The organism is Paenibacillus sp. J23TS9 (assembly GCF_018403225.1).
Lineage (GTDB): Bacteria > Bacillota > Bacilli > Paenibacillales > Paenibacillaceae > Paenibacillus_AQ.
The window spans coordinates 173,015-286,656 of record NZ_BOSG01000002.1 but is presented as its reverse complement, the minus strand read 5'-3'; the positions used below and the strand labels follow the sequence as shown (position 1 = coordinate 286,656).

Genomic DNA, 113,642 nt, shown 5'->3' with positions numbered 1-113,642 from the left:
GAGTATGGCGGATACGGCGATTATTTTATGCTCATCATTGAGCACGGACCGTGCAATATGGGCAATCGCGCTGCCGATTCCGAAATGGGTCGAGCCTTTGCGCGTGAAAATCTCCCAGCCCGCGTCTTTCGTTTTGCGAGCAATATCCTCTAAATCAAGATGCCTGAAACGCTCCTGATGCTGGGCCAAAATATCGAGTATCGGCTTGCCGCCGATGGTCACATGCGACCAAGCCACGAACTGCGACTCCCCATGCTCGCCAAGCGCATATCCGCTTACGCTGCGCGGATCGATGGAGAAAACGTCGGAGAGCAGCGTTTTGAGGCGGGAGGAATCGATAGAAGTGCCCGAACCGATCACGCGGTGACGCGGAAATCCGGTCAGCTTCCAGATCATGTAGGTGACGACATCGACCGGGTTCGCGGCAACGATGAATATGCCGTTAAATCCGCTCTCTACGATCGGAGTCACGATTTGGCGCGTAATTTCCGCGGCCTCTGCCAGCACATCCATCCGGTTCTGCCCCGGTTTTGGATTCGCGCCAGCCGTCAGAATGACAACATCCACATCGGAACAATCCGCATAGGTACCGGCATAAACGGTGGTGCGTGTATGTGTGAAATCAATGCAATGCGACAAATCGAGAGCCTGTGCGAGCGCCCGGTCATACGTACGGTCAATCATCATGATCTCGTCGCAGATGGACTGGTTAATCATGGAGTAAGCGCAGCTGGATCCGACCATGCCGGAGCCTACGATGGCGACTCTTCTTCTTTTACGGTTCATTGTTCATCCGCTCCTTCATTCATATTTTACATGAGGATTTTATAAAAATCCCATCACGAACGAAATCAGCTGAATACGGCTGAAAACCGCCTCATACGAATAAAACCAGCAGCAACAGCTTAACCGGTTTCTGAGCATTGTATCCCCGTTAAGCCGCCGGACTCCATGGCAGAGGCTGCGGCTGCTTTTTGCTGCGCCAAACAGGGAATCTCCCGCCTGGACCCACATATTTGAACAGGTGCGTACCGATCGAGCTTCCCAAAATCGCGATAGCCTCATGTCCGTTCACCCGTCTCAGTCCTGCATAAAGTGCGGAGCTGAAAAGAATTTCCACCATCACAAACTTGACCAGTTCAGTCCGGGTAAACACCCAGACCGTAAATTCCTTCGCTGCAAGCTTTCGCATCCGTTCCCCCTTGATTTCGTCATAAACTCCTTTTTTAGGATATAGGGGAGGGCAAATTTTAAGAACATGCGGACAGCCTCGAATTTTGTGTGGCGATCCCGACTGCTCAAGGAACCGACAAAAATGATGTGATGAAAATCACAAGGTTGGTTCGGAGGCGATGGTACGCTGAAATCATCAAAGGCAAGGCTGATAGTTCGCGGAATGATCCGCTGTCAGCCGGTCAGGAGGATGGGGAGGACATGAAGAAGGCCTATACTTTTGTGGACAAAAACACCTGCATTGCCTGCGGAGCTTGCGGCGTCATCGCTCCTGATATCTTTGATTACGATGATGAGGGGCTAGCAGAGAATATATTACCCGGAGACCGCAACCTCGGCATTACGGAAGTTCCGGAAGATCAATTGGACAGCTTGGACGAAGCGGAGCACGGCTGCCCTACTGCATCCATTCACGTGGCCACATGTCCGTTCCGCCAAAAGGGACAATGAAGAAACGGGAGGAGATCTACATGGCAAGCTTTACATTCGACGATTTAAAACATATCAAGAGAACGGAGCTCGGTAACCAGGTTCCGCTGGAGCTGTTCCGCGCGATCCGTCTGATCGGGATGCATGAAGGGCTGCCGATGGGAGGGAGAAATACGACAGCCACCATTGGGCGCAAAATTGGCGAAAGCCTGCCGGCCCAAACGGTAGAGGAGCTCTTTGGATTATTTGTTGAGCTGAAAATCGGGATTCCGGCCATCGTGCATCAAGATGAGCATACGATGCGGGTGGCGGTGGAGGATTGCTTTTGCGAGGGGCTGCCTGTTCAGGAGGGCAAGCTTGTATGCGATCTGGAAGGCGCGATCATGGAGGGGGCGTTAACGCGGATTTTGGGCCGCAAGGTATCGGTCAAGGAAGTGAAATGCAACGTAAACGGCGACGAACACTGCGAGTATGAGCTAAGATTTTATCAATGACTCCGAATTACATACATGGATGAAGATGAGAGATCATTAACGAGAGTTTCGTTCGCTTTGCGGGGTTATACTTGATTCGCTATATGGAGATACTGTTCATAGCAAGAGCCAGCCTAGGGCAGCTTTACACGGTGCGGGATGAATTCTGCCTCGGGTAAAGCTGCCCTTTTCAAAATGGCTTGAGGATTCAGAAAGGAAGAAGCTGCATGAACACGCGAAATCATCGGCGAGCCGCTATTCATCCCATGATCCGCCAGGCGTTTGAGATGAAGAGAATAGCCCTGCCATGGAACCGGGCGATCTGTGCGGGCCTATGTCTGGGCCTGCCCTCTTTGATCGGCCTTCTGCTGGGGCGCTTCGATTACGGTATGCTGGCGGGGACTGGGGGATTTACGTACTTATATACATTTCATGAGCCTTATGCCTTAAGAGCGAGGAAGCTTTTTTTTGTCATGCTAGGCATCGGCTTTTCTGTCTTTTGCGGCTCGCTGCTGGCTCCGTATCCGGTTCTGTCCGCGGTGGTGCTGGGATTGATCGGAGCGCTGGCGACCTTTATTTTTGGAGCGCTCAAGTTCAAAGGGCCTGCCGCTCTTTTCTTCGTTCTGAGCTTCGCGCTTGCTTCCGGTATGCCGCATGGTCCCTCCGAAGCCTTAACCCGAGGGACACTTGTTCTTTTGGGAGGAGCGCTGGCATGGCTGATCGCCATGGCGGGCTGGCTCACGAATCCGCATGGACCCGAAACCCAGGCGGTCCGCAGGCTGTATACCAATCTGGCGGGTTTGCTGGATGCAGCCGGAACGGGCAAGTATAAGAAGGCGAGACATGAGACTCTGATCTCCATGGTTGAGGCGGAGTCCATTTTGGCCGGGCAGGGGAGAGTATGGCGGGAACCCGCACGGGTCTACCGTCTATTCAGGCTGTTTCACCAGGCACATGTGATCTACCAGGAAACCGATACCTGGAACTTGAGGAAGGGAGAGCCGCTGCCGCCGGCGCTGGGGCAGGTAGTCCGCAGCGTCTCCGGAGTTCTGCGCTACCGTGAAATACTGATAACGGACAGCCTGAAGCGGCTGGAGGATTCGGATCTTGAAGGGCTTCTACGCGCGGTGCGGGAAATGGCAGCGATTTTGGAGGCGGACGCCGAAGACGGCTGGGAGGACAGAAGCATAGCCGGAACGCCGGTGAAGAGTATCGTTCTCAGCGCCTTCGACAAAAATTCGCTTGTGTTTCTGCTGTCCCTAAGATTCGGTATGATCTTAATGATCGCTGCATTGGCGGCGCATGCTTTTAATTTAAACCGCTCTTACTTGGTACCTCTTTCCTGTGCCTCGGTTATGCTGGGTGCAACAGTCATTGCAACATTTCACCGGGCAATCCAGCGCTCTTTGGGAACGATGATTGGAATTTTAATAGCGAGCGCTATTTTATGGGCGCAGCCGGAAGGCTTTATCATTTCCGTTGCCATTATGCTCTTTACGTTTTTCGCTGAGCTGTTGATCGTACGCAACTATGCGATCGCCATCCTCTTCGTGACACCGAATGCGATCCTTATGGCGGAGGCGAGCTCGCACATCCACGATGTAGGGTATTTCGCCGGGACGCGGATCGTCGATGTCATCACCGGCAGTATTATCGGCCTGATCGGTGTACTCATCCTCGGCAGGAGATCCGCCTCAAGCCGGATTCCGTATCTGATGGGCCGGACGATCCGGAGCCAGTCCCAGCTTGCTGCCATGCTGTTCACGGAACAGCCGGCAGCTTACGAGGCAGAGGACAGCCGGGAGCAGCGTTCCATGAAGACTCATCTGTCTAACCTGACTACGGTTTATGCAACGGCGCTTGGGGAAATCCCGAGAAGCGAGGAGGAGCTGCAGCGGCTGCTGCCCGTGGTGTGGGCACTCGATCAATTCGGTTACCTGCTGAATTCTTATGCCTGGACGGCGAATCGGCCCGAACTGCCTGATCCTGAGCTTGCCCGTCTGCTGCTTGTGTTCGAGAAAATGGCGCAGAGTGCCGAGCAGCAGCGCAGCATAACGCTTCCGGCTGTTCCCGAGCTTGCGCTGACACCGAAAATAAGGCAGGAGCTGCTTGCCATGCAAAGCACGCTGGAGAAGAGCCTGACGTAAGCAAGCTGCTGACCGGCTGAAATTAGTAAAAAGCCCCGCTCAAATGATGATTTGAGCGGGGCTTTTCTTGATTGCTTATATGATTAGTAAGCCAGTGTGAACAAAGCTTTGATGTGGGAGAGGTAACGGATGTTACTTGCCTCCTTCATCATGGTTGCTGGCAGTCCTTTAAGGGAGATGTTGTTTTCGCCAACCGTAGCTACAGCATCTTTGCGTCCAAGGCTGGCCAGTGTGCCGGAGTTCACCGGATCAAAGGTCTGGGATGCCTTGTCAGTCAGGTAAGCATACAGGTTGTAGCCGATCAGCTCGCCCATTTGCCAAGCGATTTGAGCTGTTGGAGGATAAGGACGGCCTGTTGCATCAAAGACAACAGCGCTGTCACCAGCTACAAATACATCTTTATGGGATGTGGATTGCATGAATTCATTCACCGTTGCACGTCCGCGGTTAACTTCGAGGCCGGATTCCCCAACGAGTGGGTTGCCTTGAACGCCGCCAGTCCATACGAAGGTGTTGGTAACGATTTTTTGACCGTCTTTCAGGTCAACGACGTTGCCTTCCACGTTCGTTACAGGAAGACCTGTCAGGAATGTTACGCCGCGGTTTTCAAGACTTGCTTTCGCGCGGTCGATAAGATGATCTGGAAGTACGGGCAGGATTTTAGGGCCAGCTTCAACCAGCAGCAGTTTAACTTCGCCTGGGTCTACGCCGTATTTACGAGCCAATTTTGGCATAATGTCGGCAATTTCACCAACAAGCTCAACGCCGGTTAAGCCGCCGCCGCCGATCAGGATGGTTGCATCAGCTGCATCTTTAGTTTGCGAATAAGCTTTAATGCGGTCTTCAATGTGCTGGTGGATGCGGTTTGCATCTTCAGCGGATTTCAGAACCATGCTGTACTTATCAAGTCCCGGAATACCAAAGTATGCAGTGATACTTCCGAGAGCGACAACGAGGGCATCATAAGAGAGCTTGGAGCCGTCGGACAGTTTTACTTCTTTGCTGTCTACAGAGAAAGAATCAACCTTTGCGATTTTCAGATCGATGTCTTTACCTTTGAACAGTTTGTCAAGAGGCATAGCGATCGCTTTTTCCTCGATGCTGCCTGCAGCCAGACGGTGAAGCTCGGTAATGATTTGGTGAGTCGGATATTGGTTCACCACGGTGACACGCGCTTGATCTTTGTTAAGATATTTGCGCAAGGTCATAGCAGAGAGAAGTCCGCCATATCCTGCACCCAAAATGACAATATGTTTTGACATAGTTTTTCCTCCGTCCTTACTGGTAAAATTAAGAGAATTATTGTTGTTCTTTAGCGCGTTCAGCAGAAACCTGGAGATATGCGTTCACAAAACGGAACATTTTTTGCGCTTGCGGGTCTTTCAGCAATTTGAGCATACCAAAAAGACCGATCACTTCATGACTCTCTTCAGCACGGTCTTTAGCCTCGATCACGTTCGCTGCGACATTCTTAGCGGATTTGATCACCGGGGAAGCCATTTCCTGAATCGCACCTACAGTGTCACTTTTCAGTGTTTTGTCCGTAGCTACGGATTGAGCGAAGTCATAAGACTTTGTCAATACATTCACAAGCTCAGTCAGCTTTGGAAGATGGTTGACCAGAGTAGTCAAAGATTCCTGAACCTCAGGCTTGAGCAGCTGGTCCAGCAAATCATTTTGATCTTGGCTGACAGGCGTGTTTGCTTGTTCTGTCGTTGCATCAGTAATTGTTTCTGACATGTCCATTTCTCCTTTGCGTAAGCAGCAATGCTTAGTTTTATTATAAAAAAGGGCTGATAGACCCTTTTTAGGCAGAGGGGTCTATAACCTGGGGACCTTCCTCGTAACGAAAAAGGCCGAAAATCTAAATTACCACTACATATGTTAACATAATGCTCTCTAAAAGGATAATGAAGCATTTAAGAGTGATAGATCAAATTGTGAAGTTTTACACATATATACGTCTTCTTGGTCCGATATTCTCTGTTTTGCTTTATTTTTACGCCAAAAACGTGATGAAAACCACTGTGAATAGGAAAATAACAGTAATTCATCCCTTTCCGCAGTTGTCCTTCCATAGGTTCTTCAATTCATCTTGGCAGTATGCACAATGTTTAATGAAAAGAGGCCACCAAGCAGAGCAGCTTGATGACCTGATTGGTTAATGATGTTTTGATCACATGAAATTGATCATTGAGACGCAAAAAACCGCCCTCCGGTGCAAATCCGTGCCGGGAGCGGTTTAATGAAGTTACTTTATTTTACGATTAGTGGGGCGTTTCCGGGCTGATCGGTTTGCCGTTCAGTTCGCCGGCTGCTTCGATGACTCGATACTGTTTCAGCATGAAAATTCTCCAGCGGACGATCATGCCGAATGCCAGCAGGAAGAAGAGCGCACCGGATTGCGGGATCGAGACATACTTGTCAATGACCTGATGAAGAACGGTACGGACAATGAGCAGAACGAATAGGATAACCACGAAGCTCTTGGAGCGTCTGGCAAAAACCTGTCCTTCGGAGACTTCGAATTTGGTACTGCGAATCAACGGATATGAGAATAAAAACCAGCCGACGAGAAAAGCAGCTACGGCCCATAGCCATGAAATCCGTGTTTGAGGCGCCACGAACATCAGGAAGCCTGTTGACATGCCAAGCGGCGGGATGAGTATTTTTTTGATGGTTACTGGTCTATCGCTGGCTTTCAAACGGACGAAAATGACCATAAGCGCCATAACCAGAGCCCCCACGGTAGATCCGATTTGAAGATATGAGGGACTAATATGAGCCAAGTTAAAGACTCCTCTCTGAAAATGATAAATAATCACGTATAACTATATTATATCACACTCATCAAGAAGTAAACTTGAACGTCCTATGACATCATTACCTCTATGGGAAACTTTATTCATCCCAATTCGCATCCTGCCTTTTGCTCGACAGGGATCAGCCTATGTAGCGGATTCTGCGTGCATGCCTTTTAGAAATGTCCTCAGCACATAATGGACGCTTTCGTCCAACTGAAGATCCATCTGAAAGCCCCCATGCTGCTCGAGCGTCGCGAATCCATGCAAAAGACTGCGCAGTCCGCGGATCGTATGCAGCGTTTTCTTTTCACCCAGCCCGTAAGGCTCCAGTATCCGCAAAAAAAGGTTCAGCAGCTCCGCTTTGACTGCCTCCAGATCCTCATGCTCCTGTGTATTTACCTTATAAAAGGCCTCATATAGGCCAGGGCGGGAACGTGCAAACTGGAGATAGGCATCGCATAAGCTGAGAATGGCATCATCGCCGGATTTGCCGATGACGGCATCACGCGTTTTCTCGACGAGAAGATGCAGGCAGTAGACAGTGAGTGCTGCCCGCAAATCCGGGAGTCCGTTCACATGATTATATAAGGAAGGGGAGCGCACATTGAGCTTCTGCGCCAGAGCAGCCAGGGTAAGCGAATCCAGTCCGGATGCGTCGGCCAGCTCGGCTGCGGCAACGAGAAGCGTATGGCGGTCGAGTCCCATTTTGGCCATTGTTATTTCACCTCCCGGAAAGCCTCTTCAGCACGCTGGATCGCCCGGCTGATCGCTGCTGCAGGCTGCTCCAGCATCCGTCCGTGTCCAACAGCAAGCCAGGACGGCTGGAGCCCGGCGAGGCGGCGTGCGCTTGTCAGTGCAGCGTCCTTATTCCAGGTGGCCATCGCCGGAAAAGGGAACAGCGGCTGCATATGGCCGGATACGGCCATCCCGCCCCGGATTTGAAAGGCATCCCCGGCAATCAACACCTGGCTGCGTGTATCCAAAAACGCCATATGGCCAGGAGTATGGCCAGGGGAGGCGACAGCCAGGAGCGAACCCACACGGTCGCCGTCCTCCAGGAGATGATCGGGCTTGGTGCGTATTTTCCGGGGTACATCACCTTTGACCGGGGTTTGGGGCTCTCCCTCTTCGAGGTCGCGGCTTCCTGCCAACAGCGCCTGATCCCGGCGCGATATATATACTTCGGCTGTTGGAATGGCGTCTTTTAACGCATCCAGGGCGCCGACATGATCACCATGTGCATGGGTAAGCAGGATGCGGGTTATGGGTTTGCCGAGGGAATCCGCAGCATTCTGTATACCCTTAAAACTGAACGGCATCCCTGCATCAATCAAGGTGAGACCCTGTTCTTCTTCAACAAGATACACGTTGACAGGAAACAGGCGGGGCATAAAGGCAAGCTGGGTAACCTGGTGAACGGTTGTTTTTTTCATTAAAATCATCCTCCCATAATCGCAAACTAATCTTATTAGTATTATAACTAATGATATTAGTTAAAGCAATCTTAATTTATTATGCGAAGGCTATTTGGGCATAAACTACGAGAAAAGCGTTTTCAAAATTACATTTACATACTATAATGGTTTTGTAAACCCTTTCATATGTCTAATCTGATTTTTGAGTCCTTCTTGCGAAGGGCTCCTTTTTTTTGTGCAAAAGTGAGAATAAAGTCGACCTGCATCCGTCTATAAGGTATAAAGATCAGATGAAGAGCAAGGAGGATCGTTATGATAGACCCATCACGGGACGTTGCGCTGGTTAGAGAGGTATTGGCCGGCGATAAGGAGAGCTTCGCGCAGCTGGTTGAAATACATAAAAATAAAATATACGGTCTGTTACGAGGAATGGGCGCGGGTCCGCAGGATGCCCAAGATTACACGCAGGAGGCTTTTCTGAAGGCCTACCGCAAGCTTGCGGGTTTTCGGGAAGAATCAAGCTTTGCTTCCTGGATGTACACCATCGCCGTGAATGTGATGAGGGATGCCGGAAGGAAAAAAAAAGCGGATCCGGCGGATGATGATGTTCTGGTCAAAGGACAGCATCACAGCGAAACGCCGGAAGCAGCTTATCTGCGAAAGGAAACGGGCCGGGAAATGCACAAGTTATTGGAGCAGCTCCCGGATAAATACCGCATCGTCATTTTGCTGAGATATACGAATGAACTAAGTTATGAAGAAATCGCTGGAATTGTCGGCGTTGATGTAGATAAAGTACGCAACCGGCTTCATCGGGCGAAAAAGTCTCTGCGTAAAAAGTTTAAGGATGAGGAGGGGATGAAACATGAGATGCTGGAAGCTTGCTCAGACAAAAGAGTACCTTCATTCTGGAAATAAACCGGATGAAGAGCTGGAATTCCATATCGAGATCTGCCCCGAGTGCCAGTCCTTGATGCACGCAGCCGCTGAGGAAGAGAAAATATGGACAGAGCTGCTGTTTCCCGAATCCCTTCCGAACGACTTTACTGAGCAGGTGATGGCTTCGCTGGAACAAGTGGATATCGAGCCCGCCAGGCCGCCGCAGCCGGTTTCCCCTAAGCGTCGCCGAAGCTCTAAGCCTTTCATGAAGAAGAGTGCACTCTGGATCGCTTCGCTTCTGATCGTGACAGCCGCCTTCACGTTGTATGCGCAGCCTTCTATCGCTGATTGGGTGAGATCTATTTTTACGAAAGAGACAACAGACAGCGGGATCATGGATGCACGTCAGCTCGGCATTCTCCAGAACCCGCATGTGAAAGTAAAGGATAAGGGTTATACCATTGAGATTAATGAGGTTGTTGCCGATACAACGAGACTTGTCATGGGCGTTAAAATCACCGATCCGCAGGGTGAACCCGTAGTTAATCAAGTGAGCTGGACAGACCTTCGTATACTGGATCTGGACGGCAACGAGGTAGCGCAACTCAGGGAAACGAGTGGCTCCAAAACGCTAGAGAAGTTGACGTTTGCTTTTACCCGGGAAATTCACACGGATGAGCTGAACGTGGTGGGCCATGTGGAGGAGATCGGAAACCAGTTCTCCAAGCAGATCGTGAAGGGCAAGTGGGATTTCAAGTTCAAGGTGGATATGAAAAAGGCGAATGCACTGAATATCATCACGCCGCTGAATGAAAAGTATATCACTCCTGACGGATTGCAAATTGAGATGGAAAAGCTGGTCCGCACGCCAAGCGGGGTACAGCTGCAATTGAGCACCTCCCTGAGCGGCGAAGCAGCGAAACGCTCTCCTGAAGACATGGAAAGCCAGCAGAAGCTGATGTTCCATTTTGAAAATGAACAGGGTGAAGATATATCGAGCGTAAACAATAGTCGGGGCGGGCATCCGGAAACCATCATTTCGCAGCAGAGTGAACTGCAATCCGGTAAACGGCATTGGACCTATACATTCAGATATCTTCCTTATGACCGGCAAAAGCTTCGATTTGTATTGGACGGATACTCTATTCCGGTGAAGAGCAACGGTTCGGTGGAGCTCGTTCCAAGCAAACTTAAAAGTCACCCGGTGATATTTAAGGATCAGGGGGATGAGATTACATTAAGCAGTTTCGTCATAGGTCAGGATCCAAATCTTCAGGAACAAAAAACAGCGGGATTAATTCAAATGAAAGGGACGTTTAAAAATGAATTTGATAAAGATGCATGGTTTGTGAGGGATCCGGATGGAAGAGAATACTTCACATCTTTCAGAGGCTCCATCAGCATGGGTGAAATGAAGGAGGCTTCCGGAGATCCGGGCTTCATTGTGTATGAAATGACCGAACTGCCAGAAAAAGTCACCCTCATACGCACAGTGACGGATAAATGGTACTCCAACGTTAACTGGTCTTTCGAGCTGCCCAAAGGAAAGCCGATTCCCGGACTCGAAAACGTGGATCCACAGAGCTACTTTGGCACAGAGGCTCCATAACTTCAGTATGTATATCAAAAAAATATAGGAAACAGTAAAAAGAGTATCTTCGATCCGGTTGCATGCCGGAAGGAGGTACTCTTTTTTCATGTGCTTATGATCTAATGATCTAAGAATTAAAATGATTTCTTGTTAAATCTGTTGTGCATGCTCTGTATAGTATATTTTCCGGTATACGGCCGGCGTCAAACTTTCGAATTTCTTGAAGGTTTTAATAAAATATCCGGGATCGGCAAAGCCCAGCTCGTCGCTGATCTGATTGACCGATAAATCCGTGGTCTCCAGCAGCTGCTTGGCCCATTCGATTTTCAGGCGCGGAACGAATACGGAGAAATTTTCGCCCGTCTCCCGGGTGAACACACGGCTGAAATAACTCGGACTGACATGACAAAGGCTGGCCATATCCTGTAAATGGACGTTCTCATGCTTATGGCGGTACAGATAATCGAAAGCGGGCTGCAGCAGCGGATTAACCGAACGGTACTCATTTGCCTTGCTTTTTTTGATTTTCGTTTCGATCAGCGTACTGGACAGCTCGTTTTGCATGGCTTGTATATGACCATACGTCGGAGCCGTGCCGCTCACGGAAGCTGCAGCGTCGTGTTCTAACGACAGGGTCTTTTTGTACATGTCGATCGTTGAATTTTTGCGAATGGCTTCCTCTACAATATAGTTGCATAGATGAAACAGCATTTCGGCGATGGTCGAGACTTCCTCATAGGACAATACAGGCAAAGAACGATATTCAGACTCCAAGGCCTTAAACTTCCGATCGGTTTCTGCATTCGGCGGGCGGGTTACAATTTGTTCAAGGGGCATATCCGTATCACGAAGCTTGATTTGTCCCGCCATGATGGCGCCGATGTATTGATTGTCGACAATGATCGGAATGGCAATATCGACAATGCCGAAATGGCATTGATAGACATAAGGTTTATTGGAACGGACGGCTTCAAGCCCTCCCCGTGCATCGCATTTTTGACAATAGGAGGACAGGGCGTCATCTTGTCTAACCGCCTGGCAAAAGGACTGGCAGTGACTGTGCTTGGTGACCGGAACACCCTTGTAATCTACCGTGATGATCGCCATCTTGGTGACCAGGGAGAGCGAGTCCTGCAGCATATGCCATTTATCGATGTCAATGATTCGATTCAAGTCAAACCGTGAGTTCATGCTCTTCGCTCCAGACGTATTGGCGTATTATACGCCGCTTTAATGAACTTACTTGCTGTTGTAATTATACTAAAATGCTCGCTGCCAGAACAAGATAGTACAATTTTACAAGAGTTAGAACAAAAAAATACTATGGGAAAGCGCTTTAAAAAGCACTTTGAATGCCATGAATTCATCGCCAGATCCCAAGTATAATGAACATTAGACGAAGTAGGAGGGAATTATGATGAGAAAAGCATTTATCAGTCCAAGCAAGTATGTTCAAGGAGAAAATGAATTATTGAATCTAGGATACTTTATTCAGACATACGGTGATTCCGCTCTTCTGATTGCCCATCCGGATGATGTGAAGCGGGTTCAGGATAAGCTGGATTTCACCATAAATAAATTTAATATCACGCTGGTTGAAAGCGGATTCCGCGGCGAGTGCTCCCGGCAAGAGGTACAGCGCCTGAAGGATCTGGCCCTTGAAAAGAATTGCTCCTGCACGATCGGACTCGGCGGAGGCAAAGCAATTGATACGGCCAAATGTGTTGCGGAGGGCGATGCACTGATCATTGTTCCGACGATAGCGGCGACAGATGCGCCAACCAGCCATTCGGCGGTCATTTATACAAGTGAAGGGGCTTTTGAGGACTATGCGTACTTCAAGCAAAGCCCAAGCGTGGTCATGATCGATACGACGGTCATTGCCAATGCTCCGACCCGTTTTCTCGTGTCCGGTATGGGGGACGCCTTGTCGACCTATTTTGAAGCGAGAGCCACTTCGAGATCCTTTACGAAGGTGAATGCAGGCTTGCCTTGCGGCGTTCATGCGGGAGCTGCTCCGGTAGCCCGGGGAACCAAAGCTGCGCTCGCGCTGGCCAAGCTGTGCTACGAAACGCTGCTGGAGGATGGGGTTAACGCCAAAATAGCCTGTGACAGCAATCAGGTTACACCGGCGCTTGAGAATATTATTGAAACGAACATTTTACTGTCCGGTCTCGGTTTTGAAAGCGGAGGTCTCGCGGCTGCGCATGCGATTCATAACGGTTTGACGGCTCTGGAGGGAACCCATCATTATTTCCATGGCGAAAAGGTAGCCTTCAGCACCATTGCCCAGCTGGTTCTCGAAAATGCACCAAAGGATGAACTGAACGAAGTGCTGGAATTCTGTGCAGCCGTAGGGTTGCCAGTATGTCTTGCAGACATCGGCGTGGACAGCATGACGCAGGAGGAGCTGCTCCAGGTCGCTCAGATGGCCTGCATTCCGGAGGAATCCATTCATGCCATGCCATTCCCTGTTACAGAGGAAGCCGTTGCGGCTGCCATTGTCGTTGCTGACCAAATCGGCCGTGAATTCAAACAAAGTAAGGATGCGAACTCATGAAAAAAATCATGAATCAACCGGAGACACTCGTCAGAGAGATGTGCAATGGCCTTGTCATGGCGCATCCGGGTCTTGAGTTTAACAGCAAGCATAAAATCATCAAGAAAAAGAATATCAACCCGCAAAAGGTCACGCTGATCAGCGGCGGGGGCAGCGGGCATGAACCGGCGCATGCGGGCTTTGTAGGCAAAGGAATGCTGGATGTGGCTGTTTGCGGAGACGTATTTGCTTCCCCATCCCAGATTCAGGTCTATCAAGCGATCCGGTCATCGGCAGGTGAAAAGGGAACCCTGTTAATTATCAAAAACTACAGCGGCGATATTATGAATTTTAAAAACGCAGCCCATCTTGCGGCCGAGGATGGCATTCAGATTGACTATGTGAAGGTTGATGACGACATCGCCGTGGAGGACAGCCTGTATACCGTCGGGAAAAGAGGCGTGGCCGGAACGGTCCTCGTTCATAAAATCGCAGGTGCGGCCGCGGAAGCGGGCATGTCTCTGGGTCAGGTCAAGGCAGCGGCTCAGAACGCCATCGACAACGTCAGAAGCATCGGGTTTGCGTTTACCTCCTGCACAGTACCTGCCAAGGGCACGCCGACCTTTGCCATTGGGGAACAGGAAATGGAGTATGGTGTCGGCATCCATGGCGAACCGGGAATCCGCCGCGAAAAGCGGATCTCTGCCGATGAGCTGGCGCGCAGAATGGTAGCGGAGCTGCTGGAAAGCTTACAGGTAAGCGGTGATACTTCGCAGGAGGTTGCCGTCTTGGTTAACGGCTTTGGGGGCACTCCCCTTCAGGAGCTGTACCTGCTGAGCAACTCTGTTATGCGGGAATTGAGCTCCCGGAACGTCACCGTCGTTAAAGTGTTCGTGGGTAATTACATGACGAGTATCGACATGGCGGGCGCATCGCTGTCCATCATGAAGCTGAATGACCAGCTGAAGCAGCTGCTGAGCGAAGAATGCGACACGCCTGCGCTTGTCGTCCGTGAGCCGTTTGAGCCTGTTCATTACACCGAAGTAGTTACCGGAGAAGAAGGCCGGAGTTCTGTATCCCACAGTGTGGTGACCCGTGAGGAAGATGCTGTACTTCAAGGCGATAAGCTGTCGCTGAACAACATGATCTATTTGATCGATACAATGAGCGAAATCATTATCGAGAATGAGATCCCGTTCTGTGAACTGGATGCCCATGCCGGTGACGGAGATTTTGGTATGAGTGTTGCCAAGGGCTTCAAGCAATTAAAAGCGGAATGGAACGATGTAACCGGTCACGCAGCAGATATGGGAGGATTCTTAGACGCCTGCTCGCTGATCATAATGGAGCATTGCGGTGGTGCTTCCGGTCCGATCTGGGGCTCGGCATTCCGTGCTGCCAGCAAATATGCAGCGGATAAAACGGAGTTGTCGGTAGCAGAAATTGCCGGGATGATGAGCGCGGTAGTCAAAGGAATTCAAGACACGGGGGAGAGATCCTTCGGAAGAGGGGCTGTTGTTGGCGACAAGACGCTGATCGACGCACTGGTTCCTTACGCAGAAGCATGGGAGGTCGGCGCCCGTGCCGGAGACGATCTGAAATCTGTGGGCATTCAAGCCGCAGATGCCGCTGTGGAAGGCGCCAAAAAGACGGAGGCGATCGTAGCCCGGATGGGAAGAGCGGGGACCGTTGGCGAGCGAAGCATCGGTTATCCGGACGCAGGAGCCTATGCGCTTGGCGTCATATTCACCGGACTCTCGAAGGCGCTCAAATAAGGATTAGGATAAAGAAGAGACCTCATGTTCACCTGGGTGAACCACGAGGTCTCTTTATTTTTGGACAGTATTGGTATTTATATCATTACATGTTTACCCCACAAAATATAGAAATCAAAGGTGAGCTTGAAGGCATGCTTGGTCAGCAGCAGCTGTCTTGTCTTTTCCTCCGGTGCATGCCAGGATAAGGGGGTCATTCTCAGCATCGCTGTCAGGTGCAGCGGATTCAACTCGAGTTCGTAGCGAACGCGCAGCTGCTTCATTTCCGGAAAGTGCTTGGCAAACAGGGTAGCCGTTTCTTCCGGAGCCTCCTGCGGCTCAGGGGCAGACGTTCCGTACAAGATCTGCCTGAATTCCTGCAAATATTCGGGCCCGGGGATGACCTTTACAAGCATTCCGTTTGCCGAAAGCAATCGCTGGAATTCTCCATAGTTGGATGGGGACAATATATTCACGATGATCTGAAAGGTCTGATCCTGAAACGGGCTATGAGCCAGATCCGTCACGCACCAGATGATCGGTGAGTTTCCCTTGGAAGCCGCTGCAATACCCGGTTTGGAGAGATCTGCACCCACAGCCAGAATATCCGGATGTAACAGAAAACTCAGCTTTCTCTGAAGGGATGCCAAATGCGATCCTTCTCCGCAGCCGGCATCGAATATGGATAGCGGCCGCATGGCAGCCGGCTGCGCAATGCTTCCGGAGATCATATCGGCAAGTCCATCTAGTAACGGATCAAAATAGCCGCTGGCATGTATAAGCTTACGTGCTTCGAACAGCTCTTTATCGTACTTTGTAGGTCTTGTCTTCAGCAGAAGGTGAATATAACCCTCCTTGGACAAGTCGAAGTTGTGATTAGCTGTGCATGTCAGGCTGTTTTCGCATTTCATTTTCATAGGGCGGGAACAGACAGGACAGCGGAAAATATGCTCATACTCAGCCATCAGTCGGGCGCGTACGAGTGCAATTTCTTTTTTGGACAATGTAAAACACCCCAATCATTCGTTTTGGCGAAATGAAAAAGGCGCAGACAAATAAACCCTGGGCTATGCTTTCAAAAAAATAACCGGGTTATTTCAACTGCACCTTCCATTAACGCAAACGAATGAATTGGATAATCATGAGATGCTTCAGCTCCTTGCCGAAAAAGGAATTGAGGAAATGATCTTCCATAGTTCTATTGTAACGCAAACCCCGTTCGGGATAAAATCACATGGGCGGAGGTTTATCTTTCCAAGGGGAAGTCACACTAGAATGAAGATGATTAAGCACTGGGATTAATATGTCTATGAAGAAAGTGAAAGTGGGCGTGTCAGGTTGACATTACCAACTGTTAACCATATAATTACAGTATAAGGAGGAGCTAAAATGAATAGTGAATTTAACATTGCCGTCCATTGTTTAACCCTTCTTAGCTTAAAAGAGGATCATATGGCTAATAGTGAAGAGATTGCGAGAAGCGTCTGCACGCATCCTGCCCGCATTCGCAAAGTGCTTGGCCTGCTGCGCAAGCATGGGTATGTGGCAACAAAAGAAGGGGTAGGCGGAGGATATCTGCTGAATCCCGGCACAGAGAATGCGACGCTTGGAGACTTGTATCGTTTGCTTGCCCAGGGTTCCCTGAAGCCAAGCTGGTGCTCCGGCGGTGATGAGCTGCCTTGCGAGGTTGCTGCTAATATCAAGGGGATTATGGATCAAATATACAGCGGCGGGGAATCGGCGCTCGAGCGTTATCTGGACGGAATTACAATGGCGGATGTCAAACGGCAGATCGAAGAGGCAGGAACGACGGACCTGGTTTAAATCGAATATGTACTTCATACAAAGCGGCGTCCTGATCATGGAGGCTGCTTTTTTCATATAAAAAAATAAAACCGTTTACAGAGCTGCGCTGTCTTATAGGTATCAAATTCATCAAAGACAGATAATGTATCCGAATTTGATTGGGTATGAAAGAAGTTCACCGGCCGGTGAAAACAGCAGGAGAGGGGCCAAGCCTATGAATGACCCGGAACTTTCCGCCGCTGCATGTCAAGGAGATGAAGAAGCGTTTTATACTCTGGTTTCCAAACTGAAGAGAAAGCTCTACGGCATTGCCTTCAGCTATTTGGGCAGCGAGGCTGACGCGCTGGAAGCCGTTCAGGAAACCGTGTGCAGAGCCTGGATAAAATGCGGTAAGCTGAAAGATCCTTCGGCTTTTAACAGCTGGATGATCCGCATTCTCATCCGCTGCTGCATCGATGAACAAAAAAGGAGGAAGCGCGTGCTGCCTCTGATCGGCGATAAAGATGACCGTATGGCGGAAATGATCAGCGACAGCAGGCTGGACCTGCATCAGGCCATGCTGAGGCTTAAGCCCAAATACAGGCATGTGCTGATGCTGAAATACTATCAGGATATGACGCTCACCGATATTGCCAAGGTTCTGGATAAACCGGAGGGTACGGTTAAAACGTGGCTTCACCAAGGCTTAAAGCAGCTGCGCGGCAAAATGGACGCAGGAGGCGAAGTATACCATGGTTGAAGATCAAGAAAAGCTGCTGGAACAATATTACGAGCCAGCGGCCATTGCGGCCCATCGGGTTGCTGAACAGCAGTTAGATGCGGCACTAAGGAACGGACTTATGCGCGGGAAAAAAACAAGGAGCCGGAAGCGAAAAAACAGAGTGGTGATGTCTTTCGCAGCAGCCCTATTGCTGCTCATCGGGGCTGCCATCTACGTGCCTGATTTGTATTCTGGAAGCCGTTTCGGAGTGGAGTCCGCAAGCACGTCATCTAACATTCAGGTTCCTACATACGTTGAGAAATTTGCAGGCGACAAAGGAATGCTGCGTGAAGCTCTGGATCAGGGGAAATACCAGGCCATTGGTATGACAGCTGCGTATGAGGGCTATCAGGTTACGGTGGATGGAATTATTACCGATCGACGTCATCTGGTATTATTCTTTACTTCGCACAGTGACACTGGGGAAACCATCGTACCCTATAATCCGGGTATTTATACGCTCGGGTACGACAAGCTGGAATTCAAGCAATTCTCCCATGGCCCTAAACCGATCTCCGACCATGACATGCTTGTTTTTGATCTGACCGGAAGCGAGAAGCTGCCTGAGGAGTTTTATTTTTCGAGTAAATGGGATAATGGGAAGCCAGCGGCTAAGCAAAAATTCCTTGAAGTGAAGATTCCGGTTGACTCACGTAAACTGGCCGTGCTGGAGCGCACGATAAAGGTAAATAAGACTCTTGATTTTGAAGGACAAAAGATGAATTTTACCGAGGTTGTGCAAATTCCTCTGCGTTTGAATGTACATTTGGTGCCGGATTCGGCAAACACGAAGGAGTTTGAATTTGCTCCTAACTATCACCTGTACACAAAGAACCAATCCGGCGAGGCTGAATTAAAAGTTGAAGAAGCGGATGATAATCCTGCGGAATGGATTTATGGTTATTATAGTCCAGAGTATGTTCAAGGGGATTCTCTTATATTGCAGGGGGATGGAATTCAGACCATAGCCAAAAAAGATATGAAACTGGTAATAGATACGAATCAGCGAAAAGTGATGGACGGATCGGACAGCAGGTTTATACTGCAGGGGGTAGAACAGGAAGACTTTTCAATGCTTCTAAAATTAGCGGTTAAGTCAGACCTCAAATCTGATGAGGCGGATACGGTTCAACATGTGGGAGTAGCAGCCATTTTTACGGATGGAAAAGGGGACAAACATACATTACCGTATCAAGATAAGTGGATCAACGAAATTGGAAGTGATCATTCCGTGACAGGAATAGATGAATATGTGTTTGGAATTGAAAATATCTCCTACCCGCAGCCACTGAAGTTTGATGTCACCCAGTATCTGATGCATTATATCAAAAAGCCATTCACTGTCACCATCCAATAATAAACGGCAATAGCAAAACAGACCGGGAGCAGAGTGCGCTTCCCGGTCTGTTTTTCGTTTTCGTTCTCTTTTAAGTCTGGCCGGGTCTGAGAAAGGTTTTAACGGCTGGTGGCTCATATGTATTGAATTGATCCAGCAGGCGGCCTGCATCCGTATCTACAAGGGCCATCGAGAGATATTTTTCATGCAAAAATTGCTCCTGTGCCATATGCTGAAAGAATTCCAGCAGAGGATCATAATAACCATTGATATTAAGAAATCCAAGCGGCTTGCGGTGAAGTCCAAGCTGGGCCCAGGTGAATACCTCGAAGAATTCCTCCATGGTGCCCGGTCCTCCGGGAAGGGTCATGAAGCCTTCGGCCAGCTCAGCCATTTTGGCCTTCCGCTCATGCATGGAGTCCACGATGATCAGTTCTGTTAAGTGCTTGTGGGATATTTCCCTTTTGTCCAGAAAACCGGGCATAACCCCGACGACTTGTCCGCCCCCAGCCAAGACGGCATCCGCGACAGTTCCCATCACACCTACGCTTGATCCTCCGTATACCAATGTAATCCCGCGCTGTGCCAGTTCATTGCCTAATTTCTTCGCACCTTCCGCATAAACATCGGATGCTCCAATACTGGAGCCGCAAAATACAGCTACCGATTTCACTCCGTATCTCCTCCTCGCAAGTTGTATCTCTAATTGATCAATGCCATTATATTATATCCTAGACCGGATTAAGGATGGTTAACCGAAACACATCATTTTTTCTTTTAAGGCTTGTGTGAGTCATAATTCTGTATTTAATTCATATTGATCTTATAGGAATAATATAATATAGTTGAATTCAAGAAAGGGGTGTTTCAGGTGAAAGAAATTCCCGAGCCCTATGTGAAAGCGAATCAGATCGGAATCGTTCTGTTTGTCATATTAACCGCGGTGTTTGATCAGCCTTATCTTTTGCTGGCACTGTTGGTGATACAGGTAGTTGGCCTTCTAACGGGCAAAAACCTGTTTGTGCTGCTGGCAAAGCCTTTTTTAAAAGTGGAGGGGGCGCCGACCCAGGCCCAGGAGCTTCAGCGCTTCAATAACACGCTGGCAGTGATTTTCCTGACGTTGTCCCTGCTGTCCTTTCTGATCCAGCTGCCTTTTCTGGGCTATATATTTGCCGCGATGCTGTTTCTTGCTGCTTTTGCTGCCATTTGCGGATACTGCATCGGCTGCACGGTTTATTTTCAATACAAGCAGTTCAAAGCCAGAAGAAAGCTGCGCATGTAATCCAAGCTTAAACACATTATCGGCACTGCCTTTCGCCCCGTCCGGCGCTTGGAGTGCCTTTTTGCTGTATAAGGGCAATCATCGTATTCTGAGGAAGTAATAGCAGCAGCGGGTAATGGTTTAGAGAGAAGCAATGATCTAGAGACAAGTTAACATTGCCGGGAGACATGTAAACCTTTATTGTAGGAATAACGGAAAGATCTTGATTTATGACATGAAAAAAAGATGACGAAGGAGCGGATTGGACATGAGTGATAACACAAGCTTGTTTTACACCGGTACGTATACCGGAGCGGATGAACAGGGGATCTTCCTATGTTCCTTGGACTTACATAGCGGGCGTATGGAGATCGTTAATAGCACGGACGGCATCGCCAATTCATCTTTTCTGGCCATGAATGCGGACAAAGACCGGCTGTATGCGGTTAGTGAGACAGATGCAGGAGAAGTGTATGCGTATTCGGTTGATTCGGAAACAGGCGAACTGCATCTGCTGGACCGCAAGCCGACGCAAGGATCGGCTCCGTGCTACATTTCGTTAACCCGGGATGGAAGCCATGTGCTGGTTGCCAATTACACAAGCGGGCATGTGAATGCCTACCGAATCGGGGACAACGGCGAGCTTACGCCGAGCAGTTTGATTCAGCATAGCGGCAGCAGCATCAATCAAGACCGTCAGGAAAGCCCTCATCCGCATTCTGTATTCCAGGATCCCGAGGGTAAATACGTGCTTGTATGCGATTTGGGCTTGGATGAAGTAATCTTTTACCGCCTGGAGGAAGGCAAGCTGGTGTCGCATCATGCCGTAAAAACAGCTCCCGGAGCGGGACCGCGTCATTTCGATTTCCATCCGTCAGGCCAGTGGGCTTACGGAATTAACGAGCTGGATGATACGGTGACCGTTTATGCGCTGAATACGCAGGCAGGCGATTTGAAGCTCCTGCAGACCATTTCGGCCCTTCCGGAAGGTGCTGTTCAGGGAAGCGCAAGCGCCGACATTCATGTAACGCCTTGCGGGCGTTTTCTATATGCTTCGAATCGCAGTGAAGACAGTATTGGACTATATCATATCAATCCATCCACGGGCATGCTGACGGCAGTAGAGTGGGTGTCCACAAACGGCAAGACACCACGCAACTTCGCCATTTTTAAAGGCGGCTATTTGCTGGCTGCGAACCAGAACAGCAGTAATATCGTATCTTTTAAAATTGATAAGGAAAACGGACGGCTGACACCAACCGGTTTCGTGCTGGAGGTACCTAAGCCGGTATGTATTTTGCCAGTCGCCAAATGTAAACATTAAATCTGTAAACCGGATTCAACATAAAAAAGCAGCCTCTGCATCATGCAGAGGCTGCTTTTTTGCATGGGAATCTTAGCAGCCGCAATAAGAAGATTACAGCAGTTGCCTCTTGATTCAGGCAGGCTCGGTTCGATAACAAGATGCTGAAGGCTAGGCTTCCTGCTCGTTGTAATACAGATTAAACAGAAGGTCCTGCTGGTGATTACCAAAACCTCTCCCGAACAAGGTGATGCCGGGGGAGCTGCCGTTCTGCTCAGGTACGGCAATCCGGAAGGTCCACTGCTTGTCCCGGATGGGAAGAGTGTCGAGCGTAACGTCAGAAATCCTTTTTCCATCCATGTAGGTGCCGTTTCGGTTCATCCGCAGCGTTTTCAGCAGGCCGCTTTGGCTGACCGGATCGGACCACCAAGCCGGGGTATGGATGCCGCGGCTTGTACCCTGATATGTTTGACCGGACCATTTCCCGAGCTCGATGCTATTGAAAGAAAAGACGACGCCGGCCGGCTCATTGCCAGGATGGAAAGGAAGCATGGTAGACAGCTCGAAAGTGATTTCCAGCTCCTCAGGATTCTGGCTGCCGAGCAGAAAGTTGGGAACCTTGTACTCGATATACCCGCGGCTGAACCAAAGCATCTTGGCTTGAACGCGCTCGGGATACCAGAAGTATCTGGGTTCGTTATATTCCCCGATCGTATGCTCCACAGTCGCAATTCCGCAGGAGGGCAGCAGGTCAAAATCCGTATAATGACCGACAGATACCTCGGTTTGATGGGATTTGCGGTGAAGCCCAGGGGACGTAGGTAGGGTAATCTCGATTTTTTTGGCGGAAAGGGTGCAAATTTTTTGCACGCCGCCTTTGCCGGGAGCCATTTTGGTTGTAATCAACCGGGCTTTCTCCAGCTTTTTGACATGCATGGTCATGATGGCGCTGCTTAAGCTGAGGGCTTCCGCCAACTCGCGCACATTCATCTGCCGCGTGGAAAGAAGCTGAAGGATACTCAGCCTTACGCTGCTTGCCAGAGCTTCATAGACGGGAAGGGAATGGGTTGACGTATCCAGTTCCATGACAAGCCTCCATTCAGGTTTTAAAATGAAACCTACATTCACAATTATATAATGATTTTCCAATATGAACCATGTATTGATCATGCAATCCAATAATTTCCTTAAAAAAGGATTGACGAAGGGGTAGGCAGTGATTACAATACGATTATAACATACTAAACAGGTAGGAATAATTGTAATAAAATTGCATTCACATCGTTCTCGCCGTACAAACGGAGGAACCTCTGAAACGAATTATGGGCTGCTGCATTCAATGGGATGCGCGCCATGATTTGGACAGGGTTTCTCCGTTTTTTTATGGGCTAGCAGACGGCCGGGCGGGTCAAAACCAATTTTTAGAATATGGGAGTGGGGACAATGAGGAAAACAGGGAATATGGGGATCAGGACGGCAAAAAGGGGAGCGGTGATCGGGCTGGTGCTGCTAATGACAGCGGCGCTGGCGGCATGCGGTTCCAAGGACGGAGCCGGAGCCCCGGCGGAAAGCAAGAGTCAAAGCACCGAAGCCAAGACCAGCGCCAAAGAAATTAACCTGCTGAATGTGTCTTATGATCCAACCCGGGAGCTGTATGAGAATTACAACAAAGCCTTTGCAGCCTATTGGGAAAAAGAAAAGGGACAAAAGATAACCATTAAGCAGTCGCATGGCGGCTCCGGTGCGCAAAGCCGTTCCGTCATTGACGGATTAGAGGCGGACGTGGTAACACTTGCTCTGGGCTATGACATTGATGCCATTCAGAAAAAAGGACTGATCAATGAGGGCTGGCAAAATAAATTCGATCTGAACAGCACGCCGTACAACTCCACGATCGTGTTTCTGGTGCGCAAAGGCAATCCCAAGCAAATCAAGGACTGGAATGATCTGATCAAGGGCGATGTACAGGTAATTACGCCTAATCCGAAGACTTCTGGTGGAGCACGCTGGAACTACTTGGCCGCTTGGGGATATGCATTGAAACAAAATAACAATGATGAGGAAAAAGCGAAGGAATTCGTCCGCGACCTCTTCAAGCATGTGCCGGTGCTGGATACCGGGGCCCGCGGAGCAACGACAACATTCGTTGAACGGGGGATCGGCGATGTCCTGCTGGCTTGGGAGAATGAAGCGCTGCTATCCGTGAAGGAGCTCGGGCCTGAAAAATTCGATATCATCTATCCTTCGATCAGTATCCTGGCAGAGCCTCCGGTTGCTGTCGTGGATAAAGTCGTCGACAAGAAGGGCACACGTGAGGTTGCAGAAGCTTACCTGAAGTACCTGTATTCGGAAGAGGGACAAAAAATAGCCGCTGAAAACTTCTACCGGCCGACGCTTGCCAGCGTACTTGATCAGTACAAGGATACGTTTAAATCTATTAATCTGTTTACGCTGAAGGATGTTTTTGGAACATGGGAAGAAACGCAAACCAAGCATTTCAAAGACGGCGGCGTGTTCGACCAAATCTATACGCCGGGCAAGTAAAGCGGGTAGGCCAGGAGAGGATGATAAGTCATGACCCAAGTGAGGACAGGGCGGAGCCGGGTACTTCCCGGCTTTGGCCTTACGATGGGGTACAGTGTTGCATATTTAAGTTTGGTCGTTCTGCTGCCGCTGTCCGCGCTGCTGATCAATTCGACCGGACTGAACTGGGCAAAGTTCTGGCAGGTGGCGACAGATCCGCGCGTCCTCGCCTCTTACCGTATCAGCTTTACCACATCCGCCGCCGCTGCATTAATTGATGCGGTGCTTGGTCTTTTACTGGCCTGGGTTCTGGTTCGTTATGAATTTCCGGGAAGAAGGCTGTGTGATGCGCTGATCGATCTGCCGTTTGCGCTGCCTACAGCGGTGGCAGGGGTATCGCTGACTGCCTTGTATGCTCCGAACGGCTGGATCGGCTCCCTGCTTGAGCCGCTGGGGATCAAGGCAGCCTTTTCGCAGCTAGGGATTACGCTGGCGCTGATGTTTATCGGCCTGCCTTTCGTCGTCCGGACGCTGCAGCCGGTTCTTCAGGATGCTGAACGCGACGCAGAAGAGGCATCGGCAACACTGGGAGCGGGAAGATTCCGGACGTTCCGGATGGTCATCCTTCCAGGACTTGTACCTCCGCTGCTTACGGGCTTTGCGCTTGCCTTCGCCCGGGGCATCGGGGAGTACGGCTCCGTTGTATTTATATCAGGCAATATGCCGATGAAAACGGAGATCGCACCGCTTCTCATCATGTCCAAGCTGGAGCAATATGATTATGCGGGAGCCGCAGCGGTAGCTGTTCTGCTGCTGTTGATCTCCTTCCTAATGCTGCTTGTGATCAATTCGCTGCAGCGATGGTCCAGCCGGAAAAAGGAGGCGGTATAAAATGGCCGGAACATTACCCGGAGCCGCGGCGGTACGCCCGGTGCAAACTTCCCGGGCGGCAACAGAGGCACGGTGGGTGAAGTGGCTGCTGATTGGGGCAGCCGGCTTGGTGCTTTTATGGTTGATTGTCTTACCGCTCGCCGTGGTTCTGACACAGGCGCTGAAGAAGGGATGGGATGTCTATATCAGTGCTTTATCGGATCCGGATGCATTGTCGGCACTGAAGCTAACACTGCTGGTGGCACTGATTACGGTTCCGCTGAACACCATCTTCGGGGTCGCCGCCGCCTGGGCGATAACGAAATTCAAGTTTAAGGGCAAGGGCGTCCTGATTACATTGATTGATCTGCCTTTTGCAGTCTCGCCGGTCATTGGCGGGTTGATCTTCGTGCTGGTGTTTGGAGCGAACGGCTGGTTTGGTCCCTGGCTCGCGGATCATGATATCAAAATCATCTATGCTGTGCCGGGGATCGTGCTGGCAACGCTGTTTGTGACGTTCCCCTTCGTGGCAAGAGAGCTGATCCCGCTGATGGAGGATCAAGGGCAGCAGGAAGAGGAAGCAGCCATCACACTGGGAGCTAAGGGCTGGGTTGTTTTCACGAGGGTGACGCTGCCGAATATCCGCTGGGGGCTCATTTACGGTATTATTCTTTGCAACGCCAGAGCGATGGGCGAATTCGGAGCGGTATCCGTTGTATCCGGCCATATCCGGGGAGAAACGAACACGCTGCCGCTGCATGTGGAAATCCTGTACAACGAATATCAGTTTTCCGCGTCCTTTGCGGTTGCTTCCTTGCTTTTGCTGCTGGCGTTGGCAACACTTTTCATCAAAAGTTTTTACGGCCGGAAAAATGCGCATTGACAGCCTTTTTGGCGGCGTGATAATGTAACTGTAAACATTAAACATAGTAAATAGGTTGGAAAAGAATGAATAGTGCGCGTATGATCATGATCGAATGAGAATAAAGCAGGAAACGCTAAAAAACGTTCGGAGGGCAAAAGGAGGATGCGTCATGGCAAAAGGGCTTCAGGTGGATCAGTTATGGCTTGAGCGGATCGCGGGCCAGTTAAATGACATGGAATTCGGCTCTCTACATATCGTCGTGCATGAAGGCCAGATTGTGCAGATGGAACGGACGGAGCGGAAGCGTTTCGAGAATACGGCTGTCAAAGCAGCCAAGACGGGGATTAAGGCAAGGACCAGGCAGGACCTGAAAAAGACGGCTCCGGACCATCGGCAGGCTTGATTAAGCTGCAAGGGAATATGAACAGGCAGGAACCTGAAATAAGATTCATTACAAGCAAAACCCGCTGATGGTATGCAGCCCTATAGAGGGCTGTCCGTCAACGGGTTATTTTTCTGGCTTTATGCGTTCTGTTTCTGTGGAAGCTTCGAGTAATTCCGTAGAGCCTGCATAGGGCCGGTCGCGTCTTGAACGCTTCGGATGGATTCCGAATCCGACCAGGAAAAGAATGAATTGGACTGCTAATATGTACGGTGCGGCAGTTAAGCCGGCGAAATGGGCCAGCGCAGCAGCGCTAATGAATAAAGCCAGAATACGATAGGATGCCTTGGTTGAATCCTTTCTGGGGGTCATGACGGCGAGGTAGAAGGAAATCACAGCTGCAAGACAAGATACAAACCGCATCCACAGCTCAGCGCTTGCCCATGATAATGCCGGGATATCCGGTCCATGAAAATCCTGATACAGCTGCAGGCACCAGTATAGAATCAGCACCAGGGCTGCGAAAGGAATGACAGGACGGATCAGCTTCCAAAAGCCGATGCCCCAGCCTGGATTATCCAACGAACGGATAATAGATGCCTGTTCGCGAATTCGCCGGCGGATCTCTCTCTCCAGCATCTTTTGCAGCTGTGTATGACGCGAGCTGTCCCGTTCTTTTAAATAGGCGTCGATGGCTTCCAGCAGCTCCGTTGTGATCAGGGGAGCCGCCTTGCACTGCTTCAGCAGCAGGATCAGGGATTCCGTTTCTTGCTCATGCTCAGCCGGGGAATCCACGGCTCCATCACCGTCCAGCATACCTGCTGCCCGGGAGTAAAGCCCGAGTGTTTGCTGCAGCCAATCCAGCCGAGACGTTGCCGCGCTTTTGAAGGAACGGGCGGTACGAATGTACAGCCATAGAAAAAGAATGACCGCAAGTCCTGTGACGATGATTCTGGACTGCGTATCGGTGATATCATTTGCATCAATCCAAGCCGCAAGGTACAACGCCGAATTCCTCCTTCATCGCTTTTGTCTTCACTATTGCATAACAGGCTCCGGATTACAAGATTTCATATACATAAAATGAACTAAAGAAAGGTGAAACTTTAGTTCATTTTATATGCCTGATTTATTCCAGCTTCGCGGATAAAATATGCGGCAAATTGTCGAGATCCTTCAGCAGCTCCTGCAGCGTGCCGTTATGTCTGGCTTTGCCTTCAATGTTGAGATGATACATGCCAAGACGTTCCGGATCCTGATCCATCTCATAGGAGGAGATGGAGATTTTTCTCGCGGTAAGCGAATTCAGAATCGGCTGCACGGATTCTTTGGATTCCAGCTCGAAGGAGATATTCAGCGATCTGCCGGTTTTAAAGATCATGCTGAGCAGCTCAAGTCCGATCATGACAAGGATGGTTGCGCTGATCCCGGCAGCATACATGCCAGAGCCGATGGTCAGACCGATGCCGGAGGTAGCCCATACTCCTGCGGCTGTCGTGAGACCGCGTACCATTTTACGTTCAATAATAATCATGCCTGCTCCGAGAAAACCGATGCCGCTGACCGCCTGGGCAGCTACGCGGCTGGGATCAAGCGCAATATGATCATGGTCTAATACTTGGGAAAATCCGTATTGCGATACCAGCATGATTAACGCACTGCCGACGGCCACGAGAAAGTGGGTCCTCAGCCCGGCTTCCTTGGCCCTCAGCTCACGCTCCAGACCTATAACGGCCCCGAGCAGCCCGGCTACCGCCAAACGGATAATGTATTCTGTAATCATGCATTCATCAGCTCCTTTAAGAAAACGATACGAAAGAGTTCCTGAACTATTACCCATATTCCTCTAAAACTTCCTTTAAAACTTCAAACAAGGTATTTTTCAATCTGTATCTCTGGTGGGTAAATAGATACCAAAAGGACTTTACAGGGAGGTTTTGCTATGGACATGGGAATGATTTCCGTTAAATTGATTATCGGTTTTCTCGGCCTTTGGGTGATGACGCGTGTTCTGGGCAAGAAGGAAATTTCCCAGCTTACTCCCTTTGATTTTATTTCTTCACTCATGCTGAGTGAATTGGTGGGGAATACCGTATATCAGGAAGACGTTCATATAGGTCAGCTTTTATTTTCGCTTGCCATATGGTTTATTTTATCTTATGTATTTGAAAAAGTAACCCAATATGCCAGGAAAACCCGTGGGCCGCTGGAAGGCTCGCCCTCCATCCTGATCCGCAACGGCGAGGTGGACATCCGGGAAATGAAGCGGAACCGCCTGGATTTTGAGCAGCTGCTGATGATGCTTCGTCAAAAGGATATCTTTTCCGTGCGGGAGGTATCCTATGCCATCTTTGAAACGAACGGATCGCTAAGCGTCATGAAAAATACAGCGTATGAAACGGTGCAAAAATCCGATCTGAAGCTTTCAGATGATGAGCCCGGACTCACTTATAATCTGCTCGAGGAAGGGCGGATCAATGAGGAGTCTCTGAAGTCCTTGGGTAAAAATAAGATCTGGCTGATGGAACAGCTGAGGCAAAAAGGATATTCCGAGCCTGAAAACATTGCGTATGCGGAATGGCAGGAAGGGCGGGGGCTATTCGTTCTTGAGCATAAGCATGAAAGACATGGTTAATGGATAAAACATGAAGATTTTCGGGCATGAAACGGAATTTGAGGGTAAAATAGGAGTACATGCGTAAGCGATTATAGCAAAATGATATAGAGGAGATTATTTCATGACAGAAACCATTCACCCGATGAATATAACGATATTTGGCGCAACCGGCACGGTTGGACAGGCTTTGTTGAAAGAGGCGCTGAGCCGTGAGCATGAAGTGACGGCTGTAGTGCGTGATGTATCCCGGTTAACCGAAAAGCATGAACGTCTGCATGTGGTGCAGGGGGATATTCTTGACCCGGCATCCGTAGCAGAGCATACGAAAGGACGTGAAGCCGTTATCAGCGCTTACGGTCCCAAGTTCGGCTCAGAAGAAGAGCTGGTGGAGGCGGCACGCTCTCTGGTCGAAGGCGTGCGCCGCTCCGGTGTGAAGCGTCTGCTGGTTGTAGGCGGCGCAGGCAGCCTGATGACGGATGAAGGAGTCCGGCTCATGGATACGCTATCCTTCCCGGCGGAGGTCTTTCCGCTGGCCAAAGCGCATGCCGATGCTTATGAAATCTACAGCCAGTCAGATTTGGAGTGGACTTATCTCAGCCCGGCAGCTGTGCTGGAAGAAGGGCGCCGTATCGGAAACTTCAGGGTTGGCATCGACCGCTTGATTACAGATGAGCTTGGCGACAGCCGGATTTCAACCGGCGATTTGGCCGCAGCATTGATGGATGAGATGGAGGATCCGTACTTTGTGGCCTCCCGTTTTACGGCAGCGTATTAAGAATCTATTTCCTGAACATTAGTATCGTACAGGGTTATGGATGAATGAAACGAACATGAAGACAAGGCAGCGGACGCTAAAGATATAATAAGCGATGCTGCCTTTTTTCGTAGGAATATCATATAGAATATCGGATACCCAAATTCGAGGATTTTTTTAAATAGATCATGGAGGCGAAGGTCTATGTATATTGTGAACTCGGCACAGATGCGGGAGCTGGATCGCCGCACCATTGAGGATATCGGGATACCCTCAGCGGCATTGATGGAGAATGCAGGCAGAGCGATTGCTGAGGAAATCATCTCGCTGTGTCGTAAGCGGAGAGGATTCCGCGAAGATGGGCATGAAGTGGGAGGCGGCGGACGGGGAGAGGGATATTCCGGCCTGATCAGAGGAGATGCCGCTTTGGAGCTCGACAATCCTGAGCATGAGCATTGGCTGATCCTTGCCGGCAAAGGGAATAACGGCGGCGACGGATTGGTTGCCGCCCGTTACCTCCGCGAGGCAGGCATTGGCGTCACCGTGGTGTATGCCCTGCCGCCGGAGCAGCTGCAAGGGGATGCCCTGCTTCAGCGGGAAGCTGCCTTGGCTCTTGGCATCCCTATGCTAGTCCACGGGCGCGATGCCGTGGACTATGGGGCTTGCACGGGCATTGTTGATGCCCTGCTGGGGACGGGCGCGCACGGCGAGCCGCGGGGCGCGTATGCAGACATGATTGCCGCAGCGAATGCCAGCGGCAAAACAATTGTGTCGGCGGACATCCCGAGCGGAGTGAACGCCGACACCGGGGAAGTCAGCCAGCTGTGCATAGCGGCGCGGCTGACGGTATGCCTCGCTTTCCTGAAGCGAGGCTTGACGCAGTACCCCGGCGCGGAAGCCGCCGGGGAAGTGGTGGTGCGCTCCATCGGCATACCCTCGGAGCTATGCAGTCAGCAGGAGGGCCTGGCATTCCTGCTGACCGAAGGCACGCTGCGCGGCCGCCTGCGCGTGGACACCGCGCGCCGCCGCTCGCCGGACGGCCACAAAGGCACGTATGGCCACGTGCTTGTGGCGGCCGGAAGCCCGCGCATGAGCGGCGCGGGCCTGCTCTGCAGCCGCGCGGCTCTGCGTGCGGGCAGCGGCCTCGTAACCTGGGCGCTGCCCGCACCGCTGCTGCCGCATATGGCCGGCGCAGCGCCGGAAATCATGCTTGCCCCCGCTGCGGACGGGGACTGGGATGAAGCTTCAGCCGAGTCGGTGCTTGGGCTTGCCGAGAGCCGGGATGTGCTGGCTATTGGCCCTGGTCTGGGGCGTTTTGACGGTGACGGACGTTGGTTGCGGAGCCTATGGGAAGGAGCGGAGTGTCCACTTGTAGTGGACGCCGATGCCCTCAATATGTTGGCGGATTGCGAAGATATGGCCTCATGGACAGGCAGAAAAGCGGATACAGTACTGACACCGCATCCGGGTGAAATGGCCCGGCTCGCCGGCTTGTCCACCAAGGAAATACAGCGTGATCGGATGGCGGCTGCGGTTCATTATGCAGCGGCGCATCAGGTGACGCTGGTGCTCAAAGGAGCGCGGACCATCATCGCAGCCCCCAATGGAACCGCTTATGTGAATATGACTGGCAATGCCGGCATGGCGACAGGCGGCTCTGGTGATGTATTGACAGGCATCATTGGCGCCCTGCTTGCCCAAGGATTAACGGGCCCGCAGGCAGCCGCTTATGGAGTCTATCTGCACGGATTGGCAGGGGAAACAGCGGCTGAGCGGCGCGGGCATATGTCATCCCTGATCGCAGGCGATCTGATCGAGGCACTTTAAACTTCAAATGTTGAGCGCATAGTCTATAAGTGACTACAAAAAAAACAGGCAAATCAGCGGAACGACAAGCGCAAACAAAGGCGTGAACAAGGAATGGTCGGAGAAGATGCGTTTGCCTGTGAAGAAGATCAGTATGGTGCATACGCCCGCTGCTGCTGCCAGCTCCGGGTATCCGTCAAACTCCGGCGTTCTGATAAACAGGCAGTAAAAGGCAGTGTAGGCAGCCGCCGCATACAAGGAAGCCTGCTTCAGACGGTTTAGCGGGGGCAGCACGGCCAGTATCGCGTCCGATGCAATGGAAATCAGCATGGCATAGCTGTAGACCCATACTTCCGGCGAAATGAGAAGATCGTCGCTCTGCGCGCCCCAAGGGGTCTCCTGCATTGGCAGCACACGTGACAGCAGCATAAGCATCATCAGTGTCAGGCCTGCGGATGCCAGCTTGTTCATCGTATATCTTCCCGACTTCAGCCGGGCATGGATAAAGGAATATTCCGGTTTCATCATTTGGTTCTCTCCTTGCCCATTATAATCCTTGCTACAGCATAGTCGTCAGCCACTAAAAAGGTTACAGGGAGATGCCGTGCTCACTTATTGGTAAAGGTATGTTGATGATGGTTTTTATATTATTCTAAATGGTCTTTTAAAAAGGGGGAGGGAAACAGGTGGGAAAATTCATGGCCGGGTTCGGTATATTTTGCGGTGCGGCACTTGTTCTTTTTATAGTGATTTTATTTTCTGGTGGAGATCCGTTCTTGGTGCCCATTGTCGGATTTAGTATTGTAATCGCTATGCTGGGTGTGGTGCTGATCAATCAGCAGAAGGAGCTTGAGGCCCGGAAGAGGGCGGAGAAAAGACATCGGCTTAACAACGGGATTAAAAGTGAAATGTGATGATAAACGAAGGCAGCCTCCCCGCCGCAAACTCGGACAGGGAGGCTTTTTTTGGTTTTTATAAAATAAAATTCCTGATATTTATAGACTGGGAAAATCCAGATCAATGCCTCTGATTCTAAGGACAGTCCGGTGGCAAAAAAGCTATTATGCTTTCTTTCTCCGCGGAATGGTGAGCGTCTGCCAGTCATCGCCCTGGATCATTTTGGCGGCATAGATGATTTGGCCAACATGGCTTGAGTAATGCGACATTTGGCGCTCGATGGCTTCCAGTACCGAGTGAGGCTGCTGCCGGATATAAACGGTTCCGAGCAGGTCCTCGCTCTTCAGCTCCGAGAGAGTCTGCAGAAAGACATCCCAGCCGCGATTCCATACCGATAGGAGTTCTTCCTTGGACTCGATCATGCCTTCAAACTCCTCATCCCGGTCCCGGCCGGGTTTTTCGCCGTCTGATGTGAGAAAATCCGTCCAGCGAGAAATCATATTGCCGCTGATATGCTTGACGATAACCGCGATGCTGTTGGATTCTTCATTCGGGGCCCAGTTCAATTTGAAATCATCGGAAACCTGGGCGATCGCCTTCTCTGCCGACTTTTTAAGCTCAGCGAACTTTACGTTCACAATCCGCAAATATTCTGCTCCGATCTGACTCTCGTTGATTACATCACTCATCCCATTCCACCTCCGTAATAATTGCATTCATGTACAGTATAAAACCGATGTCCGCGCCTATGCAAACAACGGGCAAGCGAGACTTGCACGGCAAGAGGCGAAAATGGATTTTGATATGAAAGGATTATTCTTGTCGAAAAGAGGTAAAAATACTAAAAAAAGGGCATGATGATGAAAGTGATTACCAATATGGGAGGTTGTTTGTGTTGTTTGAAAACTTTGATGTTATCAAGCCTTTATTCGAAGATCAAGTTCACGAAAGGCATCAGTTTTCTTTGAATTATCAAGGAAATGAATATAAAGGGCTATATCATAATGGAGAAATTTCCTGGTTTAATCCGCATCCTCAAAATGACCTTGCGGAAGAGCATTTGGATGATGTGGAATCTGAAGTCCATGAGAGAATGCAGGATCACTTGTCATAAATAGAATGAAAAAAGGGACGGTGAGGTCCCTTTTTTCGGTTATTTTATAGTTTCGGAATGACTTTCCTTGCGGCCAGCAGAAGCCATGTGACTAGAACAAATGGCATCGTGAGCGTAGGGAGCCCATAAGGCAACAGCCATGTGTCTATGCTGGCCGTAACAGGTACCGTTATAGCGGCGGCAATGAGTCCTGTCAGCGGCGCTATGCGGCTCTTCGCATCAAACACGGCAGCGACGGCCAGAATGGTCAAAACGGCATTGAATCCATAAAGCCCTAAATTCATCAATGTAATTTCTGCGCCTAATCCATAGGCGGCTAACCATGCAATAACGGATCCTAAGACGGCATATAAACCCAGCCTCCAACTGGCCCAAAACACGCCGAGTAAAATCAAAATCCCAGACCATAAACTGTCCTGGAAGTATACTTGTCCAATCCCATTCACCAAGCCATGAATCCAATCGATGGTACCTCCGGGTTGAAGCTTCCAATGTGAAAGATCCTGCGGAACGAGATTCGAACTTAATTGGAACGTGCTAAGCCGGTAAGAGGCAAGCAGCAGAAACCAAGTCATTATTATGTAGGGAAATGTAAGAACCGGCATTTGCGAGTTTCGTATCCAATGCATCATAGCGGCGGTAAAAAGGGCTGCCACTGCAGCGCCAGCTAAAGCGATGGCCCAGCGCCATCCCCCCTCCAGATTTAAGGCTAAGGCGATTCCGGCTAGTACTGAGTTATACCCAAGCAGTCCTTGATTGACAATGGTTTTATCCGTTCCTCCGAATCGGCCGATGAAAGTGGCTATACATGCAGAAAGCAATGCAATCATACCGATCGAAACAGAGGAAACCATTATGGCTACAAGGATAATAAGTCCTGTCACAGCATTTTCAATCAAGATGACTTGGGAGATGCCTTTAAAGGCTGTGGAAATGAAAGAAAAAAACGCTCCCTCACGTAATGAAATTCGATTGTCTTTTTGCATTATTATCTCCTTAGTTAGAGTATTGGGCGATTTCTGCCAATCAACCTCCTTCAGCATTTCGGGGGATTTGAAGGAAAAATACAGGATATTATTATATATAACAAATTTAATATGTATTTTGTTATATATATAAAATATGATATAATAACGCTGCGATCTAATCAAATCAATAATTATCGCTGCGATGTTGTATTTTGCAAAATTATGGTGTGCCCAAGTTGAAATTTCAGTGATTTAAAAGTGTTCATAAATAAAAATAAGGAGGCTAAAAATCATGCAATTGTTACCGCGTGAGATTGACAAGCTTTTGATTGTGGTTGCTGCTGACCTTGCGAGACGAAGAAAGGAAAGAGGGCTTAAACTAAACCATCCTGAAGCCATTGCCTTTATAACCTATGAAGTATTGGAAGGCGCACGGGATGGACGAACCGTTGCTGAATTGATGGAATTCGGTGCAACCATTTTGTCTCGTGAAGATGTGATGGAAGGTATTCCCGAAATGATTCACGATATCCAAGTCGAAGCCACTTTTCCCGACGGGACCAAATTGGTGACCGTACATAATCCGATTAGATAAAGCGATAGGAGGAATATTCAAATGGAACCTGGACAAATTTTTTTACAAGATGAAGATATTATCTGCAATGTTGGAAGACTCGCCTCGAGAATTACTGTAAAAAATACCGGGGATCGTCCAGTGCAAGTAGGATCTCACTTTCACTTTTATGAAGTCAACGAGGCTCTTCAGTTCCAACGGGATGAAGGCTTCGGGAAGCATTTGAACATTCCGGCGGGTGCGGCGGTCCGATTTGAACCTGGTGATGAAAAAGAAGTAGAACTGGTTTGTTTTGCCGGAGAGCGCCGTGTCTATGGTTTTAACAATAAAACGGATGGATCCGTGGAAAGCGGGTGTCAACAATGACCTTCAGAATGCCAAGAAAACAATATTCTCAAATGTATGGTCCAACAACAGGCGATTCGATCCGCCTGGCAGATACAGATATCATTATCCGAATCGAAAAGGACTATACCACATATGGTGATGAGGTCGTTTTTGGCGGCGGGAAAGTGATCCGGGATGGAATGGGTCAGCATCCGCTTGTGACCCGTGGGGACGGAGTTCCGGATGTGGTGATAACGAACGCGATTATTTTGGATTATACCGGGATTTACAAAGCTGATATTGGGATTCGCGACGGGAAAATTGCGGGAATCGGGAAAGCCGGTAATCCACTGGTGATGGATAATGTGGATATCATTATCGGGGCTTCTACGGAAATCATTGCAGGCGAAGGAATGATCGTGACTGCTGGCGGCATTGATTCGCATGTTCACTTTATTAACCCTGCTCAAATTGAAACAGCATTGTCCTCCGGGCTTACGACGCTGATCGGAGGCGGAACGGGTCCGGCTGCGGGATCAAAGGCCACCACGGTGACTCCAGGAGAATGGAATATCCATCGCATGCTGGAGGCAGCGGAAGGAATGCCTATTAACGTAGGTTTCACCGGAAAAGGACAAGCTGCATCCAAAGAGCCGCTTGCCGAGCAAGTTCGGGCCGGGGCGATTGGACTGAAGGTTCATGAGGACTGGGGAGCAACAGCATCAGCACTTGACCATGCACTCAGCGTTGCTGATGAGTATGATGTGCAGGTAGCGGTTCATGCGGACACCTTGAATGAAGGCGGATTTATGGAGAACACCATGGCCGCGATCAAAGACCGGGTGATCCATATGTATCATACGGAAGGAGCGGGCGGGGGACATGCTCCGGATTTGATCAAATCCGCGAGCTATATGAATGTTCTTCCTTCATCTACAAATCCGACGCTGCCTTATACGGTGAATACGATAGATGAGCATTTAGATATGCTGATGGTGTGTCACCATTTGAATCCATCCATTCCCGAGGATCTTGCTTTTGCAGACTCACGTATTCGGCGCGAAACCATTGCTGCAGAAGATATCCTTCAAGATATGGGCGTATTTAGTATGGTCAGCTCGGATGCTCAGGCTATGGGACGAATTGGCGAAGTCATTTTACGGACATGGCAAACCGCTGACAAAATGAAAAAACAACGGGGAACGATGCAAGGTGACAGTGAGCTTTCGGATAATAACCGTGCCAAACGTTATGTTGCCAAATATACGATTAACCCGGCGATTACCCATGGAATTTCTGAGCATGTGGGTTCGATTGAAATCGGAAAAATGGCTGACCTTGTCATTTGGTCACCTGCATTTTTCGGAGTGAAGCCCGAAATGATTATTAAAAATGGCATGGTTGTTCAAAGCTTGATGGGGGATGCCAATGCATCGATCCCAACACCACAACCTGTCATCTATCGTCCGATGTATGCTCAATATGGAAAGGCTCTTTCCAGAAGCTCTATCACCTTTATTTCGCAGTCCGCCTTTGATCTTAAAGTCCACGAGCGGCTTGGCTTGGAGAAAATCATTCTCCCGGTTCATGGTATAAGAACATTAACGAAAAAAGATATGAAGCTGAATTTCGAAACACCTGAGATTACGGTTGACCCGCAAACCTATGAAGTGAGAGTGAACGGGGAGTTAATTACATGTGATCCTGTAGATAAAGTACCAATGGGGCAACGCTATTTCTTATTTTGAGGTGAAGACATTGATTATTGAAAACATCGTAACGAATATTGAAAGCCTGGACAAAGAGGAAGTCGGAAAGCGCCACATTGAAAAGGTTTACCTGGAAAGCGCTGATTTAGTAAAACGAATCCAACGGGTTAAATCAGATCATGGTAAAGAAATAGGTATCCGCTTGAAAGATCAGCGCGATCTTGTGGCCGGAGACATTTTGTTCATGGATGAGAAAAATATCATTATGATTGATGTCCTCTCCGATGACTTAATCGCAATAAGTCCACGCAGCTTGAAGGAAATGGGCACGATCGCCCATCAATTAGGAAATCGCCATCTCCCGGCCCAATTTGAAGATGACCAAATGCTGGTTCAGTACGATTATCTCGTTGAAGAATTACTGAAGCAGCTGGAAATCCCCTTTAAACGGGAAGAGAGGAAAGTAAAACAGGCATTCCGTCATATCGGCCACAGCCATGGATAAGAACGCTCTCTCATTATTTCAGCTGTGTGATTCGAACTTTCCGACAGGCGCCTTTAGTCATTCCTATGGTCTTGAGAGTTATATTCAAGAAGATCAAGTACATGATCAAACGACATTGTCCGAGTGGCTGCATGTATATGTAAACGAGCAGCTTGTCCATTCCGATGGGCTTGCTTCTCGCCTTGTATTTGATGCGCTGCAGGATGGAAACCTTGAAACCGTGTGGAAGCTGGACCGCATGCTGACCGTACAAAACCTGCCTCGTGAAACGAGGGAAGGTACACAAAAAATGGGCGATCGGATGTTAAATCTCGTAGGATCGTTGTATGAAGTGCCTGTCCTTTCTTTGTATCGGGAACGGATCAATAAGAAGCAATGCTTCGGTCATCCGGCGATCGTATTTACGATGATTGGGCATCATCTCGGAGTTTCACGATCAACCACCATTTTATATTATTTGTATTCCGTTATTTCCAGTCTTGTGCAAAATGCAGTACGGGCTATCCCTCTGGGCCAGACGGCTGGTCAGAAAACGATCCAGCAATTTCAGGATGTATTAACGGAGGCCACAGAAAAAATCGAGAGTCTGGATGAAGAGGATTTTGGAATCATTTCACCCGGTCTGGAATTATCACAAATGAAACATGAACGTGTAAATATTCGAATCTTCATGTCTTAAATATAACTATAGAAAGAAGTGTTTATAATGGAACCGATTAAAATTGGGGTTGGAGGACCGGTTGGAGCCGGAAAAACCATGCTCGTTGAAAAATTGACCCGGCATCTTGAGAATGAAATCAGCATGGCAGTGGTGACAAATGATATCTATACCAAAGAGGATGCCAAATTTTTGATGGCCAATGGGGTTTTGCCTGCTGATCGCATTATTGGTGTCGAAACAGGTGGATGTCCTCATACAGCCATCCGCGAAGATGCTTCAATGAATTTTGCTGCTATCGATGAACTGAAAGAAAAACACCCGGATGTCGAGCTCATTTTTGTGGAGAGCGGCGGCGATAATCTTGCGGCGACCTTCAGCCCTGAGCTGGTTGATTTCTCGATTTACATTATCGATGTGGCACAAGGGGAAAAGATTCCGCGTAAAGGGGGACAAGGGATGATTAAATCTGATTTATTTATTATTAACAAAACAGATTTAGCACCTTATGTTGGGGCTAGCCTTGAAGTCATGGAGTCGGACACGAAAGTTTTCCGCGGCAATAAACCCTTTGTATTTACGAACCTGAAAGATAACTCCGGTTTGGATCAAGTGATTAACTGGATTAAAGAGAACGCATTTTTAAAGGGATTGGATTAAAATGAAGGATTGGACAGGGATTCTGCGATTAGAGGCTGAAGTAAGAAACGGAAAAACTGTCGCCAAAAATGTGTATTTCCAAGGGGCGTTTAAAGTCATGCGTCCTGTGTATCACGATGATACCGGACAAGCTTGTTATTATATTCTGAATCCGGGCGGAGGTTACTTGGACGGGGATCGTTATCAAATGAAAATCTCATTGAAGGAACAAGCCCGGCTAACATTAACGACACAATCGGCAACGAAAATATACAAGACACCGAATCAATATGCCTATCAAGAAACAGAAATCAGCCTTAAGAAGGGCAGCTATCTGGAGTATATTACGGATCCGCTTATCGGTTATCAGGATGCAAGCTATAAACAAAAAACCGTCATTAGAATGGAGAAAGGCGCTACGCTTCTCTATTCAGATATTATTACCTCGGGATGGTCTCCGGATGGGGCTCAATTCAGTTATGATATGCTCCAATTAATCAATGAAATCTATGTGGATGATGAATTGATGGTATTCGATCATATTAGATTGAATCCTGGTGCTCAAGACATGACTTCTCTTGGTTTTATGGAAGGATTTTCGCATTTAGGCTCCATGATTGTGGTTGGAGAACAAGCGAATAATGATCTGCTTGACCGGCTATATCACGCGATTCATGAAGATACCAAGGAATATAAGATTGGATTATCATTACTGCCGGTATCCGGGATGATCATTCGGATCTTAGCTAATTCTACGCAAACCATAGAAAAAATTCATACCACATGTCACCATATCATCAATCGAGAGTTTTTTAACACAACCCCATCTTTTCTAAGAAAATACTAATTTCCAGAACCCAGCAATCAAATTGGTTGCCGGGTTTTTACGAAAATGTATTGCTCATGAAGCAGGAAGAGGTTACATTTAGAACGATTGCAGATACAATTAGGTCTAATGGATCAGGTTGGTTAAATGAGCTACTCAAATGAAGATAGGGAATGAAGATCGTATGAATACTCTTGGATATGCCATTCTTAGCGTACTAGGTAGGAAGCCATGCTCCGGGTATCAATTAGCATCCTATTTGGAGTTATTATGGCCTGCAAAGCATAGTCAAATTTATCCTCTTCTAGGCAAAATGGAGCAAAATGGGCTTTTGGTGTTTGAACATGTGGAACAAACAGGAAAACCCGATAAAAAAATCTATTCGATTACGGAAAAGGGAAGAGAAGCTTTGGGGGCATGGGTTACTACCGGAAAACCTAGTGATCCTATCATTCGTGACGAATTTCTGATTAAGATGTATTCGATGTGGACGACAGATGAGGAGAACGCGAAAAAATTAATCCAAGATCGAATTTCTAAATTGAAGCTTAAGGTCACTTTACGTGAGAAAAAAATAGCCAAAGCAGAAGATGAACAAGTAGAAACGGTGCCTGAACATTTTGGGCGTTATGTGCTTCTGTATAGAAATAATCTTTTAGACAAAGAAGAAATATCTTGGTGTCACTGGGTTTTGAAATTAATTGAAAATTCTAATGCCATCAAACTATTATTAGGAATCATAAGTGCGGGAGCTTTCAATAAAATAATTCAAGGCGTTACTTTTCTTAGTGAACTCTGAAACAGTCCTTAAAAATAAAATGGTTACAGACGGGGGGATGCAAACGAGAACTGCTTGGAATGCGGGGCGATACATGGGCTTTTGCGAAAAGCAGCTTAAATGCTGAAAATAAGGAAGACGAAAGGTAGAAGGAATGAAATTTATTTGGAATCGTTATATGTTTGGTGTTCTTGTTATTCATGTCATCGGATTCATAGCATTATTCAGCGTTGTACCCGATCATCCAGCCTTTATTGGTATGGGGATCGCAGCTTATGTTTTTGGTGTTCGCCATGCATTTGATATTGATCATATTGCCGCGGTAGATAATACCATCCGTAAATTAGTTGCACAAAAGAAAGACCCGCGCGGAGTGGGATTCTACTTCTCATTGGGGCATTCCACAGTTGTCTTTTTATTAGCGGTACTAACCGCGGTATCCGTTAAATTTGTCGCCAAATACATGTCCAGCATGCAAGATATAGGCGGCATTATCGGTGTTACGGTATCGGGTGTGTTTCTCGTATTTTTATCGATTCTAAATCTAATGTTATTCGTTCAGCTTTGGAAAATGTTCCGTAAGATGAAGGAAGAAAAGATTAATGAATCGGATTTAGAGAAAATGTTTGAAGCGAAGGGTTTTTTCACGCGTTATTTGGGATCATTGTTTAATGTAGTCACGAAAAGCTGGCATATTTATCCGATTGGCTTTTTATTCGGTCTAGGATTTGATACGGCAACCGAAATTTCACTGCTAACCATGTCAGCAGGGGCAGCGAACAATAATTTCCCAGTCCTTGGCATCATTGCACTTCCCTTACTATTTGCGGCGGGAATGAGTTTGTTTGATACGCTTGATGGTTTAATGATGACCAAAAGTTATGCCTGGGCCAATGATAGACCGGTGCGGAAGGTATACTATAATTTAATTGTTACAGCGATTTCCGTTGTTGCGGCTCTAGCGGTTGGGATTGTTGAATTGGCCCAAATCACAACGGAAAAGCTCCATTTATCAGGTGGTTTATGGGATATTATTTCCTCCATTGATTTTGGGAATTTAGGTTATTTCTTAGTCGGGGCTTTTTTGGTGATCTGGGGTTTAGCCGTTTTTATATGGAAGTTTTACAAGATTGAAGAGCGTTATACCGTAAAATAACTTCTTCTATCATTAAAAACATAGCTGCAAGCTTGCAAGCTATTTGCTGAAATATATGGGACGAAGCAAGGTATTCCTACCTGCTTCGTCCCATTTTGTTGTAATCATAATTGAAGAGGCGAATTTGAATTCAGGGTCTCTCCTGGAATTCCGCAGCCGGTGGAACAAGCCGCTCTGCACCACCCATATAAGGCCGCAGGGCTTCTGGGATATAAATGCTGCCGTCCGCCTGCTGATGATTCTCCAGCAGTGGAATAAGGATACGGGGCGATGCTACAGCGGTATTATTCAGCGTATGACAATACTGCAGATTTCCTTCCTCGTCACGGTATCGGATATTCGAACGGCGCGCCTGGAAATCCAGCAGGTTCGACGACGAATGGGTCTCACCGTACGCCGCCCGGCTGGGCATCCAGGTTTCGATATCATACTGCTTATGAGTCTTCTGCGACATATCGCCAGTGCAGACAGCCATCACCCGGTATGGAAGCTCGAGCAGCTTCAGAATGCCCTCTGCATGGCCGGTGATTTCCTGCAGTACAGCCTCCGACACGGCTGGATCATTCTTACAGAGGACGACCTGCTCCACCTTAGCGAACTGGTGGACACGGTACAGGCCGCGCACATCCCGGCCTGCCGAGCCGATTTCACGCCGGTAGCAGGCCGACATTCCGGCCAGACGGATGGGATCGGTCACATCGACGATTTCATCGCTGTAATACGAAACGAGCGATACCTCCGAGGTGCCGACCAGCCATTTGTCCTCTCCAGTCAGCTCGAAGGTTTGGTCCTGGCCGGTCGGGAAGAAGCCCGTCCGGTTTAACGCTTCCGGACGTACCATGACGGGAACGTCCATGGGGGTGAATCCGCGTGCGGCCAGGTAATCCAGCGCAAGCCGCTGTACCGCCAGGTGAAGATAGAGTCCTGCACCTTTCAGGTAATAGTTGCGTGTGCCGGCGGTCTTTACGCCACGCGGAATGTCGATCATGTCATGCATTTCGCCAAGAGTAACATGATCCCGAAGCTCGAAATCAAACACCGGAGCTTCTCCAACCTGGCGGACCTCGACGTTATCGCTGTCATCCTTACCGATGGGCGTATCTGCCGAAACAATATTGGGAGCAAGCAGGAGCAGCTCCGACACATGACGGTCGGCTTCCTGCAGCTCGGCCTCCAGGGTCCCCAGCTTCTCGTTCAGCTGTTTGACCTGAGCCATAAGCGGCTCCGCTGCTTCTTTGCTGCCTTGCTTCATGAGCGGAGCTACGTCCTTACTCAGCTTATTGCGCTGTGCCCTCATCGCTTCCGCCTGCAGCAGCAGATGCCTCCGCTTTACGTCCCAGGTGAGCAGCTCATCCACCTGGAAAGGAATGTGTTTGTTTATAGCTGCTTGCTGTACCTGCTCCGCGTTGTCGCGGATAAATTGAATGGTTAACATGATGGATCCAATCTCCTTTGTCCGTAAAAATACAAAAAGCGCCCTCATCCTTTGGGACGAGGAGCGCTTGCTCGCGGTGCCACCCAACTTGACCGGACTGCCTTACAGGCAGGAGCCGATCCTCTTGGTTCCGCGGTAACGGACGGAAAGCCGGTCAACTTAGAGAGAAAGGAGAAGCCTTGCTCTGGTCGAAAACGCCTCACAGTTGGATGCTGATCATAGGCATAGTGGTTGTTCTTCAATTCTTTTGGCTAAGTATAGCGTAAACCGGTTCGCCGCGCAATATTCATTTTTCCTGAAGAAACCTGTCATAGCTGGAGGAACCCATCCGATTCCGGTTGCTTATAGTATGGGGAGTAGGCCACAGCTGAGGACCATACGGCCGCGTGATGGCCGGGAAAAGGCAAAAGGGGTGAATAGGTATTGTTGAGCAGTATCGTTATTCTGAACGGCAGTCCCTCGCTGACATCAAGGCTGATGGGGGTTATTCAGCATGCGGAAGCTTATTTGTCTGCAAAGGGATACCCGGTTCAGCGGATCGATGTGGTCAAGCTGCCTGCTGAGGACCTGATCCACACCAAGATTAACGGCAGCAAGATTGTGGAAGCCAACCGTATCCTCGCGGATGCCGGAGTGGCAATCATCGCTACTCCGGTCTATCAGGCCTCCTATACGGGCCTGCTTAAGACTTTTCTGGATACAATGCCTCAGAAAGGATTGGCCGGAAAAATCATATTGCCGCTCCATATCGGAGGCAGTCTGGCACATCTGCTCGCCATGGACTATGCGTTGAAGCCGGTTTTATCCGCGCTGGGAGCAAGACATATACTAGGCGGGGTTTTCAGCGTGGATACGCAGATTACACGTCTTGATTCCGGAGGGATGCTGCTTGCACCTGAGCTTGTGGAGAGGCTGGATATCGCGCTGGATGAACTCGCGAGGGAGCTGGATCGGCGTAGCAGTATGCGGTCGGGAGCAGCGACTGGTATTGATAGTCCTGAAGTGTGCTCAGCCCTGATTGGCAGCCTGGGAGTCCAGGTCCAATAAACCGCGCAGTAGTTTACGGGCCAACATCCGAGTCAATTCACTGGGCCGACCATAAAAAAAGAGCCTGCGATCATGAAGATCAACAGGCTCTATTTAAATCCTATTACTTATTACTTAAAGATCGTCAAATCCGTTGTCGTCGCCGACTTTGCCGTAGTTGCGGGATTTAGCTTCGAAGAAATCGGTCTTGGTTGCGTTCAGTGCATCATCGGAGAACGGACGAATCCAAGGCATACAGTTGGAGTCAACGCCTTCGTAAGCTTTTTCCATACCCATCAATTTCAGGCGCTTGTTGGCGATGTATTTGATGTAGTCGGACAACTCGTTCAGGTCGATGCCGCGGTTGTTGCTCAGCGTGTAATGCGCCCAGTTGGTTTCAAGCTCAACCGCGCGGTCGATGGTGCGGTAGACATAGTCCATATTTTCCGGAGTATTCAGCTCAGGGAAGTCCTTCAGCAGCTGCTTGAACACTTCGGCGAAGAAGTAGCAGTGCTGGTTCTCATCGCGCTGGATATACGAAATCATTTGGCTGGTTGCCATCATCTTCTGGTCACGGGCCAGGTTGTAGAAGAAGGCAAAGGTACTGTAAAAGAAAATACCTTCCAGAATCAAGTCCGCCACGAGCGCGCGGAAGAAGGTTTGCGGAGACTGTTCATCACGGAACTCCTGATAAATTTCGGAGATGAAGCGATTGCGGTCAAGAAGGACCGGATCATGCTTCCAGTATTCAAAAATTTCTTTTTGCTCCTGCTCCGACACGATGGAAGATAGCACGTACGAATACGATTGGTTATGGACAACTTCTTGTTGTCCAATAATGGCCGAGATGGCTTCCAGCGAGGAGTCCGTAAAATATCTCTTTACATCTCCGACAAACATCGTTTGCATGGAATCCAGAACCGCGAGCAGAGAGATGTTAATCTTGAAAGTGCGCTGCTCTTCAGCGTCGAGATGAGGAAACTGCTGCGCATCTTTGGACATCGGAATTTCATCCGCGATCCAGTGGTTGAGCAAAAGGACTTTATATAATTTATACATATGAGGCATGCGGATATCGTTCCAGTTCAGGATACCTGAGCATTCCCCTTCAATAATGCGTGTGGATTGGTTTGGCGCTTCGGTATTGAAAATTTTCTGCAATTGCACCGTCCGTTCACTCCTTAAGGTTTAGTTGTAAAAACAAAAAAAGCATCTATATCAACATCGGCAAGATGTTGTGATCGTATGAGGGTGAAAATTCGTTGGTGTAGTTGTTGCATTCAAACGCTTTATGGCATTAATGTTTTGTTTTTAAAAAAACAAGCCGAGGGCGACCGCATTTTGCGAAGCAAAACAGGGAAGCCCTGGCGTAGTTAAAAGGTTTTGAAACGTAAAATTACAGCGTGTCCCAAGCAATGTTGCAAAGCAACGAGCAGGGACGAAAGCGCTCCTAGCACACTTTATATCTCAGGCGCCCCAGATTCAAATATCCGCCAAAATTCCGGGTGTCCAGAGGGCGGAGTCCTCGGGGCCCTCCTAAAAGCTTCCCAAAGGGAAGCTACTTCGGAAGCATAAGCTTAAGAAGGGAGGGTTTGGGAGGGTTGGGAAAAAGGTTTTTTCATAAACTTTACGAAGCACACGACTCGCACTCTTCAATCGTCAGCGCGCGGCTGCGTACATAATACGTCGATTTGATGCCGGCTTTCCAGGCATGAATATGCAGCTCAAGGAAGTCGGTCGCTCGGATATCCGGACGGACGTACAGGTTGAAGCTTTGGCCTTGGTCAACGTGACGCTGGCGGGCCGCGGCCATTTTAATGGACCAGTTCTGGTCGATTGTGAAGGCCGTTTTATAATACCAGATCGTTTTCTCGGACAGATCCGGAGCCGGATTGGCAATTTTGTATGTTGTTTTCTCTTCGTACGAAAGCAGGTCATACAATGGATCGATACTTGCGGTAGAGCCGGCAATGATGGAGGTTGAGCCGTTTGGCGCGATGGCGAACAGCCATGCATTACGGACTCCATTTTCTTGAACTTCCGATTGAAGCTCTTTCCACTGTTCGGTAGTGATGAATTTGCCCACATGCTCGCCGTCAACATAACCGCGGCTTGTGAAGTAAGCGCCACTTTCCCAATCAGAGCCTGCGAACTTCGCATAGCGGCCTTTTTCTTTAGCCAGCTCCATACTGGAACGGATGAGCAGGTAGTTGATTTTCTCGTACAAATTATCGTTATATTCAACGGCTGCATCGGATTCCCAACGGATGCCTTCAAGTGCCAGCAGATGATGCAGGCCGAACGTGCCCAGACCTACAGCGCGGTATTGGCTGTTGGTGTACTGTGCTTGCAGCACTTCAATGTTGTTAATATCGATGACATTGTCCAGCATGCGCACTTGGATCGGAATGAGACGCTCAAGAACGTCTGCCGGAACAGCGCGGGCCAGATGGATGGAGTTCAGGTTGCACACCACGAAATCGCCAGGGATTTTGGAGATGACGATGCGGGTCTGTCCGTCCTTCGTCACGAGCTCTTCCTTTTCCACCACGGTTGCCGATTGGTTCTGCATGATTTCCGTACACAGGTTGGAGGAATACACCATACCATGTGCTCTGTTCGGGTTGGAGCGGTTAACCGTGTCACGGTAGAACATGTACGGCGTACCGGTTTCGAGCTGAGACTTCATGACGCGTTTCATGATGTCGATCGCAGGCACTGTGATACGGGAGAGAAGCGGATGGTCAACGGCCTCAGCATATTTTTCGCGGAATGCGCCTTGTCCGACCGTCTCATCGTAGAAATCCTCCAGGCCAAGCGGATTACCTTTCTCATCTTTCCAGCCCATCACTTTCTTAACTTCATGCGGGCAGAACAGATTCCACTCGGTGCGTTCCTCAACAGCTTGCATGAACAAGTCAGGAATACAGATGCCGTGGAATACGTCATGTGCTCTCATGCGCTCGTCACCGTTGTTGAGCTTAAGATCCAGGAAGGCCAGGATATCTTTATGGAAAACATCCAGATAAACGGCAACCGCACCTTTACGCGTGCCGAGCTGGTCAACGCTGACTGCTGTATTATTCAGCTGGCGGATCCAAGGAATAACGCCGGAGCTGGTATTTTTATGGCCACGGATGTCTGATCCGCGTGCACGAACTTTACCAAGGTACACGCCGATGCCGCCGCCCATTTTGCTAAGACGCGCCACGTCTGTGTTGGAATCGAAAATACCTTCAAGCGAGTCGTCCACCGTATCGATAAAGCAGCTGGAAAGCTGTCCAGCGACCTTTTTGCCGGCATTGGACATGGTTGGTGTTGCTGCAGTCATATAAATATTGCTCATAGCCCAGTAGGCTTCTTTTACAAGCTCCATACGTTTCTCGGCTGGCTCGGTGTGCATCAGGTACATGGCGATAACCATATAACGCTCCTGCGGCAGCTCCATGACACGGCCTTCAAAATCACGGGCGAGATAGCGGTCGGACAGGGTGAGAAGACCTATGTAGTCAAACAGCAAATCACGGCTATGATCGATGCTTTTTCCAAGCTCTTCAATCTGTTCTTTGGTGTAGCATTCCAGAAGCTCTTCACGATAGATGCCTTTGTGCACAAGATCGGTAATGAGAGGATACAGGGCACCGTAAGGCTCTGTTGGATAGGCTTTATAGCGGCGGTTGTACGCTGCTTTTTTATATAAAGAAGTCAAAAGGGAGCGGGCTGCGGCGAACTTCCAGTTCGGCTCCTCTTTCGTTACAAGCTCAAGCGCCGACATTGTAAACGCATTGCTGATTTCATCACCGGTAACTTCCTCCCGGCGCAGTTTGCTGGTTACACCGCGAATCAGGCGCTCCTTATCCAGCATCTCCAATCCTTCCAGAACGCGGTCCGCGTAAACGGAAAGGCGGATTTCATCGAAAGCCAGCTGACGATTGTTCGGTTTGGTCACGAGCTGAGGCATGTACAGTTCCCCTTTCAAAATAGATAATATTGGTATAATAAGAAAAATAATACATCGAAGAGCAAAAGTCTTACTTTGAGGAAGGAAGCTGGGCCATACAAAAAGCATTCCCGGCGACCTGATCCTTGCGAGGCCGAAAATGCTGCATGTTATTCTTATAGGCACCAAAAATGGGCGCAGAAGAATATATCTACACACCATATGTAGATATTTTCATGGCAACACGTTTCCTATTCCTCGTAGGTGTTTGTGCGAACGAAACAGGCAGGTCTCCTGACTCCCGGAACTTCCGTCGGCACCTTCCCGTAAGCATCCTGGCTCATAGTGGCATCTGCCGATTTTTGCCGAAGAACAAACCGTTTCGGCTATCCGGTTACAGTGGCGGGACCGTGACGGAATTACACCGTGCTTCCCTATTAGGAATCGTGGGCTTGGTAGAGCGCGATTCACCTGTTTTCACTATATTTGGTTATTGTTATACTAATTTAACCCAATATGTTGTGTTTGTAAACACAAAAATCAAAAAGACAAGCAAGATGAATTATAGCAGAGAAGTGGTCAATTTGCTACTAAGAGGATGAAAGGTTGTGCTCGAAAAATGTCCGAAAATGACCACTTTGGGGCAAAAAAGCAGATGTGGCGCGATTAAAAAAAAATTTTGGGGAATCTGGGTTCTTTGCTATCTTTTCCGGAGTTGGATACAATAAGGAAAGAATCAATGGACAGCATTCGGACCATCTAAATATGGGGATAGGGAGGCAAAAAACATGGCGATTGCAGAGGTAACGGTCATTCCAATCGGAACAGCAACCACCAGCTTGAGCGCATATGTGGCTGATATGCAGAAGGTACTGGCAAACCAGCCGGGAATCAGCTATGAGCTGACTTCCATGAGCACGATCATTGAGGGACAGCTGGAAGATGTCTGGAAGGCGATTGCGGCACTGCATGAAGCACCCTTCCTGTCAGGAGCACAGCGGGTGTCCACTTCTGTGAAAATGGACGACAGACGCGACAAAGCTTCATCCAGTTCGCAAAAGCTGCAGTCCGTGCGAGCGAAGCTGCAATAAACTGTAATAAGTTCCATTTATCCTAGTTGTATTGCGTTTTGAAGTGAAAGTTGTATAATAGTTTTTGTTTCGTTTGATCCATTTAGATGAGACGGTTTGCATAAGCTGGTGTAGCTCAGGGGTAGAGCAACGCACTCGTAATGCGTAGGCCGGGGGTTCAATTCCCTTCACCAGCATCCAAACAAAAAGCGCGGTTTTCCGAGTAAATCGGAGGCCGCGCTTTTTTTTTATATTTGCATTCTCACCTGCATATATTCGAAGAGGGTGTTTTTGATTTTATTCAATCTACCATTTAAATGGTCCACACAACAAAGAAAGGGAGCTCATATGGTAATAAAAATGAATGGAGAGGTCGTGATTTCATGGCATTAACAACTGGCATCATTACGAATACAGGAACCAGCCCTGCAACGAACCTTGTTATTAACATTAGCAATGATAACTTAAGTTTTTCATCCAACGTCGTTTATCACATCTATGTATGGAACAGCTTGGTGAGTAAGTCACTGGTCTATTCCAATTCTCTGACGATTAATGCGAACACGGCTCAAATTCTTGGTTTCAACATTGCAGGCAATACTTCTTACGAAGTTCAATTCCTTGTAACCGGCACGGTTCCAACAGATACAGTCATCAATGTATTCGGAACGGATTCATCCGGAAACGTCATTCATCATCAAAAAGTGCTGCAGCAAGAACTCACTCAAATCGCCCAGCTCAACCCATAAGTTAAGGAAACCGCGGTTTCCTTAATAATAAGAAGGGAGTAATCATGGTAAACATACAAATCTCGCCAAGCACGAGTTCACAGTTTGAGCCAACCATCGCGGTAAATTGGCTGAACCCCTCGGTCATGGTGGCGGTAGCTGTAGATCTCAGTGCAGGACCGCCGAATATTGGCTTATACAAGTCGATCGATGCAGGGGCAACATGGAGCACAACGTTACTACCGTTACCTGCCGGTTTTGCTGGCATAGAGGCGCCTCATATTGATTATTTTTTTCCAAATTCGTTTGTAGTGGCAGCGCACGCTTTTGATTCGGATGGTCTCAGCGGTTCGATTGTCTCCTATGTCTCTAACGACAACGCCTCTTCATTCGGACCCCCAGTTATTGTAAACCAAGGATTCGGACAATTTGTCAATGACGATCAGGTGGTTGTTATCGCTGACAAGGCCGGATCCAGCCCTTTTTTTGGAAACATCTACACGGGTTATACCCATGATTACAATACGCAATTTATACCGGGTAATACGATATTCTTTAATCGCTCCATAGACGGTGGCAGCTCTTATATGAGCCCCAGTCTGCTGTCTTCAATTACTGAATTTGAAGAATTTCCTGGAATTGCAATCACATTAAATGGAATACTTATCGTGGGTTGGATAACCCAACCTCCCGGCGGAACCGAATTTAATACTCGTACATCCCATGACGGTGGAGCAACATTCGCCACTGAAATCATGATCGCCCCGGTCGTTGTTCCACCTTCGCCACTACCTGGGTACCAATTCAGGTGCCTGACGTATCCCTCCATGTCAGCGGACATCTCAAACGCACCAACGTCGCGAGGAAACGTTTATGCCGTGTGGCAGGATTTTCGGCAAGGTTATTCCGATATTTACATCGCAATTTCCAAAAACTTTGGCGTAGATTGGGGTGCACCGATGCCCATTACCGGCAGTCCGGTGGGATCTCAGAGCTTTTTCCCGGCCATCACCGTTTCCCCGACGGATGGTGCGGTGTTTGTATCCTATTACACTAATCGACTAAATCCGCCCGATATCGATGTCTACCTAGCCACATCCAGGGATGGAGGCATGACGTTTACAAACACCCGCATTACGACCACTTCGTTTAGCGTTACGGGCCTTCCTCTCATTGGCGACTATATTGGAAATGCGATTGTCCCTCAAACAGGCCGTCTTGTAACCGTTTGGGCAGACACACGGACAGGAATTTTAAATATCTGGTTTGGCGATAATCAATAAGCTTCTTCAAGATCAATGATGAAAATTGTGGGGATGGGGCCACCTTTGATGCAATAAAGGCTTACTAAGTTCCCGAGAGGCGGCAGATTAATCTTTATTAAGCCGTCAAAAAAAAATCCCCACTCAAAAGTGGGAATTCTACTTGGAGCTTGGCTATTTTTCTTCAGGTCTTTTTACTTGGAGGGGTGGCGGGATGAGCCAGCCTTTTTCTTTGTTCATGTGTAGGATGCGGAGACCTAATGCTGTTTTCGTAACATGATATTTAGCAAATAGAGCACCGATGTCTTCCCTGATCGATTGCCCCATAACCTGGCTGCATGCGACAAGACCAAGCGAAGTGTCAGCTGCGATTTTTGCGGCGATTTCCGGATCCGTGAACCTTGCACCGGCTGGAATATCCTCTAGCTTGACGGGAGGTCTTTCCGGCAGAGCAGGAGCGGGTGTAATACCGTTATCCATAAGCAAAGTATCGCATTCTTTCATTTCAAGCTTCGCTTGATCTAACAAATCATCAATAATCTTCTTTAAATCTTTGTCGCCGGCATGGTTTAAGTAAGCTTGATAACAGGAGATCATCCCTTTTGCTGCCAATGATGCCACCCATACGCTGTAAATTTCTCCGTAATGCATTGGCTCGTCTTTCGGATTGCCGCTTAGAATACCCATTTATTGTGTTCGCTCCTTTTGAATTATTAATACAGGAATCATTATGTACAGGAAACAGCCTTTTCATGTAATCGTCCAAGGGAAAAAGGATACATGAAACCGGATAAAGATGAAGGAAAACATTGTATGTATCCTTTGCAGAATGAATTCATGAAAACCGAACACAAACAGGACAGGTGATTATATTCGGCAAACACCTGATCCATGGACTCTATGACTTGAATTCGTAATGGAAAGGAAACGGGGTCGCCTTGTTGAAGCGGCTTTTTTTACTTGGGCATAAAAGGCGTGTAGCAAGAGAAGAGTCAAATCAATACATGGCTGAGGCATTGGCTGAACTCAAGGCAGAGAAGCAAAGAGCTATTGAAGCCATTCAAGATGAAACGCAGGAAATTTCCAATGAGATTGTGAAAAAGCTTATTCCGAACCGGGTACATTAAAGAAATTACATAGCGATATGTATAACAGAAAATAGCTAAAAACCTACAAGGGGTATTTCCCTCATGGATTTTTAGCTATTTATTCTTATATAACCCACTTGAACCTAGTTATTGGGTTTTCTGAACTGTAGATACGCTCATAAGAACGGCATTGGTTGTTCCGCCGCTGACATTGTCAAACGAAAACAGGGAGGTTGGAAGTCCGCGCATGGTAACCTCATCGCCGTCCAGTATGTCGCCAGTCGAGTTCATATACAAGCCAACGATGGAGTTATCATTCTCATCAGCCACGTGAATGACGGCGATCGTTCCGATCTCAGTCTCTTCTTCTTGAACTTCCACGACAGTCCCGCTTACTTGCACCATTTTATCCAGATAAGGAATAACGTTTTTGAACAGATGGCGAGAAGTGATGCTTGCATCAACCAGCGATTTAGCTTTTTTCTTACTTTCTGCTGTCAGAGCAGGGAAAAGATCACTGTGGCCAATGATGTAGTTATATGTCTTTTCCGTCATTTCTCCACCATTATCGGTGACCGTTGGAATGAGTTGTACCATTATATCTGCTATATTCGCCTGTTCTGAACCCGCTGCTGCAGTGGATACGTCAGTAGAGGCAGGCGCGGATTGTATGCCGGAAGTAGCCGTGCTGCTTAACTTAAAAGAATCGATCATCTGTTGAACCCTATTCTTACCGCCGTTATCATAAGATTCTTTGGCATAGGAAATGGAAAAAGTATAAGTTCCGTTGCCCGCAGGCACAATATATTGGGTCAAAATGACTTGAAGCTCGGCTTGTCCTTGAGCGTGGGTGTACTCGCCTACCAAAACTCCGCTGTTATTGGCAGTATCAGTGTAGCTTATTTTTTTGTAATTCTTGATGGCTTCTCCTGCAGCCCCGCTTTGATATTGAGCAATAGCCTGATCAGCAGTTTCTTTTGCAGTAATGGTTGAACCATCCGCGGCTAAGTTGACATTGTCCGCAAAGGCCACCTTCGGGGCAGGGTCGACGTATGCTGCTTTGATCGCTGTCTGGTTAAGCTGATTCAAATCGAAAGCATTCCATGAGGCCGGGTATGAGAAGGAAAAATCAGGGGTCTCTGCTGTTTTCATTTTATCTGCATCCGATGTTTTGGAGTTTTCCTTCGTTGCCTCCTGGGTTGCAGCCGTACTTGTTGCTTCGGTTGCTTTTTCTTCTTTTTCCTTGGAACCACATGCGGTTAATACTAAGAATAGGGATAACATCAATACAATAGACTTTTTCAAAATCATTCAATCCTTTACCGGGTACCCATCGGCTGGGGAATTTGCTCCGTTCATCTGGTCTGAAGAAAGGCTGGATTTCTGGGGTAATAATAGAGAAAACACTGTTTTTTGATGAAGTTTGAAGGTAACTAGTTCTTTAGTTATGGTCGTTTTATCCCGAAACTATCATCATGCATATTTTAATTACGCAATTTAATACATATGGTTCCAAATGAAATATATTATTTCCTTAATTAATTATAATTGGAAGAATGGGCTTGCCGCTTCTCGGGATAGATTGTCTTCCTCCCAATCCGTGTAAATAAGGAAGAGAGGAATGGGGAATACTTCCTTGATGTAAATCAATACAAGCCCAATTTATGGAGGTGGAAGCGATGAGTGATAGCAGCATTACGATTCATTTTATCGGCGGGGCGTCATTGAACATTATTTCGGACGACATAGCAGGGGTTATCGTGAGGTTGAAAAGTGAGGAATGGGTCGATCTCAGTGAGCATCATGTGAAAACATCAAGCATCTCCTATATCAGTGCATACGAGTCTGGCTTTGACAAGAACAGTGAAAAAACAATTCCGGAGCGAAGCTGAGGGCCGGGACAAGAGAAGTTTGGGAACAGAGGAAGCAGAACTCTCATAAAGGCACGGTTCACGATACAAGTGGACTGTGCTTTTTCATCGGGGACGAGAGGACTCTCCTTCTTGTATAATGGCCTTATGAGGTGATGAATATGATCGTTGTTAGTTCCTGCCTTGCGGGAATGAAAGTCAGATATAACGGGACGCATTGCATGCAGGATGTGATCCAGCGCTTGGTGGAGGAGAAGAAGGCAGTCACAGTCTGTCCCGAGCTGATGGGCGGATTCACGACTCCCAGAGAGCCGGCTGAAATTCAGGGCGGAACCGGCGCTGATGTGCTTGACGGACGAGCCCGGGTGATTGAGAAGTCCGGCAGGGATGTTAGTGATATGTATATCGGGGGAGCACATGCGGCGCTGAAGAAGATTCGCGAGCTTGGCGCAACGATGGTCGTGTTGAAGGAATACAGCCCTTCCTGCGGCAGCGCAATGATTTATGACGGCCGGTTCGAGAACCGGAGAATACCTGGAAACGGAGTCACCACGGCTTTACTGGAGCGGGAGGGCATCGAGGTCGTTTCGGAACAAATATTTTTGGGAAGGTTGCAGCAATCGGGCGAGAAATAATGCTCTGAATGAGTCGATATTATCTGTTTAGCTCGGATTTTAACTCGATCAGGAAGCTCTGAAAGGAAATGCGCATTTCTTTTACAGGGCTTTTTTCACATTGCAAAAAGGGTGGGATCCGCAGTATAATAAGAACACTTGTTCTAAACATATAAGTGGAGATGATCATTATGAACAGACAGCATCTATCCCCTAAGACGGCTCCAGATCTAACAGGGAATGAATCGGGAACGGCCGCTGCCATACAGGAGAAAGAGGATTGGTCGTATGTGGAGCGAGAGCTTTCCCGGTCGCTTGAGAAGCATGTGAAAATAAGTTTAACGGTAGATACGGCGCATGGAACCAGCCAGCTAAGAGGGTTCGTGACGGTGATTAATACATATTTGAAGGAAATTAAACTGCGTGAAGAGGATGACTGGCAGTGGATCAGGTTCGATGACATCCGTTCTGTGCAGCCATCAGCCTAGTATAGATATGTTGACATATACCGTTGTCATCCGCATTCATTACCCAGACCAAGGTCTAGTAGGTACACTGGTCTCCGGCTAGATGCACTCCTGGTTTTAATCGGTATAATGAATACCATACATAACCAGTGATTGATGGAGGGTAAACAAAAATGCGTATTTCGTATAAGGGGATTGGAGCCGCGGCCATCCTTTCAGCGGTGCTTCTTGCAGGCTGTGACGAGGTCGATGACGCCGTGCAAAAGGTCAGGCAGGACGCGCACGAGGTTGCGACTGCTGCGGGAAGCTCGGTTGTAGGAACGGTGAATGGCATCGGTGACCGGATGAAGAGTAACGGTGAGCATATCGAGTTGACCGCTGAACGGGAGATGGGATCCGAAACGGTGCTGCAAGTAGACCATAAGGTAGGCAACATCACGGTTGTGCCGGGGACAGGAAATAAGGCATCCGTGAAGACAACGATCTGGTTCTTGAATGAAAAATCGTACCAGAACATCGTAGATGAGGCTGAAACCAACTTGATAGCAAAAAACGGAAAACTGGAAATCGTGACGAATCCGAAGGGGAATCCAAACGATAATCTTTGGGACTGGGCGCAGTCAAAGTACGGTTACTCTGAATTGATGATTGATTATGAGGTGCAGGTACCCGCGTCGATTACGGATTTTGAGATTGAGAATGACGTAGGCCAAATTACGATGAACAATGTGAGCGGCAAGTATCAGGTGGATAATAGTGTGGGTGCCATCGTGGTCAATGGCGCTCAAATCAAAGGCAAGTCCAGTATCAAATCGGAAGCTGGCAGTGTTCAGCTCGGTATCAGCGGAATAGAGAAGGACAGCAGCCTCAAAGTAAAAACCGATGTGGGCAGCATCCATGCGACTCTTGCGGATAGCCTTGCGTATACGCTGAAATTGGACAGTGAACTCGGCATCATATCCGGGGCATCCAAGGGCAGCAGCGATATCCATGGAGGGGGTCCGCAGATCACGCTGTCCTCTTCGATCGGGGCAATCTCCGTAGAATAATGCTGCAGTATCCCTTTTTTCACGGACATGATCCTACAGGCCTTCGCATTGGAGCGGTATTTGTCCAAACTAAAGTTTCTCCTCTTGCATACGATTAGAGTATGAGTTTGAGAGGAGGGGAAATGATGAGCGAATTTGCTGGTAGGAACAATCTTTTTACTTCCACAGGAGCGATCCTGGTCCTGTTCATTCTGTTGGTTATAATCACTAAAACTTTTCTCTACTAATTCGTAAGCGTGACAATCCTATGAGCTGTCGATCGCTAAGCTTAAAAAGTAAACTGAAAAGAAGCATGTAACCATAATAAACTGCCCCGGTATCTCTGCCGGGGCAGTTTATTCGTTATGAACGATATTCGTTTGCATTGTCGTCAGGAGGTTTTTGCTCCTTACCCTTATGAGCTGAAAAGGTAGAAGGAACCGCATCAAGCCGGTACAGCATGGCGATGAAATGTTCTGCATACAAATCCGCGGAGAAATGCTTGTGGATATGCGTTTCTGCGCTTTGGACCAGCCGGTTTCGCAAAGGGATATTGATCATCAGCGAGATAGCCTCCTTCACGGCTTCATCCAGGTTGCCGCGCGTATAGAATTTTCCGGTCTTATTATGAAAAATAAATCTTCTTACACCACCGGAGTCCGTAGAAAGAACCGGGCAGCGGCATAACATGGCTTCGGCCACTGCATATCCGAAACCCTCGCGGATGGAGGTGGATACGAGAAGGCCTCCTGAATCCCCGATAATGCTGAGGTAATCAGCCATCAGCTCATGCGGAATATTGGAATAACGGAAGAGCCGGGAGGATAGCAGCGGATCCGCTTCAAGGATTTGATGGTAACCGGCTAATTCGGCGCTGTCAGACAAGGTGTCGTCATCAAAAAGCCACAGGGACAGACCGGGATGAAGCCTGATCAGCCGCTGACCCATCTGAAGAAATTCCCGCCAATTTTTGTTGGCCTGTATGCGCCCGATCCAGCCAACGATGGGATAGGACTTTTGAGGGTAGGCAGTATATCCGAAATTTTTGCAGTCAAGCGGGTCATCAAAGCAATACTGCTGAATATCCGGAAAAAAGGAACGCATGAGGCGGCGCAGATGTGCGGTCCGGGGGTAAAGCAGCGCATCGGCATGCCGGTTAATCCCGTCTTTGAAATTCTGCAAAATTTGCGTAGCTTCCTCGGGTGTTCCAAGCCCCTGAAATTCAAAAATAAGACGTCCGCCGTAACCAAAGCTGCTGATCTGTACAAGCATGTGAATATCCGAGCATACGATAACGGCATCATATTGTTCCAGCTCAATGAGATTTCGGATGGTATCGGAGTCGCTGGTAACGATTGTTCGGATATCTTTAATGTTCTGGCGCCCTTCTCCATCAATATTGTACAGCAGATGGGATTCGATTCCATGCTCCTTTAAGGCGTTACTGCGAATTCGGTTCAAGGTCTCCATACCGCCGCTGGGATTGAAAAAGGTAAACAGTATTTTCATGGAAGCTCACCGAAAGGTGCGGCATGCTGGTGAAGCAATTCAGACAGAGCCTGCGTGTAAAATAGTTCATTGCTGCGGGCAGGAGCGGCTAAAAGTCCGGTCCGGTATCCGACCTCAGTATAATCGGGATTATAGCAGCTGGAAAGTGCGTAGGGTGGTGACTTTTTCAACTGCTGGTGAAGAATCTCCAGATCGGTCACATAACCAAATTTTTTCAAATCAAGCAGCATAGCATAGGGGGTACGCCTTTGAAGAATGCTGGTTCTGGCAGCGGAAGCTGCAGATTGATAGGGATGCCATTCAAAGATGGTCGTCGGATGGTCAATTTGGCAAAGCATGTTGTTGACCTGCTGGTCCGGGGATAGATCAAGGATACAACAAACATAATTGCTGAAGGTTTGCTCGTAGAGATCTTCGATTCGCTCAACGGCTGCAGGAGAAGCCTCCCGCAGCGGGAGTAGAAGAGCTATCTCCGGCGGAATGCCTCTGCGGCATCTCGCTAGATGTCTGGACAGGTGGAAGGCATATCGCCACCTCCTATGAGCCTCGGTTGATTTCAATTGCGCCGAGACGCTGAAGGTCGAATTAACCCGGTAATCCATGAGTTCGACTGGAATATAACGAATATCGCAGTGGTCGGTTAGCTTCAGAAAGTAATCATAATCCTCCACGGGTGCTAGGCTGTAGCCGCCCTGCACCATTTTGGCGTATACCGTTTTATACATAAAAGAGACGCCCACGATGGAGGAATCGAGCAGCTTCTCTTTGGAACGTCCCTGATATTGGCGAAGCGCGGCTAGAGCTGCCTCATCATACAGAGGCGTATTGTGATTATCTATGTTCTGAAATGAACTATAAGCAAGACCCAAGGTCTCGGGTCCTTTGGCAAGCGAGTTGCGTAGCACTGCCAGAAACTCCGGCCTGTAAATATTATCACTGGATACCCAGGTTAAATAGAGGAGGGCGGGATCCTGGAACAGCACATCAAACCCGGTATTGAGCGCGTGGGGAACTCCCTGATTGATGAGATAGGAGACGATTTCTACGCGAGGATCATCGTTTACGAACATCCGGATGAGGGGCTCCATTTCAGGAGCGCCGTCAATAACGATGATAAGCCGGAATTGACGCAGTGTCTGGTTTAATATGGACTCAAGCGCTGCTTTCAGAAACTCGGGCCTCTGTTTGTATACAGGCATGACAACTCCCACATCCGTCAAGGCGTTCACCACTTCCGTCGAGATATATTACCATTGTATCGCCGGAGTTAGGCTTTGCTTGTGCGGTTAACCATGCGATCAGACAAAAATAACAGAAAAGGCCTGCGGATGAGCGGCCGCAGACCTTCTATTTAAGAAAAGGGAATTAACGAGCGAAGCTTCACTAGGCGGATAAGTGATGCTTGAGAAGAGCGTGAGGATGTTAAGAAACAGGTGAAAGAGCTGCAATAGACGTTAACTCTGATTGAAGTACACGCTGCTCCATTACAATATTGCCAAATTCGTCAATTCCATATGTGGAGAAGACAACTTCAGCCGCAGGACTGAGGTTATTTATTTGTACTTCATAGGCGACATTGCCCGCAATATAGAATTCACGGATATCGGAAGAATTGGCGGGCACAACATATGAGGTGACATAGTGCGGGGTCAGGGTCAGCGTAGAATAGGGAACGCCGAACACTTGCACTAGAATGGTAGCATCGATGGCATCCACATTGCGGACGCTGACTACAATATTGGTCGCAGCGGTACCCGTTGCTCTTGTGCTGGTAATCATTCCGGTGGTAAATGGCATAATCTATCACTCCTTTCTTGTCTTTCTAGGAATAATATATTCAAGGAAAGCATGAAGTTTCGAGACAGAAACAGCGGGGCATATGCGCATTTATGAATGCAGGTTGACGGATCAACAGATCAAAGGGGAAATGAATTCTGCCAACCGGATACATGCGGGCGCTCGACGGACACAAGTCGCAAAAAGCCTGCGGATGAGCGGGCCGCAGACTTTTTGCCGTGCAAGGAGAAGCTGAGTGAAGCCTGGAGATGGCGGATAAACGAAAATGTGATATCATCTTCGTTTCTATTAATATATTCAGATGGTAAAGGATGTTTCGTGATAGAAACAGCGGGGGATATGCTCATTTCTGGTCATGTACGGGTTTGGTCATGCCTGTTCCTCACATAACGGCTAATGCATGTTGCTGCTTTCATGTTCAAAACGATGATAAAGAAAGAGAATATAAAAGAATAGTGAAGATTATTCTATGTTTAATCGCTTACATGCCGTTTTGGAATTAACTCTTTTCATGCTTATAATATAAAAAGTGAAAAATCGGACCCGGCAAACCTGAGAGTGGGGAGCCATAAGCAGCAACTCGTTAGAGGAAGACGAACGGACGCTTTAAGTCAAACATCATAGGAGGGTTATTTCTTTGTTTTTAAACTGGATCAAACAAGGCTTCTTTAGCAATGTCAGAAGAGATCTATTATCGGGATTGACCGTTGCCTTCGCGCTTATTCCCGAGGCCATCGCATTTTCTCTTATGGCCGGGGTGGACCCGATGGTCGGATTATACGCATCATTTTTAATTGCTGTTTCTATTTCATTCTTTGGCGGGCGTCCAGGCATGATCTCTGCGGCGACCGGTGCAATGGCTTCCCTGATGGGGCCTATTGTGGCGAAGTATGGAATCGAGTATTTATTTGCAACTACCGTATTGACGGGCATTTTACAGTGGGTGATGGGAGCGCTGAAGTTCGGACGGTTTATAAGCTTTGTGCCCCAGCCCGTGATCGTTGGATTCGTGAATGCGCTGGCGGTTGTTATCTTCATGGCACAGCTGCCGAACTTTATAGGTGCCACCTGGGTGATGTATCTGATGGTTGCCGGAACGCTGCTTATTATCTATCTGTTTCCTCTGTTGACGAAGGCTGTGCCTTCAGCGCTGGTGGCTATCATTGTCATGACCATCGTATCCGTCTTAACGCATGCGGATGTCAGAACGGTAGGGAATATGGGAAACATTACTCAGACTTTGCCCTCGTTTCATATTCCTTCGGTGTCTTTGTCCTTTCATATGATCCTGACCGTGCTGCCATATGCTCTGGCTTTGGCGGTGGTTGGAATGACGGAATCGCTGCTGACGGCAAATCTGGTGGATGAGTTGACCGATACGGGTAGCGATAAGAACCGCGAGATTAAAGGCCAGGGCATGGCCAATATCATTACCGGTTTTTTTGGCGGGATGGCTGGATGTGCAATGATTGGCCAGACGGTGATCAATGTGAAATCCGGAGGGCGTTCGCGGCTCTCGACATTTGTGGCAGGCGTGTTCCTGCTGTTCTTGATTATCGTCCTGGGCAGCGTAGTGAAAGTTATTCCAATGGCTGCACTTGTGGGTGTTATGGTGATGGTATCTGTCGGAACATTCGATTGGAATTCACTGCGGACACTGAAAAAGGTACCGCTTGGAGATACCGTAGTCATGATCGTGACCGTAGCGATTGTGGTTGCCACTTCGAATCTGGCTCTGGGTGTCGTGTCGGGCATCATCCTGAGCGCGCTGCGGTTTGGCTGGAAAATGGCCCGGATTCAAGCCTTTACGGAAATAAACGAGGCAGGAATCAAAATATATCGTATTGAAGGACAGCTCTTCTTCGGCACGATGTCGCATTTTATCCAGCTGTTTGATTACCAGGATGACCCGGAACAGATATTGATTGATTTTAGCCACTCCCATCTGTGGGACCAATCAGCAACCAATGCCCTTTCCAAAGTGGTTGATAAATACGAGTCTCTGGGAAAACGGGTCGCTGTAAAAGGAATCAACCAAGAAAGCCAACGTATCATGGATAAAATCGGCCTATCACCGGATTCACCCCATTAATATTTCACATTATAAATCGGCTTTTGTAATTCTGAAGCTTCAGACTAAACAAGCTTATAGATGACTTCTGAAATGATCAGGAGTCATCTTTTTTTTGCCCGCCACGTGGGCGATTTCTGATCGGATTTCCTCTAGCAAAAATCGCATGTTTCATGAACATGAGGACACACTAAGGATAATTAATCCTTATGAGGTGGAAAGAATGTCACCGTCTTATATTTTACTAGTGGAAGATGAACATAACGTTTCGCAGTTCATTCAACTGGAGCTTCAACATGAAGGATATGAGGTGACCGTTGCTGTAAACGGAGAGCAGGCACTGGAATATTTTCAAGAGAAAGATTGGAACCTGATCCTATTAGATTGGATGCTTCCGAAGCTGGACGGTTTAGAGGTATGCAGGAGGATACGCAGAACGAGCGATGTTCCGATCATATTATTAACAGCACGCGACTACTTGGGAGATAAAATTGCCGGTTTAGATACCGGGGCTGACGATTATATTACCAAGCCATTTGAGATTGAAGAGTTATTAGCCAGAGTTCGAACCAATTTACGACGCAATACTCATGAGAGGAATCATTCGGAATCAGATGTTCTCCAAATGGAGGATTTAATCTTGGATGTCAAAAAGCGAATTGTAACAAGGGCGGAAGTGCGAATCGATCTAACGCAGCGCGAATTTGATTTGCTGTATTTTTTGATGCAGCATCAAGGGGAGGTTATCAGCCGAGACAGGCTATTATCTGCTGTATGGGGTTATGACTTTGCAGGGGAAACGAATATTGTAGACGTGTATATTCGTTATCTGCGGAATAAAGTCGATCGGAATTATCATCCTAAATTAATTCATACCGTCCGAGGTGTTGGATATGTTCTTAGATCGGGTTAAAGGACAAACGAATGATTAAACGCATGAAGAAAGTAACTCATTCATTGATGTTTCGCTTTACCTCTTGGTATGTGCTGAGTCTAATGGCAATCATCCTGTTCATCGGAACATGCATCATGGGTGCTGTGAGTTACTTTCTCATTCAAGATACCAAGCAGGAGCTGCATGCCGTAGAACAAAAGATCATCGATTCTTTGGGAGTTACGGAAACGGATTGGCAGGATATGCTGGATGAAATACTATATCCGGATCATGCAAATTATGAAGTGGCATTGGCAGATGCTGACGGCGGAGTCTTAGCCCATTCCCGTGGCGGGGCGAATAACCTGCAAGAGGATCAAGAGCAGGCAGACTTCAATTGGGTAAAGCTCTTCCTATGGGATCAGACCCAGGGGCTGTCGATCCAAGAGGTGGCTTTAGGGAATGCAATGAACGGACAAAAGGTCACCATCCATATTCTTGTACAGCTAAACAATATCGTGTACTTATTATGGCTGATTGTAAAAGTCATTAGTATTACAGGTATTGTCAGTCTGTTTGCCGGTTCCTACCTGATCTATCGTCTGACCAAAAGAAATCTGCGGCCTTTATTTGCTATCATGGATGCTTTGAGACGAATGGGTCAAATCACGGATGTGAAGAAGCGTATTCCCGTTCCGGCGATCCCTAAGGAATTAAAGGATTTAGCGCAGACCATCAATGACCTATTGGATCAGCTGCAAGCACAGTTTGAACGTGAGAAGAGCTTTGTGTCGAACGCGTCCCATGAATTACGCACACCCTTGACGGCTTTCCGGGGTCATGTGCAGATGATGAAACGTTGGGGCAAACAGAATCCCGAAGTTTTGGAACAATCGATTGAAGCGCTAGATCAGGAAAGCCGGCGTATGCAGCGGCTGATAACGCAATTACTGACATTAGCGCGAACCGGAAATATTCAAATGAAAAAGGATAAAGTGAATGTGAGCCATACGGTACAAGATGCCATTCGGCAACTGTGGCGGAGAGATCTGAAAATATCACTAAAGGAAATATTAAACCCTCATATGTATGTTCTGGGTGATGAAGAGCAGCTCAGGCAGGTGGCTGTGATTCTTTTTGAAAATGCCATACGCTACACGAATGCCGGGGGGGCGATAGAAGTCCGGGTCTTTAAGGCAAATAATGAAATCTGTATCACTGTAGCGGATTCGGGAATAGGTATCCCCTTTGAGGATCAAGGCAAGATCTTTGATCGATTTTATCGCGTGGATAAGGCCCGTTCCCGGGAAACAGGGGGAACAGGCCTTGGTTTATCCATAGCTAAAGAATTGGTGAAGAACCTTCATGGCAGGATATCTGTAACCAGTAAACCGGGGGAGGGAAGCATATTTTCGGTGTACCTCCCGGTTTATAGTAAACATTGAACATTAATCTTGATGTTCGTATTTATGCTGGTGAGAGTGGCGGGACGAGTCTGCGTATTTATGCTTAGTGTTATCTGATGATGCTTGCTGGTCGTTTTTTGAGTTTGTCGCAGGTTGAGTGGTTTTATCGGTCTGTGCATCTGCCGAAGGTTGGACGCTTGTACCGGTTGATGAATTTGCACGGGTATCGGCGGCTTGTCCATCGTCTGGCAATACACGGCGAATCGTATTAATCCGGGACTCCCATGAGCTAAGATCGGAAATGGTTACTCCGGGTTTGCCATAGGTGTGCAAAATTTGTCCATTCCCGATATAAATCGCCACATGGTGTATAGGCGAGTAGAAAAAGATAAGGTCGCCGGGTTTGAGTTGATTTCTTGGCACATAGGTTCCTACAGTGGATTGCTGTCTTGAATCCCGTGGAAGCGAGATGCCATTTTGTTTGTATACATATTGCGTGAACGAAGAACAATCAAATGTGCTCGTTACACCTGAATTTGAACCGAATTTATAGGGAACTCCCAGAAATTGTTTACCTGTAGCAGAGATTTGATCCGCAAGGGATGTAGAGGTTTCAGCTGCGGCTGCATGGGCAGCTTGAGGCATTAGCAGCATCGTACCTCCTGAAAATAATATGGAAAGGCTAAGACCTGTGCCTAGGAGCAGTTTACCCAATTTTGGTGGTTTCATCATTGTAACTTCCTCCTTCGAAAATATGTGTTTTGGTATCGATCACCTGGTTCCAAAATAACATATAAAAAAATCCCATTATTTACTGCATTCTTCATGGGATCAGAGCTCGCTTGAGTTTGCCGGATATAATGAGAATTGCATGAGAGTTTTCTCATGATACCTTCATTGACACCCCATAACGGCTTAGCTTTGCATTTAATGAGGCTGTTTGCGAATTCAACTCCATATTGAACATGAAAAAGGCGGACTCCGTGTTAACGGAGTCCGCCTTTCGTATATCGACTTCTTTGTATTTAACGATGCGTCATCGTGCGCATGGCTGCATTTTCTCGTACAGATTAAAGCCGCTTGGCGTTTGACCCTTATAAGTAAATCCGGCGCCACTGTACAGCTGGTTCAGCGCAGGTACAGATGCGATACAGTCGAGTCTGACTCTGTCCTTGTCCGGGAAGCGGACTCCGTGTTCTGCCCACTGCAGTATGGCACTTCCGAGCTGCTCACCGCCGAATTCACGGTTAATGGCCAGCCTGTGCAGATAGACCGCAGGCTCATGACCTTCTTCACCCCAGAGCGAGCGATCCCAGCTGCTCGCATGCTGCTGGAGAATGACCATGCCGGCCATGGTATCATCCTGCTTGAAAATAAACACATCGCCGCGGTCAATCGCATCGGTTACCCCGTGTCTGTCTTCACCAGCTAGAAGCTCATGCCACTGCTTGGATCCTTTGCTTTGCAGCCAAGCCGCTGCCTGAACCATCAGATCGTTTACGGCCTCTTTATCCTCCGGTCCAGCCTGAATGGCGCGAATCCCCGGCTTGATTTCCTGCTCTATAATAATGCATTTCGTGGTATTCATATTCAAGTATGTACCCGCCTTCCGTAACCATATGCTTCTATTGTAAGAAGTCGCAGGGCAATACGCAACTACAGGATGCTGCCATAGAAATCAGGCTCGTTCACTTCTGCTGCAGGGTGTGCCCGTACAGGCCGCCCCTAGCAGGCTCGCATTGAATAGAAGTAGACGGGGAAGGGGGTGGAAGGGGATGAAGAAGGCTGACTTCATAGCGAAAATAGCACCGCTTGCATCCGCAGACCAGCTTAAGACGGGTGTTCCGGCCTCACTCACGATCGCACAGGCTGCACTCGAGTCTTCATGGGGAGAAAGCGCCCTTACAACCAAGGCGGGCAATTTATTTGGCATCAAAGGCGAGGGACCGGCCGGTAGTGTCCGGATGCTGACCTCGGAGTATGTTAAAGGGGCTTTAGTCAAAATTTATGCCTATTTTCGCGCATACCACAGCTGGGAAGAATCCATTCAGGATCACTCGCGGCTCATCGTAAGTGGAGTGGCAGGGGATCGGCGTTACGCCGGGGCTTTAAATACGGACGGCAGAACGGCGGCGAAAATGGTTGCGAAAGCCGGCTATGCGACGGACCCGCTGTATGCGGATAAGCTGATTCAAATTATGGATCAGTACAACTTGTATCCATATGATGCCCAAGTAGAGGGGGAGCAGCCCATGACGAAGGAAGAAAAAGCGGCATTCGATGCACTGCAAGCTACGGTCACGAAACAGGCTGAATGGATGAAGCAGCAGGATGCCTTGCTGAATATGCCCTGTCCGGCTTGGGCGAAGGATGCTTATGAATTTTATAAACCATTTATTTCTGATGATAAGGGAAGCTATGACTATTGGCGGCAGCTTGTAATTCAGTACCGGCATGAGAACGGCATCCGGGTGAACAATCCCGGGAGCTCCAAGTGAGCAGCTGCAGAACATTGCCAGATTTCTGATCAAAAGTACGAAATCCCTGCGGGAAGCCAGCCCTCAGGGATTTTTGCGGTGGTTACGGCCGGATTGTGACACGCGTTCCGACCGGTACATAAGACGAAAGATCCAATACATCCTGATTTTGCATTCGGATACACCCATGAGAGACCTCATGTCCAATGGAGGCAGGATCGTTGGTTCCATGTATGCCGTAATGCGGCTTGGAAAGGCCCATCCAGAGAACGCCAAACGGCCCGCCGGGATTCTCCTGCTTATTGATGATTCTGTATTCGCCTGTCGGTGTACTGGTCAGCATTTTACCGATACCAACAGGATAGGATTTGGTGACCTGATCGCCGTCCAGCAGGTAAAGCATGCGGTCAGAAAGATCGACAATGATCCGGTAATTCGGCATTTGCATCACTCCTTAATTTCAGAGTATGTTAGTAGTATGGGGAACGTAATCTCTGACAAGCGTGGAATATTTTTCGGATAAAGGAGTTATGAATGTCATGCGCCGTAAAAAGGCACTGCAGTATAGTAGTTTTGGTGTTTTATTGCTGATCGCCGCCTTGTTTATTTGGAGAGAAGGTCCCTATGTTTATCATCCGGTCCGTTCGAGCAATGCGGTTCACAATAAGGAAGGATCAAGTGCCGTCCGGGTTCATGGTTTTATTTCTACCAGACCGACACCCGATGCCATTTATTATAAAAATAAAGTCATTGTACTGATGTATCATGATGTGCGGCCGCATCCCACCAACATCAAAAGTCTGGATACGGTTGTTTTCAAGCAGCAGCTGGATGCCATGAAGGCGAACGGATTTCACTGGATTACGATGGATCAGTATGCCGATTTTATTACGAAGCGCCGGCCGGTGCCGGATAATGCGGTGCTGATGACGTTTGACGATGGCTATGAGACGTTCTACCAGCATGTATATCCGATATTGGAGCAGTATCATGTGCCCGCTACCAACTTCCTGATTGTTGCAACGGTAGGCAGCAAGAAGCTTCCGGGCATTCCCAAGCTTGACTGGCAGCAGGTACAGGCGATGCATCGGATGGGAATTGACTTCTACAGCCACACCTACGACTCTCATGCATACGGCTATATCCGGATTGCAGGCAAAAAGAAGGATCGCGCCGAGCCAATGCTGATGGGACCGGAGGATAACAAAACGCTGCATCGTGTGGAAAGCAATGAGGAATATGACCGGCGCGTGACCGGTGATCTGGGGCTGTCCGATCAGATTCTGCGGGAAAGGATCGGTAATACACGTAATATTCTGGCTTTTCCTTACGGTGGATACTCCAAGTCTGTAATCGATATCTGTCAAAAGCTTGGCATTCAGGTCACCTTTTCCGTTAAGCAGGGAATCAACAGTCCGGGACAATATATCGGCTATCGCGTCAACGCCGGGGGAATGGATAACAATCCGGTAGCGCTCCTTGAATATATGAAGAGAGGCGCACCGATCAAATCGCCGATCAAAGGTTACAAGGTATAGAATTGGAAAACCCCCGGGAAGCTGCCGCAGCAGCTCACCCGGGGGTTTATGATTTGGTCTGGCGCAGCACGACGCCAACTATCTAACCCCTGACAGTCTCACAACAGACTGCAGCCGGTTCCTGGTTTTCTTGTTGTGTAACAGAATAATGACATTTCTAAAACAACAAAAGCCCTACCTCTCTTTTGTCCTTGCGGCTCCGATGACCGCGCCAGTGTGAATCAGAATTTCGTCTTTACATAAACTCATACTTCGTTTGGGTTATTCAAAATAGGAATTTAAAACTTCGTGGTCACGAAGAGTTATTCTTCTTGCGAGGAACGAATATGGGGTTAAATGAAACTTACAATATTAAATAATATCATAGATGTAATGAAATGGCAAGAGCACGAGGGAATTTCTTACCCTTGAAGCTCACCCTTCGCTTTGATTTCAGGAGATTTCCGCGGAAGTCCTCCCGTTAAAAATACGCCGCATAAGATCAAAGCCAGACCAGCAAGGAGGCTGAAATGCACCGGCTCATCCAGCAGTAGTAAGCCCCATATAATAGCCGTGACGGGAATCAGATAAGTAGACATGGTTGAAAATTCAGCGCTGCCTTTCTGGACGAGATGATAGAAAAGAAAATAAGCCACCGCCGAGCCAAAACACCCAAGGCCAATAAATGCAAGAATGACAGTCCCATTCTGAAACAGCGGGCTGAGGGAGAAGGGTTCAAATCCGAACGCCATGACTCCGCTTCCGAAGCATCCGACAGCAAGCGTACAAAGGACGGTTTCAACGAGCGTTACCTTTTGCAGGTATTTCTTTGATAATTGGGATGACAGCCCGTAAAAGAAGGTTGCGATCAGCATAGCTGCAAAACCGGTCAGGTCGTCGCTGAAAATCTTCGACGGGTCGATATCTAAGACCACGAGCAGTCCCAAGAAACCGAGCCCAAGCCCCATCCATTGAAACCGGTTTGATTTGCGTCCAAAAAAGAGCACTCCCAGGATCAGCGTCCAAAGAGGAGTGGTCGCATTTAACACCGATGCTGTGCCGCTGGTCAACCGGGTTTCGCTGAATCCGATCAGGCACCAAGGGACTGCGGTTTGGAGCAGTCCCACAATCACGATGGGTACCCACGGGATTTGTCTGAAGCGGATGGATTGACGCCGAATCAACATATACAGCAGAATGGCCAGGATTCCGAAGGAGGAGCGTAAAAAGGCGATGGATCCGGGTCTGTAGTAGGGAAGCAGTATTTTAATGAAGAAAAAGGATCCTCCCCAAATGAGACTGAGGAGAATCAGATATCCGTAAAGGGATCGTTTCATCCAAAAAACCACCTCTCTTTTTATATTCCGATATCATTGTAAACCATAGACACTTCCATTATCATCGAAGTATGGAATACGAAAATAGGAGTGAAGACAATGGGTGCAAATCCGAAGATGGCAGAGCTTGTTTCTCTTCTCGGAGAGACGTCACGGGCAGCGATTTTAACGAGTCTTATGGATGGACGTTTTCATACCGCCAGTGAATTGGCTTTAGAGGCAGGCATCACGCCTCAGACCGCAAGCTTTCATTTGGCGAAAATGACCGCTGGCATGCTGGTCACGGCCGAGAAGCATGGACGCTATCGTTATTATAAATTGGCGGGACAAGAAATTGCTCAAATTCTGGAAACGCTCCTTACGATTTCAAAACCAGCTGAAATTAGGTCACTAAGGCAATCTATCCAGATGAGAGCTTTATGCGAAGCCCGGACCTGTTATGATCATTTGGCAGGGAAGCTGGGCGTCCGCTTGACCCAGTCCTTGATGGATAACAAGTATATTGAAAAGGGGCAGGAGGAGTTTACCGTGACTCCGGTTGGGGAGCGGTTTTTCACAGAGTTTGGTCTGGATCTGCCTGCTTTGCGTAAACAGCGCCGATCATTCAGCCGGATTTGCCTGGACTGGAGTGAGCGGCAGCATCATCTTGCAGGGACGCTCGGGCATGCCATTGTATCCCGCCTTTTTGAAATGAAATGGATTGAAAGGGCTGCTTCCGGACGGGCGGTTATCGTTACAGAGCAAGGAAGAGCCGGACTGGAGAGAGATTTTGGTATCAGTGACATATGAATATTGGTGAAAATAGGAGAAGACGCAATGAGCAATCGCTGCTGTCTTCTTTTTTTGTAAGCCGGAGGGCAAAAATATGTATTTTACAACAAAATAGAGGGCCAAGACTTAAAAAAAGAGTGAAAAATTGAGAAAAACGAAACGTTTCACAAGATTTTTGTCACAATTTTCCGCCTTTCGACCGATATTTATAGTAGTAATGAACCATATCGTTCATTTTATATAGCTATCTTATTTAAAGGAAGGCTCTATTGTATGAATACCGAATCCGCCTGTCCGGGGGCAATAAAGCTTTACCGGTCGTTTCTGAACAAGTTGTTACGCAATTATCTGATTGGTTCGCTGCTGGCCGTTCTGGTTGTAGGCAGCGCAATCGTTTTGACGACACTTGACGTACCTCCGGATGAATATAAACGTCTCGTATTCATTCTACTAATTTCACTCGTCTTTATGGCTGCAGCAGAGTTAACTGTCTTTTACCGTCATCTGGCCCCCATAAGGAGAGGACTTTTGTCGCCGGATGCTGATTTGGATGAGCTGAAAAAAGCCTACATGCAGACGCACCGGCTGCCGCTGTTATCCGTTTACCGGATTCTTGTTCCGCATCTGCTGGGCCTGTCCATTCCGGCGGTACTCCTTACTGCTTGGATGTTGTCCAAAGGGCTTTTGGACTTTCCGGCATTTTATCTGGCCGTCGCGGCCTTGGGGGCAGCCCTGGTAGCCAGTATGCATGCCATGTTTGATTTTTTTCTGTCTACGGCTGCGATTCGCCCGCTGTTGATTGAATTGAAAATGCAGGCAAAGAAGAGGTTCCAGGTCGAACTGGATCCGGAAGGCCATGTGTTTTTGTCCATCCGTCCCAAGTTTCTTGTCAGCGGCATGCTGATCGGCATGTCACCGCTGCTGCTGTTCAGCCTGGCCGCGCAAATCCGTCTGAAAAGTCTGGACAGCGCCATGTTTCAGAATTATTGGGGCTGGGCAGGTCTCATTCTGATCATCGACATTGCCTTCGCGTATACGGGGGCGCGGTTAATTACGCAGGATATTGAGCGCCCTATCTCCAAGCTGTACGACGCAATAAATGATATCAAGGAAGGGCGAATGACGAAGGTCCAGAATATTTACTCGGATGAATTCTCCAAGCTCGTTGCCGGCTTCAACATGATGGTGGGCGCACTGCAGACAAGAGAAGAGCAGAGTCAGGCTATGCTGGACAGCTATTTTGTTACGCTTGCCGTGGCTTTGGATGCTCGCGATCCTTACACCGCAGGTCATTCGCTCCGTGTGGCTGAATATTCAGAGCTGATTGGCAGGCTTTGCGGTTTGTCCCCTGAGGACCTTATGGTGATCCGTAAGTCCGCACTGCTGCATGATATCGGGAAAATAGGCGTGCGTGATACCGTCTTGCTGAAAGAGGGACGGCTGACGGATGAGGAGTTTGATCAGATTAAGCTTCATCCGGGCCTCGGGGAAAATATTTTGCTTCAGATCGAACCGAAGGATGCCATGGCCGTTTTGCTGCCCGGTGTTCGCTCCCATCATGAGCGTTACGACGGCAAGGGATACCCGGACGGTCTAGCGGGTGAAGAAATACCGCTGCTTGGACGGATTATTGCTGTGGCAGATGCCTATGATGCGATGACATCCGACCGTCCTTACCGCAAGGGCATGGCATCATCTGTTGCGCTGTTAATTCTGGATGAAGGCAGGGGCACCCAGTGGGACCCGGTGTTTGCGAAGGTTTTTGTGGATCATATGAGAAAGCAGCTGCCCTCCATACCCAAGCATGGGGCATAGCAAAAGGAAAGCGTCCCCGGATACGGCGGACGCTTTTTCGGGTTTATCGACCCGGAACAGAAAACGGGGAATTAATGCGTATGAGCGTCGGATATGCCGGCCATGGCATCTGAGGAGGCGTTTTATTTTGCAGAAAATGCAGGGTAGTGATCATTTTGTGAAATTCATAACAAATAATAATTTGCATCGACTTCGCTCATTGAAGCTTTGACAGAACACAGCTATAATGGGGGCATCTAAGATTTGAAACTTTAAAAAATAAGGGAGTTTCGCGCTATGAAACGTGGAGACCTGCTGCTTATTTCCGTGATTTTGGCGGCCGCCCTGCTGTTGATGGTTCCAAGATGGGTTCAAGGCGGACAGATAAGTGAAAAAAATCACAATAATCCGCTGACAGCCGTGATTAAAGTAGAGGGGAAGGTATATCAGACCGTCACGCTCACGAAAGAAGAACAGACGGTTGAGATCCGGACCAAGCGCGGCTACAACCTGGTTAAAGTGCATGACTACGGGATTGAGATGGTGGACGCCGACTGTCCGGATGAGGTATGCCTGACATTCGGCTTCAAAACCAAGAAGGGGGACACCATTGTCTGCTTGCCGCACCGGGTCATCGTCGAAGTAGAAGGCGCGGGCGGAGAAGGGGAGGGTACGGATGCCACTATCTGATGAAGAAACCTCGCTTGTCTTGAAAAGGACCGTCATGATTGCCATTTTTGCCGCGGTGGCGGTTGTGCTCAGCATTGCTGAATCCATGATCCCGGTGAACATCCAGATTCCGGGTGCCAAGCTGGGTCTCGCGAATATTATGATTTTGACTTGTCTGTATTTTTTAAGGGCAAGGGATGCGCTGATGCTGGTGGTGCTGAAGACAATTTTAACTGCTTTTATCTTCGGAACCTTCTCGAGCCTGTTGTTCAGCCTGTTCGGCTCATTGTTCAGCTTTGCGGTTATGGCATTTCTAATGAAGCTTGGCCGGCGCAGGTTGAGCCTAGTCGGTATCAGTATCGCAGGCGGGATCGCCCACAATATCGGGCAGCTGGCAGCAGCCTCCATCGTCTTTTCCACCTTGAATATTTTCTACTATCTGCCGGCGCTGCTGATCAGCGGTATTGCCACAGGCATCCTGGTGGGGATCGCTGTTCGATATCTGGTAACTTCCTTATCGAGGCTATCCTTGTTTGATCCGTTCCGGAAGGCTTAAGTGATCTGCACGCAAGGGGGGAAGTTCATATGAATGCAATGGAGAAGATACAGCATAAGAGCCCTATTTTACCGGAGTACCAGGAAAATCTAGCGGATGACGTAGAGGGAATATCTACAGCAGGAAGCTCGAAAGTCATGACAGATATGGTGGTGCTGGAGGAGTTGTCCTTTGCCTACGATGGGCAGCATGCAGATATTCATGATATATCCCTCGCCATCGGCAAGGGGGAATGGGTCACGCTGGTGGGGGCGAACGGCTGTGGGAAATCTACGCTGACCCGTCTGATGAACGGATTGCTTCGCACCAGCTATGGACGCATTTATATCGGTGGAATACGCCTTGAGCCGGGCACGCTTGGGGAAATCCGACAGAAGGTCGGGATGGTATTCCAAAATCCTGATAATCAGTTCATCGGTGCGACGGTGGAGGAGGACATGGCATTCGGCATGGAAGGACAATGTCTCGATGCCCGGGAAATGCGAAGCAGAATCAGGAGGTACGCCTCACGCCTCGGCATTAGCGATCTCCTTCACCGCCATCCGCAAGAGCTCTCAGGAGGACAAAAGCAGCGTGCGGCTGTAGCAGCCATTCTGGCGATGGAACCTGAGCTGATCATCCTTGATGAGGCTTCCTCTATGCTGGACGGGAAGGCACGCGGGGATTGGCTGGGTCTGCTGCAGGAAATGCACAATGAGCACCGCTACACGCTGCTGTCTATTACGCATGATGCGGAGGAGATTGCTGCTTCGCAGCGCGTATTGGTGATGCATCAGGGAGGTCTGGCAGCCGACCTTGCTCCGCAGGAACTGTTCCGGAATGAGGGCCTGCTGCGGCTGTGCCGGATGGAGCCGCCTTTTGGAATCCGGCTCGCCCTGGAGCTGGAGAAGCGGGGCATGATGCCCGCACAGCAGGGCATGGCAGATGGCGCTGCTAATCCGGGCTTGGAGGTGAATAGGATATGGCCATTCAGCTGGAGCAAGTGAGCTATACGTATGATGCGCGCAGCCTGCTCCGGCAGACTGCGCTGCAGGATGTGAATCTTGAGCTTGCGGAGGGACTTCTGACTGGTATCGCCGGTGCATCGGGCTCGGGGAAATCGACACTGCTTCAGCTGCTAAACGGCATCCTGCTCCCAACGGCAGGGACCGTGAGAGTACTGGATGTAACGCTGATTGCCGGGAGAAAGCCGCCGAAGCTGGCATCGCTGCGCAGGAGGGTCGGACTTGTTTTTCAGTTTCCTGAGCAGCAGCTCTTTGCCGCGACGCTTGAGGAGGACCTAATCTTCGGTCCTCTGAATTTTGGAGCATCGCCTGAAGATGCTGCAAGACGGGCCCGGAAGGCACTGGGGCAGATGGGCCTGGAAGAGGCGCTGCTGAGCCGCCATCCGCTGCAGCTAAGCGGGGGCCAGCGGCGCAAGGCGGCAATAGCCTCCGTGCTTGCGATGGATCCGGATATCCTGGTATTGGATGAGCCGGGAGCAACCCTCGATCAGGTCAGCCGGATGGAGCTCACACAGCTGCTTCACAGACTCTGCCGCGAAGAAGGCAAAACGGTCATCATCGTCACGCACCGGCTTGATGAGCTGCTGCCCTATGCGGACCGCTGGATGATAATGCATGAAGGCAGGGGGGGCTTCCAGGGGACAACACGCGGGCTTGTTGATGAAGCACGGCAGCTTCCGGGCTACGGCTTGTCTGTTCCCCAGCCCATCCAATACTGGCTGGAGCTTGAGAAAGCCTATGGATTGCAGAGTGAAGAGCCTTGTCTCAGTCCTTCCGCTCTGGCTGAGCGATTAACCCAGCTTGCTACTACGGAAGCGAAGAAGGCGCGAGCCTATGCGTGAAAAACTGCTGATTGGCAGGCTCATCGATATAGACTCGCCTGTGCACCGCCTGGATCCGCGGGCCAAAATGACCGCCATGCTTCTCTATGCGGTGATGGTGATGGCTGCAAGGTCATGGCCTGCGCTGCTATGCCTGACCGCTTTCTCGGTGCTGATCATGCTCCTGACCCGGATACCGATACGCATGTATCTCAAGGCGGCCAAACCGCTGCGCGTGCTGATGCTGTTCATATTGATCGTGCAATGTCTTGCCGTCAAAGGCGGAAGCGTGCTTATCTCCGCCGGCTCCTGGCATCTGGATTCGGCAGGTCTTGCTGCTGGCGTGTATGCGGTCATGCGTATGGGACTGCTTGTGTCTTTTACGGCTATGCTGACCTTTACGACATCACCTGGACAGCTGAATCAGGCACTTGAAGGAATGCTGAGACCGTTTGAACATGCAGGCATTCCTGCGGAGCGGTTGTCGCTCATGACGGGAATTGCTCTGCGATTCATCCCGGCAATTCTGGATGAGGCTCAGACGATAATGAAGGCGCAGGCTTCGCGCGGCGCGGATTTAAGAGAGCTGCCCTGGAAGGGCAAAGTGCGGATGCTGACGGCGCTGCTGGTTCCAGTGACCGTGGGCGCATTCCGGCGGGCAGAGGATTTGACCGCTTCGATGGAATCGCGGGGCTACCGGATCGGGGCGCCGCGCACAAGGTACCGTCCTTTGGTCTGGGGCCAAGGGGAAACATGGTTTGTGGCTGCATTTGTTCTGATGTGTCTCGTCGTAATATGGATAGGGTTTAACTAAAAAAGAGATGGTGGAGGGGATCGCTGTGTCACGCTGGTTTGGAAAAAAAGAGATTGAGCTGCTGGCGCCCGTTGGTACGTTTGAGATTTTTAAGGAAGTGATTGAGGCGCCCTGCGATGCTGTTTATCTGGGAGGACCCGCCTTCAATATGCGTCTGATGCGCAAAGGCTATAATTTTACACTGGAAGAGATTACAGAGGCGGTACAGATCGCCCATTCGCTTGGCAAAAAGATATATGTGACAGTCAATAATCTGCTGAGCGGGGCGGAGGCTCAGGAAGTGAGAGAGTATCTGGTTTTTCTCGAGCAGGCCGGTGTGGATGCCTTGATTATACAAGATTTTGCAGTGCTGTCGCTGGTGCGCGGCATGGGGCTTGCCCTTCCGCTGCATGCCTCGGTCATGATGAACGTGCATAACCTGGAGATGGTTAAGGCGCTGCAGGAGCTTGGCGTTACGCGCGTCGTTACCTCCAGGGAAATGGATCTACAAACCGCGCGTTATATTCAAAGGTCAAGCGGAATGGAGCTGGAATACTTCATGCATGGCGATATGTGCGTGGCTCATGGTGCGAACTGTCATTACAGCTCCTATGTGTTCGGAATGAGCAGCAGCCGGGGCAAGTGCATGAAGCCCTGCCGGTGGGATTACCGTATCAAGAAAGACGGCAGCATCTATCCTGCCGAGTATCCGCTGGCAGTCAAGGACATGTACATGTATGAGCATATTCCAGAGCTGATTGAGGCGGGAATATGTTCCTTCAAAATTGAAGGGCGGATGCGGGACGCTTCCTTCGTTCTGATGCTCGTGAACACCTACGCCGATGCCATTGACCGTTATATAGCGGATCCTGTTGGGTTCAACCGAACGCAGGATGCACAGTATTTATATGAAAACCGCAAAAGGGATTTTTCAACCGCCTATGCATTCGGCAAACCGGGGCTTGCCAATATAAACCGGCGTTATGAAGGGACGGGCAAGTTCTACAGCACAGGGCGGGTGTTCAGTACCCCAACCCCAGAACGCGAGGTGTCCGATCAGAGAATATCGGAGATACGGACCTGTCTGTCCAGCGTGAAGGACGCGGCGGACAGAACCCGGCAGGAAAAGGCAGCGGCCAGACTGGCGGTAAGAGTCAACAATATGATGCAAGCCCGGATGGCGCTTGAAGAGGAAGTGGATGATCTGTATCTCTCCGGAGATGTCTTCTTTCCGGACCTGCCGTTTACCCAAAAGGATATCGCATCGCTCTGCGCGTCAAAAGGCCGTTCGCGCATTTATCTGGGGCTGCCGCGGATGATGACGGAGCTCCACTTTGAACAATATATGCAGCTGCTCAGCCGTGAACGGCTGCCGCTTGACGGGTTGCTGGTTACCAATCTGGGAGCGGTACATGCATTCAAGGGTTTGGGCTATCCGCTGATCGGAGATACGAGCCTGAATATTTACAACCAGCTCGCGGCTGACTTTTATGGGGAACAGGGCTTGGAGAGGGTGACCGTATCAGCGGAAATGACGGCCGGACATCTTGCCGATCTGCTCACGCATTCCCGCGTGCCGCTGGAAATGATCGTTCACGGTTCTCCTACGGTGATGTATATGGAGCATGATCTGTACGAAAATACGGAGCTGCTGGAGCCGGTCGGTGAAGAGGATAACCGTTATGTCGATAATGATATCCTGGTGCTGATGACGGATAAGGGCGAGAATCCGGTTTACAGGGACCAGCATGGGCGCAATCATTTGCTGCTGGGCAAAGAGCTCTGCTTTCTCTCCATTTTACCGGAGCTCAGGGAAGCGGGTGTGTCCTGTTTCCGGATTGAGGGAGCACCTTATAAGGTGCATGATCTGCAGGCTGTGATTCGGGCGTATCGGCAAGCGCTGGAGCTGACAACGCGAGCGGAGGCTGCGGAATCCAATGTTCTACGGCCTGTATTTGCCGGTTATACACTCGGATCGCTGCAGTTCAACTAAACTATCCTAAGGCGAACCGGAGGGGAATGGGCCATGTCTGAAATCTTGAAACCAATGGATACGAAAAGGATTCTGGAACTGCGCGGGGATTACTTTTATCCGTGCACGCAGCATTTTTACCGGCAGCCGCCACTCATCGTGCGCGGCGTGATGCAGTACCTGTTCGATGCCTGCGGCAAACGGTACACCGACTTTTTTGCCGGTGTCTCCGTTGTGGCCTGCGGACACTGCAATCCCGTGATCGCCGAGGCAACGGCTGCGCAGCTCAAGCGATTGCAGCATACATCAACGATCTATCTGACGGAGCCGAATGCAATGCTTGCACAGCGTTTGACAGAAGTACTGCCAGAGGGCTTGAAAAGGACGTTTTTTGTAAACAGCGGTACGGAAGCGAATGAAGGGGCGCTGCTGCTGGCACGGAGATATACCGGTCGCAGAGATTTTATTGCACTGGAGCACAGCCTTCACGGACGCAGCCATCTGACGATGGAGGTGACGGGGCTTGCGATGTGGCGTTCAGATCCGTTTCTGGAAGGAAGCACTGCCTTCATCCCGCGTCCTTTTCAGCCGGGGCTTACGGAGGGAGAAGCAGCGATGCGGTCTCTGGAAGCACTGGATCAGGTGCTGGAGCAGCGCGGGGGCAACATTGCGGCCATGATCGTGGAGCCTATCCAGGGAAACGGGGGCATCATCATCCCGCCTGCAGAGTATTTCCACGAGGTCAAGAAACGGTTGGACCGCTTCGGCATTCTGCTTATCGCCGATGAGATCCAGACCGGCTTCGGCCGGACCGGGCAAATGTTCGCCATGGAGCATTTTGGCGTAGCTCCGGACATCATGACGATGGCCAAAGCGCTGGGTAACGGCGTTCCGGTTGCGGCATTTTCCACAACCGATGCAATCGCAGCTTCAATGAACCAGCCGTCGGCCTCCACCTTCGGAGGCAATCCGGTGGCGGCTGTTACCGCTCTTGCCGTCCTTGATTATATCCGGGATGCCGGACTGGTCAGCCGCTCGAAGCTGCTGGGCGAGACGCTCCATGCCGGCTTGAAGCAGATGCAGGAGCGCTATGATACGCTGGTTGCCGATGTCCGGGGCAGTGGGCTTATGATTGGGGCCGAGCTGTCCGGCGGTTCGCCGGAAGAGAGCGCGCGGCTGGTTGACCGGGTGCTCGAGGACATGAAGGAGCGCGGCTTCATCATCGGAAAAAATGGCATTCACCGCAATGTGCTGGCATTCCAGCCGCCTTTGGTCATTACAGGCGAGGACATCCGCCTCATGCTGGATGCACTGGATCAGGTTCTGACGACGATCCGTCAAGAGGCGGATCATTCGGAGCCACACTTGGTATATGGGAAAAGGGAGTGAGAAGATATGCAGGCTGCAGGTGTTCATAAGATGCTGCATAAGACTAGGCAGTTCAGCGAGCTGGTTATGTTCTCGCATACATTATTCTCACTGCCTTTCGCCATGATATCCATGATATGGGCTGCCGGAGGCTGGCCGTCCGCGCATGTCATGCTGTGGGGACTGATCGCCCTGATCGGTGCGCGCAACGGGGCGAATGCCTTTAATCGACTTGCCGACCGGCGTTTTGATGCCGCCAATCCCCGGACGGCACATCGCCATTTGCCCCGGCACCTGCTAGGAACCCGGGAGGTGGCCGTATTTGTAGCGGTCAATTACCTGATTTTTATTATTGCGGCTTCGATGCTCAACCCGCTTTGTATGGCGCTCTCACCGGTGGCAATTGTATTGATTACAACCTATTCCTATACAAAGCGTTTTACATGGCTGAGTCATCTCTATCTTGGCTTTGTCATTGCATCTGCGCCCATCGGTGCCTGGTTTGCCGTAACCGGCTCTTTTGCCTTCACGCCTTTCGTATTGGGGACGGTCGTTATGCTGTGGATTGCCGGCTTCGATGTCATTTATGGTACCCAGGATATTGAGTTCGACCGTTCCAACGGCCTCTGGTCCATGCCCAGCTTCTTTGGTCTGAAAAATGCACTCCTGATGTCCAAAGGAATGCATCTGCTGATGATGCTGCTGCTCATTCTGCTGTACTTTACGCAGCAGCTCGGCTGGCTTTATTTGATCGGACTCTTCATTGCCATCGTGCTGCTAATGACGGAGCATGGGATCATTCGTCCGGGCAATACACGCATGATGAAAATAGCTTCCTACCATTTGAATCAGATCATCAGCATGGTGATCCTGTTCTTCACGCTCATGGACTTCTTCTTCATCAAGTAATTTCACAATTGCCATAATAATCATAGCCGTCGCGTAAAACGCGACATATCAAAAAGGGCCGTCCCCAAAAGCATCTGCTTGGGAACCGCCCTTTTTTCATATCTGAACACTATGCTGTTTTCCCTCCGAAATAGCGCTGCAGCACTTCAAGCTGTTCATAAGCCGGATGACCTCGAAGCGGCTCTGCGGCTTCCTTTGCTTCTTGAAGGTAGTGTCTGCGCATCTGCTCGGACTGTGCGAGCGCGTCTCCGGAACGGATACCCTGCAGAACATACTCAATTTGTTCTTCTGAGGAATCGGCTTGAATGGCACGGATATGAGGAGCCAGGACCGGGTCAGTCAGCGCATACAAGACAGGGAGTGTCACCTGACCCCGTCTAAGATCACTGCCTGCCGGCTTGCCGAGAGACTCTGCAGTTGCCGTAAAATCCAGAATGTCATCCTCAATCTGAAAAGCCATGCCCAAGGATTCGCCGAAGCGGTAGAGTCTGCCTGCCGTTTCAGGCTGCACGTCTGCGGACAACGCACCTACACGTAGACATGTCGCCATGAGCTGGGCTGTTTTGCACCGTGTTTTTTCAAGATACTGTGCAAGGCTCAGGTCATAGTCATAGGCATGCTCAAGCTGAGCATATTCTCCGATGCAAAGCTGGGCCGTTGCCAGGGAGGAAAGGTCATGGACAAAGCGGTCATGATCCGAGGTGAAGACAGCAAGCAGCTCGACGACCCTTGCTGACATATAATTTCCGATATGAACAGCTTCCGCCACGCCGGTCTGCGTATGCAGGGAGGGGGCGCCGCGCCGCAGGTCTGAACGGTCGATAATATCATCATGAATCAGTGAGGCGGCATGAATGAACTCCGCAGCAGCGGCAAGCTGGAGCTGGCGGCGTCCGGGCACTGCGCTGCCGAAACGACTGCCGGCAATGACGAGCATAGGGCGAAGTCTTTTGCCGCCGGAGCGGATCAGCTGCAGCACGCTGCGGGCAAGCACGGAGGTGCGGGGAACATCCTTATCGTATTGGATGATATTCTCAATTTCACGATTAATCCGCTTAATATCGATCTGAAGGGCTTCATGCAGGGACGGCTTCATCTCTCATTCCTCCAAGTTTGGATATCACTGTCTTTTCTTCGGTTTCCGGGCTTTTGATGAGGTACTAGATGGCCCGGTTTTTACGCGCCGCAGCCTGTTCAGCCTGCAAATAAGCCTGCAGCGTGAATGTCAGCGGCTCAGATTCGTCCTTACCCAGCGCCTGACGGATGTAATATTTTTTAAGCTGCGGAGCGAGGTAACGCACCAGCTCCATCTCTTCAAATTGCATGGCAAGCTGAATATACAGGCTCTGAAAATAATCGCCGTCCAGTATTTTCCGTGTGAGGCAGGTACTCGTGAAGCATACGTTGGCATGCCGCTTTCGGGCCAGCTTCAGCAGGACAAACAAGGCTAGAAGCTTGACGCTGCGGGAATCAGGTATTCTGTAATGCTCAAGTATGGAAGCGGCCTCCATCAGTTCTGACGGGTTCGGATCCAGTACGGCCATAACTTCCGGAGCACACGAGGAGTTTAACAGCTGCAGGGTATTTTCTATAAGTTCAGTCATCTATAAAGCACCCCCTAGTCCAATCATTCTGAAAGAGATACTTAAATGAAGATGGAGCAACGTGCGCACTCTGCACATTACTCCATCCCTGGCGATTTCGTTTTTCGTTAATCCGTGTACAGATACCATCTCCGCACGATCGGAATTCGTTTCCAATGTTTTTTCAGCCAAGGTAGAACGTAGTAGTCCAGTCCGAATACGCTGCCAGACCCGCCAATTAATGCGACTCCCGCTGCGAGGTACCAGAGCATTTCATAAGGAGCCATGCCCGAACTCCAGATCATGATGCCCATGGCGATCGTAGCGGCCGAAGAGAGGGCAGTGAACAATCCGACGATGAGCAGAATGCCGAATGTGATCTCTGCAAGCACCATACCCGTTTGGAACACCTTGGCGAGCACCGTATAATCACCGTTCGATTGATAGAAGAAGAGATCCATAAATCCGTTCATGATGCTAGTAATGAAATGCGGCACAGGCAGTGCCTCTACAGCATCTTTAGCATTGGTGACGGCCGATGCTGCCGATTGGGCATCCACGGTTTTGGCTACCGCATCCACGGCTTGGCTGGCTGCTGAAGTTGCATCCGCAGCATGCGGAGACGGAGGGATCAGGAAGATACGCGATGGATTATCAATGATCTTCCACAGCTTCTCCAGGCCTTCCGAAAGCCACATGTATCCAACGTAAATCCGCAGGGGCAGCAGCCAGAAGTTCGGCGAGCGTTTGGAAAAATGTCCGCCTACGAAGCTGCGCCGGTTGTGCACATGGAAAAATTCATGCATCATATAAGACCATACTTTATTGAAGCCTGCTACCGTGAACAGATAGAACATATTGATAAAATGCTTGGCGAAAAGCGCCATGAAGCCGCTCATCATGAACATGCGGTTTGGCAGACCGACGTTGGCCACGCCGTAATGGCTGCCGATGCAGACCATCGTACCGTGGAAGCCTGGCTTGTAAGATTTTTTCGGCTGGTTGGTTACATCGGCATGGATGTTATGGGCAATGACCGGAGCAGCTTGCTCGGCATTTTCAACCATCTGTGGAACGGGCCGCTCCTCACCCTCTGGAATATAGAAAATATTATCGCCAACCACATACACGTTTTCATGATCCACGCTCTGCAGCTTGTCATTCGTCACAATCCGTTTGCGGCCCTGCTGCTGCACATCGAGCGTGCCCACCAGATCCGAACCTTCGACCCCAGCCGTCCAAACAATGGTTTGAGCCGGGAGGCGTTCATCGCCCATAATGACGGCCTGAGAATCCACGCGGGTGATTTTGGCGCTCGTAATGACCTCAACACCCATTCGAGCGAGACGTTTCTCCGATTTGGCAATCAGCTTGCCGGGGAGAATCGGCAGAATTTTCGGGGCCATATCCGCGACGACAAGGCGGACCTCTTGGGGATCGATAAAGAACTCCTTGCACAGCTCATCACGGAATTCGGCCATCTCGCCAACCAGCTCCACGCCGGTAAAGCCTGCACCCACTACAACAAAGGACAGCTTGCTCTTCCGGATCGCTGGATCGATTTCTTTGGCAGCCTCACCGAACATCTCCCTGATCTGCTCTTTAAGCCGTATCGCATCCTCATAGGACCAGAGGGTAAAGCTGTTTTCCTCGGCACCGGGAATACCGAAAAAGGTAGGTTTGCAGCCGGTGCCGATGACCAGATAATCGTATTTATACTTGGTTTTACGGGATTCAAGCGTTTTGGATGTGAAATCAATATGGCGGACCTCATCCAGCACAACCTGCACCTTTTGACCTTCGAATATCTTTTTTAATTCAATCTTGACCGCATCCTCAGGTGTACGGTTGGCCGCTACCTCGTGAAGCTCAGTCAGCAGGGTATGGTAGGGATTACGGTCAATCAGTGTAATCTCCACGTCGCTGTTTTTCTTGAACTTTTTCGCCAGTTTCTTGGCTGTAAGGACACCGCCGTAACCGCCGCCTAGCAAAACGATTCTTTTCATAGAATGCTCACCTCGTTTGACTCAATTCGTGACTTGATCTTGCTTTGCTTTTCCGGTGGTCTGCTTGATGATTATTTTGCTTCTTCAAGCGCTTTTTGGGACAGGGTCACATAGTCCTTGATGTGAATGCTGACGCCGGAAATGGCATCGGTGGTTCCGTCATCCTTGAGCGTAATGGCAGCCGGATCCTGCTTTTCGATCAGATATTCCTGTGCCTTGATTGCTTCTTCATGCCATTCAGCCTGTGCTCCACCGGCTTTCATGCCGTATTTCCCTTCCTTGGATACCGTCTGCTTATCTTCACCCTTGGCATTCACGCCGCTGAAGTAGGCATAGATGACTTTGCCATTGGCCACTGTGATATCAACGGTTGGCTTCCAGCCGCTCTCCTTGTCGAAAGCATCTCCATCGGCATGATATGAGCCGTCTTTGTAAGTACCTGAGGCTGCAGGTCCATTCGAAATCGCTTGTTCAGCTAGTGTGGTGAAATCTTTCACATGTATAGACACGCCTGAAATCGCATCTGTTTTTCCGTCATCCTTAACCGCAATGGCAGCCGGATCCTGCTTCTCAATCAGAAATTTCTCCGCTTTCTCGGCCTGTTCATACCACTCTGAGGACCCGCCGCCAGCTTTCATGCCGTACTTGCCTGCTTTATCCAGCGTCTTTTTGTCGGGCCCGCCTTTGGCGCTCACGTAGTTCCAATCTGCCTGTGCGATTTTGCCGCCTTCGACAGAGAGGACGACATAAGGCTGCCAGCCGCTTTTTTCGTCCATGCTGCCTTCGGCAAAGTACGTGCCGTCCTTGTAGCTTCCGCTGTCAGATTGAGTTCCTGTTGTCTCTTTCGTGTCTGTGGCCGCAGGGGCTGGATCGGCAGCCGGTTTAGTATCCTTGTCACTGCCGCAGCCCGCGAGGAGACCCGCCATCAGGGCGCCTGATAATAAAATGGACCATTTCTTGTTCATGTCTATTGACCTCCAATATTCGATTGATGATATCTATAATAAAATATTAAAACCGTGATCAAGACGCCCTTATACGCAGAATAACGATGGGCTAAAATCGTGGTAATTAAGCATGTTGATATTCCAAATTCTCTTGTCGATCGCATTGTAGCATAGGAACTCAAACCAATTATGTGAAAATAATCACGAATATATAAAGTATTATTCTTTCTTGGGAATGCTCCTAATATATGCAGTTAACAGCGGGGGTGTGAACAGAAAAATAACCTGAAGCGGATCACACTCTCGTGTCCGTTTCAGGTTATTGATGTCCATTATTATGAGCTTATCTAGTTGGCTGCCGAGCGTAAAAATCCAGGGAGTCTGATCAGGGCAATGGTAAGTCCGGCGAGACCGAAAGTCAGAAGAATCAGCGCCGAGCCCCAGATGTCACTCAGATGCGCACCATGCGCGATGATATCCTGCAAGGAATGCTGTGCCCAGAACTGCGGCAGGAAATGTCCGACCGTCTGTACCGCCTGCGGCAGGAGATAGGAAGGAACCCATAAGCCACCAAGCATAGCACCCCCCATGGAGATAATCTGTGTGATGACCATCGCTGCCCCTTCGCCAGGAACAAGAAAGGAGAGACCGAGGCCGATTCCGGTACCGGCAATGCTGAGGCAGAGCACGACCGCCGACAATGCGGCGATATCACCAAGCCTCAATCCATAGACCAAATGTCCGAAGGCAAACAGGATCATACACTGGGCAATGACGGTCAGCACGAAAGGAAACCACATGCCGATCAGATATTGAAGCGGCTTGATACGGGTGGTGCGGATACGTGACAGCAGTCCGGTTTTCTTTTCCTCGAAAAAGCGGCGGGCCATCGTTATCATAATGAAGAATACGAACATGACGGTCATTCCCGGGACGACCTGGTCGATCATATTAAAGTGGTCTGCGGACGCAGATACATTTTCGATATGAATCGGTGACGCGAGGGCGGCTTCCGCCTGGGACTTGGACTCGCCATTGGCCATCAGCATGGTCGTCAGCTTCTGCTCGCGGTATTGGGAGGAGATGCTGCCAAGTATCGCCTGAATGGGGGCTGTCTCTGTTTGGGAGGCGGGATCCTGGTAAAGCTTGATATTCGCGGCTTGGCCTTCCTTCATGGACTTTTCAAAGCCGCTTGGGATCACCAGCATTGAGGAGAACTGTCCCTGTTTGATTTTATCGAGCTGTTCATTCAGGTTATCTACAGGGAGCTGCTTCACATCCATAATATTTTGCATTTGTCCGATCAATGCCTTGGATGCAGCGGATTGATCCTGATCAATCGTACGCAGCGTGATGGCGCTGCCGTCTGTCTGATTGAATACGGACCCAAACATCACGATGAAAATAATAGGCATTAAGAGGAGGAAAATGAAGCTGCGACGGTCTTTGCCGATGAGCCGCAGCTCCTTGATAATCATAGCCTTCATGTTCCGAATCTCCTTTATCGATCATTATATTGGGTTTATTTAATCGCGTAGTGCCGTTCCAGTCACCTTCAAAAACACGCTTTCGAGTGATGGACGGACGACTTCGAGCTGCTTCACGTCCCACGCATGCTGTGAAGCCTGGTGCAGAAGACGCTGCATGACAGCTGCAGATCTTTCCGTTTCCAGCAGCCAACCGGAGCCTTCCTTACGGAAGGAGGTTACATCGGGATCTTGCGGAAGCTCGGTTAATCCAGGTACCTCCAGGTAAATGGAATTCTGGCCGTACTGCTCGAGCAGATCCCCCAGCGGTCCCATGGCCTTAATCGATCCCTGATCCATAATGGCGACTTCATCGCAAAGAGCTTCGACTTCCTCCATATAGTGTGTGGAGTAAATGATGGTTACCCCTTCGCGGTTCAGTTCCCTGATCAACTCGAAAATATGATTGCGGGATTGGGGATCAATTCCCACCGTGGGTTCATCCAAAATGAGCAGCTTAGGCCGATGGAGCAGGGCGGCTGCGATGTTGATTCTTCTTTTCATGCCGCCGGAAAAGGTGCCGACAATATCCTTGGAACGCTCCAGAAGTCCTGTTCTTGTCAGCACGTCATGAATCCGCTGCTTGAGCTCTTTGCCGCTGACGCCATATGCTTCTCCAAAAAATTCAAGGTTATCATAGGCACTGAGCTTCTCATACAGCGTAATATCCTGCGGGACATAACCGATAAATTTGGACACAGCATCAGGTTCACGGGTTACGTCTTTTCCGAAAAGTTTGGCCGAGCCGCTGTCGGCCTTCACGATACCGGTCAGTATTTTCATGGTCGTCGATTTCCCTGCGCCATTCGGTCCAAGAAACCCAAACGAGGTTCCCGGCTTAAGAGAGAAGGTGACGTTCTCAAGTGCCTGTTTTTTGGCGTAGGTTTTCTTAAGCTCATTCACTTCGAGCATATAAGCGTTGTTAGGCGCAGCATGTGTATAGGTATCCTGTGGGTTGATCATTACTTGAGCCATCATTTTGCCCTCCTATAAATCCAATTTCTTTTCTAGCAGGTATGCCGTAAAACGAAGTGCGACATAGGTGAGGATCCAGCTCGCTCCCATGATGAGAGGCATCTCCCATGAGTAAGGGAACCATTCGGCTTTAAAATGAATTGTTTCCTGCTGAATCATATTTTCTGGAATAACCACGTCTGGCAGCTGGAAAATCAGGCTTAAACCCGACATAAACACGATCCACACCACCGGAGAAATAGGGCGAAGTGTGCTGTATTGGATGATGGACGTCAGGATACCAAGCGAGATAATGAGCGGGCTGAAGCCTGCGACAAGCGTGAGCCAATCGATCCCGGTGATCATAAAGGAGCCAACGGTTGCAAGCGAGTAATGGGGAAGCACCAGCGAAAGAATCAGGACGTAGGCCGACAAGACGACAAATACGATCACAATTCCTGCTAAGAGCTTCAGCCAGATGCCCAGCCATTTGGCCATGACCAGCTTGGTCCGCGGATATGGCAGGGTCAGCCACCAGCCGTAAGTGTCATTTTCCCATTCGCGTTTGACGCATCCGTAACCCCAGAAGAAGACCATATAAGGGAAGCCCATGGTAACATACCAGATTGAGTTCACCTGCAGCGTGTTATTCACGGCAAAATAAGTCGCTGTAACGATGAGCGCGATGAAAATAATCATACAATAGGCAAGCCACCAGCTTTTGGAGACGCGTGAGCGGTTTTGCTTTTTCCAGCTTCCCTTGCCTTTTAATTCATGCCGGACCAAATTCCGGAAAACAGCCGAATCCATCACCTGTTCCACTCCTTCATGTACATTTTGCGGAAAACATCCCGCAGAGAGCCGTATTCTGCTCTTAAATCCTCCGTATTGCCGGACCAGATCGCGCGTCCGTCCTTCATCATCACCGTATAGTCGAACAGGCCTTCAACCTCCTGAATATCATGGGTGCTGATCAAGACGGATTGCTGACTATCTTCCAGATAATCAATGAGACTGGCTACGATAGCTTCTCTGGAGATGACATCGATGCCGGTAAAGGGCTCATCAAGCACAATCACCTGTACATCGCGGGCGAGACAAAGGATGAGCATGATCCGGGCTTCCTGTCCGCGGCTCATGCCGCCAATCTTCATGTCCAGGTCGATATCCATGTAATTCATAAGCTGAATGGCTCTTTCCATGGAAAAGCCGGGAAGGAAGGAGTTTCCCCATTCGAGCGCCTGCCTGGCGTTATGATTCGGATACCAGCGTGCGCGGTCGGGAAGATAGGCAATGTTCTGGTTGGTTTGCCAGCCAGGAGTTTTGCCCAGCACTTCGATCCGGCCGGCATCCGGTCTGACCATCCCAGTCAGCGTACGGAATAATGTTGACTTGCCGCAGCCGTTCGGGCCAAGAATTCCCGTAATCCGCCCTGAGGGAATGGCAATTTCCAACTGGTCCAGTGCTTTTTTCTTGCCATAGCTTTTGGTTACCTGATGGCATTCAACAATGTTTGGTGTCATAAACCGTTTCCCCCCAGCGACGTATCCTTTTTCTGATGAATGTATTTCTCAATGTCTTCCCATGCAAATCCGAGACTTTCCATCTGTTCCATGAAGCTGTCAATGTACCGGGCAGCAAGAGCCGTCCGAAAGGAGGCCACATGCTCCGGGGATGAGGTTACGTAGGTTCCCTGTCCGCGGCGTTTTTCCGTCAAGCCGTCCCGTTCCAGCTCCTGATAGGCGCGCATGACGGTGTTCGGATTCATCCGCAGCTCCTGCGCCAATTCTCTTACCGATGGCATCTTATCTCCCAAGGCGATCTCTCCTTTTGCAATTGCGCTTCTGGCCTGATCCAGTATTTGCTCATATAAAGGTTGACTGAAGTCTATTTGAAAATGTAGAGAGCCAACCTGTTGTTCTTCCATAAACGCTCCTCCTATCGTACAAAGGTACGACCAGTGATCTAAGTGTATTATATCACTTAATACACCTAATACAATAGGCAAATGGAAAGAACACCGAAAATTTATAAAAAAGAGCCCGCTGCCTTCTCCCAGAAGGGGAAAAGGTCAGCGGGCTTAATGAATATGGAATAAGTGCTTGTGTTAAAACGAGATGACTTTGAACGCAGTTACGAGAGCCTTGGCAATTACTGGAGCGCAGGCAGGGAATGACTTTTTCTTTTGACATAAATAAAGATACAAGCCGCAACGACGCATTCGGATAGCGGGATGGACAGCCAAATCCCGTTGGTCCCGAAGATATGGGGCAGGATCAGCAGGGAAATTACCATCAAAATAATTTCCCTCGACAGGGTAATCCAGACGGCGACCTTCACTTGCTCCGAGGCCTGGAAGTAAGTCATCATTACGAAATTGATACCCATGAACATATAGGCCATGAAGAACAACCGGATGCCATTGACGGCAAGAGATCGGACTTCTTCCGAAAAATCGCCGAACAGCGACACAATTCCGTTGGCTGCAGCCAGGCCGAAGAGAAAGACAATAATTCCTGAGATAAAGGCTGTTGCTACGGCAATCCGGATCGTCTTCACTTCGCGAATACGGAGTTTGGCACCGCGGTAATAACTGATGAGCGGCTGTATAGCCGAGCCCATCCCCAGAAACAGCATAAGCATGACGTTGTGAGCGTAGTTCAGTACTGAAAACGCGGCAACACCTGCGGTTCCGGCCCAGCGGACCATAGCGACATTATAGCCGATGGTGAATACCGATAAGCCGACCTCGGAGATGAAGCTTGGAAAGCCGATCGTCAGTGTGCGGACAGCCAGCTTCCAAGAGAAGTAAGGCTTCACGAATGCAAGGGAGCGGTCCTTGCGCAGGAAATGGCCGAACAGTACAATCGTACCGACGAGCGTTGCAGCAACGGTGGCCAGGGCAGATCCCTTCACACTCATATCAAGCACATACAAGAAGAAATAGTTCAGAATGATATTCAGCACGGCCGATACGACCATGGAAATCATGGACAGGTTCGGATTGCCGTCATTGCGGACAAACAGGCTGAACGCATTTTGAATGGTGATGATAAATCCATAAGTCAGCAGTACGGTCATGTACTCCATGGCAAAGGGCAGCGTATCCTGGTTCGCCCCGAGCGCATAGGCCAGGGGAACGCGAAAAAGGTAGGCGATCACGGCGACAAGGATAGTCAGGATGAAGATCAGGATCAGCGAATGGGTGAAAATTTGCTGCGCCTGCTTGATCTTCTTGGCGCCTTTGGACTGCGAATAAAGAGTTGCGCCGCCGATGCCGAGCCATAATGACATCGCAAAAAATACGGAAAATACCGGAGATGCAATATTAATGCCTGCGAGCGCAAGGGCGCCGAGGCGGTGTCCTACGAAGATGCCGTCCGCGACAACGTTGATTGACATCATCAACATGCCAACCAGCGATGGAATTAAGTAGCGTATGAAAACTTTGCCCACGGAGTCGGTCTCCATTGAAGGCAGTATTGCTTTTTCTTGACTCATGTTGTCCTCCATAACCCCGAAGGGACGTTAAGCGTATTAACGATTTATAATATTAATCAGTTTGCTGCCGGCTTATCCGCTGCAGGGGGTTCAGTCAGGCCGGTAATGCCATATAAAAATACATTCATCGCCTTCAGGTAAAGCTCACGTGCCTCCTGAAAAGCGAGCTTATTGGAAGAAAACTCAATTCCAGCCAGCATGCCTTCGAGGATCATGCTCAATAGACGCGCATCATCCGGCTTGAACTCACCCTTTTGCATGCCCTCCTCCAGCAGCTCCTCATAGTTGCGGAGATACATTTGCATCATCTCTTCAATTTTGTCCTGATTTGGCGAGGTAATGAGCTCGGTGGCATAAAATTCATTGCTGGCTTTGGTTAGGGGGTGGTGAAAGCCATCCATTACAAAATGCTCTACCAGCGCGATCATCTGCTCCTTCACCGTGTGGAACCGCGCTTTTTTGGCTTGGAATTGTTCGGCCCAATCCCGTGTCCATTCCTCCAGCAGATACAGGAACAGGCCTTCTTTATTTTTAAAATGATAATAGATGTTCCCCTTGCTGATCTGCGTGGCCGTCACGATATCCTCAATTACGGGTAATTAAATCATACAGAGGCGGTACTACTTGAGCCGCTTCACTGACACCAACCAAACGTAAGGAGCTGATCATAATGGATAGCAACGTATTCAAAGGGAAATGGAAGCAGTTGAAGGGCGAAGCGAAAAAACAATGGGGCGAGCTTACGGATGATGATCTGGACCAGATCGATGGTGAAAAGGATAAGCTTGTCGGCAAACTGCAGGAACGCTATGGTCATACCAAGGATGATGCCGAAAAGGAATATCATCATTGGTCCCGTTCACATATGGATTAATCTTCTATTGACGCTATAGCTTAACTCCTAACCCACCTGAAGTTTCAGGTGGGCTTTTTGCATTTTTTTGTATGGAAGGCCTGCTTAACTGGCATCATCGTGATATGATAGAAAGTAATGTCCAATGCAAAATATTCAGGAGTGAGTCCATGGAGTTTTCCAAAATATTTCTCGGTAATACCGCTTTGCTCGTTACGGTTGCCTATTTGGCAAATTTGATATATAAATATGCGCTCAGCAGGACCTCTTCATCCATAAAATATATCAGCTCGGTGCTGCTCATTATTTTCTGCGGCTGGCTTAGTATGTTCTTCGGATACAACGTGAGCGAAAATGTCATTTTCGATCTGCGTATCATTCCTTTGATCATTGCAACGATTGCCTATTCGGAACCGCCAACGCTGGTAATTATCGGTGCCAGTATCGGGCTGTCGCGCCTGTTCTTCGGAGTGAATGAAGCCGCGATAGCAGGCTGTCTGAACCTTTGTATTTTGGGCGTGGCCGCTGCTGTGCTTCATGTATGGATGAACCGCAGAAATTTCGGATTAATGACGCAAGGGCTTATTACAATTATCGTAATCAATTTGCTGAATTGCCTGGATATTGCATTTCTTGGCGTCATTCCGCCGAATACCTATTTTATAGAAATCATGCCGATCACGCTCCCGCTTAGCTTGGTGCTTAGTCTCATTTTTTCGCTGATTTTGCGGGATTTCCAATTGGAACGAAATCGGACGGTGCAGATCAAGCACAGCAACGTGCTGCTGTCAGCACAAGCGGAAGAGCTGCATAAGGCGAAAATCGTGCTCGAGGAAAGAGCAAAGGAACTGGCTCAGTCCTCCCAGTATAAAACGGAATTTTTGGCCAATATGTCGCATGAGCTGAGGACGCCCCTTAACAGTATCATTAATTTCGCCCAGCTGATCAGCGAGGAAGACGAGGGCCATACCAAGGAAGAAATGGCGGAGTACGGGACGATTATTTTCCAATCAGGCAGGGAGCTGCTGACTATTATCAATGACATTTTGGATCTGACCAAAGTGGAAGCCGGACAACTCGAGATCGTGAAAGAGGATATGAATGTCAGTGAAATTCCCCAACTGCTGGGTATGCACTTCGAGCATGAGGCTGAGAGAGGGAATATTGCTTTTGAAATGCTTCTGGACCAGCGTCTTCCGCAAATGATGTATACCGACCCGAACCGGGTGCAGCAAATCCTGCGAAATCTCCTTTCCAACGCTTTTAAGTTTACTCATGAGGGTAAAGTGAAGCTCGACATCCGCCTTGCGCAGACGGGGAAAGAAGGTGACAGTGGGGATTGGATCGTCTTTGACGTGATCGATTCCGGCATTGGCATTCCGAAGGATAAGCAGGCGTATATTTTCGAGGCTTTCAAGCAGGCGGATGGCTCAATCAACCGCAAATATGGCGGAACCGGCCTCGGATTATCCATCAGCAGGGACTTGTCCAGGCTGCTTGGCGGGTACATAGAATTAGAGAGCGAGGAAGGAAAGGGCAGCCGATTCTCACTTCATCTGCCTCTACTTGATGCGGAATCCATTTAGGTTCGGAATGGTTGAAACAGAGCACCTTTAGCAGGTAAAATGAGGACAAACAGGTACAATGAAAGCGGGGTGAGGAAGATCGGACTTCATGCGTTAGTGCTTGGTGCCACGGGTCTTGTTGGCGGGGAAGTCGTTCAGGAGCTTCTACGCAGCGAAGCTTATGAAGAGGTAAGGGTGCTGTCGAGACGTCCGCTGGGTATCCAGCATCCGAAGCTGCTTGAAACCATCATTGACCTGGAACAGCTGGAGGAGAATGCGGAGCATTTCTTTGGGGTAAGAGACGTTTTCTGCTGCCTTGGCACCACCATCCGGAAGGCCGGATCACAGGTGAAGTTCCGCAAGGTGGACCTGGAATATCCTCTGCGTGCCGCAAAAATATCCAGGCAGCAGGGAGTGAAGCAGTTTCTTGCCGTCTCAGCAATGGGGGCGGACCCATCATCCCGTGTTTTCTATAATTGCGTCAAAGGGGAGGCCGAGCAGGTCATATCCTCTGTAGGACTCCCGGGAGTACATTTGTTTCGCCCCTCACTGCTGCTCGGAGACCGGAAGGAGTTTCGGCTCGGTGAAAAGGCAGGTGCTCTGGTCATGAAAGGTCTTGATCCGCTCATGCGGGGCAGGGCATCAAAATATCGGGCAATTCCCGCCGCGACACTTGCCCGCGCCATGGTGACCATTGCTATAACAAGCACGGCGGGAACCCATGTGTACCCGAATGATGTTATACATGTGCTCGGCACGGATACGGCGGATTCAACATACATACATTAACTCGGGATTTCTTGCGGAATCCTATATCTGAAAGGGTGAACAAAGATGAGTAAAAAAGTGATTTCAACAACATCTGCGCCAGGAGCGATTGGACCATACAGCCAGGCGGTTCAAATTGGAGATTTTATATTTACATCAGGACAGCTCGGATTGAATCCGGAAACCGGTGAATTTGGCAGCGGCGTGCAGGAGCAGGCACGGTTGGCGCTTAGCAACGTAAAGGCTATTCTTGAAGCTGCAGGCAGCAGCCTGGATCAAGTCGTGAAGACGACCGTATTCCTGAAGGACATGAACGACTTCGCAGCCGTTAACGAAATTTATGCTTCGTTCTTCTCCGAGCCCTACCCTGCCCGCAGCGCCGTAGAGGTAGCACGCCTGCCGAAGGACGGATTGGTGGAAATCGAAACGATTGCGTCTTTGAAATAATGTATCCGTGATTTCATAACACACAAAAGCGCCCCCGGATTGATCCGGCGGGCGCTGTTTATGTTGTGAGTACTAAATCATCACCGCATCAAGGTACCGGGAAGATATCAGCAGGCAAAGTGAGTGCTCAGGCGATTGATGATGGTGAGATATAGTCTATGTTGACACTTTAGGAGATTGTGGGTGTCGGCTATTGGTTTCTGAAAAGCAACATTCCGCACGCGTTAGCGGAGGGGACGAATCGATTCCGAAAAAGCGGAGCGGTCGGCTAAAGTTTTCCATAGGAAAACAGCATCGAAAGCATAAGCTTTGCCCCCTAATTTCTACGGTGGTAAAGTCAATTCAGGAAATGAGGGGGCAACAGCGATTGTAGGAACGATTCGTTCTCGGAGCGCCTCCAAAAAAATCAATCGTACCTATTTACTCCATCTAAAAAATTTAATCCCGATCCCGATTCCGCGCAAAAAACAAATAAATCGCATAAATCAGCAAAATCGCCGCCAGAATGAACGCCGCAATAAACACATTTTCCGCCGTATCCTTCTGATTGATGCCTATCGCGATATACGCCCAGACAAAAACCAACGGATAAATGCTATCCCGATACGGATAGCTGACGAGAATCGCCAACAGCGCGCCGACCAACAGCATGATGACCGCCCAGGCCGTATCGCTCAGACCAAAGCCATCCCAATCATTCTTCTTCAGCGCAACTCCAACGTTGACGATCGTAGCTACGCTGATCCAGCCGAAATACAAACTGAACGGCAGCTTCACGAGCCACATTTCGCCCGGCGTAGGATAATGAATCCGGCGCGTGCGGACATATATCATGATGAGTGATAGCAGGAGCAGCACCATGACAACGACCGACAACTCGATATAGAGATACTGCCACAGCAGGAGCCATGCAACGTTAAAAATGCAGCTCAGTACAAACCAAGGACCAATTCTTTGCACCGATTCACGGGATTCCGTTGTTCTCCGGAACTGATAAATGATAAATCCGAGCAACAGCAGATAGATCAGTCCCCAGATCATAAACGCGTAGCCCGCCGGTGTGATGAGGGTGGGGTACTTGTCCGATATCTCACCGGTGCTAAGCCCGTTCAAGACGGTTGTATTCGCAAGTGTGTTCACGATAATGACAGCGATGAAACCCAGCAGATTCCACCATTTGTACGGATTACTCCTCAGCAAAATCATCAGCCTCCCAAATGGATCATTTCAGACTCTCCTGTATAGCTTTTCCCTAAAGATATACCCAAAAACCCGGGAGTAGAACAGAACCTCTCCAGATTCATTTCCCCGCTAAGCAGGTAATAAAAGGGAAAATTGAACTTTCGAGGGAGTGAGCAGCTTGAAATCCAAAAAGACCTCTCAGCTGCTGCAGCAGCTGGTTTTTGTCGGACCTTCCGCTTTGTTTTTTCTTGTCATTGTTATCTTCCCATTTTTACTGGGCGTATATTACTCCTTCACCAATTGGAACGGCGTATCCCGGCATGCGGGATGGGTGGGCTTCCGCAATTACATTCATATTTTCAGCGCCGATCCGGCTTTTCTGCATTCCTTTTGGTTTACGGTGAAATTCACCGTGCTCGGAGTCGTGCTGACGAATGTTCTTGGCTTTATGCTGGCATATCTGCTGACACGTCCGCTTTTTACCCGAAACGCGCTGCGCACCGTGTTTTTTGTGCCTCATGTCATCGGCGGGCTGCTGCTCGGTTTTATATGGCAGTTCATATTCGTGAAAGGGTTTGCAGCCATGGGACAGGCTACGGGCTTCTCCTTTTTCAATCTGCCTTGGTTAGGAACGGAGTCGACCGCGTTCTGGGCTATCGTCATTGTATTTGTGTGGCAGAATGCAGGTTATCTCATGGTGATTTACATTTCCTCGCTGAATAATGTTCCGAGAAATTTGACCGAGGCTGCCCAGATCGATGGTGCTTCCAAAGGACAGGTTTTACGTAAAATTACGATACCGATGGTGATGCCGGCGGTAACCGTATGCCTGTTTCTCGCTATCTCCTGGTCCTTCAAGCTGTTTGATCTCAACCTGTCGTTGACCAAAGGCGGCCCGTTTAAGGCGACAGAATCGGTAGCACTGAATATTTACAATGAAGCCTTCAACATCAGCCGCTTTGGCATGGGCTCGGCGAAGGCCATTATATTCTTCATCATCGTTGCGATCATCTCGATTATCCAGGTGCGTACCACCAAGAGCCGGGAGGTGGAGATCTGATGGAGACGACTCGCCGCCGCGGCAAATGGTTTGCCGCTGAGATCATTATGATTTTGTTTGCGCTGGTATTCTTGGTGCCTTTTTATTTTCTGCTCGTCAATTCGGTGAAATCCTTTGGCGACATCCTGACGAATGCTGCCGGATGGCCCAAGAGCTTTTTGTGGGGGAACTATGCCGAAGCGTGGAAACTGACCGTGTTTCCAAAGGTATTCTGGAATTCGCTCGTGGTAGCGGTGGTAAGCAATGTGCTGCTTGCACTCATCAGTTCCATGGCGGCTTACCGTATGGTGCGGCGGAATACGCTGTTTAACCGCCTTTTATTCGGCGCATTTGTATCCGCTATGGTCATTCCGTTCCAGTCCATTATGATTCCCCTCGTTAAAGTGGTAAGCACGCTGGGCCTGATGGATTCACGGACGGGACTCATTATTTGCTATCTCGGATTCGGGGCGCCGCTGTCGGTATTTCTGTTCCATGGATTCGTGAAAACAGTTCCGAAAGAGATTGAAGAAGCGGGCCGGGTGGATGGCTGTTCTACCTACGGCATTTTCTTTAAAATCGTACTTCCTCTCATGCAGCCGATTGCTGTAACGGTGATCATCCTGAATGCGCTGTGGATCTGGAATGACTATCTGATGCCTTACCTGATTTTACAGAACCCTGATTTGCAGACGATCCCGATCGCAACGTATTCGTTTTTCGGCCAGTTTACAAAGCAGTGGGATCTGGCGCTGCCGGCCCTTGTGCTGGGCATTCTGCCGATCGTGATCTTCTTTTTGGCGATGCAGAAATACATCATTGAGGGGATTTCCCAGGGCTCGGTTAAAGGGTAACGGGATCATGGCCAATCCATATCGAAGCTTATAGGCCAATACAATCCAGGAAGCATGCAAAGGAGGACTCATGGCATGAAAAAAGGCAAGCATATACGTACTGGAGCTGCATGGGCCCGCCTGACTACATGGGTGGCGCTGATTACCCTTTTGGCCGGTTGCGGCAGCGGAAACAGCAGCGGGACGAAAACCGTGCATATTTTCCAGTTCAAGGTTGAAATTTCAGATACGCTCAAGGAGATGAAAGCGGAATATGAGAAGACCCATCCCGGCGTCAAGCTGGATATCCAGACCGTCGGCGGCGGCAGTGATTATGGAGCCTCGCTCCGGGCAAAGTTTGCAGCATCGAAGGAGCCTGATATTTTCAACATCGGTGGATATAACGAGCTTGAGATGTGGCAGGAATACTTGGAGGATCTTTCGGGTGAGCCTTGGGTGAAGGATGTTAAAGATATTGCCAAGGACCCGATGACAAAGGATGGCAAGCTGTACGGGCAGCCAATGAATTTGGAAGGGTACGGATTTATATATAACAAGGATTTATTCAAAAAAGCAGGGATCACGGAGCGTCCAGTGACGCTGAGCGGGCTGGAGGAAGCAGCGAAAAAGCTGAAGGCAGCAGGCGTTATTCCGTTTGCAAACGGCTATCAGGAAAACTTTGTTCTGGGCAACCATAATATCAATGTGGCTTTCGCGGATCAGAAGGACCCGGGAGCATTCATTAAGGGATTAACGGATCAAACCGGAAAATTTTCCTCGAACAAGATTGTCTCGGCATGGTCCAATCTGCTGGATCTGACATTGAAATACGGCAATCCCAATCCGCTGACAACCGATTACAATACACAGGTTACGATGTTCGCCAGCGGCAAGGCAGCGATGATGCAGCAGGGCAACTGGACGCAGGTGCAGATTGACGGCATTAACCCGAAGCTGGACCTGGGTATTCTGCCGATGCCGATTAATGATGATCCGGCACTTGGAGACAAGCTATACGTGGGTGTGCCGAACAACTGGGTCGTTAACAAAAATTCACCGGTCAAAAAGGAAGCCAAGGAGTTCCTGAACTGGCTGGTTACCTCAGATACAGGTAAAAATTATATTACCAGCAAGTTCAAGTTTATTCCGGCTTTCAAGAGCATCAAGGGTACTGATAAGGATCTGGGTCAGCTTGGGATGGAGGTGCAGAAATATACCGATGCCGGCAAGACGCTGACATGGAACTGGTTCCGTTTTCCCAATGGGATGTCTCCAGAGTTCGCCGCAGCCATTCAGGCTTATATCGGAGGCAAAGTCACCAAGGAAGGCATGTATGATCAGTTTCAGCAGAACTGGGACAATTTAAGCTTCCGCTGATCATGGCTGTGCCAAAGAAAGTTAATTAACGGGAAGACTGCTCCTTCCGGTATTCATTGGGGGTGCGGCCTTCCTGTTTTTTGAATACCTTGCTGAAATACTTCTCGTCCTGGTATCCGACCATTTCAGCGACCTGGGTAATGCGAAGCTGCGGATTAAGCAGCAGCAGCTTGGCCTTATCGATGCGCACGCCGGCAAGGAAGTCGGAGATATTCACGCCAAACTCCTGCTTGAAGCGGCGGGAAATATATTCACGGCTGAGGAAAAAGCGGGCAGCCATGTCCTGCAGCGAAATATCCTCGGCATAATGGTTCTCCAGATAGCGGGCGATATCATGAATGATGTGATTTTCCCGGGAATGCTGCTGGGTCAGGATCCGGCTGGCCGCCGTCAATCTACCCTCATACTGGGCTTTCCACAGTGGGTAGGAAATTCTCCCCTGCGGATCCATAGGGAGTGACTGCGGAAGCTCGAGCAAGGCGTCCTTGTCGGGCCCGGGGCTTGCCGGATCGGAATCCCGGTCCATCCACTGCTTCAGCATCCAATCCCATTCCGAGTTCCACTGCTCCAGCTCTGCGGGTGTTACTCTGCCCAGCTTATGGACTTGATCCATCCAGTTGTCCACCGCGGCGCTGATTCTCTCCATATTGCCGCTGAGAGCAGCCATACGGAAGCTTTCCTCGTGGGAGGCCAACCGCAGCGGTTTTTGCGGCTGCGAGGCGTTGGTGTGAAGCCAGCCCGAGAACTCGCTCGCATTCCGCTGCCAGAGCGCCTGATGCGCTTGCTGATAGGACCCGGCTGCGCCCAAAGGAAAAGGCTGCCGCGGTCCGGCGCCAATATGAATCTGGCGGTGCAGCGTTAAATCAACGCCGCTGCGTATTTCCTCGAGCGTCACTTGCAGCGGCATCGTCTCATCCCATATCAGCAGCACGATCTCTTCCGGGTTTCCCAGATGGTGAAAGGCGATCCCTTTTTGCCCTGACAGCAGCACTTCATTGCAGATATTGGTGAGCGTAAAATAAAGCAGCTGCCGCATATGCTGGAATTTATCGAGCAGCTCCTGATCCAGCTGCGCAGTACTGATCACAGCACTGCTGCAGCTATCAATCCTCTCCGGCAAACCAAATTCATCACTTAGCTGCCGCGCAAGCTCGTCCTTACTGCCGTGACTGCTGATGAGATCCGTCAGAAGCTTGTCGGCATAATGGGGTTTCATCCGGTTCAGCTCCATGTTTTTGCGGGCACTCAGGGAGTCTTGAAGCGTCTCTAGGCGGATGGCCTCGACAGCCTTGCCAAGCGCGTCGTTCAGCGCATCGGGATCGACCGGCTTAAGAATATAATCAAGACCACCGTTGCGTATAGTGTGGCGCACCAGCTCAAAATCATCATACCCGCTGATCACGATGGTTTTAACCGCAGGGCGGTTGCTTTTTATCCATTCCAGCAGCTTGGTCCCGTCCATGCGCGGCATACGCATGTCGGTCATCACAATTTGGGGGGACTCCTCCATAATCATATCCACGGCGGACTGTCCATCGCTTGCCTCGAGGATCTCGGTGACGCCATGGCCATCCCAATCCGCAAGCAATTTAATGGCTTCTCTTACATGCTTTTCATCATCTGCAATTAATACCTTTGTCATTCGTTATTCTCCTCTGTATGCTTCGCTTCGGTGTGAATTTCTACGGTTATTCGAACGCCTTGCGGCTTTATATTATCTATATGCAGCGCTGATTCATGCTCGGTGTAGAGCTGCAGACGCATGAGTACATTGTGAAGCCCGATTCCGTCTTCATCCGTCCATTCAGCTTGAACTCCGGTTTGCTGACGCTCCAGCTGCCAGGTCAGCTGCTTCAGCTCATCCGGCGGAATGGATTCTCCATTATTTTCGATCACGATCTCCAGAACCCCATGCGGCTTCATCCGGCTGGTGATATCCAGTCTGCCCTGGTTGCCCTGGCTGTCGAGGCCATGCTTAAAGTAATTTTCCACGAGTGGCTGCAGGATCATTTTCGGCATGGGTACACGCAGGGTTTCCGGCTCCAGTTGGATTGAAAACTCCAGCTGGTCGCTGAATCGTTCCTTTTGCAAATCGAGATATAGTCTTACATGCTCGGCTTCTTCCCTGAGGGTTACCAGCGCATCGTTATTATTCATGCTGTAGCGCATGATTTTGGCGAGCGAAGAGAGCAGGGCGTAGATCCGGGGCACATTATTTTGCAATGCCAGTGTTCCGATCGACTGCAGCGTATTATACAGAAAATGCGGATTGATCTGCGCCTGCAGAGCCTTTAGCTGATTGGTCTTGTTGGCTAGCTCCAGGCGGTATTCCCGCAAGATCAGATTATTGATAGTGTCCATCATCTGCCTGAACCGCGCAAACATGATACCTGTTTCATCACGGCTGTTCCAGTCGATATCGACGTCCAGCTGGCCGGATTGAATTCGGTTCATATAGCTGGTCAGACGCTTGATCGGTTCGGTAATGCGCACGGAGATGAACAGCGTACCGAATACGATAATGAGCAGGGCAATGACGGCGATGGCCGCATTGATCTGGGTCAGCTGAGTCGCACGCTCGTACAGCGTTGCGTTAGGAATTCTTTTAATGATGGTCCATTCCGTATAGGGTGTTTGCATCTTTTCGAATACATGCATGGCTCCGCCATTTTCAAAAGAACCGCTGGTCAGGTTCTGATGAATGTGTTCAAGCAAGACCTCATCCGTCAGCTTTTGACCGATCTGCTCGTCTCTGCCTGAATAAATAATGTTGCCATTCTCATCGACGACGAGAAGCTGCTCATTATTCTTATTAAACAGCTGCTCGCAAATTGCAGCAACCGCATCGAGTCTGACATCGATCGCCAGCACCCCGAGTACCTTTTCCGAAGGGATATTGGTAATCGTCCGGTGGAACGTGAACACATCCCGCTCGGAATAAGAGGTTGGAGACGGGGGGAAACCATAATCATGGCTTTTATGGGTCGGCTCAACAGCCGTTGTATATTTTTCATAAGGACGGGTGCTTACATAAGGCTCGCTTCGAAACTCTCTCTTTGGAAAAGTAGCAGGCGTTACCAGCGTGGATTGGCCTGACTGGGTTGCATGCAGATAGATCCGTTCAATCCCGTTAATCGTGCTTTGGATATTTTGCAGCAGGGTAAATACCTCAGCCACGGCCCGGTAGTCATCGGGAATTTTGCGCAGGTTCCGCAAGAAATTCGTGTCTGTATACACTACGAGTGAAGCCTTGTTGATATTGTCCAGGTAGTTGTTCAGATTGGTCTTCCCCTGGAATATCAGATGCTTGTTCTCTTCGAGCGACTGTTCCTTAATCGTTTCCTTGGTATGAATATAGGTAATGCTGATGGAAAGGAGAAGCGGTATGGTCGTAGCCAGAAGCATGAACTGGATCAGCCGCGAGCGAATACTGCGGAATTTCATCGGTTTACCACCTTCGTGCACATAATTTCCTTTTTTCGTCATATCAATATTTTCCCCCTAACGGTTCACGATCCTCCGTGTTTTTCGATCGCTAATTCCCGCATACTGAAGCTACGAACAGTACGAAATTTTCGAAAAGGGGAGATCGGGATGAAACGCAAAAAATCATCCGGGCTGCTCCAGCAGCTGGTATTTGTGGGCCCGTCCACAATCTTTTTTACCATTATCATTGTGATTCCGTTCATTCTGGGGCTATATTATTCCTTTACGAATTGGAACGGTGTATCCGGTCAAGTAACCTGGGTCGGCATCGACAATTTCAAACAAATATTAACCAAAGATCCCGATTTTGGGAAGGCCTTCTGGTTTACGGTAAGATTTACGGTCGTCGGCATTATTTTAACCAATTTACTCGGATTTTTCCTTGCCTATTTATTGACCAAGCCTTTGAAAACGCGGAACGTACTGCGTACGATCTTTTTTATGCCCAACGTCATTGGCGGCCTGCTGCTCGGTTTCATCTGGCAGTTCATTTTCATTAAAGGCTTCTCTGCGGTAGGCGATGCTACCGGCTGGTCCTTCTTTAACCTGCCTTGGCTCGGTGATGCGACCACAGGTTTCTGGGGCATCATTATCGTATTTGTATGGCAAACGGCTGGTTACCTGATGGTTATTTACATTTCATCGATCAACAACATTCCGAAAGATATCATTGAAGCAGCTGAAATCGACGGAGCAAGCAAGATGCAAATCCTGAAATCGGTCATTGTACCGCTTGTCATGCCGGCTGTAACCGTTTGTCTGTTCCTGGCAATCTCCTGGTCCTTTAAAATGTTCGATTTGAACTTGTCCCTGACCAAAGGCGGACCGTTCCGCTCGACGGAGTCGGTGGCGCTGAACATTTACAATGAAGCATTCCAGAACAACCGTTACGGGCTGGGTACTGCAAAAGCAATTATCTTCTTCGTTGTCGTTGCAATCATTACCAGTCTGCAGGTTAAATTAACGAAAAGCAAGGAGGTTGAATCCTGATGGAAGTATCAAAAAAATACCGCCTCGGCACGCTCGCAACTGAGATTATTATGGTGTTGCTGGCGCTGGTCTTCCTGATTCCGTTCTACTTCCTGTTTGTGAATTCCGTCAAAACCTTCAGCGATTTGCTGACCAATTCGGCCAGCTGGCCGAAGAGCTTTGAGTGGCATAACTATGCGAGGGCTTGGGAAATCACGAATTTCCCGAAAGCATTTACGAATTCGCTGATCGTCACGGTCATCAGCAACGCGGTGCTTTCCATGTTCAGTGCGATGGCGGCATACCGCATGGTCCGTCACAACAGCCGCTTTAACCGTTTTCTGTTTGCGATCTTCGTGGCTGCAATGGTTATCCCGTTCCAGTCCATCATGATTCCACTCGTTAAGGTCATGAGCTCACTGAGCCTCATGAACAGCATTCCGGGTTTGATCATCGCCTATCTGGGCTTCGGTGTTCCGCTCAGCGTGTTCCTGTTCCATGGTTTTGTAAAAAGCATTCCGCTAGAGATCGAAGAGGCTGCGCGCGTTGACGGTACCAGCATTTACGGAACGTTCTTCCGCATTGTATTGCCTTTGATGAAACCGATGTTTGTTACCGTTATTATTCTGAACACGCTGTGGATCTGGAATGACTATCTGCTTCCTTCCTTGGTGCTGCAAAGCGCAGATCTCCGGACCATACCGATTGCGACCTTTGCATTCTTCGGGCAGTTTACGAAGCAGTGGGATCTGGCGCTCCCGGCACTGGTTCTGGGCATTCTGCCGGTCATCATCTTCTTCCTGGCGATGCAAAAATATATCGTTGAAGGCATCACACAAGGCGCTGTAAAGGGCTGATGCTTAGAGAAACGGGGGCGATATTGGACAGGTCAATCCCGTCCCCCTGTTTCGTCAATATCGTAAGTGCTCATCTCAGGGACCCGTCCCTATAATGAAAGAGTAAGCGATTACAGAAACGAATAAATCAAGCTTACGACCTTAAAGTTTAATGATGTGAAAGACAAGAATAAAGGGAGGATTCATTCATGAAAAAACGTTCCAAAATTACGCTGGCATCCATGCTCGCGCTTTCTGTTGTACTTGCAGGCTGCGGCTCCAAAACAGACAAAAATACCGAGAGCGCAAGCGGAGATAGCGGTAAAGGCGGCACCAAAACGATTCATATCTTCCAATTTAAAGTTGAGATCGCTGAAGCCCTCAATAAGCTGAAAGGCGATTATGAGGCAAGCCATCCGGGCATCAAGCTCGACATTCAAACGGTTGGCGGCGGTTCCGATTACGGCGCAGCGCTGAAAGCGAAATTCGCTTCCGGTGAAGAGCCTGACATTTTCAACGTTGGCGGTTATACGGATTTGAACACTTGGGTGGATAAGCTCGATGATTTGTCCAACGAAAAATGGGTCAGTGACATGGTTGACGTATCCAAGGATCAAATTACGAAAGACGGCAAAATCTATGGTATGCCAATGAACCTTGAAGGCTATGGTTTTGTATATAACAAGGATTTGTTCAAAAAAGCAGGTATCACGGAAACACCTAAAACGCTCACTGAATTGACAGCTGCGGCTCAAAAGCTGCAGGATGCAGGCATCACTCCATTCGTTAACGGGTATCAAGAAGGCTGGATTCTGGGACAACATACATTAAATGTTCCTTTCGCACATCAGGAAGATCCTAGCGCCTATATCGATGGTTTGAACAAAGGTACCGCTAAATTCGCAGGCAACAAGCAAATGGATGAATTCATGAAGCTGTTTGACCTTACGCTGAAATACAGCAACAAAAACCCACTGACGACCGACTACAACACGGAAATGACGATGTTCGCAAACGGACAAGCGGCAATGACGCAGCAGGGTAACTGGACTCAAGTTCAAATTGACGGCATTACGCCAAACATGAACATTGGGATCCTGCCTATGCCGATCAACGACAATGCAGAGGAAAATGACAAGCTGCTGGTTGGCGTACCAAACAACTGGGTTGTAAACAAGAACTCTAAAGTGAAAGATGATGCGAAGGAATTCTTGAACTGGCTCGTGACTTCTGATCAAGGTAAAAACTACATTACTAAAGAATTCAAGTTTATCCCTGCATTCAAAAGCATTAACGCTACCGAACAGGATCTGGGCGCACTCGGCGCTGAAGTGCTGAAATACAGCAAAGAGAACAAGCTTCTGAGCTGGCAGTTTGCAAGATTCCCTGAAGGCGCGTGGAATGAGTTCGGTTCCAGTATGCAGAGCTACATCGCAGGTAAATCCGACAAGGATCAGCTCATGGCAGATTTCCAAAAAACATGGGATAACCTGAAGAAATAATCGAAGTACCCGAAGCAATAATTTCTATTTAAAAAGAGGCTCTCTTTTAACACTAAAAGGGGCCTCTTTTCATCTTCATCATTCAAGCAGCCGAGTAGTGAACAATAAGAACAAAGCCTGTTTAACCGGAAGATTGGGGGAGCAGGCTTTGTTTTTGTGAACATATTTATGGATTTGCGTATCTTCCTGGCTGAGAAATTAAACACTCTATAGATGAGGATGGGGATCATTCAGGGGAACTTTTATCGCGGATTTTATATAAAAAAGACGATTGCGGTTTTTAAATTGAGTGGTTTTCGTATAAGATGGAAGTATATGTGTTATTACGGAAACGACAGGAGACAACCATGAATCAACCGCTATATGGCGTATGGCTAGGTGATGTGTTTTTTTGTTTTTCAGGAGAAATGTCCGAACCGAAGGTAGATGCGTGGAGCAAGGTTGTGAGATCGCTTGTTATGACGGACGGGGCGAAGCCCTTTGCACAGACTGCGCTTCGTCTTGCCGAGCTGCGTTATCCTTCCCCGACGGCCGGACAGCGTACAGCCCGGCGCGGCGAGCGGCGGCAACTGATGGGCAGGACCCTTGAAGGGCTTGCGTTGACACCTGCGGATGCCTTTTCCATGCTGCTGGCATGGGATGAACCCGCCTGTGTGCGGCTTGGCATCGACCCGGGGGCAGAGATGGGATATTGGTCCAAAGCGGCCAAGTTTGCCTTGGAGCTGATGCTGCGCGGACAGATCGCTCCGGGCACTGCGGCGGTTACAGCGGCAGGCACCCGCCGGCGGGCAGGCGTACTCGCGCTGACGGGCAGCTGGAAGCCGAAGCTGAAGGAGCCGCAGGATATCGAGCGGTTTCTGCAGCTGGCTGCCGCCATGCCTCCGGTTGCGCTTGGTGTGCCTGCACTCCTCGGGAGCGAACCTTTGACGAAGCAGGAAGCGGGAGCGACTGCGCTGCATACATTTCTGAGCGCGATGATTCATTCACGCGTGCAGGAGATTGTGCGTGCGCAGGAAGGCAAGCTGTCGCGCTGCCAGGCGGATTATCGCAGGGGGACATCACCGCTGACAGAGCTGTGGTGGAACAGCCTGCTTACCGTGAGCCGGACCATTGCTGTTCAGGGAACAGCCGAGGAAATAACCGCCATGGGCGAGGAGGTTGCCGCTTTTGGGGGGACTTCGATTCCGGTGAGTCCGGAAGGTGAAGAGCACTCCCGCCAAGGCAGGCTGAAGCTGGGGCTTCGCCTCGCGCCGAGCCATACGGAGGAACAGGAGCGCTGGCGTGTAACCTTTTGGGCGGAGTTTCAAGATGAATTTGGAGCCTTGCTGCCGGTCGCGGCGATCTGGGGATACAGAGAGCGGGATATTCACCGGCGCGGGAAAATATATGAAGATGTACAAGAGCAGCTGCTGAATCTTCTGGGAGAAGCGGCATCGTTATCACCGGAGATTGCAGCCGCGCTGCGTGTACCCGCACCTCAAGGGATGGAGCTAACTTCCGAAGAAATGGTCGCCTTTGTACGGAACTCTGTCCCACGGCTAAATAAAGCCGGGATGACGGTACAGATGCCTTCCAAATGGAGCCGGAAGGGACGCCGCCGGGTCGGTCTGTCCCTGAAAATGCAAACGGATGACAGCAAGCCAGGTCTTCCTGTCATCGGTATGGAACAGCTGGTGTCCTTTCATGTGGAGGCAGCGCTCGACGGGTTGACACTGTCACGTGATGAGCTTGCCGAGCTGGCAGAGGCTGCACTGCCTTATGTTCAGTTTCGCGGGGAATGGATAGAACTGGACCTGAAGGAAATCCGCCAGGTTCTGCGCTATCTGAAGCGGCATGAAGAGGGCGAGATGGATCTATCGGAATGGCTGCATCTGTCAGCGGAAGAAGGAGCAGAACGGCTGTGGAAGGGCATTCCGGTCATGGGGCTGGAAACAGCCGGATACCTCCAGTCTCTGCTGGGCGAGGAGGGGCCTCGCAAAGTTCCGGTACGGCCGGTGCCCGCTTCACTGCATGGTGTGCTTCGTCCATATCAGGAGCGGGGATACCAGTGGCTGTCTGCGATGAGGGATATGGGATTTGGCGTCTGCCTGGCGGATGATATGGGCTTGGGTAAGACGATTCAGGTGATTACCTGCTTGCTGGAGCAGTACAAGAAAGATCAAAACCCTGTTCTGATCGTGTGTCCGACCTCGCTTCTTGGCAACTGGCAACGCGAGCTGCAGCGGTTTGCACCTGATCTGAATCTATATATTCATCACGGCAACCGCCGCCAGCATGGCGAGGATTTTCTGCAAGAGGCAGCCAAACATGATCTTGTGCTGACGACTTACCATCTGGCAGGACGGGATGGGACGGATTTGGCCGCCATGGCGTGGACCTCCATCGTGCTGGATGAAGCACAGTATATAAAAAATCACCGCACTAAGCAGGCTCAAAGCGTGATGAAGCTGTCGTCTCCCCACCGCATTGCAATGACGGGAACGCCAGTGGAGAACCGCCTTGGCGAGCTGTGGTCGATATTTCACTTTTTAAACCCGGGTTATTTGGGCTCTGCAGCTTCATTCCGGCAGCATTATACGGCAAGCGACGCGGGAACCGGAAAGCTGCAGGAGCTTCATAAGCTTGTAGCTCCCTTCATGCTGCGGCGCTTGAAGAGCGATCCGGATATCCGCAAGGATCTGCCGGAGAAGCTTGAGATTAAGTCGTACTGCACGCTGACACCGGTCCAGGGAGCGATGTACCAGTCGGTGGTTGAACAGGTGATGGAGCAGATTGGCAAAGAAACGGGTATCACCCGCAAAGGGCTTGTGCTGTCCTCACTAACCAAGCTGAAGCAAATCTGTGATTCCCCGCAGCTTCTTGGCAGGGAAGAGTCCAAGGGTTCCAAGGCGGAGTCTTCCGGTAAAATGGAGCGTCTCTATGATCTTCTCGATAATATAGATGAAACTGGAGAATCTGCGCTTATCTTCACCCAGTATGTGGCGATGGGACATTTGATTGTATCACGCCTAGAGCAGAGGTATGGTGTCAAGCCGTCCTTTTTGCATGGGGGTGTTTCCAAACAGGAACGGGATCAGATGGTGAATGATTTTCAAAATGGAGAGGGATCACGGTTTTTCGTCCTTTCATTGAAAGCAGGGGGTGTCGGACTCAACCTCACCCGTGCCAACCACGTGCTGCATTATGACCGGTGGTGGAATCCGGCGGTTGAGAACCAGGCCACGGACCGTGTTTTCCGTATCGGCCAAAACAAGAATGTCCAGGTTCATAAGCTGATATGCCAAGGCACGCTTGAGGAGCGTATCGATGAGCTGATTGAACATAAAAAGGCGCTGTCCGAACAGGTCGTCGGCTCTGGCGAAACCTGGCTTACCGAAATGTCTGACCATGAGCTCCGGGAGTTGATTACGCTTCAGGGAGAAGACTGGATGTAAGCTGACAGGCAATAATGACAGCAGACCGGGAGGGTACGTTTGTTAATGAAAAGAGAACCGTTCGAGCTGAGTATTGTACCCGGCTGGATTCACGCTAAAGAGGTACGCAGCCAGAAATCAAACGCAGAATCAGCGGGAACGGATGCATACTGGAAAGTGGAAATTCCCTGCCCGCAGCTTACGGCGGAAGAGCGGACTGGAATCTGCGAGCGGCTTGCCGATCATCCTGATGATTTATATGCCTTGCTGAAGAATCAACAGCCGTCATGGCTGGAGGAGGAAATTCCTGCAGATGATGTGCCTCGGCTGGATCAGGCAAAATGCAGCTGCGGTCAAAATGAGTGTCGTCATATTCAAATGGTCCTGGAGACAGTGGAACATAAACTTCATTCCGAACCCTTGCTGCGGCTTACGCTGCTCGGGCTTGCCCGAGAGCAGCTGCTGAACTTTGTCTTTCAAGAGTGGGCGGAAGAAGTGCCTGCAGTGGCTGAATCTTCGGATGGAGAGGCTCTGAGCAAGCTGGAGGAGAAGGGGAAGTCCGGGCCTTCCTCGGGGGAATGGCTTGCGGAAGCGGCGGAGCAGGGCAAGCTGCATGAGCCGGGATCCACTTATTTGGATGTAAAGGTACACCTGAATGCCATACCAGATGATGAGCTGGAGTTGGATGACTGGACAGAGCTCCTGCCGAACGTCAAAGCTGTGCAGCAAGTGATCCGCCAGATCACATTGGAGGCAGCAGGGAAGGCAAGAGAAAGTCTTGGCAGCATCAAGGACTCTGATGGATAGCGTAAAAGACATGAAGTGGCAGCTTTGGCATGATTTCGACGTTTTTTGCCGCTTTTCCTTGAATCAAGTACAATGTACATATGATGAGGAAAGGTACAGTAAGGAGAATGGGTATGAATAAACAAGCATGGAAAAAGGGATTATGGACATGCCTGCTGATTACCGCGTTGGTTATTCCTACCGCGGTCCTCAGCGGCTGTGAAAAAACAGGCGGTTCAGGCAAGGAGCAAGGACAAGCCCTGCAGGGGGCTGGCAAAGGTGAACAGGAGGGGCAGGTTCCTGCAGATCCGGTTATGGCGAAACGCACGGAGAGCGCTCTTCAGACAACGATTAAGGAAGTGGACGGGAAGGAAGTCGTAACGAATCCGGAGGCCATGACGGTCATCGTGAATAAGCAGCGCAGCCTGCCTGATGGTTACGAGCCTACGGATCTTGTCGAACCGAATGTTCCATTTTCCTTTGACGGACCGCATGAGAAACGCCATTTGCGAAAGGAAGCGGCGGACGCACTTGAGAAGCTGTTTGCCGGAGCCAAGGATGACGGCATCGAGCTGCGCGCAGTATCGGGATACCGCTCCTACAAACGCCAAAGGTCCATTTATGAGAATAATGTAAAAACCAAAGGGGAAGAGTACGCATCCCGTGTGAGTGCTGTTCCTGGAACGAGCGAGCATCAGACCGGCCTGACCATTGACGTTTCCAGTCCTAGTGTGAAGAACGAGCTGGAGGAAAACTTCGGAGACTCTGTAGAAGGACAATGGCTCGCCGCACACGCAGCGGATTACGGCTTTGTCATCCGTTATCCCAAGGGCGAGGAAGATGTGACGGGTTATGTCTACGAACCTTGGCATATCCGCTATATCGGTACCGACCTGGCGCAGGATGTTGCCAAGAGTGGCATGACGCTTGAAGAGTATTTTGATGAAGCGAATATTAAGCTGTAAAGCTTATCTACTATTTAAAAAGGGACGGAACAGGCATGATGCCTGTTCCGTCCCTTTTGCCGTTATAAAGGTTTAATCCTCATGGATTTTCTCCAAATCCTCCACTACATACTCTCCGGCCTGCGCCAGAATTTCCTCTCGCAGACGAAGCATCTGATTATCCAGCTTATCAGCGGCCTCGGCAGCTTCTTTCAGTTCACCGACGACATGGCTCGGGACCTGTTTGTCATATTTATAGTAGATAATATGCTCCATACTGGCCCAGAAATCCATTGCAAGCGTGCGCATCTGGATCTCCACCTTCATCCAGCGCGTACCTTCAAACAAGATCAGCGGCACGGCCACAATGACATGCAGGCTCTGATAGCCGTTGGATTTGGGACTCTCGATATAATCCTTGATTTCGATAATACGGATATCATCCCGGTGCGAAAAATGATCGAGAAGCCGGTATATGTCCTTAACAAAAGCGCAAACGATTCTCATGCCGGCAATATCATGAATATGGGTCAGAATATTGTCCATTGTGAAATCAAAGCCCTTGCGCTGCAGTTTGCTGATGATGCTTTTGGGTTCCTTGATCCGGACCTTGATATGTTCAATCGGACTGTAACCATCCTGAAGTTTCAGCTCCGTCTTGATGAGTTTAATCTTATTTTGGAGCTCCTCCAGGGCGAGTTGATAAAGCATTGGGAGCTTTTTCCACTCATTAAATTGATTCAGCAAATTGTTCTCGATATCAAGCTTCTGCAAATCCTTTAACGTGACAGAACCTGTAACAAGCGGATGATTCGATTCTTCTTTCAATGGTTGTTCTCCTATATCTGCTTTATTTTGGTGTGATAGCGGATGAACGGAAAAATTCCCGATTCTGGTTTTATTGTACCTGAAAACCGGGAACTTAGGCAAAACTTCACATAGGCAAAGATGGACAGCGTACCAAAAACCCCTGCCACAGGAGCTCCGGACGGAGCCATCTTCGTAACAGAGGTTTATGATGCATTGCTGCAGCTCGGGGTTACTTGTTCAAAGGGGAATCATCGTAACCGTCATCATGGTAATCCGTTTGATGCAGCTTGGGAAGAATGTTCAATTCATCGATCATGCGTCTGGTCTCGTCGTCGCCAATATCATGCAGATATGCGTACACGCCGATCAGCTTATCATCGAATTGCTCTGTGGCATCATCATGGTCGGCAGATTTAAAGGGGACAAAAGCTCTTTTAAAAGTATATTCATCATCTTTAATCAGCTCGTCCATCTGATCGCGGAGCCGGGTAACCTGCTCGTCAGTCATCATCACTTCAAATTCGGTGGAATCGTTTGGGACGACCTGAATCAGGTTATGGGTTACAGAAATATAATAGCGCTGCTTATCGTTTTCCATAAGAAAAGATTCCCTCCCTCACTTATGCCAATTTATCACTCATCCTGAATAGCAGAAACCTTAGGGAGTGATGTTGATGGCATAAATGGTTTTACTTTTTCTTACACGAAGCCGCCTTTTTTGAATCATCGGCAGGTCGTGTTGAAGGGGAGGTAATGTCTTTTGATTTCTTTATTCCATAAGCCTCGAGCAGAAAACGGGAAGGAGCGGCGGGTTTGCCGTGATAGTAAGCGGGTGAGCTGATATACAGCCTTTCTTTAGCCCGGGTTACAGCGACATAAGCCAGTCTCCGTTCTTCTTCAAGCGCTGCCTCGCTGACATTCTGTTCCGTCGTTCCGGGAGCAGCCGTCGCCTTCATCTCTTCCGGTGGCTTTTCCTTCAGGGCGGTGCTATGCGGAAGGATGCCTTCGCTGGCTCCAATCCAATATACATAAGGGAACTCGAGCCCTTTGGCGCGATGTATCGTCATAAGCTGGACGGCATTTCCGTCATTCTTATCTCTGAGGGATTCCATTTGTGCATGACGCAGGGATAATTCATCCGCATAGGCAACGAATTGTTCTACCGAATCAAAACGTGCTGCAGCGCTCTCAAGCTCCTCCAGCGAATCAAGGACCATCTCCTTGTACTGGGTATAGACGAGCGGATCGCCTGCCTGGATATATTTATCGTAGAACAGGCGGCGCATTTCCTGAATGGCATAAACCGGCTTCATGGTTTGAAGCGACTTGATCAGCTTGATTCTTTCCTTCACGGCGGTCTGCTGGAACGGTTTCAGTCTGTCCCAGCGTGTAAGATGAATCAGCGGATATTTCTTCCGGATCTGTTTTTCTTGGGCCGAGATATATGCGAGTCCTTCTTCTCTGGGTACATACAGCGGTCCAAGCGTGCCGGGGAGTGCCTCCATCCGGCGGGGGTTCAAGCTCAGCCGAAGATGATCCATCAGCGGCTTGATCAATGACTGGTCATAGAAAACAGTGGTACCGCCGTATTGCACGAATGGAATCTCACGCAGCAGCAGCTGCTCCAGGACGGCGCGGCTGCTGCCCGCCGTGCGGTGCAGAATTGCGATATCCTTATAGGCGGCATTCTGCGTTTGAACCTGCTCTGTAATGTGGGTGACCACCCAGGAGGCTTCTTCTTCGGGATGTGCAGGAAGCGTATAATACGGCATTTTTCCTGCAGGTCCGGCCGCCTTCAGCACCTTATCGCGCCGATAGCGATTATGCCGTACAATAGCGCTTCCCAGGCCAAGGATCCGGCTATCGCTGCGATAGTTAATATCAAGCGTGACGATTTTGCTCTCTGGATAGAGCTTGTCAAATTCCAGAATTGATTCCTGGCGAGCCCCGTTAAACGTGTATATGGTCTGATCATCATCGCCGACGACCGAGAGATTCCGGTGGGCTGCCGCTAGATATTGCACCAGTTCATACTGAACGGTATTGGTATCCTGAAACTCGTCAACCATCAGCCAGGTATAACGATTTTGGAGCCGTTTGAGGAACAAACGGTCATCCATAAGCCGCCGCAGCTGCAGCAGAATATCGTCAAAATCCCATAAATGGCGTTCCTGCTTCCAGGACTCGTAGGCTTCAATAATCCGTTTGACGGAAGCTTCCTCGTTTGTCTTATCAGGCAGCTCATCCACACTTCGCCCCTGCATTTTCCAAGCTGATAATGCAGCCAGAAGTGTTTCGGGCTGGTAGGTTTGCGATGGATCCAGCCTGCGCAGAACCATTTTCATGATCGTATGCTGTGCGTTGAACTCTCCCATAATCTGTTCTTTGCAGCCGCTTCTGCGGAGCAGCATGAGTGCAAATGAATGAAAGGTCCGGGCTTCCA

At 49.4% G+C, this 113,642-nt stretch carries 112 protein-coding genes, 1 tRNA gene, 1 pseudogene and 1 riboswitch (2 of these 115 running past the window's edge); of the genes and pseudogenes, 69 read left to right on the top strand and 45 right to left on the bottom strand.

Going from position 1 to position 113,642, the window contains the following annotated elements; genetic code table 11:
* Both KJS65_RS16940 and KJS65_RS16935 read right to left on the bottom strand, forming a co-directional pair.
* Positions 1 to 786: the 5' portion of an L-lactate dehydrogenase gene (locus KJS65_RS16940; protein WP_136607960.1), read on the bottom strand. It extends 174 nt beyond the left edge of the window; only the first 786 of its 960 coding nucleotides appear in the window; its start codon is at positions 784 to 786; its stop codon lies beyond the left edge, outside the window.
* 148 nt (positions 787 to 934) lie between these two features.
* Positions 935 to 1,192, bottom strand: a complete 258-nt coding sequence (locus KJS65_RS16935) for a hypothetical protein (protein ID WP_136607961.1) — start codon at positions 1,190 to 1,192, stop codon at positions 935 to 937.
* Between the two features lie 242 nt (positions 1,193 to 1,434).
* Between KJS65_RS16935 and KJS65_RS16930 the strand changes: the two genes are divergently transcribed.
* The 3 genes from KJS65_RS16930 to KJS65_RS16920 all read left to right on the top strand — a co-directional run bounded on the left by KJS65_RS16930 (position 1,435) and on the right by KJS65_RS16920 (position 4,282).
* The gene (locus KJS65_RS16930; protein ID WP_136608219.1) at positions 1,435 to 1,683 is read left to right on the top strand and encodes a ferredoxin; all 249 of its coding nucleotides are present in this window, start codon (positions 1,435 to 1,437) and stop codon (positions 1,681 to 1,683) included.
* 20 nt (positions 1,684 to 1,703) lie between these two features.
* Positions 1,704 to 2,156 (top strand): V4R domain-containing protein, encoded by a 453-nt coding sequence (locus tag KJS65_RS16925; protein ID WP_213651066.1) that lies wholly within the window; start codon positions 1,704 to 1,706, stop codon positions 2,154 to 2,156.
* A 206-nt stretch (positions 2,157 to 2,362) separates the two neighbouring features.
* On the top strand, positions 2,363 to 4,282 hold the full coding sequence (locus KJS65_RS16920) for an FUSC family protein (protein WP_213651065.1): 1,920 nt from the start codon (positions 2,363 to 2,365) through the stop codon (positions 4,280 to 4,282).
* An 83-nt stretch (positions 4,283 to 4,365) separates the two neighbouring features.
* Here the strand turns inward: KJS65_RS16920 and KJS65_RS16915 are convergent, their stop codons facing one another.
* From KJS65_RS16915 to KJS65_RS16895, 5 genes are all read right to left on the bottom strand, one after another.
* The gene (locus KJS65_RS16915; RefSeq protein ID WP_213651064.1) at positions 4,366 to 5,544 is read right to left on the bottom strand and encodes an NAD(P)/FAD-dependent oxidoreductase; all 1,179 of its coding nucleotides are present in this window, start codon (positions 5,542 to 5,544) and stop codon (positions 4,366 to 4,368) included.
* Positions 5,545 to 5,581: 37 nt separating this feature from the next.
* A complete protein-coding gene (locus tag KJS65_RS16910; RefSeq protein WP_213651063.1) occupies positions 5,582 to 6,022 on the bottom strand; it encodes a helical membrane plugin domain-containing protein in 441 nt (146 codons plus the stop codon).
* Between the two features lie 527 nt (positions 6,023 to 6,549).
* Positions 6,550 to 7,071: a CcdC family protein gene (locus KJS65_RS16905; protein ID WP_213651062.1), complete on the bottom strand. Its 522-nt coding sequence runs from the start codon at positions 7,069 to 7,071 to the stop codon at positions 6,550 to 6,552.
* Between the two features lie 159 nt (positions 7,072 to 7,230).
* The gene (locus KJS65_RS16900) at positions 7,231 to 7,800 is read right to left on the bottom strand and encodes a TetR/AcrR family transcriptional regulator (protein ID WP_213651061.1); all 570 of its coding nucleotides are present in this window, start codon (positions 7,798 to 7,800) and stop codon (positions 7,231 to 7,233) included.
* Positions 7,801 to 7,802: 2 nt separating this feature from the next.
* Entirely contained in the window at positions 7,803 to 8,519 is a 717-nt protein-coding gene (locus KJS65_RS16895; RefSeq protein WP_213651060.1) for an MBL fold metallo-hydrolase, read from the bottom strand.
* Between the two features lie 294 nt (positions 8,520 to 8,813).
* Here KJS65_RS16895 and KJS65_RS16890 point away from each other — a divergent pair, with 294 nt between their 5' ends.
* Both KJS65_RS16890 and KJS65_RS16885 read left to right on the top strand, forming a co-directional pair.
* Positions 8,814 to 9,419 carry an RNA polymerase sigma factor gene (locus KJS65_RS16890; RefSeq protein ID WP_213651059.1) on the top strand — a complete coding sequence of 202 codons (606 nt, stop codon included), beginning with the start codon at positions 8,814 to 8,816 and terminating at the stop codon, positions 9,417 to 9,419.
* Positions 9,367 to 10,989 (top strand): DUF4179 domain-containing protein, encoded by a 1,623-nt coding sequence (locus KJS65_RS16885; RefSeq protein WP_213651058.1) that lies wholly within the window; start codon positions 9,367 to 9,369, stop codon positions 10,987 to 10,989. Before KJS65_RS16890 ends, KJS65_RS16885 begins: the two co-directional genes overlap by 53 nt.
* Positions 10,990 to 11,121: 132 nt before the next feature.
* On the opposite strand, the gene KJS65_RS16880 is transcribed toward KJS65_RS16885, so the two are convergent.
* Entirely contained in the window at positions 11,122 to 12,162 is a 1,041-nt protein-coding gene (locus KJS65_RS16880) for a PocR ligand-binding domain-containing protein (protein ID WP_213651057.1), read from the bottom strand.
* Positions 12,163 to 12,388: 226 nt separating this feature from the next.
* On the opposite strand from KJS65_RS16880, the gene KJS65_RS16875 reads away from it, so the two are divergent.
* Both KJS65_RS16875 and dhaK read left to right on the top strand, forming a co-directional pair.
* Positions 12,389 to 13,531 (top strand): glycerol dehydrogenase, encoded by a 1,143-nt coding sequence (locus KJS65_RS16875; RefSeq protein WP_213651368.1) that lies wholly within the window; start codon positions 12,389 to 12,391, stop codon positions 13,529 to 13,531.
* Positions 13,528 to 15,285, top strand: a complete 1,758-nt coding sequence (gene dhaK, locus KJS65_RS16870) for a dihydroxyacetone kinase subunit DhaK (RefSeq protein ID WP_213651056.1) — start codon at positions 13,528 to 13,530, stop codon at positions 15,283 to 15,285. Before KJS65_RS16875 ends, dhaK begins: the two co-directional genes overlap by 4 nt.
* Positions 15,286 to 15,362: 77 nt before the next feature.
* On the opposite strand, the gene KJS65_RS16865 is transcribed toward dhaK, so the two are convergent.
* On the bottom strand, positions 15,363 to 16,268 hold the full coding sequence (locus KJS65_RS16865) for a putative RNA methyltransferase (protein ID WP_213651055.1): 906 nt from the start codon (positions 16,266 to 16,268) through the stop codon (positions 15,363 to 15,365).
* Between the two features lie 385 nt (positions 16,269 to 16,653).
* Between KJS65_RS16865 and KJS65_RS16860 the strand changes: the two genes are divergently transcribed.
* From KJS65_RS16860 to KJS65_RS16850, 3 genes are all read left to right on the top strand, one after another.
* Complete coding sequence (locus KJS65_RS16860; protein ID WP_213651054.1) at positions 16,654 to 17,088, top strand: RrF2 family transcriptional regulator; 435 nt, start codon at positions 16,654 to 16,656, stop codon at positions 17,086 to 17,088.
* 196 nt (positions 17,089 to 17,284) lie between these two features.
* Entirely contained in the window at positions 17,285 to 17,809 is a 525-nt protein-coding gene (locus KJS65_RS16855; RefSeq protein WP_213651053.1) for a sigma-70 family RNA polymerase sigma factor, read from the top strand.
* Positions 17,802 to 19,187 carry a DUF4179 domain-containing protein gene (locus KJS65_RS16850; protein ID WP_213651052.1) on the top strand — a complete coding sequence of 462 codons (1,386 nt, stop codon included), beginning with the start codon at positions 17,802 to 17,804 and terminating at the stop codon, positions 19,185 to 19,187. Before KJS65_RS16855 ends, KJS65_RS16850 begins: the two co-directional genes overlap by 8 nt.
* Positions 19,188 to 19,257: 70 nt before the next feature.
* On the opposite strand, the gene KJS65_RS16845 is transcribed toward KJS65_RS16850, so the two are convergent.
* The gene (locus KJS65_RS16845; RefSeq protein WP_213651051.1) at positions 19,258 to 19,839 is read right to left on the bottom strand and encodes an LOG family protein; all 582 of its coding nucleotides are present in this window, start codon (positions 19,837 to 19,839) and stop codon (positions 19,258 to 19,260) included.
* 198 nt (positions 19,840 to 20,037) lie between these two features.
* On the opposite strand from KJS65_RS16845, the gene KJS65_RS16840 reads away from it, so the two are divergent.
* Positions 20,038 to 20,448, top strand: a complete 411-nt coding sequence (locus KJS65_RS16840; RefSeq protein ID WP_213651050.1) for a DUF4395 domain-containing protein — start codon at positions 20,038 to 20,040, stop codon at positions 20,446 to 20,448.
* 247 nt (positions 20,449 to 20,695) lie between these two features.
* Complete coding sequence (locus KJS65_RS16835; protein ID WP_213651049.1) at positions 20,696 to 21,751, top strand: lactonase family protein; 1,056 nt, start codon at positions 20,696 to 20,698, stop codon at positions 21,749 to 21,751.
* A gap of 150 nt (positions 21,752 to 21,901) precedes the next feature.
* Here KJS65_RS16835 and KJS65_RS16830 read toward each other — a convergent pair whose 3' ends face one another.
* Positions 21,902 to 22,816, bottom strand: coding sequence for an ArsR/SmtB family transcription factor (locus tag KJS65_RS16830; protein WP_213651048.1), 915 nt, complete (start codon positions 22,814 to 22,816; stop codon positions 21,902 to 21,904).
* Positions 22,817 to 23,173: 357 nt separating this feature from the next.
* On the opposite strand from KJS65_RS16830, the gene KJS65_RS16825 reads away from it, so the two are divergent.
* The 4 genes from KJS65_RS16825 (at position 23,174) to KJS65_RS16810 (ending at position 26,391) form a co-directional block, all read left to right on the top strand.
* The gene (locus tag KJS65_RS16825) at positions 23,174 to 24,274 is read left to right on the top strand and encodes a sulfate ABC transporter substrate-binding protein (protein WP_244864604.1); all 1,101 of its coding nucleotides are present in this window, start codon (positions 23,174 to 23,176) and stop codon (positions 24,272 to 24,274) included.
* 30 nt (positions 24,275 to 24,304) lie between these two features.
* Positions 24,305 to 25,144, top strand: a complete 840-nt coding sequence (gene cysT / locus KJS65_RS16820; protein ID WP_136607979.1) for a sulfate ABC transporter permease subunit CysT — start codon at positions 24,305 to 24,307, stop codon at positions 25,142 to 25,144.
* 1 nt (position 25,145) lies between these two features.
* Entirely contained in the window at positions 25,146 to 26,006 is an 861-nt protein-coding gene (gene cysW / locus KJS65_RS16815; RefSeq protein WP_213651047.1) for a sulfate ABC transporter permease subunit CysW, read from the top strand.
* Between the two features lie 151 nt (positions 26,007 to 26,157).
* Entirely contained in the window at positions 26,158 to 26,391 is a 234-nt protein-coding gene (locus KJS65_RS16810; protein WP_213651046.1) for a YezD family protein, read from the top strand.
* Positions 26,392 to 26,496: 105 nt separating this feature from the next.
* On the opposite strand, the gene KJS65_RS16805 is transcribed toward KJS65_RS16810, so the two are convergent.
* Together KJS65_RS16805 and KJS65_RS16800 are read right to left on the bottom strand one after the other, a co-directional pair.
* Entirely contained in the window at positions 26,497 to 27,375 is an 879-nt protein-coding gene (locus KJS65_RS16805; protein WP_213651045.1) for a hypothetical protein, read from the bottom strand.
* 124 nt (positions 27,376 to 27,499) lie between these two features.
* Positions 27,500 to 28,153 (bottom strand): MgtC/SapB family protein, encoded by a 654-nt coding sequence (locus KJS65_RS16800; protein ID WP_213651044.1) that lies wholly within the window; start codon positions 28,151 to 28,153, stop codon positions 27,500 to 27,502.
* A 159-nt stretch (positions 28,154 to 28,312) separates the two neighbouring features.
* On the opposite strand from KJS65_RS16800, the gene KJS65_RS16795 reads away from it, so the two are divergent.
* The 3 genes from KJS65_RS16795 (at position 28,313) to KJS65_RS16785 (ending at position 31,568) form a co-directional block, all read left to right on the top strand.
* Positions 28,313 to 29,005, top strand: coding sequence for a YetF domain-containing protein (locus KJS65_RS16795; RefSeq protein WP_213651043.1), 693 nt, complete (start codon positions 28,313 to 28,315; stop codon positions 29,003 to 29,005).
* 124 nt (positions 29,006 to 29,129) lie between these two features.
* The gene (locus tag KJS65_RS16790) at positions 29,130 to 29,762 is read left to right on the top strand and encodes an NAD(P)-dependent oxidoreductase (protein WP_213651366.1); all 633 of its coding nucleotides are present in this window, start codon (positions 29,130 to 29,132) and stop codon (positions 29,760 to 29,762) included.
* A gap of 183 nt (positions 29,763 to 29,945) precedes the next feature.
* Positions 29,946 to 31,568, top strand: coding sequence for an NAD(P)H-hydrate dehydratase (locus KJS65_RS16785; protein WP_213651042.1), 1,623 nt, complete (start codon positions 29,946 to 29,948; stop codon positions 31,566 to 31,568).
* 33 nt (positions 31,569 to 31,601) lie between these two features.
* Here KJS65_RS16785 and KJS65_RS16780 read toward each other — a convergent pair whose 3' ends face one another.
* The gene (locus KJS65_RS16780; protein ID WP_244864603.1) at positions 31,602 to 32,075 is read right to left on the bottom strand and encodes a hypothetical protein; all 474 of its coding nucleotides are present in this window, start codon (positions 32,073 to 32,075) and stop codon (positions 31,602 to 31,604) included.
* 158 nt (positions 32,076 to 32,233) lie between these two features.
* On the opposite strand from KJS65_RS16780, the gene KJS65_RS16775 reads away from it, so the two are divergent.
* Positions 32,234 to 32,461, top strand: coding sequence for a hypothetical protein (locus tag KJS65_RS16775; RefSeq protein WP_213651041.1), 228 nt, complete (start codon positions 32,234 to 32,236; stop codon positions 32,459 to 32,461).
* Positions 32,462 to 32,608: 147 nt separating this feature from the next.
* Here KJS65_RS16775 and KJS65_RS16770 read toward each other — a convergent pair whose 3' ends face one another.
* On the bottom strand, positions 32,609 to 33,133 hold the full coding sequence (locus KJS65_RS16770) for a DUF1572 family protein (protein ID WP_213651040.1): 525 nt from the start codon (positions 33,131 to 33,133) through the stop codon (positions 32,609 to 32,611).
* A gap of 203 nt (positions 33,134 to 33,336) precedes the next feature.
* Here KJS65_RS16770 and KJS65_RS16765 point away from each other — a divergent pair, with 203 nt between their 5' ends.
* The gene (locus tag KJS65_RS16765; protein WP_244864602.1) at positions 33,337 to 33,558 is read left to right on the top strand and encodes a DUF5342 family protein; all 222 of its coding nucleotides are present in this window, start codon (positions 33,337 to 33,339) and stop codon (positions 33,556 to 33,558) included.
* A gap of 44 nt (positions 33,559 to 33,602) precedes the next feature.
* Here the strand turns inward: KJS65_RS16765 and KJS65_RS16760 are convergent, their stop codons facing one another.
* Entirely contained in the window at positions 33,603 to 34,544 is a 942-nt protein-coding gene (locus tag KJS65_RS16760) for an urea transporter (RefSeq protein ID WP_213651039.1), read from the bottom strand.
* A 274-nt stretch (positions 34,545 to 34,818) separates the two neighbouring features.
* On the opposite strand from KJS65_RS16760, the gene KJS65_RS16755 reads away from it, so the two are divergent.
* The 9 genes from KJS65_RS16755 (at position 34,819) to KJS65_RS16715 (ending at position 41,698) form a co-directional block, all read left to right on the top strand.
* Entirely contained in the window at positions 34,819 to 35,121 is a 303-nt protein-coding gene (locus tag KJS65_RS16755; protein WP_213651038.1) for an urease subunit gamma, read from the top strand.
* A gap of 21 nt (positions 35,122 to 35,142) precedes the next feature.
* On the top strand, positions 35,143 to 35,466 hold the full coding sequence (gene ureB, locus KJS65_RS16750; RefSeq protein WP_213651037.1) for an urease subunit beta: 324 nt from the start codon (positions 35,143 to 35,145) through the stop codon (positions 35,464 to 35,466).
* On the top strand, positions 35,463 to 37,175 hold the full coding sequence (ureC, locus tag KJS65_RS16745; RefSeq protein ID WP_213651036.1) for an urease subunit alpha: 1,713 nt from the start codon (positions 35,463 to 35,465) through the stop codon (positions 37,173 to 37,175). The genes ureB and ureC overlap by 4 nt, the downstream gene beginning before the upstream one ends.
* 10 nt (positions 37,176 to 37,185) lie before the next feature.
* Positions 37,186 to 37,641, top strand: a complete 456-nt coding sequence (ureE, locus tag KJS65_RS16740) for an urease accessory protein UreE (RefSeq protein WP_213651035.1) — start codon at positions 37,186 to 37,188, stop codon at positions 37,639 to 37,641.
* Positions 37,634 to 38,320, top strand: a complete 687-nt coding sequence (locus tag KJS65_RS16735; RefSeq protein WP_213651034.1) for an urease accessory protein UreF — start codon at positions 37,634 to 37,636, stop codon at positions 38,318 to 38,320. Before ureE ends, KJS65_RS16735 begins: the two co-directional genes overlap by 8 nt.
* A gap of 27 nt (positions 38,321 to 38,347) precedes the next feature.
* Positions 38,348 to 38,959, top strand: a complete 612-nt coding sequence (gene ureG / locus KJS65_RS16730) for an urease accessory protein UreG (RefSeq protein WP_213651033.1) — start codon at positions 38,348 to 38,350, stop codon at positions 38,957 to 38,959.
* 1 nt (position 38,960) lies between these two features.
* Complete coding sequence (locus KJS65_RS16725) at positions 38,961 to 39,785, top strand: urease accessory protein UreD (RefSeq protein WP_213651032.1); 825 nt, start codon at positions 38,961 to 38,963, stop codon at positions 39,783 to 39,785.
* A 139-nt stretch (positions 39,786 to 39,924) separates the two neighbouring features.
* Entirely contained in the window at positions 39,925 to 40,563 is a 639-nt protein-coding gene (locus tag KJS65_RS16720) for a PadR family transcriptional regulator (protein WP_213651031.1), read from the top strand.
* Positions 40,564 to 40,696: 133 nt separating this feature from the next.
* On the top strand, positions 40,697 to 41,698 hold the full coding sequence (locus KJS65_RS16715) for a HoxN/HupN/NixA family nickel/cobalt transporter (RefSeq protein WP_213651030.1): 1,002 nt from the start codon (positions 40,697 to 40,699) through the stop codon (positions 41,696 to 41,698).
* Between the two features lie 130 nt (positions 41,699 to 41,828).
* On the opposite strand, the gene serS is transcribed toward KJS65_RS16715, so the two are convergent.
* Positions 41,829 to 43,133, bottom strand: coding sequence for a serine--tRNA ligase (gene serS, locus KJS65_RS16710; protein ID WP_213651029.1), 1,305 nt, complete (start codon positions 43,131 to 43,133; stop codon positions 41,829 to 41,831).
* A gap of 426 nt (positions 43,134 to 43,559) precedes the next feature.
* Between serS and ssuE the strand changes: the two genes are divergently transcribed.
* The gene (gene ssuE / locus KJS65_RS16705; protein WP_213651028.1) at positions 43,560 to 44,180 is read left to right on the top strand and encodes an NADPH-dependent FMN reductase; all 621 of its coding nucleotides are present in this window, start codon (positions 43,560 to 43,562) and stop codon (positions 44,178 to 44,180) included.
* A 114-nt stretch (positions 44,181 to 44,294) separates the two neighbouring features.
* Here ssuE and KJS65_RS16700 read toward each other — a convergent pair whose 3' ends face one another.
* Both KJS65_RS16700 and KJS65_RS16695 read right to left on the bottom strand, forming a co-directional pair.
* Positions 44,295 to 45,326: a ribonucleotide-diphosphate reductase subunit beta gene (locus KJS65_RS16700; protein WP_213651027.1), complete on the bottom strand. Its 1,032-nt coding sequence runs from the start codon at positions 45,324 to 45,326 to the stop codon at positions 44,295 to 44,297.
* Positions 45,327 to 45,786: 460 nt separating this feature from the next.
* Positions 45,787 to 48,120: a ribonucleoside-diphosphate reductase subunit alpha gene (locus KJS65_RS16695; protein ID WP_136608002.1), complete on the bottom strand. Its 2,334-nt coding sequence runs from the start codon at positions 48,118 to 48,120 to the stop codon at positions 45,787 to 45,789.
* A 246-nt stretch (positions 48,121 to 48,366) separates the two neighbouring features.
* A riboswitch (cobalamin riboswitch) is annotated at positions 48,367 to 48,589 on the bottom strand.
* A gap of 298 nt (positions 48,590 to 48,887) precedes the next feature.
* Here KJS65_RS16695 and KJS65_RS16690 point away from each other — a divergent pair.
* The 4 genes from KJS65_RS16690 to KJS65_RS16675 all read left to right on the top strand — a co-directional run bounded on the left by KJS65_RS16690 (position 48,888) and on the right by KJS65_RS16675 (position 51,180).
* Positions 48,888 to 49,190 carry an MTH1187 family thiamine-binding protein gene (locus KJS65_RS16690; RefSeq protein ID WP_213651026.1) on the top strand — a complete coding sequence of 101 codons (303 nt, stop codon included), beginning with the start codon at positions 48,888 to 48,890 and terminating at the stop codon, positions 49,188 to 49,190.
* A gap of 104 nt (positions 49,191 to 49,294) precedes the next feature.
* Positions 49,295 to 49,366, top strand: a tRNA-Thr gene (locus tag KJS65_RS16685).
* A 186-nt stretch (positions 49,367 to 49,552) separates the two neighbouring features.
* The gene (locus KJS65_RS16680) at positions 49,553 to 49,918 is read left to right on the top strand and encodes a hypothetical protein (protein WP_213651025.1); all 366 of its coding nucleotides are present in this window, start codon (positions 49,553 to 49,555) and stop codon (positions 49,916 to 49,918) included.
* A gap of 44 nt (positions 49,919 to 49,962) precedes the next feature.
* Positions 49,963 to 51,180 carry a sialidase family protein gene (locus KJS65_RS16675; protein ID WP_213651024.1) on the top strand — a complete coding sequence of 406 codons (1,218 nt, stop codon included), beginning with the start codon at positions 49,963 to 49,965 and terminating at the stop codon, positions 51,178 to 51,180.
* A 153-nt stretch (positions 51,181 to 51,333) separates the two neighbouring features.
* Here KJS65_RS16675 and KJS65_RS16670 read toward each other — a convergent pair whose 3' ends face one another.
* Entirely contained in the window at positions 51,334 to 51,846 is a 513-nt protein-coding gene (locus tag KJS65_RS16670; protein WP_213651023.1) for a DUF3231 family protein, read from the bottom strand.
* A 317-nt stretch (positions 51,847 to 52,163) separates the two neighbouring features.
* Here KJS65_RS16670 and KJS65_RS30095 point away from each other — a divergent pair, with 317 nt between their 5' ends.
* Positions 52,164 to 52,286 (top strand): hypothetical protein, encoded by a 123-nt coding sequence (locus KJS65_RS30095; RefSeq protein WP_280531332.1) that lies wholly within the window; start codon positions 52,164 to 52,166, stop codon positions 52,284 to 52,286.
* A 108-nt stretch (positions 52,287 to 52,394) separates the two neighbouring features.
* On the opposite strand, the gene KJS65_RS16665 is transcribed toward KJS65_RS30095, so the two are convergent.
* Entirely contained in the window at positions 52,395 to 53,552 is a 1,158-nt protein-coding gene (locus KJS65_RS16665) for a DcrB/PsbP domain-containing protein (protein ID WP_213651022.1), read from the bottom strand.
* A 374-nt stretch (positions 53,553 to 53,926) separates the two neighbouring features.
* Here KJS65_RS16665 and KJS65_RS16660 point away from each other — a divergent pair, with 374 nt between their 5' ends.
* The 5 genes from KJS65_RS16660 (at position 53,927) to KJS65_RS29875 (ending at position 56,475) form a co-directional block, all read left to right on the top strand.
* A complete protein-coding gene (locus tag KJS65_RS16660) occupies positions 53,927 to 54,139 on the top strand; it encodes a hypothetical protein (RefSeq protein ID WP_213651021.1) in 213 nt (70 codons plus the stop codon).
* A 140-nt stretch (positions 54,140 to 54,279) separates the two neighbouring features.
* The gene (locus KJS65_RS16655; RefSeq protein WP_213651020.1) at positions 54,280 to 54,753 is read left to right on the top strand and encodes a 2-thiouracil desulfurase family protein; all 474 of its coding nucleotides are present in this window, start codon (positions 54,280 to 54,282) and stop codon (positions 54,751 to 54,753) included.
* A gap of 170 nt (positions 54,754 to 54,923) precedes the next feature.
* On the top strand, positions 54,924 to 55,220 hold the full coding sequence (locus KJS65_RS16650; protein ID WP_213651019.1) for a YolD-like family protein: 297 nt from the start codon (positions 54,924 to 54,926) through the stop codon (positions 55,218 to 55,220).
* A gap of 152 nt (positions 55,221 to 55,372) precedes the next feature.
* A complete protein-coding gene (locus tag KJS65_RS16645) occupies positions 55,373 to 56,248 on the top strand; it encodes a DUF4097 family beta strand repeat-containing protein (protein ID WP_213651018.1) in 876 nt (291 codons plus the stop codon).
* 125 nt (positions 56,249 to 56,373) lie between these two features.
* Positions 56,374 to 56,475: a YjcZ family sporulation protein gene (locus tag KJS65_RS29875; RefSeq protein WP_374706193.1), complete on the top strand. Its 102-nt coding sequence runs from the start codon at positions 56,374 to 56,376 to the stop codon at positions 56,473 to 56,475.
* A gap of 115 nt (positions 56,476 to 56,590) precedes the next feature.
* On the opposite strand, the gene KJS65_RS16640 is transcribed toward KJS65_RS29875, so the two are convergent.
* The 3 genes from KJS65_RS16640 to KJS65_RS16630 form a co-directional block, all read right to left on the bottom strand.
* Positions 56,591 to 57,736 (bottom strand): glycosyltransferase family 4 protein, encoded by a 1,146-nt coding sequence (locus tag KJS65_RS16640; RefSeq protein WP_213651017.1) that lies wholly within the window; start codon positions 57,734 to 57,736, stop codon positions 56,591 to 56,593.
* Entirely contained in the window at positions 57,733 to 58,947 is a 1,215-nt protein-coding gene (locus KJS65_RS16635) for a glycosyltransferase family 2 protein (protein ID WP_244864631.1), read from the bottom strand. The genes KJS65_RS16640 and KJS65_RS16635 overlap by 4 nt, the downstream gene beginning before the upstream one ends.
* Before the next feature lie 211 nt (positions 58,948 to 59,158).
* Entirely contained in the window at positions 59,159 to 59,533 is a 375-nt protein-coding gene (locus KJS65_RS16630) for a hypothetical protein (protein WP_213651015.1), read from the bottom strand.
* 637 nt (positions 59,534 to 60,170) lie between these two features.
* Between KJS65_RS16630 and KJS65_RS16625 the strand changes: the two genes are divergently transcribed.
* The 3 genes from KJS65_RS16625 (at position 60,171) to KJS65_RS16615 (ending at position 63,923) form a co-directional block, all read left to right on the top strand.
* Positions 60,171 to 61,625, top strand: coding sequence for a SulP family inorganic anion transporter (locus KJS65_RS16625; protein WP_213651014.1), 1,455 nt, complete (start codon positions 60,171 to 60,173; stop codon positions 61,623 to 61,625).
* A gap of 202 nt (positions 61,626 to 61,827) precedes the next feature.
* Positions 61,828 to 62,517, top strand: coding sequence for a response regulator transcription factor (locus KJS65_RS16620; protein WP_213651013.1), 690 nt, complete (start codon positions 61,828 to 61,830; stop codon positions 62,515 to 62,517).
* 11 nt (positions 62,518 to 62,528) lie between these two features.
* On the top strand, positions 62,529 to 63,923 hold the full coding sequence (locus KJS65_RS16615; protein WP_213651012.1) for a sensor histidine kinase: 1,395 nt from the start codon (positions 62,529 to 62,531) through the stop codon (positions 63,921 to 63,923).
* Positions 63,924 to 64,133: 210 nt separating this feature from the next.
* On the opposite strand, the pseudogene KJS65_RS29870 reads toward KJS65_RS16615, so the two are convergent.
* Both KJS65_RS29870 and KJS65_RS16605 read right to left on the bottom strand, forming a co-directional pair.
* Positions 64,134 to 64,613: pseudogene (locus tag KJS65_RS29870) on the bottom strand (C40 family peptidase); the annotation flags it as partial.
* A 307-nt stretch (positions 64,614 to 64,920) separates the two neighbouring features.
* Positions 64,921 to 65,472: a GNAT family N-acetyltransferase gene (locus KJS65_RS16605; RefSeq protein WP_213651365.1), complete on the bottom strand. Its 552-nt coding sequence runs from the start codon at positions 65,470 to 65,472 to the stop codon at positions 64,921 to 64,923.
* Between the two features lie 187 nt (positions 65,473 to 65,659).
* Here KJS65_RS16605 and KJS65_RS16600 point away from each other — a divergent pair, with 187 nt between their 5' ends.
* Positions 65,660 to 66,382, top strand: a complete 723-nt coding sequence (locus tag KJS65_RS16600; protein ID WP_213651010.1) for a glycoside hydrolase family 73 protein — start codon at positions 65,660 to 65,662, stop codon at positions 66,380 to 66,382.
* A gap of 82 nt (positions 66,383 to 66,464) precedes the next feature.
* On the opposite strand, the gene KJS65_RS16595 is transcribed toward KJS65_RS16600, so the two are convergent.
* Complete coding sequence (locus KJS65_RS16595) at positions 66,465 to 66,803, bottom strand: L,D-transpeptidase (RefSeq protein WP_213651009.1); 339 nt, start codon at positions 66,801 to 66,803, stop codon at positions 66,465 to 66,467.
* A gap of 97 nt (positions 66,804 to 66,900) precedes the next feature.
* Here KJS65_RS16595 and KJS65_RS16590 point away from each other — a divergent pair, with 97 nt between their 5' ends.
* Positions 66,901 to 67,899, top strand: a complete 999-nt coding sequence (locus tag KJS65_RS16590) for a polysaccharide deacetylase family protein (protein ID WP_244864600.1) — start codon at positions 66,901 to 66,903, stop codon at positions 67,897 to 67,899.
* Positions 67,900 to 68,300: 401 nt separating this feature from the next.
* Here the strand turns inward: KJS65_RS16590 and KJS65_RS16585 are convergent, their stop codons facing one another.
* Positions 68,301 to 69,215, bottom strand: a complete 915-nt coding sequence (locus tag KJS65_RS16585) for a DMT family transporter (RefSeq protein WP_213651008.1) — start codon at positions 69,213 to 69,215, stop codon at positions 68,301 to 68,303.
* A gap of 99 nt (positions 69,216 to 69,314) precedes the next feature.
* Here KJS65_RS16585 and KJS65_RS16580 point away from each other — a divergent pair, with 99 nt between their 5' ends.
* From KJS65_RS16580 to KJS65_RS16535, 10 genes are all read left to right on the top strand, one after another.
* Positions 69,315 to 70,004 (top strand): ArsR/SmtB family transcription factor, encoded by a 690-nt coding sequence (locus tag KJS65_RS16580; protein ID WP_213651007.1) that lies wholly within the window; start codon positions 69,315 to 69,317, stop codon positions 70,002 to 70,004.
* A gap of 255 nt (positions 70,005 to 70,259) precedes the next feature.
* Positions 70,260 to 71,801 (top strand): HD domain-containing phosphohydrolase, encoded by a 1,542-nt coding sequence (locus KJS65_RS16575; RefSeq protein WP_244864599.1) that lies wholly within the window; start codon positions 70,260 to 70,262, stop codon positions 71,799 to 71,801.
* Positions 71,802 to 72,077: 276 nt separating this feature from the next.
* Positions 72,078 to 72,470 carry a NusG domain II-containing protein gene (locus tag KJS65_RS16570; protein ID WP_213651006.1) on the top strand — a complete coding sequence of 131 codons (393 nt, stop codon included), beginning with the start codon at positions 72,078 to 72,080 and terminating at the stop codon, positions 72,468 to 72,470.
* A complete protein-coding gene (locus tag KJS65_RS16565) occupies positions 72,457 to 73,005 on the top strand; it encodes a Gx transporter family protein (protein WP_213651005.1) in 549 nt (182 codons plus the stop codon). The genes KJS65_RS16570 and KJS65_RS16565 overlap by 14 nt, the downstream gene beginning before the upstream one ends.
* A 29-nt stretch (positions 73,006 to 73,034) precedes the next feature.
* Complete coding sequence (locus tag KJS65_RS16560) at positions 73,035 to 73,991, top strand: ATP-binding cassette domain-containing protein (RefSeq protein WP_244864598.1); 957 nt, start codon at positions 73,035 to 73,037, stop codon at positions 73,989 to 73,991.
* A complete protein-coding gene (locus tag KJS65_RS16555; RefSeq protein ID WP_213651004.1) occupies positions 73,967 to 74,851 on the top strand; it encodes an ATP-binding cassette domain-containing protein in 885 nt (294 codons plus the stop codon). Before KJS65_RS16560 ends, KJS65_RS16555 begins: the two co-directional genes overlap by 25 nt.
* On the top strand, positions 74,844 to 75,644 hold the full coding sequence (locus KJS65_RS16550; protein WP_213651003.1) for an energy-coupling factor transporter transmembrane component T family protein: 801 nt from the start codon (positions 74,844 to 74,846) through the stop codon (positions 75,642 to 75,644). The genes KJS65_RS16555 and KJS65_RS16550 overlap by 8 nt, the downstream gene beginning before the upstream one ends.
* Positions 75,645 to 75,669: 25 nt before the next feature.
* The gene (locus KJS65_RS16545) at positions 75,670 to 77,616 is read left to right on the top strand and encodes a peptidase U32 family protein (protein ID WP_213651002.1); all 1,947 of its coding nucleotides are present in this window, start codon (positions 75,670 to 75,672) and stop codon (positions 77,614 to 77,616) included.
* A gap of 33 nt (positions 77,617 to 77,649) precedes the next feature.
* Positions 77,650 to 78,984, top strand: a complete 1,335-nt coding sequence (locus tag KJS65_RS16540) for an aspartate aminotransferase family protein (protein ID WP_213651001.1) — start codon at positions 77,650 to 77,652, stop codon at positions 78,982 to 78,984.
* Positions 78,985 to 78,990: 6 nt separating this feature from the next.
* Entirely contained in the window at positions 78,991 to 79,872 is an 882-nt protein-coding gene (locus tag KJS65_RS16535; protein WP_213651000.1) for a UbiA-like polyprenyltransferase, read from the top strand.
* A gap of 109 nt (positions 79,873 to 79,981) precedes the next feature.
* Here KJS65_RS16535 and KJS65_RS16530 read toward each other — a convergent pair whose 3' ends face one another.
* The 11 genes from KJS65_RS16530 to KJS65_RS16480 form a co-directional block, all read right to left on the bottom strand.
* The gene (locus tag KJS65_RS16530; protein ID WP_213650999.1) at positions 79,982 to 80,968 is read right to left on the bottom strand and encodes a polyprenyl synthetase family protein; all 987 of its coding nucleotides are present in this window, start codon (positions 80,966 to 80,968) and stop codon (positions 79,982 to 79,984) included.
* A gap of 64 nt (positions 80,969 to 81,032) precedes the next feature.
* Positions 81,033 to 81,476: a hypothetical protein gene (locus KJS65_RS16525; RefSeq protein ID WP_213650998.1), complete on the bottom strand. Its 444-nt coding sequence runs from the start codon at positions 81,474 to 81,476 to the stop codon at positions 81,033 to 81,035.
* Positions 81,477 to 81,583: 107 nt separating this feature from the next.
* Positions 81,584 to 83,461 (bottom strand): FAD-dependent oxidoreductase, encoded by a 1,878-nt coding sequence (locus tag KJS65_RS16520; RefSeq protein ID WP_213650997.1) that lies wholly within the window; start codon positions 83,459 to 83,461, stop codon positions 81,584 to 81,586.
* 71 nt (positions 83,462 to 83,532) lie between these two features.
* Positions 83,533 to 84,426: an FMN-binding protein gene (locus tag KJS65_RS16515; protein WP_213650996.1), complete on the bottom strand. Its 894-nt coding sequence runs from the start codon at positions 84,424 to 84,426 to the stop codon at positions 83,533 to 83,535.
* A gap of 329 nt (positions 84,427 to 84,755) precedes the next feature.
* Positions 84,756 to 85,895, bottom strand: a complete 1,140-nt coding sequence (locus KJS65_RS16510; RefSeq protein ID WP_213650995.1) for an ABC transporter permease — start codon at positions 85,893 to 85,895, stop codon at positions 84,756 to 84,758.
* Positions 85,896 to 85,934: 39 nt separating this feature from the next.
* The gene (locus tag KJS65_RS16505) at positions 85,935 to 86,846 is read right to left on the bottom strand and encodes an ABC transporter ATP-binding protein (protein ID WP_213651361.1); all 912 of its coding nucleotides are present in this window, start codon (positions 86,844 to 86,846) and stop codon (positions 85,935 to 85,937) included.
* 75 nt (positions 86,847 to 86,921) lie between these two features.
* Complete coding sequence (locus tag KJS65_RS16500; protein ID WP_213650994.1) at positions 86,922 to 87,698, bottom strand: ABC transporter permease subunit; 777 nt, start codon at positions 87,696 to 87,698, stop codon at positions 86,922 to 86,924.
* Positions 87,698 to 88,411, bottom strand: a complete 714-nt coding sequence (locus KJS65_RS16495; protein ID WP_213650993.1) for an ABC transporter ATP-binding protein — start codon at positions 88,409 to 88,411, stop codon at positions 87,698 to 87,700. The genes KJS65_RS16500 and KJS65_RS16495 overlap by 1 nt, the downstream gene beginning before the upstream one ends.
* The gene (locus KJS65_RS16490; RefSeq protein ID WP_213650992.1) at positions 88,408 to 88,815 is read right to left on the bottom strand and encodes a GntR family transcriptional regulator; all 408 of its coding nucleotides are present in this window, start codon (positions 88,813 to 88,815) and stop codon (positions 88,408 to 88,410) included. The genes KJS65_RS16495 and KJS65_RS16490 overlap by 4 nt, the downstream gene beginning before the upstream one ends.
* Before the next feature lie 224 nt (positions 88,816 to 89,039).
* On the bottom strand, positions 89,040 to 90,389 hold the full coding sequence (locus KJS65_RS16485) for an MATE family efflux transporter (RefSeq protein ID WP_213650991.1): 1,350 nt from the start codon (positions 90,387 to 90,389) through the stop codon (positions 89,040 to 89,042).
* 56 nt (positions 90,390 to 90,445) lie between these two features.
* The gene (locus KJS65_RS16480) at positions 90,446 to 90,967 is read right to left on the bottom strand and encodes a TetR family transcriptional regulator C-terminal domain-containing protein (protein ID WP_213650990.1); all 522 of its coding nucleotides are present in this window, start codon (positions 90,965 to 90,967) and stop codon (positions 90,446 to 90,448) included.
* A 92-nt stretch (positions 90,968 to 91,059) separates the two neighbouring features.
* On the opposite strand from KJS65_RS16480, the gene KJS65_RS16475 reads away from it, so the two are divergent.
* The 4 genes from KJS65_RS16475 to KJS65_RS16460 all read left to right on the top strand — a co-directional run bounded on the left by KJS65_RS16475 (position 91,060) and on the right by KJS65_RS16460 (position 94,022).
* Positions 91,060 to 91,263, top strand: a complete 204-nt coding sequence (locus KJS65_RS16475; RefSeq protein WP_213650989.1) for a CsbD family protein — start codon at positions 91,060 to 91,062, stop codon at positions 91,261 to 91,263.
* Positions 91,264 to 91,412: 149 nt separating this feature from the next.
* Positions 91,413 to 92,828 (top strand): ATP-binding protein, encoded by a 1,416-nt coding sequence (locus KJS65_RS16470; RefSeq protein ID WP_213650988.1) that lies wholly within the window; start codon positions 91,413 to 91,415, stop codon positions 92,826 to 92,828.
* Positions 92,829 to 92,867: 39 nt separating this feature from the next.
* On the top strand, positions 92,868 to 93,596 hold the full coding sequence (locus KJS65_RS16465) for an oxidoreductase (protein WP_374706192.1): 729 nt from the start codon (positions 92,868 to 92,870) through the stop codon (positions 93,594 to 93,596).
* Between the two features lie 45 nt (positions 93,597 to 93,641).
* Complete coding sequence (locus KJS65_RS16460) at positions 93,642 to 94,022, top strand: RidA family protein (protein WP_136608037.1); 381 nt, start codon at positions 93,642 to 93,644, stop codon at positions 94,020 to 94,022.
* Between the two features lie 438 nt (positions 94,023 to 94,460).
* Here the strand turns inward: KJS65_RS16460 and KJS65_RS16455 are convergent, their stop codons facing one another.
* A complete protein-coding gene (locus tag KJS65_RS16455; protein ID WP_213650987.1) occupies positions 94,461 to 95,222 on the bottom strand; it encodes a tryptophan-rich sensory protein in 762 nt (253 codons plus the stop codon).
* Positions 95,223 to 95,382: 160 nt separating this feature from the next.
* Between KJS65_RS16455 and KJS65_RS16450 the strand changes: the two genes are divergently transcribed.
* The 3 genes from KJS65_RS16450 (at position 95,383) to KJS65_RS16440 (ending at position 98,453) form a co-directional block, all read left to right on the top strand.
* Positions 95,383 to 96,264, top strand: a complete 882-nt coding sequence (locus KJS65_RS16450) for a carbohydrate ABC transporter permease (RefSeq protein ID WP_213650986.1) — start codon at positions 95,383 to 95,385, stop codon at positions 96,262 to 96,264.
* Entirely contained in the window at positions 96,264 to 97,097 is an 834-nt protein-coding gene (locus KJS65_RS16445; protein WP_213650985.1) for a carbohydrate ABC transporter permease, read from the top strand. Before KJS65_RS16450 ends, KJS65_RS16445 begins: the two co-directional genes overlap by 1 nt.
* Before the next feature lie 75 nt (positions 97,098 to 97,172).
* Positions 97,173 to 98,453: an ABC transporter substrate-binding protein gene (locus KJS65_RS16440; protein WP_213650984.1), complete on the top strand. Its 1,281-nt coding sequence runs from the start codon at positions 97,173 to 97,175 to the stop codon at positions 98,451 to 98,453.
* Positions 98,454 to 98,478: 25 nt separating this feature from the next.
* On the opposite strand, the gene KJS65_RS16435 is transcribed toward KJS65_RS16440, so the two are convergent.
* Positions 98,479 to 100,095, bottom strand: a complete 1,617-nt coding sequence (locus KJS65_RS16435) for a response regulator transcription factor (RefSeq protein WP_213650983.1) — start codon at positions 100,093 to 100,095, stop codon at positions 98,479 to 98,481.
* Positions 100,092 to 101,897 carry a cache domain-containing sensor histidine kinase gene (locus KJS65_RS16430; protein ID WP_213651359.1) on the bottom strand — a complete coding sequence of 602 codons (1,806 nt, stop codon included), beginning with the start codon at positions 101,895 to 101,897 and terminating at the stop codon, positions 100,092 to 100,094. Before KJS65_RS16430 ends, KJS65_RS16435 begins: the two co-directional genes overlap by 4 nt.
* 150 nt (positions 101,898 to 102,047) lie before the next feature.
* On the opposite strand from KJS65_RS16430, the gene KJS65_RS16425 reads away from it, so the two are divergent.
* From KJS65_RS16425 to KJS65_RS16400, 6 genes are all read left to right on the top strand, one after another.
* Positions 102,048 to 102,929 carry a carbohydrate ABC transporter permease gene (locus KJS65_RS16425; RefSeq protein WP_136608043.1) on the top strand — a complete coding sequence of 294 codons (882 nt, stop codon included), beginning with the start codon at positions 102,048 to 102,050 and terminating at the stop codon, positions 102,927 to 102,929.
* On the top strand, positions 102,929 to 103,765 hold the full coding sequence (locus KJS65_RS16420; RefSeq protein WP_213650982.1) for a carbohydrate ABC transporter permease: 837 nt from the start codon (positions 102,929 to 102,931) through the stop codon (positions 103,763 to 103,765). The genes KJS65_RS16425 and KJS65_RS16420 overlap by 1 nt, the downstream gene beginning before the upstream one ends.
* A gap of 188 nt (positions 103,766 to 103,953) precedes the next feature.
* Positions 103,954 to 105,246 (top strand): ABC transporter substrate-binding protein, encoded by a 1,293-nt coding sequence (locus KJS65_RS16415; protein WP_213650981.1) that lies wholly within the window; start codon positions 103,954 to 103,956, stop codon positions 105,244 to 105,246.
* 347 nt (positions 105,247 to 105,593) lie between these two features.
* Complete coding sequence (locus KJS65_RS16410) at positions 105,594 to 108,680, top strand: DEAD/DEAH box helicase (RefSeq protein WP_213650980.1); 3,087 nt, start codon at positions 105,594 to 105,596, stop codon at positions 108,678 to 108,680.
* A 45-nt stretch (positions 108,681 to 108,725) separates the two neighbouring features.
* On the top strand, positions 108,726 to 109,466 hold the full coding sequence (locus KJS65_RS16405) for a hypothetical protein (RefSeq protein ID WP_213650979.1): 741 nt from the start codon (positions 108,726 to 108,728) through the stop codon (positions 109,464 to 109,466).
* Positions 109,467 to 109,579: 113 nt separating this feature from the next.
* Positions 109,580 to 110,410 (top strand): M15 family metallopeptidase, encoded by an 831-nt coding sequence (locus KJS65_RS16400; protein WP_213650978.1) that lies wholly within the window; start codon positions 109,580 to 109,582, stop codon positions 110,408 to 110,410.
* Positions 110,411 to 110,482: 72 nt separating this feature from the next.
* On the opposite strand, the gene KJS65_RS16395 is transcribed toward KJS65_RS16400, so the two are convergent.
* The 3 genes from KJS65_RS16395 to KJS65_RS16385 form a co-directional block, all read right to left on the bottom strand.
* Positions 110,483 to 111,100 carry a GTP pyrophosphokinase gene (locus tag KJS65_RS16395; protein WP_213651358.1) on the bottom strand — a complete coding sequence of 206 codons (618 nt, stop codon included), beginning with the start codon at positions 111,098 to 111,100 and terminating at the stop codon, positions 110,483 to 110,485.
* 328 nt (positions 111,101 to 111,428) lie between these two features.
* Positions 111,429 to 111,797 (bottom strand): hypothetical protein, encoded by a 369-nt coding sequence (locus KJS65_RS16390; protein WP_213650977.1) that lies wholly within the window; start codon positions 111,795 to 111,797, stop codon positions 111,429 to 111,431.
* 91 nt (positions 111,798 to 111,888) lie between these two features.
* On the bottom strand, positions 111,889 to 113,642 hold the 3' portion of the coding sequence (locus KJS65_RS16385; protein WP_213650976.1) for an ATP-dependent helicase. Its footprint extends 397 nt past the window's final position; only the last 1,754 of its 2,151 coding nucleotides appear in the window; its start codon lies beyond the right edge, outside the window — the gene reads right to left on this strand; its stop codon occupies positions 111,889 to 111,891.

Excerpts from the sequence above, each read along its gene's own strand:
- KJS65_RS16935 (WP_136607961.1), bottom strand. The coding sequence starts at position 1,192 with ATGCGAAAGCTTGCAGCGAAGGAATTTACGGTCTGGGTGTTTACCCGG.
- KJS65_RS16930 (WP_136608219.1), top strand. The coding sequence starts at position 1,435 with ATGAAGAAGGCCTATACTTTTGTGGACAAAAACACCTGCATTGCCTGC.
- KJS65_RS16925 (WP_213651066.1), top strand. The coding sequence starts at position 1,704 with ATGGCAAGCTTTACATTCGACGATTTAAAACATATCAAGAGAACGGAG.
- KJS65_RS16920 (WP_213651065.1), top strand. The coding sequence starts at position 2,363 with ATGAACACGCGAAATCATCGGCGAGCCGCTATTCATCCCATGATCCGC.
- KJS65_RS16915 (WP_213651064.1), bottom strand. The coding sequence starts at position 5,544 with ATGTCAAAACATATTGTCATTTTGGGTGCAGGATATGGCGGACTTCTC.
- KJS65_RS16910 (WP_213651063.1), bottom strand. The coding sequence starts at position 6,022 with ATGTCAGAAACAATTACTGATGCAACGACAGAACAAGCAAACACGCCT.
- KJS65_RS16900 (WP_213651061.1), bottom strand. The coding sequence starts at position 7,800 with ATGGCCAAAATGGGACTCGACCGCCATACGCTTCTCGTTGCCGCAGCC.
- KJS65_RS16895 (WP_213651060.1), bottom strand. The coding sequence starts at position 8,519 with ATGAAAAAAACAACCGTTCACCAGGTTACCCAGCTTGCCTTTATGCCC.
- KJS65_RS16890 (WP_213651059.1), top strand. The coding sequence starts at position 8,814 with ATGATAGACCCATCACGGGACGTTGCGCTGGTTAGAGAGGTATTGGCC.
- KJS65_RS16885 (WP_213651058.1), top strand. The coding sequence starts at position 9,367 with ATGAGATGCTGGAAGCTTGCTCAGACAAAAGAGTACCTTCATTCTGGA.
- KJS65_RS16880 (WP_213651057.1), bottom strand. The coding sequence starts at position 12,162 with ATGAACTCACGGTTTGACTTGAATCGAATCATTGACATCGATAAATGG.
- KJS65_RS16875 (WP_213651368.1), top strand. The coding sequence starts at position 12,389 with ATGAGAAAAGCATTTATCAGTCCAAGCAAGTATGTTCAAGGAGAAAAT.
- dhaK (WP_213651056.1), top strand. The coding sequence starts at position 13,528 with ATGAAAAAAATCATGAATCAACCGGAGACACTCGTCAGAGAGATGTGC.
- KJS65_RS16860 (WP_213651054.1), top strand. The coding sequence starts at position 16,654 with ATGAATAGTGAATTTAACATTGCCGTCCATTGTTTAACCCTTCTTAGC.
- KJS65_RS16855 (WP_213651053.1), top strand. The coding sequence starts at position 17,285 with ATGAATGACCCGGAACTTTCCGCCGCTGCATGTCAAGGAGATGAAGAA.
- KJS65_RS16850 (WP_213651052.1), top strand. The coding sequence starts at position 17,802 with ATGGTTGAAGATCAAGAAAAGCTGCTGGAACAATATTACGAGCCAGCG.
- KJS65_RS16835 (WP_213651049.1), top strand. The coding sequence starts at position 20,696 with ATGAGTGATAACACAAGCTTGTTTTACACCGGTACGTATACCGGAGCG.
- KJS65_RS16830 (WP_213651048.1), bottom strand. The coding sequence starts at position 22,816 with ATGGAACTGGATACGTCAACCCATTCCCTTCCCGTCTATGAAGCTCTG.
- KJS65_RS16825 (WP_244864604.1), top strand. The coding sequence starts at position 23,174 with ATGAGGAAAACAGGGAATATGGGGATCAGGACGGCAAAAAGGGGAGCG.
- cysT (WP_136607979.1), top strand. The coding sequence starts at position 24,305 with ATGACCCAAGTGAGGACAGGGCGGAGCCGGGTACTTCCCGGCTTTGGC.
- cysW (WP_213651047.1), top strand. The coding sequence starts at position 25,146 with ATGGCCGGAACATTACCCGGAGCCGCGGCGGTACGCCCGGTGCAAACT.
- KJS65_RS16810 (WP_213651046.1), top strand. The coding sequence starts at position 26,158 with ATGGCAAAAGGGCTTCAGGTGGATCAGTTATGGCTTGAGCGGATCGCG.
- KJS65_RS16800 (WP_213651044.1), bottom strand. The coding sequence starts at position 28,153 with ATGATTACAGAATACATTATCCGTTTGGCGGTAGCCGGGCTGCTCGGG.
- KJS65_RS16795 (WP_213651043.1), top strand. The coding sequence starts at position 28,313 with ATGGACATGGGAATGATTTCCGTTAAATTGATTATCGGTTTTCTCGGC.
- KJS65_RS16790 (WP_213651366.1), top strand. The coding sequence starts at position 29,130 with ATGAATATAACGATATTTGGCGCAACCGGCACGGTTGGACAGGCTTTG.
- KJS65_RS16785 (WP_213651042.1), top strand. The coding sequence starts at position 29,946 with ATGTATATTGTGAACTCGGCACAGATGCGGGAGCTGGATCGCCGCACC.
- KJS65_RS16780 (WP_244864603.1), bottom strand. The coding sequence starts at position 32,075 with ATGATGAAACCGGAATATTCCTTTATCCATGCCCGGCTGAAGTCGGGA.
- KJS65_RS16770 (WP_213651040.1), bottom strand. The coding sequence starts at position 33,133 with ATGAGTGATGTAATCAACGAGAGTCAGATCGGAGCAGAATATTTGCGG.
- KJS65_RS16760 (WP_213651039.1), bottom strand. The coding sequence starts at position 34,544 with ATGCAAAAAGACAATCGAATTTCATTACGTGAGGGAGCGTTTTTTTCT.
- KJS65_RS16755 (WP_213651038.1), top strand. The coding sequence starts at position 34,819 with ATGCAATTGTTACCGCGTGAGATTGACAAGCTTTTGATTGTGGTTGCT.
- ureB (WP_213651037.1), top strand. The coding sequence starts at position 35,143 with ATGGAACCTGGACAAATTTTTTTACAAGATGAAGATATTATCTGCAAT.
- ureC (WP_213651036.1), top strand. The coding sequence starts at position 35,463 with ATGACCTTCAGAATGCCAAGAAAACAATATTCTCAAATGTATGGTCCA.
- KJS65_RS16735 (WP_213651034.1), top strand. The coding sequence starts at position 37,634 with ATGGATAAGAACGCTCTCTCATTATTTCAGCTGTGTGATTCGAACTTT.
- ureG (WP_213651033.1), top strand. The coding sequence starts at position 38,348 with ATGGAACCGATTAAAATTGGGGTTGGAGGACCGGTTGGAGCCGGAAAA.
- KJS65_RS16725 (WP_213651032.1), top strand. The coding sequence starts at position 38,961 with ATGAAGGATTGGACAGGGATTCTGCGATTAGAGGCTGAAGTAAGAAAC.
- KJS65_RS16720 (WP_213651031.1), top strand. The coding sequence starts at position 39,925 with ATGAAGATAGGGAATGAAGATCGTATGAATACTCTTGGATATGCCATT.
- KJS65_RS16715 (WP_213651030.1), top strand. The coding sequence starts at position 40,697 with ATGAAATTTATTTGGAATCGTTATATGTTTGGTGTTCTTGTTATTCAT.
- serS (WP_213651029.1), bottom strand. The coding sequence starts at position 43,133 with ATGTTAACCATTCAATTTATCCGCGACAACGCGGAGCAGGTACAGCAA.
- KJS65_RS16695 (WP_136608002.1), bottom strand. The coding sequence starts at position 48,120 with ATGCCTCAGCTCGTGACCAAACCGAACAATCGTCAGCTGGCTTTCGAT.
- KJS65_RS16690 (WP_213651026.1), top strand. The coding sequence starts at position 48,888 with ATGGCGATTGCAGAGGTAACGGTCATTCCAATCGGAACAGCAACCACC.
- KJS65_RS16680 (WP_213651025.1), top strand. The coding sequence starts at position 49,553 with ATGGCATTAACAACTGGCATCATTACGAATACAGGAACCAGCCCTGCA.
- KJS65_RS16675 (WP_213651024.1), top strand. The coding sequence starts at position 49,963 with ATGGTAAACATACAAATCTCGCCAAGCACGAGTTCACAGTTTGAGCCA.
- KJS65_RS16670 (WP_213651023.1), bottom strand. The coding sequence starts at position 51,846 with ATGGGTATTCTAAGCGGCAATCCGAAAGACGAGCCAATGCATTACGGA.
- KJS65_RS30095 (WP_280531332.1), top strand. The coding sequence starts at position 52,164 with ATGGCTGAGGCATTGGCTGAACTCAAGGCAGAGAAGCAAAGAGCTATT.
- KJS65_RS16660 (WP_213651021.1), top strand. The coding sequence starts at position 53,927 with ATGAGTGATAGCAGCATTACGATTCATTTTATCGGCGGGGCGTCATTG.
- KJS65_RS16655 (WP_213651020.1), top strand. The coding sequence starts at position 54,280 with ATGATCGTTGTTAGTTCCTGCCTTGCGGGAATGAAAGTCAGATATAAC.
- KJS65_RS16650 (WP_213651019.1), top strand. The coding sequence starts at position 54,924 with ATGAACAGACAGCATCTATCCCCTAAGACGGCTCCAGATCTAACAGGG.
- KJS65_RS16645 (WP_213651018.1), top strand. The coding sequence starts at position 55,373 with ATGCGTATTTCGTATAAGGGGATTGGAGCCGCGGCCATCCTTTCAGCG.
- KJS65_RS29875 (WP_374706193.1), top strand. The coding sequence starts at position 56,374 with ATGAGCGAATTTGCTGGTAGGAACAATCTTTTTACTTCCACAGGAGCG.
- KJS65_RS16640 (WP_213651017.1), bottom strand. The coding sequence starts at position 57,736 with ATGAAAATACTGTTTACCTTTTTCAATCCCAGCGGCGGTATGGAGACC.
- KJS65_RS16630 (WP_213651015.1), bottom strand. The coding sequence starts at position 59,533 with ATGCCATTTACCACCGGAATGATTACCAGCACAAGAGCAACGGGTACC.
- KJS65_RS16620 (WP_213651013.1), top strand. The coding sequence starts at position 61,828 with ATGTCACCGTCTTATATTTTACTAGTGGAAGATGAACATAACGTTTCG.
- KJS65_RS16615 (WP_213651012.1), top strand. The coding sequence starts at position 62,529 with ATGATTAAACGCATGAAGAAAGTAACTCATTCATTGATGTTTCGCTTT.
- KJS65_RS16605 (WP_213651365.1), bottom strand. The coding sequence starts at position 65,472 with ATGAATACCACGAAATGCATTATTATAGAGCAGGAAATCAAGCCGGGG.
- KJS65_RS16600 (WP_213651010.1), top strand. The coding sequence starts at position 65,660 with ATGAAGAAGGCTGACTTCATAGCGAAAATAGCACCGCTTGCATCCGCA.
- KJS65_RS16595 (WP_213651009.1), bottom strand. The coding sequence starts at position 66,803 with ATGCCGAATTACCGGATCATTGTCGATCTTTCTGACCGCATGCTTTAC.
- KJS65_RS16590 (WP_244864600.1), top strand. The coding sequence starts at position 66,901 with ATGCGCCGTAAAAAGGCACTGCAGTATAGTAGTTTTGGTGTTTTATTG.
- KJS65_RS16585 (WP_213651008.1), bottom strand. The coding sequence starts at position 69,215 with ATGAAACGATCCCTTTACGGATATCTGATTCTCCTCAGTCTCATTTGG.
- KJS65_RS16580 (WP_213651007.1), top strand. The coding sequence starts at position 69,315 with ATGGGTGCAAATCCGAAGATGGCAGAGCTTGTTTCTCTTCTCGGAGAG.
- KJS65_RS16575 (WP_244864599.1), top strand. The coding sequence starts at position 70,260 with ATGAATACCGAATCCGCCTGTCCGGGGGCAATAAAGCTTTACCGGTCG.
- KJS65_RS16570 (WP_213651006.1), top strand. The coding sequence starts at position 72,078 with ATGAAACGTGGAGACCTGCTGCTTATTTCCGTGATTTTGGCGGCCGCC.
- KJS65_RS16565 (WP_213651005.1), top strand. The coding sequence starts at position 72,457 with ATGCCACTATCTGATGAAGAAACCTCGCTTGTCTTGAAAAGGACCGTC.
- KJS65_RS16560 (WP_244864598.1), top strand. The coding sequence starts at position 73,035 with ATGAATGCAATGGAGAAGATACAGCATAAGAGCCCTATTTTACCGGAG.
- KJS65_RS16555 (WP_213651004.1), top strand. The coding sequence starts at position 73,967 with ATGGCCATTCAGCTGGAGCAAGTGAGCTATACGTATGATGCGCGCAGC.
- KJS65_RS16550 (WP_213651003.1), top strand. The coding sequence starts at position 74,844 with ATGCGTGAAAAACTGCTGATTGGCAGGCTCATCGATATAGACTCGCCT.
- KJS65_RS16540 (WP_213651001.1), top strand. The coding sequence starts at position 77,650 with ATGTCTGAAATCTTGAAACCAATGGATACGAAAAGGATTCTGGAACTG.
- KJS65_RS16535 (WP_213651000.1), top strand. The coding sequence starts at position 78,991 with ATGCAGGCTGCAGGTGTTCATAAGATGCTGCATAAGACTAGGCAGTTC.
- KJS65_RS16530 (WP_213650999.1), bottom strand. The coding sequence starts at position 80,968 with ATGAAGCCGTCCCTGCATGAAGCCCTTCAGATCGATATTAAGCGGATT.
- KJS65_RS16525 (WP_213650998.1), bottom strand. The coding sequence starts at position 81,476 with ATGACTGAACTTATAGAAAATACCCTGCAGCTGTTAAACTCCTCGTGT.
- KJS65_RS16520 (WP_213650997.1), bottom strand. The coding sequence starts at position 83,461 with ATGAAAAGAATCGTTTTGCTAGGCGGCGGTTACGGCGGTGTCCTTACA.
- KJS65_RS16515 (WP_213650996.1), bottom strand. The coding sequence starts at position 84,426 with ATGAACAAGAAATGGTCCATTTTATTATCAGGCGCCCTGATGGCGGGT.
- KJS65_RS16510 (WP_213650995.1), bottom strand. The coding sequence starts at position 85,895 with ATGAAGGCTATGATTATCAAGGAGCTGCGGCTCATCGGCAAAGACCGT.
- KJS65_RS16505 (WP_213651361.1), bottom strand. The coding sequence starts at position 86,846 with ATGCTCGAAGTGAATGAGCTTAAGAAAACCTACGCCAAAAAACAGGCA.
- KJS65_RS16500 (WP_213650994.1), bottom strand. The coding sequence starts at position 87,698 with ATGGATTCGGCTGTTTTCCGGAATTTGGTCCGGCATGAATTAAAAGGC.
- KJS65_RS16495 (WP_213650993.1), bottom strand. The coding sequence starts at position 88,411 with ATGACACCAAACATTGTTGAATGCCATCAGGTAACCAAAAGCTATGGC.
- KJS65_RS16490 (WP_213650992.1), bottom strand. The coding sequence starts at position 88,815 with ATGGAAGAACAACAGGTTGGCTCTCTACATTTTCAAATAGACTTCAGT.
- KJS65_RS16485 (WP_213650991.1), bottom strand. The coding sequence starts at position 90,389 with ATGAGTCAAGAAAAAGCAATACTGCCTTCAATGGAGACCGACTCCGTG.
- KJS65_RS16475 (WP_213650989.1), top strand. The coding sequence starts at position 91,060 with ATGGATAGCAACGTATTCAAAGGGAAATGGAAGCAGTTGAAGGGCGAA.
- KJS65_RS16470 (WP_213650988.1), top strand. The coding sequence starts at position 91,413 with ATGGAGTTTTCCAAAATATTTCTCGGTAATACCGCTTTGCTCGTTACG.
- KJS65_RS16465 (WP_374706192.1), top strand. The coding sequence starts at position 92,868 with ATGAGGACAAACAGGTACAATGAAAGCGGGGTGAGGAAGATCGGACTT.
- KJS65_RS16460 (WP_136608037.1), top strand. The coding sequence starts at position 93,642 with ATGAGTAAAAAAGTGATTTCAACAACATCTGCGCCAGGAGCGATTGGA.
- KJS65_RS16445 (WP_213650985.1), top strand. The coding sequence starts at position 96,264 with ATGGAGACGACTCGCCGCCGCGGCAAATGGTTTGCCGCTGAGATCATT.
- KJS65_RS16440 (WP_213650984.1), top strand. The coding sequence starts at position 97,173 with ATGAAAAAAGGCAAGCATATACGTACTGGAGCTGCATGGGCCCGCCTG.
- KJS65_RS16435 (WP_213650983.1), bottom strand. The coding sequence starts at position 100,095 with ATGACAAAGGTATTAATTGCAGATGATGAAAAGCATGTAAGAGAAGCC.
- KJS65_RS16430 (WP_213651359.1), bottom strand. The coding sequence starts at position 101,897 with ATGAAATTCCGCAGTATTCGCTCGCGGCTGATCCAGTTCATGCTTCTG.
- KJS65_RS16425 (WP_136608043.1), top strand. The coding sequence starts at position 102,048 with ATGAAACGCAAAAAATCATCCGGGCTGCTCCAGCAGCTGGTATTTGTG.
- KJS65_RS16420 (WP_213650982.1), top strand. The coding sequence starts at position 102,929 with ATGGAAGTATCAAAAAAATACCGCCTCGGCACGCTCGCAACTGAGATT.
- KJS65_RS16415 (WP_213650981.1), top strand. The coding sequence starts at position 103,954 with ATGAAAAAACGTTCCAAAATTACGCTGGCATCCATGCTCGCGCTTTCT.
- KJS65_RS16410 (WP_213650980.1), top strand. The coding sequence starts at position 105,594 with ATGAATCAACCGCTATATGGCGTATGGCTAGGTGATGTGTTTTTTTGT.
- KJS65_RS16405 (WP_213650979.1), top strand. The coding sequence starts at position 108,726 with ATGAAAAGAGAACCGTTCGAGCTGAGTATTGTACCCGGCTGGATTCAC.
- KJS65_RS16400 (WP_213650978.1), top strand. The coding sequence starts at position 109,580 with ATGAATAAACAAGCATGGAAAAAGGGATTATGGACATGCCTGCTGATT.
- KJS65_RS16395 (WP_213651358.1), bottom strand. The coding sequence starts at position 111,100 with ATGCTTTATCAACTCGCCCTGGAGGAGCTCCAAAATAAGATTAAACTC.
- KJS65_RS16390 (WP_213650977.1), bottom strand. The coding sequence starts at position 111,797 with ATGGAAAACGATAAGCAGCGCTATTATATTTCTGTAACCCATAACCTG.